This is a genomic window from Xanthomonas graminis pv. graminis, from assembly GCF_030168915.1.
Classification (GTDB): domain Bacteria; phylum Pseudomonadota; class Gammaproteobacteria; order Xanthomonadales; family Xanthomonadaceae; genus Xanthomonas_A; species Xanthomonas_A translucens.
Genome location: NZ_CP076255.1, coordinates 1,029,913 through 1,142,560, shown reverse-complemented (window position 1 = coordinate 1,142,560; position 112,648 = coordinate 1,029,913). Strand labels below are relative to the sequence as shown.

Here is a 112,648-nt window from a genome sequence, read left to right as displayed (position 1 = left end):
CACATGCAGGGTCTCTCCGGTGATGTAGCCGGCGCCGGGGCCGACCAGGAACGCCACCGCGTTGGCGATGTCGGCCGGTTGCCCGAGCTGGCCCAGCGCGATCTGCGCCAGCAGCGCGTTGCGCTGCGCCTCGGGCAGCGCCTTGGTCATGTCGGTATCGATGAAGCCGGGCGCGACCACGTTGACGGTGATGCCGCGCGAGCCGATTTCCTTGGCCATCGACTTGGAGAAGGCGATGATCCCGGCCTTGGCCGCGGCGTAGTTGGCCTGGCCCGGATTGCCGGTCACCCCGACCACCGAGGCAATGTTGACGATGCGGCCCTTGCGCGCCTTCATCATGCCGCGCAGCACCGCCTTGGAGGTGCGGAACACACTGGTCAGGTTGGTGTCGATGATCGCCTGCCAGTCCTCTTCCTTCATCCGCATCAGCAGATTGTCGCGGGTGATGCCGGCGTTGTTGACCAGGATCGAGACCGCGCCGAATTCCTTGCCGATCGCCTCGATCAGCGCCTCGACCGCGGCCGGGTCGGTGACGTCCAGCGCGCGGCCGTGGCCACCGTGGGCGGCCAGCCGTTCGCCGATCGCCTGCGCGCCGGAGGCGGAGGTCGCGGTGCCGATGACGGTGGCGCCCTGCGCGGCCAGCGTGTCGGCGATGGCCGCGCCGATGCCGCGACTGGCGCCGGTGACGAGGGCGACGTCGCCCTGCAATGGCTTGCTCATCTGCTGTTCCTTGGGGGAAGGACGGCGCGCGAGGCGCCGCGTTAAAGGAGGTGGCGGCGGGATCAGGCGGCCCAGGTCTCGAGCGCGCTGGCGAAGTCGGCCGGGGTCGCGAGCGCGCGACCGTCCAGCGACTTGTCGATGCGCTTGATCAGCCCGGTCAGCACCTTGCCCGGGCCGCATTCGGCCACGCGGGTGGCGCCGCGCGCGGCCAGCGCCTGCACGCAGCCGGTCCAACGCACCGGCAGGTACAACTGCTCGACCAGCGCCTGGCGGATCGCATCGACGCCGTCGTGCACCTGCGCATCCACGTTCTGCACCACCGGCAGCTGCGGCGCGTGCCAGGCCATGCCGCGCATCGCCTCGGCCAGGCGGTTGGCCGCCTCGCGCATCAGCGGCGTATGCGAGGGCACGCTGACCGCCAGCTTCACCGTCTTGCGCACGCCGCGCTCGGCCAGCAGCGCCAGCGCGCGCTCGACCGCCGCCGCGTCGCCGCCGATCACCACCTGGCCGGGCGCGTTGTAGTTGGCCGCGACCAACACCTGGCTGCCGGCGGCCTGCGCGCAGACCTCCTCGACCAGCGCGTCCTCGGCGCCGATCACCGCGGCCATCGCGCCGACCCCGGCCGGGGCCGCGTCCTGCATCAGCTGCCCGCGCAGGCGCACCAGATGCGCGCCGTCGCGCAGCGACAACGCGCCGGCCGCGACCAGCGCGCTGTATTCACCCAGGCTGTGCCCGGCCAGCAGCGCCGGACGCGCGCCGCCCTGGGCCAGCCACAACCGCCACAGCGCCACGCTCGCCGCCAGCAGCGCCGGCTGGGTGTATTCGGTGCGGTTGAGCATTTCCTCGGGGCCGCCCTGGGTCAGCGCCCACAGATCGACGCCAGCGCCGTCGGAGGCCTCGACGAAGCTGTCGCGCAGCTGCGGGTGCAGTTCGGACAGTTCAGCCAGCATGCCCAGCGATTGCGAGCCCTGGCCGGGGAACACGAAGGCGAGTGTGGAATCTGTCACGCGGATGCGCCTGCAAAAATCGAGCGGCGATGATACGGGCGAAACCGGCCCTGCGTCTGTACCCGGGCGTATTGTGCGGCGCCGGGCAAGCGCGGCCACGGCAAGCGCCACACCCGCTGCGGGCCGCCGCGGCAGCGCTGCGCGCTCGCGGGGCGAGCTGCGGCGCAGGCCCTCGCGCAGCCGGTTCGCGCACGGCGCAACGCTGCGGCCATCCGCCAGGTAGGTCGCAACGAGATTCTGTGATTCGGAGCGGCGCGCGATGCGCCCGCCCCTGCCGTGGGCCATGGCACGCCTGGCGCCATGCCGCGGGGATGCCCGGACTCAGTAGCGCAGCAGCGCCGAGCCCCAGGTGAAGCCGCCGCCGAAGGCTTCCAGCAACAGCAGCTGGCCGCGCTGCACACGGCCGGAACGCACCGCCACGTCCAGCGCCATCGGCACCGAGGCGGACGAGGTGTTGCCATGCATGTCCACGGTCACGACCACCTGGTCCATCGACAGTTCCAGGCGCTTGGCGGTGGCTTCGATGATGCGCAGGTTGGCCTGATGCGGGATCAGCCAGTCCAGGTCGCCCTTGTTCAGGCCGTTGGCGTCGAGGGTCTCGTCGACCACCGCGTCCAGCGCCTTGACCGCGTACTTGAACACCTCGCTGCCCTTCATCTGGATGCCGCCGGCAGATGCATCGCCGCTGCCGTCGCCGAGCCCGGTGGCGATGCCGACCGGATTCCACAGCAGTTCCTTCTTGCTGCCGTCGGCATGCAGATGGGTGCTGAGGATGCCGGTGTCTTCGTCCGCACGCAGGACCACCGCGCCGGCGCCGTCGCCGAACAGCACGCAGGTGGTGCGCTCGGTCCAGTCGACGATGCGGCTGAGGGTCTCGGTGCCGATCACCAGCACGGTCCTGGCGTCGCCGCAGCGGATGAACTTGTCGGCCACGCTGAGCGCGTAGACGAAGCCAGAGCAGGCGGCGTTGACGTCCAGCGCGGCGCAACCGACCGCGCCCAGCCGCGCCTGGATCAGGCAGGCGGTGGACGGGAAGATCAGGTCCGGCGTGGTGGTGCCGACGACGATCATGTCCAGCGCGGCGACCTCAATGCCGGCGGCCTCGATCGCCTTCAGCGCGGCTTCGTAGCCGAGGTCGCCCGCGGTCTGGCCCGGCGCGGCGATGTGCCGCTCACGGATGCCGGTACGGCTGCGGATCCATTCGTCGCTGGTATCGACCATGTGCGACAGATCGTCGTTGGTCAACACTTTTTCAGGCAAATAGCTGCCGGTGCCCGCGATCCTGGAATAGATCCGCTTGCTCATGCTGATTCCTGTTGCCTGTTGCGCAGGCCGCCCGCGGTGGCGCGGCCTGTGAAGATGGGTGACTCCGTCCGCCGCGGCGCGAGGGACGGGCACGGATCAATCTTCTTCGACCTGCGAGGTCTTGGTGGCGATCACCTTCTTGCCGCGGTAGTAACCGTCGGGGGTGATGTGGTGGCGCAGGTGCATCTCGCCGCTGGTCGGGTCGGTCGACAGCTGCTTGGCGCTGAGGGCGTCGTGCGAACGGCGCTGGCCGCGGCGGGACGGGGTGACACGGGATTTCTGCACAGCCATGGGATTGCTCCAAACTCGGTTCGTTTACATCTGTCGTCATTACGTCGCGCAGGACGCGCGCGTCCGGCAACAACCTTCAAGGCAGCGGGCCGGCGGGCCGGCCGCTACTGTTTCTTCAGCGCCGCCAACGCCGCGAACGGGTTGGCCTTGCTCATTTCTTCCTCGGTCGCCGGCCAGTCCTGTTCGACCGCCTCGCTTCCGGGCGCCACCGGCACCAGCGGAACCGCCAACACCAACTCGTCCTCGACCAGATCGGCGGGCCGCAGCATGCCGTCGTCCGGCACCAGCAAGGCCTCGTACTCCGGCGGCAGCGCGGCCTCTTCGGCCTCGCTGCGGATCAGTCCCAGCCGCTGCACGCTCGACACCGGCAGCAGGAAGCGCTGCAGGCTGCGCTGACAGATCAGCGGCAGCGCGGTTTCGAGCGTCAGTTCGACGTAGGACACTTGCAGTACAGCGTCGCGGCCGAATTCCAGCGTGTAGCGGCATTCGCCTTCGGTATCGGCCAGACTGCCTTGCAGACGGGTCATCGCCGAGAGCGGCAGGCGGTCTTCGAAGACCCTGCGCGCTGCGACCATCCGCCAGGCATCCAACAGTTCGGGCACGTTCGCGGACATAAGCCGCATAATGCTAAGGACTGCCGGGGGCGCTGTCAAACCGTTCCGTCATCCGGCTTGCCCGGTCGCACCCAGCGCCGCAGACTGCCGGCCCCGGCGCCTGCGCCGCCCTGCCCGAACGCCGATGCCGCGCCTGATCCTGGCCTCCACCTCCGTCTACCGCCGCGAACTGCTGCAGCGCCTGCGCCTGCCCTTCGACAGCATGCGCCCGCAGGTCGAGGAGACGCCGCTGCCTGGCGAAGCGCCGTTGGCGCTGGCGCAGCGCCTGGCGCGGGCCAAGGCCGCGGCGGTGGCCGCGGGCGCCACCGATGCCTGGGTGATCGGCTCGGACCAGGTCGCCGAGCTCGACGGCCAGCCACTGGGCAAGCCCGGCCATGTCGCCGCCGCACAGGCGCAGCTGGCGGCGATGTCCGGACGCAGCGTGCGTTTCCATACCGCGGTGTGCCTGCTGCGTGGGGAACAGGGGCTGCAGCTGTGCGACCTGACCGAAGTGCGTTTCCGCACGCTGCAGGCCGCGGAGATCGCCCGCTACGTCGCCGCCGAGCAGCCGCTGGATTGCGCCGGCAGTTTCAAGTGCGAAGGCCTGGGCATCAGCCTGTTCAGCGCGATCCACAGCCAGGACCCGACCGCATTGGTCGGGCTACCGCTGATCGGCCTGGCCGGGCTGCTGCGCGAAGCCGGCTACGTGCTGCCCTGACCGCGCGCCGCGATCAGCGCCGGCTCACCCGGCACCACTGGTACGGGAAGCGCGCCTGCCCGACCCAGGATGCGTAGACCGCGCACGTCTCCGGCTGCAAGGCCAGGCCGTAGCCGGCCAGTTGCTGGTCGGCCAAGGCCCGCGCCGCGCGGTCGCCGGCGGCGATGTCGATGGCCCGTTCCGGCAGCATCGTCCACTGGCAGCGGCCATCCTGCTCGACCAGCGCCGCGCGTACCGGCTGACGCGCCAGGCGCCGCATCAGCCGGCAGTCCGGCCCACGGTCCAGGCCCAGCCGCGCGGCCAGCGCATTGAGCCGCCGCAAGCGCTCGGCGTTGCGGTCCACCGTCGCCGGCAGCAGCGCATAGCCCTGGCCGCGCTCGGCCAGCAGCGCCCGCACGCGCTCGGCATAGGCCGGCGATTCGGGGAAATTGGACGCCACCGACGCATACGCCGCCTGCGCCGGCAGGAACGGGATGCGCCACGACTGCGGCGCGTCGCCGACCAGCAGCACCAGGCTGCGCGCCGGCTGCGGCAATGGCGGCGCCTGTACCCGGAACGCCGCGCGCGCCCAGTGCTCGTGGCCCCAGTCGCCCCGGCCTTGCACGGCGACCAGCGCGCAGGCGATCAGCGTCCAGCGCGCCGCCGGCGCGGCGATGCGCGCCGGCAGCAGCCACCGCAGTCCGACCCACAGCAGCAGCGGCGCCAACAGCTCCGGCACCACCAGATAGCGCTGGATGCTGAAGACCGCCTGCCAGGCCAGGTACGCGACCACGAAGAACACCAGCAACGCGCGCCACGCCGGCGCGACCACGTCGCTGGCCGCCGCGGGCCGGCGTGGCCGGCGCAGTGCGAACCGCAGCAGCGACGCAAGGCCGACCAGGTACAGCAACGGCCAGACGATCTGCCGCAAGCCGACCTCGCCAACCCGGTTCGGTGCGAGCGAAAAGTGCAGCGGCCAGCTCAGCCACTGCAGCCACCCCTGCGGCAGCCAGCGCGTATCGCTGAGCGCGACCGGCTGCGCCAGCGGCGCCAGGAAGTGGCTGTTGAACTGCGGGAACAGCGGGTTGCCGAACGCCTTCCACACGCCCAGCAGCCACGGCCCGGCCAGGACCGCGAAGCCGAGCACGGTGACCAAGCTCAGTACCGCGGCGCCGCCGATGCGTTGCCGCGCGCGCCCGCCCGCGGCCAGCGCGGCCACGCCCAGCGCGAGCGCGAACAGCGCATTGGTCAGCTTGCAGGCCAGCGCCAGGCCCAGCAAGGCACCGGCCAGCGCCCACCACGCCACCGCCACGCCCTGCCCGGCCGCCTGTTGCCGGCGCTGCGCGTGCAGCGCGGCCAGCAGCGCGCCGAGCACCGGCAGCGCGCTGCTGTTGTCGGCCATGGTGCCGGCGAATTCGGACAGGAACGCGGCGCTGCACATGCCGGCCAGGGCCAGCCACGGCGCCAGCCGCGCGCGGTCCAGGCGCGGATCCAGCACCTGCCAGGCGATGCCGGCCAGCAGCAGGAACGCCAGCGCGTGCAACGCGCCCATCGCGAAGCCCGCCAGCGGCGCCGGCAGGCCGCTCATCAGCGCGTAGTGCAGCACGTCCAGCAGCGGATTGAAGTAGCTCTGCAACTGCGCCGGCGCCAGGTCCACGCCGAGGCGGCCGTGCAATGCGGCATAACCGTTGTACAGGTGGTAATTGCGCAGGTCCCAGTTGGCGTCCTGGCCCAGCAGCAACGACAGCAGGCCGCCGAGCAGCGCGACCGCCAGGCCGGCGGCGATCACATTGCCGCGACGGTGGAAGGCGAAGCGGCGATCCAGCGCGCGCAGCAACCGCTGGCGGCGCTGCGGACGCGGCGCTGCGGCGCTTGCCGCACTCATGGGTTGTCGTCTTCGGCGCTGGGACACAGCGGTGGCGAACGCAACGGCAGCGCCGGGATCGCCAGATAGGCCAGGCGCTTGGCCTCGACCCGGCCGCGCGTGACCGTATCCAGGATCAGGCCGCAGGCCAGCAACAGGAAGCCGAGCAACACCAGCGCCGAGCACAGGATCGCGGTCGGGAAGCGCGGCACCAGGCCGGTATGCACATAGGTGACCACCAGCGGCACCGCCAGCACCAGCGCCAGCAGCACGCAGGCGCCGAAGCCCAGCGAGAAGAACCGCAACGGCCGCTCGGCCTTGAACAGGCGCAGGATGGTCAGCAGGATCCGCATGCCGTCGTGCCAGGTGCGCAGCTTGCTTTGCGAGCCTTGCGGCCGCGCACCGTAGGCCGTGGCCACTTCCGCCACCGGCATGCGCAACTGCAGGGCGTGCACCGCCAGTTCGGTCTCGGTCTCGAAGCCGGCAGCATGCGCGGGAAACGACTTCACGTAGCGCCGCGAGAACACCCGGTAACCGGACAGCATGTCGTCGAAGCTGCATCCGAACAGGAAGCTCACGCAGCGGGTCAGCAGCACGTTGCCGAGGCGGTGGCCGGCGCGATAGGCGGCGGCCGCGTCGCCGCGCCGCGCGCCGACCACCATGTCCAGCCCGTCGCGCAGCAGGCGCTCGACCAGCGCCGGCGCCATCGCCGCGTCGTAGGTCGCATCGCCATCGACCAGCACGTACACGTCGGCATCGACATCGGCGAATAGGCGCCGCACCACGTTGCCCTTGCCCTGCAATGCGACTTCGCGCACCTGCGCGCCGGCGGCGCGTGCGCGCTCGATGGTGGCGTCGCTGGAATTGTTGTCGAACACGTGGATGCTGGCCGTCGGCAGCTGCGCGGCGAACGCGGCGACCACCTGGCCAATCGTGGCCGCTTCGTTGTGGCAGGGCACCAGTACCGCGATCCGCGGCATCGTTGCGGCGTGGGCAGAGGAAAGGCGCGGCATGGGCGGCGGGCGGTCCTGTGCTGCAGGCGTGGAAAGGCGCGCCATGCTAGCGGCGGCGCAGTTCGATCGGCTGTTCCCACCAGTCCTCGACGCTGCCGTCACGGCCGTGCAGGCGCAGGCCGAGCCAATGCGTGCCCGGCGCCAATCCGCTGGCATCGAGTTCGGCGCGGAAGCCGACATTGGGATGGCCGGGATCGGTGGAGATCTTCCAGTACGCGGTGATGTCGTAACTCTCGCCGTAGCGCGCCTGCGCGGCGACCTTGCCGTCGAGCAGCACCTCGACCCGGGCGATGCCCACGCCGTCCTTGAACGCCCAGCCGGACACCTCGAAATGCCGCGCCACCTTGCCGCCCATGTCCGGCGTGTTGAACCAGGCCATCGCCGGCGTCGTGCACGGCCCGGGCAGGCGTTGCGCCGGCAGCGCGAACAGCAGGAAGCGCTGGCTGCCGTGGTCGCTGGACACCACTTTCGGCGGCGGCAACGGGCCGACCAGCGTGCAGAGCGCGTGGTAGCGCTGCAGCAGCAAGCGGTACTTCATGTCGCTGGGCGACAGCACCAGCAAGCGCGGCCCGTCGCGGCGGCCGTCGCTGAGCAGGCCCCACTGGCGCAGCTGCGCGCTGCGCCCGTGCTTGTCGTTCAACGGATGCGGCAGCACCTGGATATCGGCATCGCCCAGTTCGAAGCCGAGTTCGGCGCCGACCTTGAAATTGTCCGCCAGCACCTGCGTGCCCGGCGGCATCGCCGCCAGTTCGCGGCGCACCGCCGACGCCAGCGGCTTCCAGCCGGCGAAGTTGCGCGGGTAGTACTTGTCGCCGGCGGCGTGCTCGCGCACCGACGGCACCGACACCGCCAGGTAATAGCCGAACGCGCCGATCAGGCCGAGCCCGGTCAGCAGCCAGGTCGCGCGGCGCAGCGGTTTCGGCCAGCCGTGCAGGATCACCGGCGCGGCGATCAGCAAGGCCAGGTACCCCGGCAGCGGCCAATGGAAACTGATGCGCTCGGCATCGGTGAAGAAGCCGAGCAGGAAGATGCCCAGCGTGGACACGCCGCCGAGCAGGCCGAAATAGCGCCACTGCACGCGCGCCCCGCCGCTGCCGCCGCCGCGCGTGGCCACCAGCGCCACCTTCCACATCGCCACCGCCAGCAGCGGCGTGACTAGCAGGCCCTGGATCAGCACGAAGGCGATGCCGCCGGGCTGGAAGCTCCAGGGGTGCCGATCGATCAGCTGGAACTTGACCCCGGCCTCGCCGTTGTCGGCATTCCAGGCCAGCAACGGCAGCCAGGCGACGATGCCCATCGCCAGCGCCACCCAGACCTGCGGATCGCGCAGCATGCGCCGGCCCTGCGGGATCAGCAGCAGCGCGATCGCGCCGACCCCGATCACCCCGGCGAAGCGGTAATGGCTCAGCGCGCCCAGGGTCAGGCCCAGCGCCAGTTCCACCGCGCTCATCGCATCGATCTGGCGCAGCAGCCGCGCGCTGGCGTCCATGCACAGGATCGTCGCCAGCGCCATCGGCACGTCCGGCAGGGCGAGGATGCCGAGCGTGCCCGATAGCGGCATCAGCAAGGTCAGGCTGCCGGCGCGCCAGCCGGCCACCGCGCCGAACCAGCGTGTGCCGATGCGCGCGATCAGCCACGGCATCAGCGCCGACAGCAGCAGGAACGGCGCGCGCAGCGCTAGCAGGTGATCGCCGCCGAGCGCCACGCCCAGCCGCGCCAGCCAGGCGGTCAATCCGGGCAGATCCGAATAGGCGGCGGCCAGGTGCTGGCCTTCCTGCCAGTAGAACGCCTCGTCCACGAACAACGGCAGACGCGCGGCCACCAGCAGCTTGGCTGCGGTGACCAGCGTCCACAGCACCATGAAGGTGTTGCGTGCACGTTGTTCGCCTTGCATTGCCCTTAGACTCCCCTAAACCCGTTGCGAGAATGCGATGCCTACTCTGCCCCGCTTGCCGGAAATGCTAACCGATACGCTGCGCGAGGCGCTCGTGCAGGCCCAGCAGCAGGTCAATGCGCTGGTCCTGGGCAAGCCGCAACAGGTGCGCATGGCGTTTGTCGCGCTGCTGTCCGGCGGACATCTGCTGATCGAGGATCTGCCCGGACTGGGCAAGACCACGCTGGCGCATGCGCTGGCGGCGAGCCTGGGCCTGAGCTTCCAGCGCGTGCAGTTCACCTCCGATCTGCTGCCGGCCGACGTGCTTGGCGTATCGGTGTACGACGCGCAATCGCGTCAGTTCCAGTTCCATCCCGGCCCGGTGTTCGCCCACGTGCTGCTCGCCGACGAGATCAACCGCGCGCCGCCGCGCACGCAGAGCGCACTGCTGGAAGCGATGGCCGAACAGCAGGTCACCCTGGACGGCACCACGCATCCGCTGCCGGCGCCGTTCTTCGTCATCGCCACGCAGAATCCGGTGGACCTGTCGGGTACCTTCCCGCTGCCCGACTCGCAGCTGGACCGCTTCCTGCTGCGGCTGGCGCTGGGCTATCCCAGCGCCGAATCCGAACGCGCGCTGCTCAGCGGCCGCGACCGCCGCGACCTGATCGCACAGGCGCGGCCGCAACTCAGCGACACCGACATGGCCACGCTGCGGCGCAGCGTGGAGCAGATCCACGCCAGCGACGCGCTGATCGGCTACGTGCAGGCGCTGCTCGCGCGCAGCCGCCAGCATCCGGGCGTGCGCGTGGGCCTGTCGCCGCGCGCCGGCATCGCGCTGCTGCGCGCGGCCAAGGCGCACGCGCTGCTGCTCGGCCGCGCGCATGCGCTGCCCGAGGACGTGCAGGCGCTGTTCGTGGCGGTGGCCGAGCACCGCCTGGTGGCCGAACAGGAATCGGCCTCCGGGCCAGCGCTGGCCAAGGCGATCCTGCACAGCGTGGCGGTGGACTGAGGCCGATGCGGGTACGGCTGCGCGAGTGGCGGCAGGCGCTGGCACAGCTGGCGCGGCCGCGCGATCCCGAGCCGCTGCCGGTGCGGCTGGACCGGCGCCGGATCTACATCCTGCCCACCCCGTTCGGCGGCTTCCTGGCGCTGCTGCTCGGCGCGATGCTGCTCGGCGCGCTGAACTACAACAACAACCCGGCCTTGCTGCTGGCGCTGCTGCTCGGCGCGGCCGCCATCGCCAGCGCGATCGCGGCGCACCTGCAGCTGTCCGGACTGCGCCTGGACGCGCTGTCGGCCGACCCGGTCGCGACCGGCACGCCGCTGCGGCTGCGCCTGGCGCTGGCCGCCGACGACGCCCGGCACCGCCGCGGCCTGCGCGTGGCGCATGCCGACCGGCACACCTGCATCGACCTGCACGGAGACGGCGGCAACGAAGCCGATCTGGAACTGCCCACCGAACGCCGCGGCTGGCTCGACCTGCAGCGCATCCGCATTTCCACCACCCAGCCGCTGGGCCTGCTGTGCGCCTGGGCCTGGTTCTGGCCGGACGCGCCGCTGCTGGTCTATCCGCACCCCGAACACGACGGGCCGCCGCTGCCGCACGGCGACGGCACCCCGACCCAGACCCGCCTGCACGCGCTCGGCGAAGAACTGCAGCAGTTGCGCCCGTACCGCGCCGGCGACGCGCCGCGCGCGATCTCCTGGAAGCACTCGGCGCGCCGCGACACCCTGCTGGTGCGCGAATACGAACGCCCGATCGGCGTGGACGTGGTACTGGACTGGCTCAGCCTGCCGGCGCTGCCCTACGAACGCCGCATCGCGCGGCTGGCGCGCTGGGTCAACGAGGCCGAGCGCGACGGCCGCCGCTACCGCCTGCTGCTGCCCGGACAGCCGCCGCTGGGCCCGGGCCGCGGCCCGCAGCATCGACACCTGTGCCTGCGCGCGCTGGCGCTGCTGCCGCATGGCTGAGTCGCGCTCGCCCGCCCTGCGCGACAGCAGCCGCCACTGGGCGCTGGGTGCCGGCCTGCTGGCGCTGCTGCCGCTGCTGCTGCAGTTGCCCGCCGCACTGGCGCTGCTGTTCGCGGCGACCGCGCTGCTGATCGGCGCCAGCTCGGCCTGGCGGCCGCTGCCGGCCGCGCTGCGCCTGCTGCTGGTGGCGGCGATGCTGGCGGCGATCTACTGGCAGGTCGGCATGCGCTTCGGCCGCGACACCGGCTGCGCCATGCTCGCGGCGATGCTGGCGATCAAACCGTCGGAACTGAAGACGCTGCGCGACGCGCGCAGCCTGCTCGGCTTCGCCCTGTTCGCGCCGTTCGCCGCGTTCCTGCTCGACCAGGGGCCGATCACGATGCTGCTGGGGCTGGCCGCGGTGATCGCCGCGCTGCTGTGCATGCAGCGCCTGGCCGACCAGGAAGGACACAGCGCCGCGCCGCCGCTGCGCGGCCAATTGCGCGGCGTCGGCCGGCTGCTGGTGCTGGGCCTGCCGCTGGCGCTGGCCGCGTTCTGGCTGTTCCCGCGCCTGGGCTCGCCGCTGTGGGGCGTGCCCGAGCGCGCGCTGGCGCGGCCTGGTTTGTCGGACACGATGAGCCCGGGCCAGTGGCTGGACCTGATGGCCGACGACACCCCGGCGCTGCGCGTGCAGTTCTTCGGCCGCGTGCCGGCGCCGGCGCAGCGCTACTGGCGCGGGCCGGTGCTGTGGGATTTCGACGGCAGCACCTGGCGTGCGCAACGCGGCAACGCATACCTGCCGGCGCCGGCGGTGCAGACCGGTGCGGCCGCGTGGGATTACCAGATCGAAGTGGAGCCGACCGACCGCCGCCAGCTGGTCGCGCTGGACCTGCCGCTGCAGGTGCCGGAAGGCACCCGCCTCTCCGCCGATTACGTGCTGCACAGCGAGCGCCCGCTCGGCGCGCTGACCCGCTGGCGCCTGCGCTCGGCGCCGCCGCTGCGCTTCGAGACCGAACTGGCGCCGGCGCAACGCCAGCGCGCGCTGGCGCTGCCGCCCGGCTACAACCCGCGCACCCTGGCGCTGGCCCGGCAATGGCGGCAACAGGCCGGCGCCGACGACGCCGCGATCGTGGCGCGCGCGCTGCAATGGATCGGCCGCGACTTCGCCTACACCCTGGAGACGCCGCTGCCCGGCCGCAACGGCGTCGACGAATTCCTGTTCCAGCACAAGGCCGGCTTCTGCCAGCACTTCAGTTCCGCCTTCGTGGTGCTGATGCGCGGCGCCGGCATCCCCGCGCGCGTGGTCACCGGCTATGCCGGCGGCACCCGCAATCCGTTCGGCGGCTACTGGGTGGTGCGGCGCATGGACGCCCATGCCTGGGCCGAGGTCTGGCTGCCGCAACGCGGCTGGGTGCGCGTGGACCCGACCGCCGCGGTCGCCCCGGAACGCATCTACGACACTTTGGAAGACCGCCTCGGCACCAATGCCGGCGCCCAGGGCGGCGGCGCCGACTGGCAGCTGCGCGACGTCGGCGACTGGCTGCGCCGCGGCTGGAACGACCTGGTGCTGTCGTTCGACGCCAACCGCCAGCAGCGGCTGCTGAGCGCGTTGGGCATCGCCAGGCTGGAGCCGGCGCAGCTGGTCGCCTTGTTCGCCGGCTGCGCCGCACTGCTGCTGGGCTGGATGGCCTGGCTGCTGGCCCGCGGCGAACGCGAGCGCGACCCGCTGCTGCGCGCCTGGCGCCGGCTGGGCCGGCGCTACGCCCGGCTCGGCCTGGGCCGCGCGGCGCATGAACCGGCGCTGGCGTGGGCGTCGCGTGTCCACCAGGTGATGGAGGCAAACGCGTTGCTTTCGCTCAGCCAGCGTTTCGCCGATTCGCGCTACGCTGGCGCGGATTCGGACAGCGCTTCATTGTTGCGCGACCTGCGCAGGCACCGTCCGCATACCGGAGCATCTCGATGAAGATCCGATTGCTGTTCCCCGTCATGGCGGTGCTTGCCCTGGGCGCCTGCGCGACCGCGCCCAAGCCGCTGCAAGGTCAGTTCGCCACCGTCACCCCGCGCGACTCGGTTGCCGGCCAGCAGGTCGGCGCCTCGGTGCGCTGGGGCGGCAAGATCATCCAGACCAAGCCCAGCCAGGGCGAGACCTGCTTCCAGATCCTGTCGCGGCCGTTGAGCGCCAGCGGCCGTCCGGACAGCGATGCGGCCGACGCCAGCGACGGTCGCTTCGTCGCCTGCCGCGCCGGCTTCTACGATCCGGCGGTCTTCGAACCGGGCCGCGAGGTGACCTTCATCGGTCACGTGTCCGGCTACGAAAGCACCCGCATCGGCGAGTACGACTACCGGCTGCCGAAGATCGACGCCGACGTGGTCTACCTGTGGCCGGTGGTGCGCCAGGTCGACGTGGTGCCCGCCTACCCCTACGGTCCGTATGGCCCGTGGGATCCGTGGGGTCCGCGCTGGGGCTGGGGCCGCGGCTGGTGGTAAGCCGGCTGGCACGCGTTGTGCCATGATGGAGAAGAAAACGCCGCTGAAAAGCGGCGTTTTCCGTTTGCCCGGCAGCGCCGCGGCACTTCGCGCCGCTGCGGCAGCTCAGGGCGTGCCGAAACGGCCCAGCGGCGCCCCGGCCAGCAGGTGCAGGTGTAGATGGAACACGGTCTGCCCGGCATGCTCGCGGCAATTCATCACCACCCGGTAGCCGTCCTCGGCAAGGCCCTGCTCGCGCGCGTAGGCGGCCGCGGCCAGCACCAGCTTGCCGACCAGGGTGGCCTGGTCCGGTGCCAGGTCGTCGAGGGTGGGGATCTCCACCTGCTTGGGAATGAACAGCACGTGCACCGGCGCCTGCGGCGCGATGTCCTTGAAGCCGAGCACGTCGTCGTTCTCGTACACGATGCTCGCGGGAATTTCGCGGCGGATGATCTTGCCGAAGATGGTGTCCATGGGCCGGCTCGCACAGCGGAAAGGGGCAGTCGTTATAGCCCAATTCGACGGTACGCAGCCATTGCAAAGTGTGCCGCTACTCGCCTGCGCCGCCGCGCGGAACCTCGCTGCGGCTGCCGAAGGCGTGCGACAGCGTGCCGCGGTCCACGTACTCCAGCTCCCCGCCCAGCGGTAGGCCCTGCGCGAGCCGGCTCGGGCGCACCCCGTGCCGGCGTGCCAGCTGCGCCAGGTAGTGCGCGGTGGCCTCGCCCTCGACGGTGGAATTGGTGGCGATGATCAACTCGGCGATCTCGCCCTGCGCCAGCCGCGCCCCGAGCCGGTCCAGGCCAAGTTCGCGCGGCCCGACGCCGTCCAGCGGCGACAGCCGCCCCTGCAGGATGAAGTACAGCCCGCGGTAGCCGGTGGCATGCTCGATCGCCAGGCGGTCGGCCGGCGACTCCACCGCGCACAGCTGCTGGCGGTCGCGGCTGGCGCTGGCGCAGATCGCGCACAGCTCGGTCTCGCTGAAATCGCGGCACTGCGTGCAGTGGCCGACCTTCTCCACCGCCTCGGCCAGCACGTTCGCCAAGCGCAGCCCGCCTTCGCGCTCGCGCTCGAGCACGTGATAGGCCATGCGCTGCGCCGACTTCTGCCCGACGCCGGGCAACACGCGGAATGCCTCGATGAGTTGTTCTAGCAGCGAGGAGCTCATTGCTGGTCGGGACTCGGGACTCGGGACTCGGGACTCGAAAAAGCGACGCTGGGGTAGCGCCTGATCGCAGTGCCATGTCCTGAAAGGCGACGCGTGCAACGGCCCGCTTCTACGAGTCCCCAGTCCCGAGTCCCGAGTCCCGACTTCAAAACGGCAGCTTCATGCCCGGCGGAATCGGCATGCCGGCCGTGGCCGCGCCCATCCGCGACTTGGACTCGGCGTCGATCTTGTTGGACGCATCGTTGAAGGCGGCGGCGATCAGATCCTCGGCCATCTCCTGGTCGGAGAGGATGCTCGGATCGATGCGTACCTTGCGGCATTCCTTGGCGCCGGTCAGGGTCACGCTGACCATGCCGCCGCCGGCGCTGCCGGTGACTTCCAGCTGGGCCAGTTCTTCCTGCGCGCGCTGCAGGTTTTCCTGCATCTTCTGCGCCTGCTGCATCAATTGGGCGATGTTCCCACGCATGCTTGATTACTCTTGGTAAGGGCGGATGGAATCGGGTACGACCCGCGCGCCTTGCTGTTGGATCAGCACTTGCACTGCCGGGTCTTGCAGGAACGCGGTCTCGGCCGCGCTCTGGCGCTCGCCGCGTTGCCGGTGCGAGCGCTCGTGCAGGGTTTCGGCATCGACCGCGATGCCGCTTTCGATCACGATCTTCGGCCGGCTGCCCAGCGCGTCGGCCAGCGCCGCGGCCAGTTCGCCGAGCGAGCGCTCGGACTGCAGGTATTCGAAGCCCGGCGACAGCGACAGCCGCAGCACGCCGTCGGCGTGGCTGACGAAGGCCGAGTTGGCGGCGAGCTGCCGCGACGGCCCGGTGAGGCCGCAATCGGCGACCAGTTCCAGCCAGTCCTCGGCCGCGTGCAATACGCGCGGCGCGGCGTATTCGGGGGGCGTGCGCTCAGCGACGGCCCGCGGCGGCACCATCGCCATTTCCGGTTCGGGCGAAGGGGCGGATGCAGGCGCGGCAGGCTTCGCCAATGCCGGTGGTGTCTGAGCAGGTACCGGTGCCGCGGTTTCCCACGGCGGGTCCAGCACGGCGGGCGCCGCGATCGGTGCGGGCGCCGGTGCCGGCTTCGCTGCGACAGCAGACGCAGCCGCTGCCGGCGCTGGCGCTGGCGCCATCATCGGTGCGGCGGGCGCGGGCATCGCGGCGACGGACGGCGTGGCGACGCTGGACGGCGTGGCAGCAGGTGCCGCAGCCACGGGCGCTGCAGGCGCAAGGCCTTCCGTGGTCGTACCCGACCCGGACGCGGCCGGCAACGGCGCCGCACCCGCCGGGCGGAACGCCAGCATGCGCAGCACCGCCATCTCGAACCCGGCGCGCGGACTCGGCGCCAGATACAGATCGCGGCGGCCGTTCAAAGCCATCTGGTACCACAGCTGCACGATTTCCGGACGCAGGCGCTCGGCGAACGGCGCCGGGTCCAATCCGTCCAGGCCGGCCACCGCCGCGCCCGGCACCAGCTGCCGCACCTGGATCCGGTGCAGCGCCTCGGCCAGCGCTTCCAGCACCCCGCCCCAGTCCGGCGAGAACTCGGCCAGCCCGGCGACCACCTGCAGCAGGCGCTGCCCGTCGCCATCGGCCAGCGCCTCGAGCATCGCCCCGACCTGGGTGCGGTCGACCGTACCCAGCATCGCCCGCACCACGTCCTCGCGCAGCGCGCCGCCGGCGTAGGCGATAGCCTGGTCGAGCAGCGACAAGCCGTCGCGCAGGCTGCCGTCGGCGGCCTTGGCCAGTTGCACGATCGCCGAAGCATCGACCTCGATCTGCTCGGCGGCCAGGATCCTGGTCATCTGCCCCTGGATCTGCTCCTCGTCCAGACGCTTGAGGTTGAACTGCAGGCAGCGCGACAGCACCGTCACCGGCAGCTTCTGCGGGTCGGTGGTCGCCAGCAAGAACTTGACGTGCTCCGGCGGCTCTTCCAGCGTCTTCAGCAGCGCGTTGAACGCTGCCTTGGACAGCATGTGCACCTCGTCGATCAGGTACACCTTGTACTTGCCGCGCGAGGGCATGTACTGCGCGTTCTCGATCACCTCGCGCACGTCGTCCACACCGGTATTGGACGCGGCGTCGATCTCCAGCAGGTCGATATAGCGGCCGGCGTCGATGTCCAGGCACGCCGGGCACTGCCCGCACGGATCGGCGCTGGTGCCGTGCTCGCAGTTCAGCGACTTGGCGAAGATCCGCGCGATCGTGGTCTTGCCGACGCCGCGGGTGCCGGTGAACAGGAACGCGTGGTGCACGCGCCCGCTGTCCAGCGCATTGGTGAGCGCGCGGACCACGTGCTCCTGCCCCACCAGCTCGGCAAAACGCTTGGGGCGCCACTTGCGGGCGAGAACGAGATAGGACATCAGGCAACCGTCTTCATCTGAACCGCCATTGTGCCACGCCGCGCCGCGTCGATCGTTCAGCGGCGGCAGCGACCGGCCCGTCGCTGCGGGGGTGGATGCCGCCCAGCCGGCGCTTTTTCCGCGATCGGCGACGGACCCCGGCGGCAAGTCCCCGCCCGCGCAGAGCGCTGTCCTTGTTAACGGCGCCCGCGACGGCTAGAATCCCGCCCCTGCCGTCGGCTAGTCGCGCCGGCAGGCCCGGAGAGGTGTCCGAGTGGTTGAAGGAGCACGCCTGGAAAGTGTGTAAGCGTCTAAACCGCGCTTCGGGGGTTCGAATCCCCCTCTCTCCGCCAGATTCGAATTGTGCTTCCCTCGCAGAATTGCTTCGCCGCTGGCGAAAGCGTTCAAAGGGAAAGACCGCGCCACTGGCGCGGTTTCGTGTCTATGGTGGCCCCGTCGGCCCCTCGCGACGCTAGGTCGAAAACTCCGCCAGGGCCGGAAGGCAGCAACGGTATCGATCGACGCGGGCGCCGAGGTCAGCCGGCGGGGTCGCCACCCTTTTCCTGAAAACACACCCGCCAAGTCAATGCGGTCACTTCGACCGGATGGTGCTGCTGGCAAGCGGCGGTTGTGTGCCGCCCCGTGCCGCAAGCGTCGATCCTGGCCAGTCGTTGGCACCGGCCGTGGCGACGGCGCAACCATCCCCGCAACGGCGGTAGCCCCACGGCGCGTATCGATCGACGCGGGCGCCGAGGTCAGCCGGCAGGGTCGCCACCTTTTCCCTGAAAACACACCCGCCAAGTCCATGCGGTCACTTCGACCGGGTGGTGCTGCTGGCAAGCTGCGGTTGTGTGCCGCGCCGTGCCGCAAGCGTCGATCCTGGCCAGTCGTTGACACCGGCCGAGGTCAACCGGCGGGGTCGCCACCCTCCTCTCTTTGAAGAACGCCACAGCGGCCGATCCATGCACCTGTCGCGCGCATGCCTTCGGCTCAGGCGCCATCGCTGGCGCGACCACAGCCCTACGCCTCCGGATGCAACCAGCCGGCATCGCCCTCGCGGTAGCGCTCGTGCTTCCAGATCGGCACCCGCGCCTTGACCTGGTCGATGACGTAGCGGCAGGCGCCGAAGGCGGCGTCGCGGTGCGCCGCGACCACGCCCACCCACACCGCCAGGTCGCCGACCGCCAGCTCGCCGATACGGTGCACGCAGCGCAGGTCGAGGATGTCGAAGCGGGCCAGGGCTTCGTCGGCGATGCGCCGGCCTTCGGCCTCGGCCAGCGCCGCATACGCCTCGTAGCGCAGGCCATCGACCGCGCGGCCATCGTTGTGGTCGCGCACCCAGCCTTCGAAACTGGCGTAGGCGCCGGCCCGCGCATGCGCCAGCAGCGCGCGCAGCGCGGCGACGTCGAGGGCGCGGTCGGCGAGATGGAAGCGGTGCGTGTCGGACATCGCTCAGCCTCCCGAGACCGGCGGAATGAACACCACTTCGCTGCCCTCGCGCAGCGCCTCGTCCCAGCCCACGAAGGCGCCGTCCACGGCCACGCGCAGGCGCGGCGACGGCCAGCGCAGGCCGTGCCGCGCGTCGAGTTCAGCATACAGCGCGCGCAGGTCGGCTGCGGCGGTCTGCACCTGTTCGCGCTCGATCCGCGACGCCTCGCGCAGGCTGGCGAAATACAGCACGGTGACGCGCACGCTCATGCCACGCTGCCGACGTCGCGCTTGCCGCCGCGCTTGCCGAGCAGCCGTATCGGGCCGATCGTCATCGCATGGGTCAGCGCCTTGCACATGTCGTAGACGGTCAGCGCGGCGACGCTGGCGCCGGTCAGCGCCTCCATCTCCACGCCGGTGCGGTGCACGGTGCGCACCGTGCATTCGATGCGCAGCACCTGCGGCGAGGCCCAGTCGATCGCGAAACGGCAGCCGTCGATCGGCAGCGGATGGCAGAACGGGATCAGTTCGTGGGTGCGCTTGACCGCCATGGTGCCGGCGATCACCGCGGTGTCGACGATGCCGCCCTTGGCGCTGCGCAGCGCGTCGGCGCGCAATTGCGCGGCCACCGCGGCGGGAAAGCGCACCCGCGACTCGGCCACGGCGACGCGCGCGGTGACGGCCTTGGCCGAGACGTCCACCATCGTCGGCAACCCCTGCGGGTCCAGATGGGTCAGCCTCTTGCTCGCCGCGACGGCGTATTTGGCCTTTTCTTCGCTCATAGGCTGCGCTGCCGCTCCCACGGCACCCTGCTCAGGCGGCGCCGGGAATCGGCGTGCCCTGGTGGAACAGCATGCGCCATTCGCCGTCGCGGCAGCGCCACAGCGAGCTGCGCAGCGCACGCCGCACCGGCGCGCCGGCGTCGTCGCCATCGCGGCGCTCGCTGCGATAGCGCAATTGCGCCAGATCCGGCGCCAGCAACCACGCCTGCAAATCGAACGCGCGATAGCGGACCGCGCCTGCCTCTGCCGGCAATGCCTGCAGCAGCACCTGCCTGTCGATGCATCGCCCGGACGCACCGAATTCGACGAACGCCTCGTCGAGCAGCGCCGACAACCGCGCCACCGAGGCGCGCGTCGCCGGCTCCAGCAATTCCAGCTCCAGCGCGAACAATCGGTGCTTCAGCGGCTCGTCCACTGCGCTCATCCGCCGATCAGGAACATCTCGACGTGCTTGCCGCGCGCCCCGCGCGCATCGCCGCGCAGTTCGCTGTAGCGATCGCCGCGTTGGCCCCACAGCGCCTGCACACGCTCGGCCAGCGCGTCCTCGCCGCCGGCCAGGGCCGGCTTCAGGTCGCTGCCGGCGGCGGCGAACAGGCAGGTGTAGAGCTGGCCGTCGGCCGACACCCGCGCGCGATGGCAGTCGCCGCAGAACGGCGCGCTGACCGAACTGACGAAGCCGATCTCGCCGCCGCCATCGACGAAGGCATGGCGTGCGGCGACTTCGCCGGCGTAATGCGGGTCCAGCGCGCGCAACGGCCAGCGGGCGGCGATGCGCGCGTGCAATTCGGCCGACGGCACCACCCGTTCGCGGCGCCAGGCATTGCAGGTGCCCACGTCCATGTATTCGATGAAGCGCAGCACGTGGCCGCTGCCGCGGAAGTGCGCCAGCAGCGGCAGCACCTGGTCGTCGTTGATGCCGCGCTGGACTACGCAATTGATCTTCACCGGTCCCAGCCCGGCCGCGCTGGCGGCGTCGATGCCGGCCAGCACCTGCGCCACCTCGCCGCGGCCGCCGGACATGCGCCGGAAGCTCGCCGCGTCGATCGCGTCCAGGCTCACCGTGACCCGGCGCAATCCCGCATCGCGCAGGGCCTGCGCGTGCCGCGCCAGCAGCGAGCCATTGGTGGTCATGGCCAGGTCGTCGAGGCCGGGAATGCGCGCCAGGCGTCGCACCAGTTCGGGCAGGTCGCGGCGCAGCAGCGGCTCGCCGCCGGTCAGGCGCAGCTTGCTGACGCCGTTGCGCACGAAACTGCGCACCAGCGTTTCGATCTGCTCGAACGACAACCGCGAGGCCGCATCGAAGCCGTAGTCGTCGGGCACCTTGTCGGCCGGCATGCAGTAGCCGCAGCGGAAATTGCAGGCTTCGATCACCGACAGGCGCAGGTCGCGCAGCGGCCGCCCCAGCCGATCCAACGGCGCGATGGGCGCGCGCGGCAGCGGCGGGCGCAACACGGCGCTCATGGCGCCGGCACCTGCGGCGCGCGCGGCGTGTCCAGCGCCACGCACTCGCCCGGCCGCGCGACGCGGTGGCCGCGCGCGCGCAGGGCCTCGGCATCCTCGGCGCTGGCGTAGTGGTACAGCATCATGCGTTGCAGCAACTCGGCGGGATAGTCCCGTTCCAGGTCATCCACCCCAGTATGCGACGGGTTGCCGTGAAGGCCGCAGTCATGCGCGACCAGCTCGCCGTCGCCGGCATAACGGCTCAGCATTTCCGGGATCGGCCGGGTATCGCCGCTCCACACCAGCGCGCCCTGCAGGCGCAGCCCGTAGGCGGTCTCCGGCCAATGGTGGCGTACCGGGAATACCTCCAGCCGCACGCCGTCGTGCCAGAACGCATCGCCGACCGCGATCAGCTGGAAGGCATCCCAGAAATTGGCGCCGCCCTCGGCCAGCACGTTCGGGTAGTCGCCGATCCGGCGATGCAGCAGCGGCACCATCGGCGCCGGCACGTACACCCGCACCTTGCCGCGCCGCGCCGAGAAATAGGCGTCCACGAACAGCCGTTCGAAGCCGGCCACATGGTCCAGGTGCACATGGGTCACGAACAGCGCCTGCGGCATCGCCTGGTAATGCGCCTGGTACGCGCTCAGGCCCTCGCCGCCGCAATCGATGCTCAGCCACGGCGCACCGTCGCGCTCGATCGTGGCCATCGGCGACCCCAGCTCCACCGCCGACGCATTGCCCACGCCCTGGAAGCGCAGCGCCCAGGCCATCAGTAGCCCCGGTTCCAGGCCAGGTCGTAGGCGCGGCGCAGGCGCGCGTAGTCCTTGTTGACCTCGTCCACGCTGCGCTCGCCGCGCAGCTTCAGCAGCGAGCGGTGCAGGCGTTTGAGATTGCGCTCGCGCCAGCGCGTGGCCGGAATGCGCAGCACGCCGCGGTCGAAATCGATCATCCAGCCGCGGCCGTTGCCGTCGAACAGGATGTTGTGCGCGTTGAGATCGGCGTGATCCAGCCCGGCGCGGTGGAAGCGCGCGACCAGCCGCCCGGTTTCCTCCCACGGCGCGCCGCGGCCGGCGACATGGGCGCGATCGGCCAGCGAACGCACCCCTTCCAGCCGCTCCATCAGGATCGCGGCGCGGTAGCGCAGCCCCTGGCGCAGGTAGCAGGCGGCCAGCGGCCGCGGCACCGGCAGCTTGCGCGCGATCAGCGCGCGCATCAGCCGGAACTCGGCGAAGCTGCGGGTGCGGTCGGCGCCGGACCACAGGTAGCGATCGCGGCTGAGCTTGGCGACCAGGCCGCCGCGCCGGTACTGGCGCAGCACGCTGGCGCCGAACGGGGCATCGACGAACCAGGCGCCGCCGCGGCCGCCCTCGTCCACCGGGCGCGCGCGCTCGGCCCAGTACGCGGCCGAGAACAGCGCCGGCTCGGCTTGCCGCAGCCGTTGGCGGTCGAACAGAATGGCGCCATAGCCGCGGCCCTCGCGGTACGGCGTCAGCGCTTCGGTGGCGTCGAATGCAACCATTCAGCGAGTCTAACAACACCATGGCAGCAACGCTCCCTTCGCTGTGCCTGTTGCGCCTGTCGGCGCTGGGGGACGTGACCCATGTGCTGCCGCTGGTCCGCACCCTGCAGCGCGCCTGGCCCGCCGCGCCGCCGCTGCACTGGATCATCGACCAGCCCGGGCACAAGCTGCTCGACGGCCTGCCCGGAGTGATTTTCCACACCTACGACAAGCGCAGCGGCCTGGCCGGCATGCGCGCGCTGCGCCGCGAACTGCCGGCGCAGGGCTTCGATGCGCTGCTGCAGATGCAGGTGGCGCTGCGCGCCAACGTGCTGTCCGCGTTCGTCCACGCGCGCCGCCGCATCGGCTACGACCGCAGCCGCTCCAAGGACCTGCATGGCCTGTTCGTCAACGAACGCATCCCCGACCGCCCCGGCATCCACGTGCTCGACGCGATCGGCAGCTTCTGCGAACCGCTGGGCCTGCACCAGACCGAGGTGCGCTGGGACCTGCCGATTCCCGACGACGCGCACGCCTGGGCACAGGCGCAATGGCCCGAGGAAGGCCGCCCGGCGCTGCTGATCTCTCCCTGTTCCAGCCACGTGCGCCGCAACTGGTACGCCGACCGCTACGCCGCGGTCGCCGATCACGCCGCCGCGCAGGGCTGGCGGGTCGTGCTGTGCGGCGGGCGCAGCGCGCTGGAGCGCAGCACGGCCGACGCCATCGTCGCGGCGATGCGCGCGCCGGCGCTGGATCTGGTCGGCCGCGACACGCTCAAGCAACTGCCGGCGCTGCTGCAACGCGCCGCGCTGGTGATGACCCCCGACTCGGGTCCGATGCACATCGCCAATGCCGTGGGCAGCAAGGTGCTGGGTCTGCATGCGGCCAGCAACCCACACCGCAGCGGCCCTTATTCGGACATCCGCTACTGCGTGGACAAGTACGACGCGGCGGCGCGCAAGTTCCTAGGCAAACCGGCCACAGAACTGAAATGGGGCAGCAAGATCGAATGCGACGCGGCGATGGCGCTGATCGGCGTGGACGACGCGATCGCCGCGTTCGAGCGCTACCGCACCGACCAGGGCATGTAAGCCGGCTTGTGGGCAGGCCGAGCGTGGCCTTACTACGCGCGTACGCGTTCGCCACCACTTCGGTCTGCGGACGCCGCCGTAAGCGTTTAACGTCAAGCAACGCGCCAACGGCGCCGGATTCGTCCGGGGCCGTTTCCCGTCAGCGCCTCGGCGCCCACGGGTGGCGCCTTTGCTTCGGCCGGCTTACGGAGTTCGCAGCATGTTTAGTTCCCCTCGGTTTTTCCCGCGCAAGCTGCATTCCCGCCATGCCGGCTGGGTGATGCCGCTGTTGTTGTCGATCCTGATGACCTGCGTGGTCTCGATGATCAGTACGCTGCGCACGGTAGGACTGGCGCCGGGCGTGTACTCGCTATGGCTGGGCGCCTGGGCGTTGTCGTGGCTGATCGCCTTCCCCACCCTGCTGCTGGCGTTGCCGCTGGTGCGCCGGCTGACCGCAATCCTGGTCGCCCGCGGCTGATCCACCCGTCCCTGGCCCGCATGGGCCGCTGCGGGAGGCGGCGACGCCTCCCGGGTGCTAGGGCGCGTCATCAATCCCCAAGCGGATCGCGCCACTCTTGCGCGCTCACGGGTAAAAAGGGATGAGAAGGGAACACAGTGTCCACGCCAGAGCGATGACAGGGTAGCGTGCACGCGCAAGAGTGGCCCTGCGGGTCGGGCCTGTCAGGCCAACGCGACCCTACTCGGAAATCGATGACACGCCCTAGCTCAGGACGCCGCGCCGCGGTAGTCCTGGTAGGACTTCTCTTCGACGTAGCTGGAACCCAGCGCCAGATTGATCTCCTTCTTGATCCGCGCGCGCTCGTCGTTCTCGTAGTACACGCTACGCGCGAGCTTGATGAATTCCTCGTCGAAGGCCTGCGCCTTCTCCTTGATCCGGATCTCGTCCTCGATCACCCACAGGCGCTCGTTGACCGCCTTCAGCTCCAGCCGCAGGCGGGCGACGTCGGCGCTGGCGGCCGGATGCGCCATCCAGGTCCTTTCCAGCGCCGACAGCTCCGCGCGTACATTGGCCAGCTTGGCCGCATCGCCGATGCGCTCGGACTTGATCTGCAGGATGGCGATCTTGTCGAGCAGTTCGCCGAAGGACACGGGGACGAGGATTTCGGACATGGGCACACCCAGGCGAGAGTTGAGAGGAAGTGTAAAGAGCCGGCCTTAAAGCCATGTCGGCGCGGCATGGCCGCGGCCGTCAAAAACAAAAGGCCCCTGACGGGGCCTTCTGCAAAAACTGGCGGGAAGGGGGGGATTCGAACCCCCGAGGCGCTATAAACGCCTGCCTGATTTCGAGTCAGGTACATTCAACCGCTCTGCCACCTTCCCGGGTGGTCCCCGGCGGACCGGGGGCGTGCATCATACGGTTCCCGCCGCGCGCGGACAAGCGGCGCGTCGCCCGGCAGCGCCCGTACCGCCATGAACCCCGCCTGCTCCGCGGCACGGCCGACGATTGCCTGATGTCCGCTGGGCCGCGATGATGCCGTTTGAATGACAGGACGCCAGGCCGGCCGCGGGCATGCAATGATCGAATTCGGACACCTCACCCACGTCGGCCTGCGCCGCGACCTCAATGAGGACACCTATTACGGCGACAACGAGCTCGGCCTGTGGCTGGTCGCCGACGGCATGGGCGGCCATGCCTGCGGCGAGGTCGCCAGCGCGCTGGCGCGCGAGGCCATCGTCCGCGAGGTGCGCGGCGGCACGCCGCTGGCGCAGGCGATCCGCATCGCCGACGAAGAGATCATCCGCGCCTCGCGCCGGCGCAACGACAGCTTGCCGATGGGCACCACCGTGGTCGCCGCGCGGGTGCAGGGCAACCGCTTCGAAGTGGCCTGGGTCGGCGACAGCCGCGCCTACCTGTGGCGCGACGGCAAGCTGGCCCAGCTCAGCCAGGACCACAGCTATGTGCAGGAGCTGATCGCGCAAGGCGCGCTGACCGCCGAGCAGGCACGCGCGCACCCGCACCGCAACGTCGTCACCCAGGCGCTGGGGGTCACCGATCCGCTGCACCTCAACGTGGCCACGATGACCGGCGAACTGCGCCCGGGCATGCAACTGCTGCTGTGCAGCGACGGGCTGACCGAGGAAGTGGCCGACCCCGGCATCGCCGCCACGCTGGGCCACGACGACTGCAGCGCGCAGGAATGCGTGGATACGCTGGTGGCCGCGGCGCTGGACGGCGGCGGCTCGGACAACATCACCGCGATCCTGGTGCGCTGCCACTGAGCCGATGCGCCGACGCCTGTGCTTGCCGACGCCGGCCGGGCCGCGGCCGGCCGGCAGGCGCAGTGCGCGGCCGCGCTCAACGCACGCGGCGGCGCGCTGTCGCCGCGCTGGCGGAGCAGGGAGTGGGCGCGGTCAAGCCCGAAGCAGCGCCAGCGAACGATCGTCTGCTGGACCTGGCGCCACTCAACCCGCCACGGCGTCGGCCGGCACCGGGTCGTCGGCATCCCACAGCGCGCGCCCGGCCTTCTTGCGCAGCTTCTCCAGCCGCGCCTGGTGCGCGTCCAGCTCCGATGCCGTGGGCAGCACCCGCGGCCGCGGCAGCAGCGTCGCCATGTCGAACGCGACACGCTGTCCGTGGGCATGGCTGCCGCGCTCGTCGGCCAGGGCGAAACCGATTTCCTCCTGGCCCGAGGTCAGCGCGATATACACCTCGCTGAGAATCTGCGCATCGAGCAGCGCGCCGTGCAACTGCCGATGCGCGTTGTCCACGCCCAGCCGCTTGCACAGCGCATCCAGCGAGTTGCGCTGGCCCGGGAAGCGCTCGCGCGCCATCAGCAGCGTGTCGATGACCGTGGCGCGGTCGAGGATGCGCCCGTAGGACGCGCCCAGCCGCGACAGTTCGTAGTCGAGGAAGCCCAGATCGAACGAGGCGTTGTGGATGATCAGTTCGGCGCCGTCGATGAACGCCAGGAACTCGTCCACCACCTCGTGGAACTCCGGCTTGTCGGCGAGGAATTCCAGGGTCAGCCCGGTGACCTCCTGCGCGCCGGGCTCGAAGTCGCAGTCCGGGCGCAGGTAGCGGTGGAAGTTGCGCCCGCTGGGGCGGCGCTCGAGCAGTTCCACCGCGCCGATTTCGACGACGCGGTTGCCCTTCTTCCATTCCAGGCCGGTGGTTTCGGTATCGAGGATGATCTGACGCATGTGGCTCGCTGCAGGATGAGGCGTGGAAGGAATCAGGACGCGACCGCGGCGCCGCCGGCGCGCACCCGCAGCGCCTGGTTGCGCGCCAGCACGTCGACCCGCTCATTGTCCGGATCGCCGCTGTGGCCCTTGACCCAGCGCCAATCGATGGTGTGCCGCTGCGCGGCGGCATGCAGCCGCTCCCACAGATCGCGGTTCTTGACCGGGTCGCCGCCGGCGGTCTTCCACTGCCGCCGCACCCAGCCCGGCATCCATTCGGTGATGCCCTGGCGCACGTACTGCGAATCGGTGTGCAGCACGATCTGGCACGGCTCGCTGAGCGTCTCCAGCGCCATGATCGCGGCCATCAGCTCCATGCGGTTGTTGGTGGTGTGCGCCTCGGCGCCGGCCACTTCGCGCTCCAGGCCCTTGTAGCGCAGCAGCGCGGCCCAGCCGCCGGGGCCGGGATTGCCCAGACAGGCGCCGTCGGTATGGATATCAACAGTCTTCATATACGTCCAGAAATCAGATGGAAGCGGTCGAACCGCGCCAGCGTACCGGCGCGCGCAGCGGAATGGGGCCGATGCCGGCGACGGTGCGTTTCTCCGCCTGCAGCAGGCACACCGCCCGCAACGGCGCGCCGGAGGTTGCCGGGCCGACGCCGCCGCGGGTCGGCCAGACCGGCCCCAGGTAGCGCAACGGCTCGGTGCACGGCAGCCCGACCTGCTGCAGCAACCCGCGCCAGCTGCCGGGCGGCCGCGCCAGCAGTCCCTGCCGACGCCAGCGCAGCCGGTACGGGCTCACCGCATTGAGCGCGAACAGCCAGAGCCGGCCGCCCGGCAGCAGCACCCGCTCGCATTCCTCCAGCAGCGCCGCGGCGTCGGCACCGAGCACGTGCTGCAGCACGATCGCATTGACGCTTTCCGAGGGCAGCGGCAGCGGCAGCGTGCATACCAGGTCGCCGGCATAGCCGCGCGCGGTGCGGTGCAGGCGCACGCCGCGCCCCGGCAACTCGCGCGCCAGCGGCGCGAACGGCACCGGCGCCAGCCACAACCAGGGCTGCGCCGGGCGTCCGAGCAAGGCATCCAGGATCAATGGCTGCTCGGCCTGAAGCAGTTGTTGCGCCACCGCCGTATCAAACCAGGATGAGACGGCGGCTTGACGGGGGAGCGAGGCGGCAGGCATGGTGCCAATTCTATGCGACTGATCGCCCTGCCCGCATTCCAGGATAATTACATCTGGGCGATCGCCGCCACGGATGGCCGCGCCGTGCTTGTCGATCCCGGCCAGGCCGAGCCCGTGTTCGAGGCCGCGGCGCAAGGATTGCACCCGGCCGCGGTGCTGCTGACCCACCATCACGACGACCACATCGGTGGCGTGGCCGCGCTGCGCGAGCGCTGGCCGGATCTGCCGGTGTATGCCCCGGCGGACGAGCCGCGGATCCCGTTCCCCAGCCAGCGCGTCGGCGATGGCGATGGCGTCCAGGTGGTGCAATGGGAGTTCCGGACCCTTGCCGTGCCGGGGCATACCCGCTCGCATGTGGCCTATGTCGGCCATGGCCATCTGTTCAGCGGCGATACCCTGTTCAGCCTGGGCTGTGGACGCATGTTCGAAGGTACGCCCTCCCAGATGTTGGGTTCGCTGCAACGGCTGGCCGCCCTCCCGGGCGCCACGCTACTGTGTTGCGGACACGAATACACCCTGGCCAATGCGGCATTCGCCGTCACGGTCGATCCCACCAACGCTGCCTTGCGGCAGCGCCATGAGGAAGTCCAGGCCATGCGTCATGCTGCCCGTCCCACTGTTCCCGTCAGCCTCGCCAGCGAAGTGGCGACCAATCCGTTCCTGCGCACCGCCTCGGCGGCGATCCAGCAGGCGGTCGGCGCCCGGCTCGGCCGCAGCGCCCGCGACGAAGTGGACGTATTCGCCGAATTGAGGCGCTGGAAAGACGATTTCCGCGCATGAGGTCGCTGTTCATGACGGCGGCGCTGACGCTGGCGATCGGGTCGGTGTCCCCTTCCGCAGGCGCGGCGGCGCCGATCGGCGCGGCGCTGGAGCAGACCGTGGCCGGCCTGAACGTACTGCCGATGGATGCCGCGGCGCTGCCGCCTGCCACCACCCGTAACGGCCACGCTATCCTCGCCAGCTTCCGCGACGGCCTGGCCGATGCGCAATGCGACGGCGGCTCCACCGATGCGCGCTGGAAACAGCAGTTCGCGCGCGCGCCGGCGCGGCTGGCCAACGAGGACGAGGACGTGTTGCCGCTGTTCGGCTACGTGGTGGACGAACTGCGTGCCGCCGACCTGCCGACCGAATTCGCGCTGATCCCGTTCGTGGAGAGCGGCTACCGCCCCGCCGCGCGCAACACCGGTGGTCCGGCCGGGCTGTGGCAGTTCATCGCCGATACCGCCCGCAACCATGACGTTCCGGTCGAAGGCAGCTACGACGGGCGCCTGTCCGCGGTGGACTCCACCCGCGCCGCGGTGCGCTACCTGAAGACCTTGCACGGCATGTTCGGCGGCGACTGGCGCCTGGCGATCATGGCCTACAACGCTGGCGAATACCGGGTGCTGCAGTCGATGCGCCGGGTCGGCATGAACGCGCAGAACGCGCAGCCTGAGAAGTTGCCGGGGCTGTCGCCGATCACCTATGCCTATGTCGAAAAGCTGCACGCGCTGGCCTGCGTCCTGGAGCAGGCGCAGACCCACGACGAATGGATGGCCTCGCTGGACCGCGAAGTGCCGATCCTGCAGGCGCGCACCCTGCCCGCCGGCATGGCGCTGGACGAATGGGCGCGGCAGCAGGCGCTGCAGGGCAACCAGGTCGCACGGCTGAATCCGGCGCTGGGCAGCGCAGGCAACAAAAAGCGCGCACTGCCGGTGCTGGCGCCGGTCGGCAGCGGCGGCAGCGCCGCCACGGCCGCCGCCGATGCCATGGCCGCGGCGGCGCAACCGCAGCAGCCCGAGGCACCGGCGCCGCGCGCCGTCGCCAGCCTCGCCGAGGCCACACCGCCGCGCATGCGCCAGCGCACGCCTGCGGCGCGCCGCACCCACACCGTCCGCGACGGCGACACCGCCTGGACCATCGCCAAGCGCTACGGCATCACCGTGCAGACGCTGCTGGCGAAGAACGGCCTGTCCGCGCGCAGCGTGCTGCGCCCGGGCATGGTGCTGAGCTACGAGGAATAAGTTTCCCGCTGCGGCGGGAAGATCGAGCTACCGGCAAACCTCGCAGCCGGTGCCGTTTGCCGGCGCCGAATGACCGACCACTGCGGTTGCACTGCCGCGGCAGGTGCGCAGCGCGCGAAGTGCCATTGCCGCGCTGCGAGCGCAGACTCGCCGCTTCCCCCGCTACCCCGCTCCGCTACGGACGCGCCCGTGCCTGCGCATCTGCGCCTCACCTCGGGATCTTCTGATCGGCATCGCCCCGCGCGGCCGCACTGCCCCTGTAGTAGGCTTCAGCCGCGACAGGCCTTACTGATAGTGCGTGTCGCGGCTGAAGCCGCTCCTACAACGTCACGATCAGTCTGGGCACCGTCTGGCCCCCCGCGCCCTCGCACTGACCGCGCACTGACCGCGCATGGCCCGCGCCTCGGTCGCATCGCGTCGCCGATGCGGCAACTGGCAGCGCAGGCCGCGTGTCCGCAGCAGCTCTCGCGACCGCACCGCGCTACGCTCGCGCAGCACGCCGCACGCAGCACGCCGCGCACCCACACTGGCCACGGCTGCACCCAGCGCGCAGCCCCCAGAAACGAACAAGCCCGGCAGGACCGGGCTTGTTCGCATCACACCGCCAGGAAGCAGCGCTTATAGCTGCGCTTCCTGCACGCTGACCTTGTAGCGCTTGCGCATCGCGTCGATGTAGGCCTTCGCCGCGGCGGCGCCTTCGATCTGGCCCAGTTGCTGCTTCAGCGTCGCCTGCTGCTCGGCCGGCACCTTGCTCAGGTCGCCGGGGTTGACCTTGTTGAGCACGAACAGCGCGTAGCGCTTGGCGCTGCCCGGGACGCCGTTGGCCGACAGCTCGACCTTGCCCACCGACGGCTTGCCCGCCGCCGGCAGCGGCGCGCTGAAGATCGCGCGATTGGCTTCCGGGCTCGGCATCGGCACGGTGCGCGGCAGCCCCGGCATCGGGTTGATCTGCAGCTTCTCCGGGCCGGCCAGCGCCTGCAGGGTCTCGCCCTTGCGCAGCCGCTCGAGCAAGGCGTCGGCCTTCGCTGCGGCGGCCTTGGCGGTGCGATCGGCATGCACCGCGGCGGCGACCTGTTCGCGCACCTTGGCCAGCGGCTGAGTCTGCTCCGGCAGGTGCTGGGTGACCCGAATGAGCACGGTGTGGTTCGGCCCCAGGGTGATCGGGTCGCTGACCGTGCCGTCCTGCACCAGCGTGTCGGAGAACGCCGCACGCCGCACCGCCGGCTGCGCGGCGATGCCGCTGGCATCGGCGCGCGAGAACGGCCCCAGGGTCTGTACCGGCAGGCCGACTTGCTTGGCCGCCGGCGCCAGCGCGGTCGGGCTCTTCAGCACCAGATCCACCAGCCTGCCGCTCAGATCGCTGTAGACCTTCTCGTTGTCGGCCTGCTGCTGTTCGCCAGCGAGCTGGTCGCGCACCTGCTCGAAGCGCTTGCCCTGGCCGCCCTTGATCTCGCGCAGCTGGATCACGTGGTAGCCGAACTCGCTCTTCACCGGGCCGACGATGTCGCCGGCCTTCATCGCGAACAGGGCGTCCTCGAACGGCTTGACCATCACCCCCTTCTCGACCCAGCCCAGATCGCCACCGGCGTTCTTGGAACCCGGATCCTCGGAGTTGGCGCGCGCCAGCGCGGCGAAATCGGCGCCGGGCTGCCTGGCTTCGGCGGCGAGCTTGGCGGCCTTGGCCTCGGCGGCCTTCTGCGATGCGGGATCCTTGCCGGCGCTGATCAGGATGTGCGAGGCCAGGCGCTGGTCGGGCTCGACGAAGCGGGCCTTCTCGTCCTCGTAGCGCTTGCGCAGCGTCGCCTCGTCGGCCGGCTTGGCCGGTGGCAGCTTGCTCGCGTCCAGTTCGACGTATTCGATCGACACCCGCTCCGGCTGCTTGAAATCGGCCTGGTGCGCGTCGTACCACTGCTGCACCTGCGCGTCGCTGACCGGGGCGGTATCGGCCGGCTGTTCCGGCAACAGCGCCAGGTCCACGTCGCGGGTCTCGCCGAGCATCTTCAGCAGGCGCTCGGTCTCCTGCTTGGTCGCGAACGCCGACTCCATCAGCGCCGACGGGATCAACGACTGCTGCAGACCATCGCGCACCAATTGGTCGAACATCGCCGGCGTCCGCGGCGGGGTCCCCGAGGCCAACGCCAGGCGGTAGCGTTCCGGGTCGAACTTGCCGTCCTTCTGGAACGCCGGAATGGTGGCGATGTAGTCGCGGACCGCGGCATCGCCGACCACCACGTGCGCCTGCTCGGCGGCGAGCTTCACCACCTGCTCGTCGATCAACTGGTCGAGCACCTTGCGCTTGTTGTCGGCGCTCTCGAACTCGCGCGGATCGAAGTTCTCGCCCTGCTGTTCGCGCGCCTGTTGCCGCGCTTCCTCGAAGCGCATGCGGAACTGCTCGGTGCTCACCTCGTGGTGCCGCCACAGGAACGACACCGGCCACCACGACGGCGCCGACGACCACCACGACGGCGGCGCCTGCACCTTGGCGACGTTGTTGGCACCGACGCCACCGAGGTAACTGCTGTCGATGACGAACAGGAACGGAATCATCAACAGGCCGATGATCGCGGTGGCGATCCAGCCCGAGGTCTTTTCGCGGAGTTTCTGCAGCATTGGTTGGGAACCGAGGCCTGTTGGCGAGCCGCGCAGTTTAACCCGCTTCACGGCCTGCGGCGGAATGGCGTGCCACGGGGCCTGCGCGCGCATGAAATCCGCGGCCCGCACGGCGGTCGCCGGCCAGGCCTCCCGGAAAAAAAGAAACCCCCGATCGCTCGGGGGTTTCGCGTACAAAACTGGCGGAGTGGACGGGACTCGAACCCGCGACCTCCGGCGTGACAGGCCAGCATTCTAACCAACTGAACTACCACTCCGCTTTTTGAACGGAGGCAGGCACAAGGCCCGCAATCTCTGGGTATCTGCGCAGCGCAATGCGCGGCGGATGCTTCGAGAAACGAAGCCCCCGATTTCTCAGGGGCTTCGGTGCGACTGGCGGAGTGGACGGGACTCGAACCCGCGACCTCCGGCGTGACAGGCCAGCATTCTAACCGACTGAACTACCACTCCGCATTTGAAACTTGCCGCTCGGTGCTTGTCTGGTGGGTGCTGAGGGTTTCGAACCCCCGACCCTCTCCGTGTAAAGGAGACGCTCTACCGCTGAGCTAAGCACCCTAGCGAGTCGATTAGTTTACGGCATCCTTCAGCGCTTTGCCAGCCTTGAAGGTCGGATTCTTCGACGCGGCGATCTTGATCGCGTCGCCGGTCTTCGGGTTGCGGCCGGTGCGCTCGGCACGGTCGCGCACCTGGAAGGTGCCGAAGCCCACGAGGGTCACGCTGTCGCCCTTCTTGAGCGCCTTGGTGACTTCGGACACGAAGGCGTCGACGGCGCGACCGGCTTCGGCCTTGGAAATATCCGCAGCGGCGGCGATAACGTCGTTCAGTTCGGCTTTATTCATTTCTTGATGACTCCATGTGCGGCAGAAAACCGCGGAATTGAGGATCGGGTGTCGGCTTGGCCTGCCTCGTCGGTGACGAGGCCCCGATTGATTTTTGCACTACCAAGCACGCGCGTTCGCGGTGCCCGCAAGTCGTGCATTTATACCAGCGGCCTCCCACCCGCGCAAGCCGAAAAGCCAGCAACGGCGCGGGTTTCAGCCACTTGGGCGGGCGCAGTTCAGCGCCTTTCAGTGCTTGACGCGCGCGTTCGAGGATGCTTTCGGCTTGGGCTTGCGGCGTACCGGCGCCGCGTCGCCAGCGGTCGCCGCGTTCGCCTTCAATGGCGTCTCCAGCGCCAGATCCAGCACTTCGTCGATCCACTTGACCGGCACGATCTTCAGATCGCGGGTGACGTTGTCCGGAATGTCGGCCAGATCCTTGCGGTTCTCCTCCGGGATGATCACCGTGTGGATGCCGCCGCGCAGCGCCGCCAGCAGCTTCTCCTTGAGCCCGCCGATCGCCGAGACGCGACCGCGCAAGGTGATCTCGCCGGTCATCGCCACATCGGCCTTGACCGGCACCTTGGTCAGCATCGACACCAGCGAGGTCACCATCGCGATGCCGGCGCTGGGGCCGTCCTTCGGCGTGGCGCCATCGGGCACGTGCAGATGCACGTCATGCTTCTGCAGGAAGTCGACCTCGATACCGAGCCGCTCGGCGCGCGAACGCACCACCGACAGCGCCGCCGAGGCCGATTCCTTCATCACGTCGCCGAGCTGGCCGGTCAGGATCACCGCGCCCTTGCCCGGGACCAGGGTCGATTCGATCTGCAGCAGGTCGCCGCCGACCTCGGTCCAGGCCAGGCCGGTGACCAAGCCGACTTCGTTCTGCTCCTCGGCGCGGCCGAAATCGAAGCGGCGCACGCCCAGGTACTTGTCCAGATTCTTGGAACCGACGCTGACCCGCGCCTTGTCCTTGCGCGGCGCCGCGCCCTTCTTCGCCGGCGCCTTCTTGACCGCCGCCGGCTGCGGACCGGACAGCGCGATTTCCTTGACCACCTTGCGGCAGATCTTGGCGACTTCGCGCTCGAGGTTGCGCACGCCGGATTCGCGCGTGTAGTAGCGCACGATGTCGCGAATCGCGTCGGCGGCGATCTCCAGCTCGTCGCCCTTCAGGCCGTTGGCCTTCAGCTGCTTGGGCACCAGATAACGCATGGCGATGGCCAGCTTCTCGTCCTCGGTGTAGCCGGGGATGCGGATCACCTCCATGCGGTCGAGCAGCGGGCCGGGGATGTTCAGCGAATTGGAGGTCGCCACGAACATCACTTCGGACAGGTCCAGGTCCACTTCCAGGTAGTGGTCGTTGAACGCGTTGTTCTGCTCGGGGTCGAGCACTTCCAGCAGCGCCGAGGACGGATCGCCGCGGAAGTCCATCGACATCTTGTCGATCTCGTCGAGCACGAACAGCGGATTCTTGCTGCTGACCTTGTTGAGGTTCTGCACGATGCGGCCCGGCATCGAGCCGACGTAGGTACGCCGATGCCCGCGGATCTCCGCCTCGTCGCGCACGCCGCCGAGCGACATGCGCACGAACTTGCGGTTGGTCGCCTTGGCGATGGACTGGCCGAGCGAGGTCTTGCCGACGCCGGGCGGGCCGACCAGGCACAGGATCGGCCCCTTCATCTGCTTCACCCGCGACTGCACCGCCAGATATTCGAGGATGCGGTCCTTGACCTTCTCCAGGCCGTAGTGGTCGGCGTCCAGCGTTTCCTGCGCGACCTTCAGGTCCTTGCGCACCTTGCTGCGCTTTTTCCACGGCACGCCCAGCAGCCAGTCGAGATAGTTGCGCACGACCGCGGCCTCGGCCGACATCGGCGACATCTGCTTGAGCTTGTTGAGCTCGGCCTTGGCCTTGGTCTCCACCGGCTTGGGCATGCCCGCCTCGGCGATCTTGCGCGCCAGTTCTTCCAGTTCGCCGGGCGCGTCGTCCAGGTCACCCAGCTCCTTCTGGATCGCCTTCATCTGCTCGTTGAGGTAGTACTCGCGCTGGCTCTTCTCCATCTGCGACTTGACCCGGCCGCGGATGCGCTTCTCCAGCTGCTGCACGTCGATCTCGCCATCGACCAGGCCGACCAGCATCTCCAGCCGCTCGCCCACTTCCAGGGTTTCCAGCAGGCGCTGCTTGTCGGCCAGGCGCACGCCGATGTGCGCGGCGATGGTGTCGGCCAGGCGGCCCGGCTCGTCGATGCCCGTCAGCGTCTGCAGCAGCTCAGGCGGCAGCTTGCGGTTGGTCTTGACGTACTGCTCGAACAGCGACATCAGCGAACGCGCGATCGCCTCGACCTCGCGCTCCTCGCGCGATTCGGCCGCATCGATCTCGCTGCCCTCGCCCTGCAGCGCGCCGTCGCGCTCGGCCACTTTCTCGACGCTGACCCGCGACAGGCCCTCGACCAGCACCTTGATGGTGCCGTCGGGCAGCTTCAGCAATTGCAGCACCTGCGCCAGGGTGCCGACGTTGTACAGGTCGGCCGCCACCGGATCGTCGGTCTCGGCGGATTTCTGCGCGACCAGCAAGATGCGCTTGTCGGCTTCCATCGCGTGCTCGAGCGCGCGCATCGACTTGTCGCGGCCGACGAACAGCGGGATGACCATGTGCGGGAAGACCACGACGTCGCGCAACGGCAGGACCGGCAGGTCGAGGACTTCGGATGTGGACTGGGCCATGAGGGTTCCGATGTGGGGTGCGGGAATGCGGAAAAGGCGGGCATAAAAATGCCGATGGCCCCGTTATGGGGCCATCGGCTGGACGATGCAAGAGCAGCGGAAAAGCCCCTTTTCTTTCAAGCGTTTAGTCGGTCACAAAGGCGGCGGCGAAACAGCACCGCGGCTTCACCCGGCACTCACTCGGCCGAGGCCACCTTCGGCGCCGGCGGCGGGGTCTGGTAGATCAGGTACGGCTCGGACTTGTGTTCGATCACCGACTCGTCCACCACCACCTTGCTGACGTTTTCCTGCGACGGCAGCTCGTACATCGTGTCCAGCAGCACCGATTCGACGATGGTGCGCAGGCCGCGTGCGCCGGTCTTGCGCTTGAGCGCCTTCTTGGCGATGGCCAGCAACGCGTCGGGCCGGAATTCCAGCTCCACGCCTTCCATCTCGAACAGCTTCTTGAACTGCTTGGTGATCGCGTTCTTCGGCTCGGTCAGGATCCGGATCAGCGCTGGCTCATCGAGTTCCTCGAGCGTAGCGACCACCGGCAGGCGACCGACGAACTCGGGAATCAGACCGAACTTGATCAGGTCTTCCGGCTCCACTTCGGCCAGGATCTTGCCGACTTCGCGCTTGCGCTCGGAACTCTTCACCTTGGCGCCGAAGCCGATGCCGCCGACGTCGTTGGAACGCTGCTGGATCACCTTGTCCAGGCCGGCGAACGCGCCGCCGCAGATGAACAGGATGTTCTTGGTGTCCACCTGCAGGAATTCCTGCTGCGGATGCTTGCGCCCGCCCTGCGGCGGCACCGACGCCACGGTGCCTTCGATCAGCTTCAGCAACGCCTGCTGCACGCCTTCGCCGGACACGTCGCGGGTGATCGACGGGTTTTCGCTCTTGCGCGAGATCTTGTCGATCTCGTCGATGTAGACAATGCCCTGCTGCGCCTTGTCGACGTCGTAGTCGCACTTCTGCAGCAGCTTCTGGATGATGTTTTCCACATCCTCGCCGACATAGCCGGCTTCGGTGAGCGTGGTCGCATCGGCGATCGTGAACGGCACGTTGAGCAGGCGCGCCAGCGTTTCGGCCAGCAGCGTCTTGCCCGAACCGGTCGGACCGACCAGCAGGATGTTGGATTTGGCCAGCTCGACTTCGTCGTTCTTCTGCCGGCTCTCGATGCGCTTGTAGTGGTTGTACACGGCCACGGCGAGCGTGCGCTTGGCGCGCAGCTGCCCGATCACGTACTGGTCCAGCACCTCGAGGATTTCCTTGGGCTTGGGCAGGCTGCTGCGTGCGGACTGCGCCTTCTCCTCGAGTTCCTCGCGGATGATGTCGTTGCACAGCTCGACGCACTCGTCGCAGATGAACACGCTCGGCCCGGCGATCAGCTTACGGACCTCGTGTTGACTCTTGCCGCAGAACGAGCAGTACAGAATTTTGTTGCTGTCGCCGGAACGGCCTTGCCGGTCTTCGCTCATTGCTTCGCTTACCCAGTTACCCCACCCGATGAACGGGGGTTCGATTTCGAGAATAACACAGGGCCGGGAGGACGCTAGCCCGGCCCCGACCCTGCGGAATACGCTGCGTTTTACCGTACATGCAAGCCTTATGCCGGCTGGATCGACTCTTCCGGACGGCGCTCCAGCACCTGGTCGACCAGCCCGTAGGCCTGCGCGTCGACGGCGCTCTTGAAGTTATCGCGCTCGGTATCGCGGGCGATGGTTTCCAGCGACTGGCCGGTGTGCTTGGCCAGGATTTCGTTCAGCCGCGAGCGCAGGGTCAGGATCTCGCGCGCGTGGATGTCGATATCGGTGGCCTGGCCCTGGAAGCCGCCCAGCGGCTGGTGGATCATTACCCGCGAATTCGGCAGCGCATAGCGCTTGCCGGCCGCGCCCGAGGCCAGCAGCAGCGCGCCCATCGAGGCGGCCTGGCCGATGCAGATGGTGCTCACGTCCGGCTTGATGTACTGCATGGTGTCGTAGATCGCCATGCCGGCGGTGACCACGCCGCCCGGCGAATTGATGTAGATGTTGATGTCCTTTTCCGGGTTGTCCGCTTCCAGGAACAGCATCTGCGCCACGATCACGTTGGCCATGTGGTCGTCGATCGGACCGACCAGGAAGATCAGCCGCTCCTTCAGCAGGCGCGAATAGATGTCGTAGGCACGCTCGCCGCGACTGGTCTGCTCGACCACCATCGGAACCAGATTCAAGGCCTTGGTCACATTGTCCACGCGGGAACTCCTGCTCTGTGTCGTCCCTGCACGGGGATGTGCAGGGCTGTCGCATCTTGTCGCGGCCCCGCAAGTGCGGAACCCTGGGATTGCACCTCAACCCGCATGCAATATGCGGGCCGCCGCGAAGCGTCGCCTTATTGGCGGATCGCTTCCTGGAAGCTCATCGCCTGCTCGGTGTGCTTGGCGCGCTCGGCGATCCAGTCGATCACCTGTTCTTCCATCACACGGCTCTGCAGTCCCCCCATCAACTGGGGATCGTTGCGGTACATCTCAATGACCTGTTCCGGCTCTTCGTAGGTCGAGGCGATCAGGCGCAGGGTTTCCGAGACCCGCTTGGGGTCCAGGCGCAGCTCGTTGCGGCGGGCGACCTCGCCGACCAGCAGGCCGACCAGCACGCGCTTGCGCGCCGCGTCCACGAAGCCCTGGTGCGCGTCGTCCGGCACCTGGCCCGGATCGCGGCCGGAGCGGCGCAGCTGCTCCACCTGCTGCGCCAGCATCGAACGCGCCTCGTTCTCGACCAGGCGCGGCGGCATTTCCACCGACGCATAGGCAGCGATCAGCTGCTCGCCGACCTCGCGGCGCAGACGGTTCATCAGCGCGCCCTTGAGCTCGCGCTCCAGGTTGATGCGGATGTCCTTGCGGAACTGCTCGGCATCGCCGCTCTTCACGCCGAAGCTCTTGATGAACTCCTTGTCCACCTCCGGCAGCACCGGCGCAGCGACGTCGACCGCCTTCACGTGCACCTGGACCTGCTTGCCGGCGAACTGCGGCACGCGCCAGTCGGCCGGGAAATCGACGGTCAGGGTCTTTTCCTCGTCCTTGGACAGGCCGACCAGGCCCTGCTCGATCGCCGGGAACATGACGCCGGAGCCGATCACGCTGCTGCCCTTCTCCACGCCCTCGGCGGGCAGGCGCTCGTCGCCGGCCTGCGACCAGGTTTCCAGGGTCACCAGATCGCCGTCCTGCGCCGGACGCCCGGCGGGCTGCCAGGTGCGGCGCTGCAGGCGCAGGTTCTCGATCATCTGCTCGATGTCGGCGTCGGTGACCTCGGCGGTGTGGCGGATCACTTCCAGCTTGGCCACGTCGATGTCGCCGAACTCCGGCACCACTTCGAAGGTGGCCACGAACTGCAGCGCGTTGTCGCCGGCGCGGTCGATGCGCGGGTTGCCGGCCAGGCGCAGCTCGTGCTCGCGCACCGCCGAATCGAAGGTCTCGCGCAGCAGGCCGTCCAGCGCCTCGGCGCGGATCTGCGGCCCGAAGCGCTGCTCGATCACCTTCGGCGGAATCTTGCCGGGACGGAAGCCCTTGATCCGCGCGGTGCGCGCGACTTCGCGCAGGCGGCCGCCGATATGGGTCTCCAGGCGCTCCTCCGGCAGGGTGAAGGTCAGACGCCGTTCCAAGGTACCGGTGGTTTCGATCGAAGCTTGCATGTGGACTCCTGCCACCGGGAGCCCACGGCTCTCGGCACGATGTAGTAAAGAACGGATTGACGCGGGCACGGGACGGCCGCCGCAGCCAGATAGTTTCGCTCATTCCCGCGGCGCCTGCCAGCGGACCCAGACCGCAGGGATGGCCGCGGCACCTGACACGACGCCGATGCGGACGCGACCGCAGGCCGCACACGCGGTGCCGGGATGGTGCGAAAGAGGGGACTCGAACCCCTACGCCTTGCGGCACTGGTACCTAAAACCAGGGCGTCTACCAATTCCGCCACTTTCGCGCTTTGGCGCCTGCGCGCCTGCGCGCCTGCCCGCGCATTGTTGCAGGCCTGCCGACAAAGAAAAAGGCACCTGCCGGAGCAGATGCCTTTCCGTACCGCGCCGCGCCCGCCCACTCAACACTGCTGCCGCACCCGCGCGACCATGCCGCGGCGATCGCGCGTGGTCACCACCTGGTGGTCGACCAGCAGCTCGCGCCGGCGCCGGCCGGCGTGGCCATGGCGATCGCGGCTGCATTGCTGCCGACCGAATGTCCCTCCTGGCCAGCGACCGCCGCCAGCGGCATCGGAGCGATCGAGGTGCGCCAGCACGGGCGCCATCGACCGGCGCCGCGACGAGAGTGCCGGCGATAGCAGCGGCTGTGGCAAGCCCCGTCAGGCCGGCCATATGTCAATTTTTCAGGCGACCATGGGAAAGAGGTAATTTAGGCAACCCGCATAAAAATACTTGAAATTACTCAATATATTCAAAGACATAAATTTATTTTTCAAAAGTAATCCCGGGTTGGCACTAAGGTAACGGCATTACCTTTTGTAGATGTAATCTAATCCTCTAAAAAGCCCCTTTAAATCAACTACATTACTTTTTCCGATTCGGCGGATTACCTCAGATTACCTCGCAAGGCAACCTGCAATTCCCCTTTAAAATCAATTTCTTAAATGGAACTTCGTCCATCGAATTACCTAGTTACCTCTTCCCGATGGTCATCTGGAAATTTCGGCCACCACGCGGGTAGCCGCTATGGCCATAGGAAAGCGCTACAGAGGGGCCATCCGCGCAGGGATCCGTAGGGGCCAGCACCCTACCGGAACCGCACTGAGCGCCAGCAGCGGCGCGCCCGCCCGGGGGCCGCAGGGGCGCAGAAAAACAAACCGCAGGCGTGGCGGGGCGACGACTGCGCGCGCCAGGAGCTGACGCCTGTCGATCGAGATGCGGGTCGCGGCCTGGGCGGCGGCGCCTGTTCCAGCGCCGCCTGAACGCGCCTGCGAGGCGCGCAGGGGCCAGCGGCCCGCCCCGCGCCCACGAAAAAGCCGCCCCGTAGGGCGGCTTCGGCGCGGCCTGGTCATGGGTTGGCCGGCTACTTGATAGGTTCCACTTCGCGCGCTCGCTGAAAGCGCTACTTCGGCGCGGCCTGGGCGGGGCGTTCCTTGGGCGCTGCGCCAAGGGGGGCCAAGCGCCGCAGCAAGATGCTAGGGTCTCGTCTGGAGCGTCTTCGAGACTTATGCGCCAGAACTACCACACGACTTCGTGCGGAACGAGTGGTAATCAGTGACCACCCAGGTCCCACCGGTACTGTTCGGCACCCACATGTAGGTCCACGACTGGCTCACGCCGCCACCGCAGGATCCCACGGAGAAGGTACCTCCTGGTTGGCCAGAGCTAGGAAGCGGCACAGGCGGCGGCGGAGCATTCATGTCTGCCGCTGTCGCATTGGTAGAGACCACTTCGGTGTACTTGACCGTAACCGTTCCGAGGTTCTGGGGATCGCCCGCCATTCTGCTGGTGGGATCGGAGTGCAGCAGCAACCACTGCTGGATTTGCTTAACTTCCTTCGACCCGGGCAGATAGGTCGCTTCGACAACCCTAGTCGTCGTCGTTTTCGTCGTGCTTTGCTCGGCCTGCACAGTGACAGCCATGCTCCCGGCAGCCACGGCCAGTGCGAGAACGGTACCCCTCAAGTAGCGCGGGAATTCCATCTTTATTGTCCTTTGGCATAGTGTCGGCATGTCTATCCAGACATGAGCATCCTACGACTTGCAGGCACCCACGGAACGGAGCACTTCGTAGACAACTGGAACCATCCATGTAAGGCCCGGGAGGCTTGCTGCAAATTCTCTACTGGTCCTGTCGGCCGAGCCGCGCAACGGCTCGGCCATGGATCCACTCAGTTCTCGCCAAGCATCCGCACCCTCGACACCGTGGCGTAATGCTCTGTCATCTCGACGCCAGTACAGGGGCATCCCTCCAACGCCGCCGCCACCAGCGAGGTGTTCGCCGCCGTCCTCGCGTTCGCCGAAAGGCGCGGACGCCTCAAGGCGCACACCAGTGGCAGCGTGCCGCCCTACCTGGCCGCGGTGATGAAGCTCGCGTACAACCTGCGCCTGCGCGGGATCGAGGTGACCGATCTGACGGACGCGCATGCCCAGGAGAACGGCGTGCGCAGCGAGCGCCGCAAGGGATCGCGGGACAACGTCACGCTCTGGAACGACGAGCTGCGCGCGACCTGGGCCTGGTTGGCCAACTATCGCAAGGCGGTCACCGAGGCGCACAAGGTGCCCATAGCGCTCAAACCCGAGCGGCGGCGACTGCTGGTGAGCCAATCCGGCACCCCGCTGCGCAAGTCCGCGCTCGACAGCGCATGATGCACATGGCGATCAAGGACGGGGTGATCGAGGCCGCGCAGCGGTTTGGCCTGCATGGGCTCAAGCACCGCGGCATCACCGATACGGCCGGCAACCGGGCCGACAAGCAGGACGCGGCGGGACATGCCACGCCCGAGATGACCAACCGGTACGCCAACGACCTGCCGCTGGTCCCGCCGCCGACGCGCAAGTAGTGCGCCCGCCGGCGCTATTTTTCCCGGCAATTTTCCCGGCACATAAAAAAACAGCCACTTGGCTTGCGCTAAGTGGCTGCTTGATTTGGTGGGCCGTCAAGGATTCGAACCTTGGACCTATTGATTAAGAGTCAACTGCTCTACCAACTGAGCTAACGGCCCTGAAACTGAGTCGCACATCTTATGTGCTTTTTTGCTTCGTTGCAACACCCCGCGAAGCAGCGGGTCACGCGATCAATGGGGTGGCTGAGGGGACTCGAACCCCCGACATCTGGAATCACAATCCAGTACTCTAACCAGCTGAGCTACAGCCACCATTGAACTCTTGCAACACCCTATCCGGCACCGGTGTGGCGCGCCCGACAGGAATCGAACCTGTAACCGCCGGCTTAGAAGGCCGGTGCTCTATCCGGTTGAGCTACGGGCGCCCAGGCCGGATTGTCGCATTCCTCTCCGCCGTTTGGACATCGGATTGGTCGGGGTAGAGGGATTCGAACCCCCGACATCCTGCTCCCAAAGCAGGCGCGCTACCAGACTGCGCTATACCCCGGCGGAACATCCCTCGCGGCCGAGGCCGGAAAGGTCGGCTATTGTGGGAAGCTCGCGGCCCGGTGTCAACGGCACATCGCGTCAACGCCGCCTGCGCTATCCTCGCCACTTGTGGCCGATACCGGCCAATCGTCTTCATTTACAGGGAGAAACAGCATGATCCGCAGTGGCAACCCCGCCTTGAAGGCATCCACCTTCCTCGACCTCGGCAGCGGCGCGGTCGTTTCGCGCGACGGCGAGGCGATGACTCTGAACGGCACCATCCACAAGACCGGCGCGCTGTTGCTGCTGACCGTGCTGACCGCGGCGTTCGCCTGGAGCCAGTCGATCTCGGTCGATGGCGCCGGCAACGAAGTGATCGCCCCGGGCATCATCGGCTACGTGCTGGGCGGCGCCATCGGCGGCTTCATCCTGGCCATGATCACCACCTTCAAGAAGACCTGGGCGCCGATCACCGCGCCGCTGTACGCGCTGGTGGAAGGCTTCTTCCTGGGCTCGATCTCGGCGATGTACGAAGTGCGCTTCAACGGCATCGTGCTGCAGGCCGTGCTGCTGACCTTCGGCACCCTGTTCGCGCTGCTGTTCGCCTACCGCAGCGGGCTGATCAAGGCCACCAAGAACTTCAAGCTGGGCGTGGTCGCGGCCACCGGCGGCATCGCGTTGGTGTACCTGGCCTCCATCGTCCTCGGCTTCTTCAACATCACCGTCCCGGTCATCCACGAATCCAGCGGCCTGGGCATCGCCTTCAGCCTGTTCGTGGTGGTGGTGGCGGCGCTGAACCTGGTGCTGGACTTCGACTTCATCGAAACCGGCGTGGAACAGGGCGCGCCCAAGTACATGGAGTGGTACGGCGCCTTCGGGCTGATGGTCACCCTGGTGTGGCTGTACATCGAGTTCCTGCGGCTGTTGTCGAAGTTGCAGTCGCGGAACTGAGCGGGACTCGGGACTCGGGACTCGGGACATGAAGAGCTTCGCAGTCCCGGTTCTGGCCGATAACAAAAAAGGGCGCCTGGTGGCGCCCTTTTTTGTTTTCTGCGCGCCGGCTTACAGGCGGCTGGCGATGGCCTTGGCGAAGCCCATGGTGTTGCCGCTGCCGCCCAGGTCCGGGGTCAGCCCGTCCTTGGCTTCCAGCGTGGCGACGATGGCGCTGCGCAGGCGCTCGGCGTTCTGCGGCTGGCCGACGTGGTCCAGTAGCTGCGCCGCACCCAGCAGCAGCGCGCACGGGTTGGCCTTGCCCTGCCCGGCGATGTCCGGGGCCGAGCCGTGCACGGCCTCGAAGATCGCCGCATCGACGCCGATGTTGGCGCCCGGGGCCAGACCCAGGCCGCCGACCAGGCCGGCGCACAGGTCCGACAGGATGTCGCCGAACAGGTTGGTGGTGACAATGATGTCGAACTGCTCCGGACGCATCACCAGCTGCATGCAGGCGTTGTCCACGATCATTTCCTGGAACTCGATCTCCGGGTAGTTCGCGGCCACGTCGCGCGCCACCTTCAGGAACAGGCCAGAGGTGGACTTGATGATGTTGGCCTTGTGCACCGCGGTGACCTTCTTGCGGCCGGTCGCCCGCGCCAGGTCGAAGGCGTAGCGGACGATGCGCTCGGAGCCCTTGCGGGTCACCTTGGCCATCGACACCGCGGTCTCGCCGTCGGCCGACACTTCCTGGCCTTCGCTCAGGTAGGCGCCTTCGGTGTTCTCGCGCACGGTGATCAGGTCCACGCCGTCGCCGAAGCGCGACTTGGTATTCGGGAACGACTTGGCCGGGCGCACGTTGGCGTACAGGTCGAACTGGCGGCGCATGGCCACGTTGATCGAGCTGAAACCCTCGCCGACCGGCGTGGTCAGCGGGCTCTTCAGCGCGATCTTGTTCTTGCGGATCGAGTCCAGGGTGGCGGCCGGCAACAGATCGCCGTGCTTCTCCAGGGCGACCAGGCCGGCATCGGCGTATTCGTAGGTGAGGCCGGCGTTCAGCGCGTCGAGCACGAACAGCGTGGCGTCCATGATCTCGGGGCCGATGCCATCGCCACGAATGACCGTGATTGTCTGCGTCATAGGATTGGGGTTTCCGTACAGAGGGGGAACGCGCCGACCGGAAGCCCGGGCTGCAGGCGCAAGGAGAGTTCACCGGTAATTATGCCCGAAGCCGGTGAAGGCCCCCAAAACCAGGCAGGCGCAAAACGCAGCGCGCCGCCTACGGGCGGCGCGTGCCAGGCCGATCCGGCGCTACTCAGCCGTGCGCGTGCTCTGCCGGCGCCGCGGCGGCGCCTTCCTCGAGCTGGTCGAGGAAATCCACCGCCCGGCGCAGGTGCGGAATCACGATCGAGCCGCCGACCACCAGGCCCACCGAGAAGGTCTCGAAGAATTCGTCGCGCTGCACGCCGGCCTCCTTGCACTGGGCCACGTGGTAGCTGATGCAGTCGTCGCAGCGCAGTACCAGCGAGGCGACCAAGCCGAGCAGTTCCTTGGTCTTCACGTCCAGCGCGCCGGCCTGGTAGGTCTGGGTATCGAGCGCGAAGAAGCGCCGTACCACCTGGTTCGGCTCGGCCAGGATGCGCTGGTTCATGCGTTGGCGGAACTCGGTGAATGCGCGCAGCCGGTCCTGACCGTCGCCGCCCTCGCCGCCCGCCTGGGCTGCGCTCATGCCTGCGCCTCGGGCGCCTGGCCGTCGAGCAGCGGCTGCAGCTTGCCGGCCCGATGCAGCGCCATCATGTCGTCGTAGCCGCCGATATGGGTGTCGCCGACGAAGATCTGCGGCACGCTGGTGCGACGCGCCAGGGCCACCATCTTCTCTCGCTCGGCCGGGTCCAGGTCGATGCGCACCTCGGTCCAGCTGCAGCCCTTGCTCTTCAGGAAGTTCTTGGCCGCCACGCAGTACGGGCAGATCGCGCTGGAATACAGGGTGATCGGCGGGCCGCCGGCCTGGCCGTCATCGGTAGCTTGGGTGTCCACGGGAAACTCCGGGCGGGAAAAGGGGTCCAAGCCACTATGGTAGCGGTCCGCTGGATTTTCGAGTCCGCTGCCGCAACACTGCGGATCACCCTGGATTCACCCGCCGTCGCCGCGGCCCCCCCGCCCTGCCCTGGAGCCTCACTTGCGCCCGCTGCCGCTTGCCTTCGCGATCACCCTGGCTACCGCCGCCGCCATCGCGCCGGCGCAGGAGAACAAGCTGCCGGACATCGGCTCCTCGGCCGGCGAGCTGCTGACCCCGGCGCGCCAGGCCGAGTACGGCAAGATGATGCTGGCCGAACTGCGCAACTACGGCTACGTGCTCGAAGACCCGCTGATCGACGATTGGCTGCAGACCATGGGCACCCGGCTCGGCGCCAACAGCGACCAGCCGCAGCAGAAGTACACGTTCTTCATGCTGCGCGACCGCCAGATCAACGCCTTCGCCACGCTGGGCGGCTATGTCGCGGTCAACGCCGGGCTGGTGCTGACCGCCGAGCGCGAAGACGAAGTGGCCGCGGTGCTGTCGCACGAGATCGCGCACATCACCCAACAGCACGTGCTGCGCGGGGTGGAGCGGGCGCAGCGCGACCAGGTGCCGATCCTGCTCGGCATGCTCGCCGCGGTGGTCGCCGCGCAGCAGGCCGGCGGCCGCTCCAGCGGCGACGCCACCCAGGCGGCGATCGCCAGCGGCCTGGGACTGATGCAGCAGCGCCAGATCGACTACACCCGCTCCAACGAATCGGAGGCCGACCGCCTGGGCATCCGTACCCTGGCCCGCAGCGGCTACGACGTGGACGCGATGGCCGGCTTCTTCGAGCGCATGTCGCTGGCGATGCGCGGCAACCAGGGCGGCTACAGCACCCCCGACTACCTGATGACCCACCCGGTCACCAGCACCCGCATCAGCGAGGCGCGGCAGCGCGCCGAACAGATGAAGAAGAACACGGTGACCCTGACCACCAGCGTGCCCGGCGGCACCTTGCAGGAGCGGGTCGATCCCAACGACGTGTCGCTGAGCCAGCCGCTGGGCGCACCCGGCAATCCGTTGCTGCCCGGGCGCCTGCAAGTGCCGTTCGAAACCTATTCGCGCGGCACTAGCGGCCAGTTCGAATGGGCCCGCGAGCGCCTGCGCGTGCTCAGCGCCAATACCCCGGCCGATGCGGTGCGCGAGTACGAGGGCCTGCGCCAGGGCAGCAAGCAGGGCCTCAGCGACGCCCAGCGCTACGGCCTGGCGCTGGCCCGGCTGCGCGGCGGCGGCAGCCCGCAGGAGGGCATGCAGACCCTGGAAGAGCTGCTGAAGGCGCACCCGGACAGCTGGTGGCTGAGCCTGGCGGTGGCCGAGGCCGAATCGCGCAACGGCCGCAGCCAGCAGGCCAACCCGCGCTTCGACGCCCTGCTCAAGCGCCTGCCGAGCAACCGCGCGGTGGCGCTGACCTATGCCACGGCGCTGAACGAGCAAGGCGGCCGTGCCGCGGGGCAGCGCGCGCAGTCGGTGTTGCGCCCGCTGCTGAGCGCGGCCGCCGACGATCCGGTGTTCCAGCGCACCTTCGCCCGCGCCTGCGAGCTGGCCGGCGATGGCAACCGCGCCGGCGAGGCCTATGCCGAGGCTGCCTACCTGAACGGCCGCCCCGAGCAGGCGCTGATCCAGCTGAACAATCTGAAGAAGCGCGACGACCTGGACTACGTGGCGCGCGCGCGCATCGATGCGCGTATCGCCGCGATCACGCCGACGGTATTGGAACTGCGCCGCCAGGGCGTACAGGATCCGGATGTGAAACAGCGATGAAACACAGTGTGTCGGCGGTCATCGAATAGTAATAAAACCGTAGTCTACTGACGGCCTCTCCTCCCAGTCCCACGGTGCCGTCGTGCAGAAACGCATCCTGATCGTCGACGACGAACCTGCCATCCGCGACATGGTGGCGTTCGCCTTGCGCAAGGGCGACTTCGAACCGGTGCACGCCGGCGACGCGCGGGAAGCGCAGACCTCCATCGCCGACCGCGTCCCCGACCTGATCCTGCTGGACTGGATGCTGCCCGGCACCAGCGGCCTGGAACTGGCCCGGCGCTGGCGCAAGGACGCCATGACCCGCGAGGTGCCGATCATCATGCTCACCGCGCGCGGCGAAGAGAACGACCGGGTCGGCGGCCTGGAGGCCGGGGTGGACGACTACGTGGTCAAGCCGTTCTCGGCACGCGAGCTGCTGGCGCGGATCCGCGCGGTGATGCGGCGTACCCGCGACGATGACGAAGACGGCAGCGTCTCGGTCGGCAACCTGCGCATCGACGGCGCCGCGCACCGCGTGTTCGCCGGCGATGCGCCGGTGCCGATCGGCCCCACCGAATACCGCCTGCTGCATTTCTTCATGACCCATCCCGAGCGCGTCTACAGCCGCGCACAGCTGCTCGACCACGTGTGGGGCGGCAGCGTCTATGTCGAGGAGCGCACCATCGACGTGCACATCCGCCGGCTGCGCAAGACCCTGGAACCGTTCGCGGTGGAGAACATGGTGCAGACGGTGCGCGGCTCCGGCTACCGCTTCTCCTCGTCCATCTGACGGACGCCTGCGCCTGCCATAACCGGCGCACGACGGACACGATCCATTGCGACAGAGCGCGCTTCCGATGCCCCGCCACATGCGTTACGCCTGGTTCAAGACCCTCGGCACCCTCGCCGCGCTGCTGCTGCTGGCGGTGCTGGCCGGCTGGATCGGCGGTCACGTGTGGATGGGGCTGACCCTGACCTCGCTGGCGGTGATGGGCTGGCACTACTGGCGCCTGCGCAGCGTGTTGCGCCGGCTGACCGCGCGCCAGCGCTGGGAACCGCCGGCCGGCACCGGCGTGTGGAACGAGCTGGACCGGCTGCTGTACCGCAGCCAGGCGGAAATGCGCACGCGCAAGCGGCGCCTGCTGGACATGCTGCGCGCCTACCGCGGCGCTGCCGCCGCGCTGCCCGACGCGGTGGTGGTGGTAGACCGCAACAGCCAGCGCATCCAGTGGTTCAACGAAGCCGCCGGCACCCTGCTCGGCCTGCGCCACCCCGCCGACCTGAACGTGCCGGTGGTGGAACGCCTGCAGCCGATGCCGCTATCGCGCTGGCTGGCCGGCGGCCGCAACGCCGAACCGATGCTGGACATGCCCTCGCCGATCGACGACCGGCTGCGCCTGAACCTGCGCCTGATTCCCTACTCCGACGATTACTGGCTGCTGGTCGCGCGCGACGTCAGCAAGCTGCTGCAGCTGGAGCAGGTGCGCCGCGACTTCGTCGCCAACGTCTCGCACGAACTGCGCACCCCGCTGACCGTGGTGCACGGCTATCTGGACATGCTCGACCCGGAGGATTTCCCCGATTCCGGGCCGATGATCGCCGAGATGCGCAAGCAGTCGCAGCGCATGACCCAGCTGGTCGAAGACCTGCTGACCCTGTCGCGGCTGGAATCGCAGGAACACGCCAACGAAGAGACCATCGCGATGGCGCCGATGCTGGCCACGCTGCGCCGCGAGGCCGAGGCGCATAGCCAGGGCCGGCACCGCATCGAGGTGCACGACGAGGCCAATCTGGATCTGGTCGGCTCCAACAAGGAATTGCACAGCGCGTTCTCCAACCTGGTCACCAACGCAGTGCGCTACACCGCTGCCGGCGGCTCGGTCAGCATCACCTTCGCCCGCGAAGGCGACGGCGCGGTGCTGTCGGTGCGCGACAGCGGCTACGGCATCCCCTCGCACCACCTGCCGCGCATCACCGAGCGCTTCTACCGCGTGTCCAGCAGCCGTTCGCGCGAAAGCGGCGGCACCGGGCTGGGGCTGTCGATCGTCAAGCATGTGCTGGGACTGCACCAGGCGCGGCTGGACATCGAAAGCGAAGTCGGCAAGGGCAGCACGTTCTCCTGCCACTTCGGCGCCGGACGCGTGCATCCGCGGCGCGACCGTGCCACCCTGACTTCCGCCTAACGAGTACCGCCATGCCCCGCGCCGCCGCTTTGCCGCCCACGCCGCCACCGGACGTTCCCAGCGACCCGCTGCGCGACCCGTCGCTCTATCTCAACCGCGAACTGTCGCAGCTGGACTTCAATTTCCGCGTGCTGGCGCAGGCGCAGGATCCGAGCGTGCCACTGCTGGAGCGGCTGCGTTTCCTGTGCATCTCCTGCACCAACCTCGACGAGTTCTTCGAGATCCGCGCCGCCACCGTGCGCCATGCGCTGGAGTTCGGCTTGCCGCCAGCGCCGGACGGGCTGAGCTCGAGCGCGGTCCTCAACACCATCCACGACCGTGCCGCGCAACTGGTCGACCATCAGTACCGCTGCTGGAACGAAGTGCTGCGGCCGGCCTTGAAGGACGCCGGCATCGGCGTGCTCGGCCGCAACAGCTGGAACGCGCGGCAGAAGCGCTGGCTGCGCGCCTACTTCCGCAACGAGATCATGCCGGTGCTGTCGCCGCTGGGCCTGGACCCGGCGCATCCGTTCCCGAAGATCCTCAACAAGTCGCTGAACATCGTGGTGGTGCTGAAGGGCGTGGATGCGTTCGGCCGCGTCGGCCACCTGGCGATCGTGCGCGCGCCGCGCTCGCTGCCGCGCATCATCCAGTTGCCGGAAAGCCTTTCCGAGGGCGGCCAGAGTTTCGTGTTCCTGTCCTCGGTGCTGTCCACCTTCGTCGACGAACTGTTCCCGGGCATGGAGGTGATGGGCTCCTACCAGTTCCGCGTGACCCGCAATTCCGAACTGGTGGTGGACGAGGAGGAAGTGGAGAACCTGGCGCTGGCGCTGCGCGACGAGCTGGTCAACCGCGGCTACCGGCCGGCGGTGCGCCTGGAGATCGCCGAGGACTGCCCGAAGTCGATCGTGCGCACCCTGCTGCAGAACTTCGAATTGCCGGAGAACGCGGTCTACCGCATCAACGGCCCGGTCAATCTGAGCCGGGTCAACCAGGTCTACGATCTGGTGCAGCGCCCGGAGCTGAAGTACCCGCCGATGAATCCGCGCACGCTGCGCGACAGCGAAGGCATCTTCGAGATCGCCGCCGCCGGCGACATCCTGCTGCACCACCCGTTCGACGCGTTCACCGCGGTGCTGGACCTGATCAAGCAGGCCGCGGTGGACCCGCAAGTGCTGGCGATCAAGCAGACCCTGTACCGCACCGGCAAGGACTCAGGCATCGTCGATGCGCTGGTGCTGGCCGCGCGCAACGGCAAGGACGTGACCGTGGTGGTCGAACTGCGCGCGCGCTTCGACGAGGAAGCCAACCTGGGCCTGGCCGATCGCCTGCAGGAAGCCGGCGTGCAGGTGGTGTACGGCGTGGTCGGCTACAAGACCCATGCCAAGATGCTGCTGATCGTGCGCCGCGAGGGCCGCAAGCTGCGTCGCTACGTGCACCTGGGCACCGGCAACTACCACAGCGGCACCGCGCGCGCCTACACCGACCTGAGCCTGATCACCGCCGACGCGGACATCTGCAACGACGTGCACCTGCTGTTCCAGCAGTTGTCCGGGCTGGCGCCGAAGATCCGCCTCAAGCGCCTGCTGCAATCGCCGTTCACCCTGCACCCGGGTCTGCTGCACCGGATCGAGCGCGAGACCAAGCTGGCCCTGGCCGGGCGCCCGGGCCGCATCATCGCCAAGATGAACGCGCTCAACGAGCCGCAGGTGATCCGCGCGCTGTACGCGGCCTCGCAGGCCGGGGTCAAGATCGACCTGATCGTGCGCGGCGCGTGCACGCTGCGCCCCGGCGTGCCGGGCGTGTCGGAGAACATCCGGGTGCGCTCGATCGTCGGCCGCTTCCTCGAGCACAGCCGCGTCTACTGGTTCGGCAACGACGGCGCGCCGGAGCTGTTCTGCGCCAGCGCCGACTGGCTGGAGCGCAACCTGCTGCGGCGGGTGGAGACCTGCTTCCCGATCCTGGATCCCAAACTGATCCAGCGCATCCAGCGCGAAGTGCTGAAGAACTACTTGGACGACAATCTCAACGCGTGGGAGCTGGACGCCAGCGGCAACTACCGCAAGCTGGCGCCGGGGCAGGACCAGCCGCTGCATTCGGCGCAGCTGACCCTGCTCGACGGACTCTGAGCCACGCCGCCCGCGCGCCGATGGACGGCATCCGCCGTGCATCGGCTACCATTCCGCCCATGCCTTCCATCTCCCCGTACACGCCGTTGCGCGATGGCGACCTGCTGGCCGCCATCGACCTGGGTTCCAACAGTTTCCACATGGTCGTGGCGCGCTATCAGCTCGGACAGTTGCGGGTGGTGGACCGCCTGCGCGAGACCGTGCGCATGGCCGACGGCCTGGACAACAAGGGCGGGCTGTCGGCCGAAGCGCGGCAGCGCGCGCTGGAATGCCTGGCGCGCTTCGGCCAGCGCATCCGCGACGTGCCGTCGCTGCACGTGCGCGCGCTGGCCACCAACACCGTGCGCCAGCTGCGCTCGCCGCAGGCGTTCCTGATCCCCGGCGAAACCGCGCTCGGCCATCCCATCGAAGTGGTCAGCGGCCGCGAGGAAGCGCGCCTGATCTACCTGGGCGTGGCGCATGCGCAACCGCCCAAGCCGGACCAGCACCGGCTGGTGATCGACATCGGCGGCGGCTCCACCGAATTCATCATCGGCCGCGGGTTCCAGACCCTGGAACGCGAAAGCCTGCAGGCCGGCTGCATCGCCAGCACGCGGCGCTTCTTCCCCGGCGGCAAGCTGTCGAAGAAGAAATGGAAGGACGCGCTGACCGAGATCGGCGCCGAGTTCCAGCAGTTCGCCGGGCTGTACCGCACGCTGGGCTGGGACGAGGCACTGGGCTCGTCGGGCACGCACAAGGCGATCGGCGAGATCTGCGCGGCGATGAAGCTGACCAAGGGCGCGATCACCGCCGAGGCGCTGCCGCTGCTGCGCGAACGCCTGCTGCTGGCCAAGCGCATCGAGGACATCGACCTGCCCGGCCTGTCCGCCGACCGCCGGCCGATCATCGCCGGCGGCGTGCTGGTGCTGGAGGCCGCGTTCCAGGCACTGGGCCTGCAGCGCCTGATGGTGAGCAAGGCGGCCATGCGCGAAGGCATTCTCTACGACATGCTCGGCCGCGGCGGCGAGAACGATCCGCGCGAGACCGCGATCGCCGCGCTCACCCAGCGCTACGGCATCGACGAGGCGCAGGCCGCGCGCGTGGAAGCCACCGCGATGGCGCTGTTCGAACAGGTCGCCACCGATTGGGCGCTGGATGCCGACGACGGGCGCATGCTCGGCTGGGCCGCGCGCCTGCACGAGCTCGGCCAGGCCATCGCGCACAGCCAGTACCACGTGCACGGCGCCTACGTGCTCGAGCACTCCGATATCGCCGGTTTCTCGCGGCAGGAGCAGCAGGTACTGGCGACGCTGGTACGCACCCATCGCCGCAACGTGTCCAAGACCGCGTTCGACGCCCTGCCCGACCGCCTGCTGCTCAGCGCCAGGCGCAAGGCCGCGCTGCTGCGGCTGGCGGTGCTGCTGCACCGCGCCCACGAATCCGAGCCGATCCCGTCGCTGGACCTGAAGGCCAGCGGCGACGACCTGCACCTGATCCTGTCGCAGCCGTGGATCGAAGCGCGGCCGCTGCAGCGCGCCGACCTGATCGGCGAGGTCGAGGGCATGGCGGGATTGGGGATCAATTTCCGACCGTTTGTGGCTTGACTGACGGGACTCGGGACTCGGGACTCGGGACTCGGGACTCGGGACTCGGGACTCGGGACTCGGGACTCGGGACTCGGGACTCGGGACTCGGGACTCGGGACTCGGGACTCGGGACTCGGGACTCGGGACTCGGGACTCGGGACTCGGGACTGCAGGATGATGTCCCGGGGCAAATCGATGTCAAGCGATTTGAAGCAAAAAGGGCCGATTTTTTTTAAAAAAAACGGCTTTTTTTTGCAGCTCCGGCGCAGCTGCTTTTTTTGTAGGAGGGGCTTCAGCCCCGACGCGTTACCGGTAAGGCGTCGGGGCTGAAGCCCCTCCTACAGAAAAGCAGAAATGCGCCGAACTTGCGAAAATCCCGAGTCCCGAGTCCCGAGTCCCGAGTCCCGAGTCCCGAATAAATCCCGAACTGCCAGGCATTCGCTCCGGGCCAGCGTCATCATTCCTACATGCCCCGGACATGTTCGCTTCACCGCCTCGCGCCAAGCTTTGGCAAACCGGAGCCTGAAGCATGCGCTACGCGATCGTCACCGAAACGTACCCCCCTGAGGTCAACGGTGTCGCGCTGACCGTGCAGGGGCTGGAATCTGGACTGCGCGCGCTCGGCCATCAGGTCGATGTGGTGCGGCCGCGCCAGGTCGGCGACCACGACGACGATGCGCACCTGGTGCGCGGCGCGTCGCTGCCGCGCTACCCCGGCCTGAAGTTCGGCCTGCCCGCGCCGCGGCGCCTGGCCCGGCTGTGGCAGGCCACGCCGCCGGACGCGGTCTACATCGCCACCGAAGGCCCACTCGGCTGGTCGGCGCTGCGCACCGCGCGGCGCCTGGGCATCCCGATCGCCACCGGCTTCCACACCCGCTTCGACGAATACCTGCCGCAGTACGGCGCCGCCTGGCTGCAATCGACCGCACTGCGCTGGATGCGGCGCTTCCACAACCAGGCCGCCGCGACCCTGGTGCCGACCCGCGAACTGCTCGGCTTTCTCGCCGGACAGGGCTTCGAGCGCGTGCGCCTGCTGGCGCGCGCGGTGGACAACCGCCAGTTCGAACCGCAGCGGCGCGATGCGCAGCTGCGCCGCGAGTGGGGCCTGGAGGCGGAGGGGTGCGCGGCCCTGTACGTCGGCCGCATCGCGTCGGAGAAGAACCTGCCGCTGGCGGTGCGCGCGTTCCGCGAACTGCAGCGGGTGCGGCCGGAGGCACGCTTCGTCTGGGTCGGCGACGGCCCGATGCGCGAACGCCTGGCACAGGAAAACCCCGACTTCATCTTCTGCGGCGTGCAACGCGGCGACGCGCTGGCGCGGCACTTCGCCAGCGGCGACCTGTTCCTGTTTCCCAGCCGCAGCGAGACCTTCGGCAACGTGACCCTGGAAGCGATGGCCAGCGGCGTGGCCACGGTCGCCTTCGACTACGGCGCGGCGCGCGAATACCTGCGCGACGGCGTCAACGGTGCGGCGGTGGCCGACGACGACGGCTTCGTTGCCGCGGCGGTGCGCCTGGCCGGCGACGACGCAATGCGCCGGCGGCTGGGCGATGCCGCCTGCGCATCGATGCAGCAGCTGCGCCCGGAACAGGTCGTGGCCGATTTCGAGGCGCTTCTCGGCGAACTGGCGTACAGCAGGAGGTCCCATGTCGACGCGGCTTGAGATTTTGCGCGGCCACGAAACCCGCTGGTGCCGGCAGGCCAACCACTGGTGCCGGCGGCGTTCGGTGCGGCGCTTCTTCGCGCTGATCAGCCGGCTCGGCGACGGCGTGTTCTGGTACGCGCTGATGACCTTGCTGGTGGTCTGCGACGGCATGGACGGCGTATTCGCATCGGCGCACATGGCCGCCACCGGCGTGGTCGCGCTGAGCCTGTACAAGGGCCTCAAGCGCTGGACCCGGCGCCCGCGCCCGTACGCGGCCGACCTGCGCATCCGCGCCTGGGTGGCGCCGCTGGACGAGTTCAGTTTCCCGTCCGGGCACACCCTGCACGCGGTGTCGTTCGGCATCGTCGCGCTGGCCTACTACCCATGGCTGGCGCCGCTGCTGATCCCGTTCATCGCCTGCGTGGCGCTGTCGCGGGTGGTGCTGGGCCTGCACTATCCCAGCGACGTGCTCGCCGCCACCGCGATCGGCGCCGTGCTGGCCGGGGTGTCGCTGTGGCTGTTGCCGATGCCGGCGTTGCTCGGCTAGGCGCGGGACTCGGGACTCGGGACTCGGGACTCGGGACTCGGGACTCGGGACTCGGGACTCGGGACTCGGGACTCGGGACTCGGGACTCGGGACTCGGGACTCGGGACTCGGGACTCGGGACTCGGGACTCGGGACTCGGGACGGCAGGATGATGTCCCGGGGCATATCGATGTCAAGCGATTTGATGCAAAAAGGGCCGATTTTTTTAAAAAAACGGCTTTTTTTTGCGGCTCCGACGCAGCTGCTTTTTTTGTAGGAGGGGCTTCAGCCCCGACGCCTTACCGATAACGCGTCGGGGCTGAAGCCCCTCCTACAGAAAACACGCATTGCTACAGACATGGGAAAATCCCGAGTCCCGAGTCCCGAGTACCGAGTCCCGCCTCTACAATACCCGCATGACCACCCTGTTCATCTCCGATCTGCACCTGGATCCGGCCCGGCCAGCGATCACCGAGCTGTTTATGCACTTCCTGCGCGGCGAAGCGCGCAGTGCCGAGGCGCTGTACATCCTCGGCGACCTGTTCGAGGCCTGGATCGGCGACGACACGCCGTCGCAAACGGCCGACACGGTGGCACTCGAACTGCGCGCGCTGCGCGACGCCGGCGTGCCGGTGTTCTTCATGCACGGCAATCGCGATTTCCTGCTCGGCGCCGACTACGCGCGCCGCGCCAGCATGCGCCTGCTGCCGGATCCTTGCGTGATCGAGCTGTACGCCGAGCCGACGCTGCTGCTGCATGGCGACCTGCTGTGCACCGACGACACCGCCTACCAGGCGTTCCGCGCGCAGACCCGCGACCCGGCATTCCAGCAGCAGTTCCTGGCGCAGCCGCTGGCCGCGCGCATCGCCTTTGCGCAACAGGCGCGCGCCGCCAGCCAGGCACGCCAGGCGGAAATGAAGCAGGACGACACGGCGCAGTTCGAAACCGTCACCGACGTGGCGCCGGCCGAGGTCGTGGCCAGTTTCGCGCGCTACGGCGTGGCACGGATGATCCACGGCCATACCCATCGCCCCGCCGTGCACACGCTGGACGTGAACGGTCGCGACTGCACCCGCATCGTGCTCGGCGACTGGTACGAACAGGGGTCGGTGCTGCGCGTGGATGCGCAGGGCTGCCGGCTGCAGCAACTGTAATCCGCCGCAGCGACGCAAGCCGGCAGACGCGCGGGGCGGGTTACGGCATGCCGCCGGCGCTGCCGCGCGCACGTTGCGCATAGCCGACGAAATCGCCCTCGGCCACGTCGTACCACAGGATCGCGCCGGAGCGTTCGACCCGGTAGCGGTCCCTGACCGGCGCGGTCTGCGGGTCGCCCGGACAGCCGTCGCCGTGCTTCTCGCGCACCGCGATGTCGATCGCGGCGGATGCGGTGGAAGCGGGTTCGGTGCTCGGCGACGGCGATGCAGCGGCGTCAGCGGCCACGGGGTCGGCGTCGGTCTCGGCCGCGTATTGCAGGCACGGCGCATCGGCATAGACATGATCGGCCGCCAGCCGCGTCTGCAGCATGTCCAATGCGCGGGTTGCGTCGAACGCGGCCGCCGGCGCATCGCCCGCGGCGGGTGCGATCGCGGGTGCCGCCGGCGCCTGCGGCGGTGAAGCCGCTGGATCCGCCGCCGGGCCGCAGCCCATGCTCAACATCGCCAGCGCCAAGGCCGCTGGCAGGCCCATGCTCTTCAACACCATCGCCGATTCCAGGAGTAATGAGCGGTGCACGCCCGGCGCTGCCGGATACGTCCTGGCGCAGCATAGCCCAAGCCGGACGCCACAGCGTCCGGCCGGTCTGCAGGAGCGAAGCGGAGCACCCCGGCACAGGCCTGGCGCGGCCTGCACCGGAGCGCCCCTGGAACTGCCACCTCGGCGGAACGCGGCGACCGCCGCCTCGGTCGTTATGACCAGCACGCGCTGGTTGTCCGCGCTGAGGGCATTGCCAATCGGCACGCCGCCGTAGGAAATGTTCGGGTTGCACCAGGAGTTCAGACGCGGGCAGTTGACGGAGCCGTCGTAGGCCATGCGCGTGCGCCAGCGATTGCCGTAGCGATCACCATGACCGCACGCGTATGGCTAGGTGCTGGAGTCGGTGGCGATGTCGTGGCGCGGACTCTGCGGATGGCCGATTTCGTTGGCAACGCTGTAGTAGCCGGTGACGCACTCCAAGTACATCGCAGCGAACGCGGTAGCGCACGCCAAGCGGCGATCGTTCGGGACCGTCCGCGCCGGCCTGCGGGTGCAGCCGTCCGCTTCGCCGCGCGGCAGCGCGCCGCTCAGCCTCAACCGGCCTGGCGCTGCAAGGCGAGCAGTTCGTCCTCGTCGAAGCCGGCCAGCAGCCGCGCCAGCAGGTTGAACGGGCCGTGCAGGTAGCCGCCGGCGTAGTCGCGCAGCAGCTCGGCGAACCGCGCGCGCGGCTCGATCCCGGCGCGTGCGCAATACCAGCGGTACCAGCGCGAGCCGGCGGCGACATGCGCCACTTCCTCGCGCAGGATCAGTTCCAGGATCTCGACCGTGGCGGCGTCGCCGAGCGCGCGCAGTTTGACGATCATGCCCGGGGTCACATCCAGCCCGCGCGCCTCCAGCACGCGCGGCACCAGCGCCATGCGCGCCAGGCCGTCGTGCGCGGTCTTCTCGCACATCTCCCACAGCCCGTTGTGCGCGGCGAAATCGCCATAATCGTGGCCCAGCGCGCGCAACCGGTCGCGCAGCAGCGCGAAGTGGCGCGCTTCGTCGGCGGCCACCGCCACCCAGTCGGCGTAGAACGCGTCGGGCAATCCGCGGAAGCGGTACACCGCGTCCCAGGCCAGGTCGATCGCGTTGAGCTCGATGTGCGCGATCGCATGGATGAAGGCGGCGCGGCCTTCGGCACTGCCCAGGCCGCGCCGCGGCAGTTCGCGCGGATGCACCAGCAGCGGCCGCGGCGGACGCCTGGGCATGCGGATCGGCTCGGGGTCTGCGGCATCCGCCGGCACGCGCAGCGCGCCGGCGGCGAACGCGGCGGCGTAGCGTTGGGTCAGTGCGACCTTGTCCTCGGGCGCGCTGGCGGCCAGGCACAGCCGCGCCGCGTGCAGCAGGTCCCCGCCGGCGGGCGCGTCGTGCATGCGTGCGCTGCGCAGGGCCGCGTCAGGCGCGGCGCTTCTTCTTCGCTTCTTCCGAGCGCAGCTGCAGGATGCGCTCGAAATAGCCCGGCTCGATGCCGGTGGTGTACTCGCCATTGAAACACGAGGAGTCGAAGGTCTTCAGCTCCGGGTTGCCCTCGCGCACCGCGGTCTCCAGGTCTTCCAGGTCCTGGTAGATCAGCCAGTCGCAGCCGAGGAATTCCTGGATCTCCTGCTCGCTGCGGCCATGCGCGATCAATTCCTCGGCGGCCGGCATGTCGATGCCGTAGATGTTCGGGTAGCGCACCGGCGGCGCGGCGCTGGCCAGGTACACCTTGCGCGCGCCGGCCTCGCGCGCCATCTGCACGATCTGCCGGCTGGTGGTGCCGCGCACGATCGAATCGTCGACCAGCAGCACCACCCGGTTGCGGAATTCCAGGTGGATCGGGTTGAGCTTGCGGCGCACCGACTTCACCCGCTCGACCTGCCCCGGCATGATGAAGGTGCGGCCGACGTAGCGGTTCTTGACGAAGCCCTCGCGGTACTTCACCCCGAGCACGTTGGACATCTCCAGCGCGGCGTCGCGCGAGGTGTCCGGGATCGGGATGATGGTGTCGATGTCGTGGTCCGGGCGCAGGCGCAGGATCTTCTCGCCCAGCTTCATGCCCATGCGCATGCGCGCCTTGTGCACCGAGACGTTGTCGATCATCGAGTCCGGGCGCGCGAAGTACACGTACTCGAAGATGCACGGGGTGTGGTCGGTGGGCGAGGCGCAGACCTCGGAGAACAGCTCGCCGCGGCCGGTGATCACCAGCGCTTCGCCGGGGCGCACGTCGCGCAGGCGGGTGAAGCCGAGGATGTCCAGCGCCGAGGACTCGGAGGCGACGATGTATTCGTCGCCCTCCACGCTCTCGCGCTTGCCCAGCACCAGCGGACGGATGCCGTGCGGGTCGCGGAACGCCACCAGGCCCAGGCCCAGCACCACGCTGACCACCGCGTAGCCGCCCTTGCAGCGGCGGTGCACGCCGGCCACCGCGCGGATCGCCGCTTCCGGGGTCAGCATGCGCTGCGCGTCCAGCTCGTAGGCGAACACGTTCAGCAGCACTTCGCTGTCCGAATCGGTGTTGATGTTGCGGCGGTCGGCCTCGAACACCTGCTGGCGCAGCGCCTCGGTGTTGATCAGGTTGCCGTTGTGCGCCAGCGCGATGCCGTAGGGCGAATTGACGTAGAACGGCTGCGCCTCGTCCATGCCTTCCGAGCCGGCGGTGGGATAGCGGCAATGGGCGATGCCGACCCGGCCTTCCAGCACCGCCATGCGCTTCTCGTCGAAGACGTCGCGGACCAGGCCGTTGGCCTTCTGCACGCGCAGGCGGGTGCCGTCGGCGGTGGCGATGCCTGCGGCATCCTGCCCGCGGTGCTGCAGCACGGCCAGGCCGTCATACAGTTGCGCCGCGACATTCTGATTGCCGACGATTCCGACGATGCCACACATTTGAACGCTCTCCGCGGCGACTGCGCCGCTATTGGGAAGGTGGCCGTGCCTGGCCGTTGGATTCGACCCGGGCCGGATCGTTTGCTGCCGGACGCGCCTGCGCCGGATCGATGTTCGCAGGCAGGACCTGGGCCGGATCGCCGCCGGGCTGCGCCGATCGGGTCGCCGGACGCCCCAGGACCTTGGACATCACATCCTGCAGTCCGCTGCCGGACAGGGCATTGCCCAGGGCGGCATTATCGCCTGCCAGGGGCAACTTGCCCAAATCCATCTGCTGCATGTTCATCTGTTGCAGGTTCATCTGCGACATATTCAGTTGCGGCATCTGCGGCATGTGCCAGTCCGGCAGCTGCGCGCGCATCCAGTGCACGCCGGGGCTGAGCACCGGCAGCACCACCGACTGGTGCCAGGCCGGCTCGCGGGTCAGCGGGGTGAAGCTCATCAGCAGCACCAGCACCGCGGCGAAGAATCCGCCGCGCAGCGTCCCCAGGCCGAAGCCGAGCGCACGGTCGGTGCCGGACAGCGCGGTGGCGCGGACCGCGCTGCGGATCACCATGCCGGTGATGCCGACCACCACCATCGTCACCACGAAGGTCAGCGCGTAGCCGCCAAAGTAATAGGTCATGCTCGGCTGCGCGCCGTCGGCCAGCCAGCGCCCGGCAGCGCCGCCGAACTGGAAGGTGGCCCAGCCGGACAGCAGCCACGACAGCGTGCCGACCACGATGCCGACGAAGCCGCGCAGCGCGCCGAGCAGCGCCGAGACCAGGATCACCGCCAGCAGCACCATATCGATCATGCGCACCTCCCGCGGCCGCACCGCGCCATAGCGGCGGCAGCGCACCGCAATTCCCTTCCCTGGCACATGCTTGCGACTCCGAGGGCCGAAGCCCGATTCAAGGGTGTGGACGTACCATACCGCTGATGCCGACCTTCGAGGCAACCTGCGTGCGCAGTTGTTCGGCTTCGGCACGATTGGCGACCGGGCCGACCCGCACCCGGTGCAAGGCGCCCTTGTCGGTGCGCACCTGTTCGACGAAGGCGCTGAACCCGGCGGCGCGGACCTTGTCGCGCAAGGCGTTGGCATCCTCAGCCTTGCCGAACGCGCCCAGCTGCACGGCGAAGCCGGTGCCGGACGCGGCCGGTACGCTCGGCACGCTCGGCGCCGGCTTGGCCGCGGCCACCGGAGCCTGCGTCGCTGCCGGCTTGGCCGGCTCGGGCTCGGCCGGCTGGGGCTTGGGCTGTTCCGGCTTGGGCGCGGCGGGCACCGCCGGCTTGGCCGCGGCCACCGGCTTGGCCGGCTCCGGCGGCAAGGCTTCGGTCCTGGCCGGCGCCGCGCTCGCGGCCGGCGTGGCGGCAGCGGCCACCGAGGACGCGCTCGGCGCGTCCAGGGTCACCACCTGGGCGTTGACGTCGTTGCGCACTTTCACCGCCTGCAGCCGCACCGACTCGGCCTGGGCGCGATCGGCGTAGGGGCCGATGCGCACGCGCCAGGCCTGGCGCCCGCCGATCGTGGCCGCCTCGCGGAAGCCCGGCAGCTGCGACTGCTTGAGCCGCGCGATCACCGCATCGGCGTCGGCCTGGGTGGAATAGGCGCCGAAATTGACCGCGTAGTTGCCGGCGGCCACGGTCGGCGGCAGCGCCTGCGCGGCGCCGGCGGCCGCGGCCGGTGTGGCCAGGTCGGCGGCATCGGGGTTGTCCTGCACCGGCGCCGGCGTCGCGGCCGGCGCGCTGGCCATGCCCACGGCACCGCCGCTGGGCGCGTCGCCCGGCGTCACCAGCGGCAATTCGCGGGTCTGGAACTGGCCGTCGGCCGGAGCGTCCGGGGCCTTCAGCGGAACATTGGCGACGCGGCTGTCGGGCGCAGGGCCCTTGACCAGCATCGGCAGGAAGATCACGGCGAGCGCCACCAGGACAAGGGCGCCAATCAGTCGCTGTTTCAGGACGGTATCCACGGAAAGCTTGAGGGGGCGGCATGGCGGAGTGCCGCAGCGATTATAAGGTCGGGCCGGCTGCCGGCGGGGTCAGCCGGCTGAATGCAGCCAGTGCAAGGCGTCGGCGGCGGTGTGGAACGAGCCGAATACCAGCACCCGGTCGCCCGGCCGCGCCTGCACCAGGGCCTGCTGCAGCGCCTGCGTCACGCTGTCGGCGACTGCGGCCGCGGCCGCGTCGGTGCCGGCCAGGCGCGCCTGCAACTGCGCACCGCTCTGGCCGCGCGCGCCGCCCAGCCCGGCCAGATGCCAACGGCCGACCTGCCCGGCCAGCGCCTGCACCACGCCGGCCGCGTCCTTGTCGGCCAACGCGGCGAACACCGCGTGCGTCGCGCCGGCGCAGGGCTGCGCCTGCAGCGTCGCGGCCAGTTCGCGCGCGGCCTGCGGGTTGTGGCCGACATCGACCAGCACCTCGACACCGTCGCGCACGAATGGCTGCAGCCGCCCGCGCACCTGCGCCGCGGCGATGCCCTCGGCGTAGGCGGTGCGTGGCAAGGCCTTGCGCAGCGCGCGCAAGGCGGCGATGGCGGTGGCGGCGTTGGCGCGCTGCACCGGCGCGCGCAACTGCGGCGACGGCAGCTGCAGTTCGGTGCCGACATCGCGCCAGCGCCATTGCTCGGCATCGATCGGCTCATGGAAGAAATCGCTGCCGGCACGGATCGCGTTGGCGCCGATCGCATAGGCGCGGCGCAGCACGCTCGACGGCGGGTCGATCTCGCCCAGTACCAGCGGCTTCCACGGCCGCGCGATGCCGGCCTTCTCCGCGCCGATCGTTTCGCGGTCGCTGCCCAGCCAGTCGGTATGGTCGATATCGACGGTGGTGATCACCGCCACGTCGGCATCGACCAGATTGACCGCATCCAGGCGCCCGCCCATGCCCACTTCCAGCACCGCCAGGTCCAGCTCGGCCTGCTGGAACAGCCACAGCGCGGCCAGCGTGCCGTATTCGAAATAGGTCAGCGGGGTGTCGCCGCGCGCGGCCTCCACCGCGGCGAAGCCAGCCACCAGTTGCGCGTCGCTGGCCTCTTCGCCGCCGATGCGGACGCGCTCGTTGTAGCGCAGCAGGTGCGGCGAGGTGTAGCTGCCTACGGTCCAGCCGCCGGCGCGCGCGATCGCCTCGACGAAGGCCACGGTCGACCCCTTGCCGTTGGTGCCGCCGACAGTGATGACCTTCTTCGCCGGCCGCGCCAGGCGCATGCGCGCGGCCACCGCGCGCACGCGCTCCAGGCCCATCGCGATGTCCTGCGGGTGCTGCTGCTCGATGTAGGCGAGCCAATCGGGGAGGGTTTTCATCTGTTGTGTATTTTCAACCTTTCGATGAGGCGCGTTCGATCACCCAGGCGCCTCTTGGAAGCAACAGCTTTCGCCTTACGGCGAGTCACTTTTCTTGGCTTGTGCAAAGAAAAGTAACCAAAAGAAAGCACACCCGGGCGCCGCGCCCTCCGCGCTTCGCGCTCCGGGTGCGCACGTGGCCTGGGCATTTTTCGAAGGCACGTCCATGTGCCTGCGAAAAACGGCGCGCATCGTGCGCGCCGCCCCTTCAGGGTTTTCGCCCAGACCACGTGCCGCGGCTCACGGGACCCGAAAAGCGAAGCAAAAGCAAAAACGTGCACTAGCCAGGACTCGGAGCCTCTACTCCAAACTCGCGGATTTCGCCGACTACAACGCCCGGTGCTTGGCCTCGCCGAAGAACGGCGTGTGGTGCGCGCAATCGTTCAGCCGTACCACTTCCAGATGCTCCACGTCCGGGCCTTCCAGCAGGTTCAGCGTGGTCGGCGCCTGGCGGAAGCTCCACAGCTTGGCGATCGGCAGGCCCAGCACCCGGCACAGGATCACCCGGTTGACCGCATCGTGCGCCACCACCAGCAAGCTGTCGTCCTCGCCCAGGCCCTCGGCGGCGCGGGTCAGACCGCGCCAGGAACGGTCCAGCACCTGGCGCAGCGATTCGCCACCCGGCATCAGCACCGTGTCCGGCTCCTCGCGCCAGGCGCGCAACCGCGCCGGATCCTTGTCGTTGATCTCGCTGGCGAGCAGCCCTTCCCATTCGCCATGGGCGATCTCCTGCAAGTCGGGATCGGTCAGCAGCATCGCCTCGCGCTCCGCACCCAGCGCGTAGCGGGCGGTGCTCTGCGCGCGCGACAGCGGCGAGGCCACCGCGCGGGTCAGCGGCACTTCGCGCAGGCGTGCACCGAGTGCCTGCGCCTGCGCTTCGCCGACCGGCGACAAGGCGATGTCGATCTGGCCCTGGTAGCGGCCTTCGGCGTTCCACGGGGTTTCGCCGTGACGAGCGAGCAGGATGCGCATGCGGTGGAATTCCGTTGGGGGTGAGAGAGGTTGCCGTCTCGCGAACGAAAACGGAGCGGCATGATACCTGCTCCGTCGCCGGAAACCCCCGAACCGCATCCCGCTCCGCCGCCGCCGCGCTGCGCATTTAGCGGCGGGTAGGCCGTGTGCTCGGCGGGCAGATCCCGCCGCCGCGCCCGGCGCCGTTACCGCGCCAGGTTCAGTTCCTTCAGCAGCCGCGGCGCCGGCGCCACTTCCTGCATGATCCAGTGCAGGTAGCGCGTATCGACCGCGATCATCCGGGTCATCGCCGGATCGAACACCCAATTGGAGCTTACCGATTCTCAGTTGCCGTCGAACGCCAGCCAGACCAGCTTGCCCTGCGCGTCGAGCACCGGCGAGCCGGAGTTGCCGCCGGTGATGTCCAGGTCGGACAGGAAATCGACCGGCACCGAACCCAGCCGCTTGTCCTCCAGCCCGCCGTAGCGCTTGGCCCTGGCCGCGTAGAGCAGCGCCTTGGGCGAATCGAACGGGTCGGCGCCGGTGTCCTTGGCCAGCATCCCGTCCAGCGTGGTGAACGGGGTGTAGGCCACGCCGTCCTTGGGGGCGTAGCCCTTGACGTTGCCGAAGGTGATGCGCAACGAGGAGTTGGCGTGCGGATAGACCGACTCGCCCTGGCTCTTCTTGTAGTCGGCCAAGGCCTGCAGGTAGCGCGGACGGGCCAGCAGTTCCTCGCCTTGGCGGCGCTTTTCCTCGCGCTCGATCTGCAGCAACGCCGGCATCAGCGCCACCGCATAGCGCAGCGCCGGGCCGTCGCTGGATTCGAACGCGGCGCGATCGGCATGCAACCACTTCAGGCGCTCATCGGTGCTGCCCAGCTTGGTGCCGGCCAGCCGCGCCGCAGCGGCCTGCGCATCGGCGCCGGCCAGCCATTGGTCGAAGGCCGGCAAACGCTGCGCCTTCGGCAGCTTCAGGTACTGATCGAACCAGTAGCGCGGCAGCTGGCTGTCCATGGCGGCGACGTAACGGCGCTCCATCTGCTTCTGCGCGCCCTCGATCTCCGGCAGGTCGCGCTCCTGGTAGCCGGGCTCGCGCTCGGCGTCGGGCTTGGCCCGCTCGATCGACACGCGGTACAGCGACAGCGCACTGCCGAGCACGCCGGTGCGGCGCATCTGGCGCAGGATCAGGCGCGGTCGCGGGTGGCCTTGGCCTGCTCGTCCAGCGCCAGCAGCTGCGCATGCGCCTGCAGCGCGGCGCGGCCATCGCGGCCCTGGCGCTTGAGCCAGGCCAGCACCGCGCGTTCTTCGGCCTGCTTCTGCGCGGCCGCGCTGTACAGCTCGCAGCGGTAGCCGGCCTCGGCTTCGCAGGCCGCGACCTGGGCCTTGTCGAAGGCCTCCAGCGCCTGGGTGCGCTTGAGCGCATCGGCGCCGGCGGCGGCCATCGCCGTCTTGGCCTGTTCGGTAACATCGCTGATGCGGTCGAGCACGTAGATGCGCGCGTTCGGCCCGGCGCTGAGCTCGGCGCCGTTGCTGGCCGCGCTGAAGCCGTCGCGGATCAGGTTCTTCTGCGGCGTGGAATTGAGCTGGATCGCACCGTAGGCGCAATGATGGTTGGTCACCACCAGGCCTTGCGGGGACACGAAGCTGGCGGTGCAGCCGCCCAGCGACACCACCGCGCCCATCGGATCGCCGGTCAGGTCGGCCAGTTGCTGCGGCGACAGCTTCAACCCGGCCTGCTGCAGCGGGCCGGCGATATCCGGCAATTGCTGCGGCACCCACATGCCTTCGCCGGCATGGGCGGCCGTGGCACAGGCCAGGGTGGCGACGACGGCGACAGTCAGCAGATTCGAGCGCATCGAATGGATTGCTTCGCGACAGGCATGAAATAGACGTTATATTGTAACGAATGCAACCGATGCCGCGACCATGACCAACGGCACCCCGCACGCGCCGCAACATGGCCGCATCAACGAGCGGCTTATACTTCGCGCCCTCTCAACCCGAGTCTTGCACCGCCATGGCGCAAACAATGAAGGCGCTGGTCAAGCGCGACGCAGCCAAGGGTATCTGGCTGGAGCAGGTGCCGGTGCCGGCGCCCGGCCCCAACGAGGTGCTGATCAAGCTGGAGAAAACCGCGATCTGCGGCACCGACCTGCACATCTATCTGTGGGACGAGTGGAGCCAGCGCACGATCAAGCCCGGCCTGACCATCGGCCACGAATTCGTCGGCCGCATCGCCGAACTCGGCTCGGCGGTCAGCGGCTACCAGGTCGGCCAGCGCGTCTCGGCCGAAGGCCACATCGTCTGCGGGCATTGCCGCAACTGTCGCGGCGGGCGCCCGCACCTGTGCCCGAACACGGTCGGCATCGGCGTCAACGTCAACGGCGCCTTCGCCGAATACATGGTGATGCCGGCCTCCAACCTGTGGCCGATCCCGGACCAGATCCCGTCCGAGCTGGCCGCGTTCTTCGATCCGTACGGCAACGCCGCGCACTGCGCGCTGGAATTCGACGTGATCGGCGAGGACGTGCTGATCACCGGCGCCGGCCCGATCGGCATCATCGCCGCCGGCATCTGCAAGCACATCGGCGCGCGCAACGTGGTGGTCACCGACGTCAACGATTTCCGCCTGAAGCTGGCCGCCGACATGGGCGCCACGCGCGTGGTCAACGTGTCGAACACGTCGCTGAAAGAGGTGATGGCCGACCTGCACATGGAAGGCTTCGACGTGGGCCTGGAGATGAGCGGCAACCCGCGCGCGTTCAACGACATGCTCGACTGCATGTACCACGGCGGCAAGATCGCCATGCTCGGCATCATGCCGCGCGGCGCCGGCTGCGACTGGGACAAGATCATCTTCAAGGGCCTGACCGTGCAGGGCATCTACGGCCGCAAGATGTACGAGACCTGGTACAAGATGACCCAGCTGGTGCTGTCCGGCTTCCCGCTCGGCAAGGTGCTGACCCACCAGCTGACCATCGACGAGTTCCAGAAGGGCTTCGACCTGATGGAAGAAGGCAAGGCCGGCAAAGTGGTGTTGAGCTGGTGAGGCAAGGCGCGGCTGCCGCACGCTGCAGCGCCAGGGCCTGCGTCATCGGCCTGGCGATCGCACAAAAAAGAAGGGCGCCGCGAGGCGCCCTTCTTCGTTCACGACGGTGTTGCGCGGATCAGAACGCGATCGTGCCCGAGACCGCGAAGCGGTGGTCGGCCAGCTTCTTGGTGAAGTTCTGGTTGCCCTTGTCGTCGGTGTCGTAGTAGCCCACGCTCAGCGCCAGCGGACCGACCATCTTGCCGACGCTGACGCTGTAGTCGGTGTAGTCCTGGTACTGCGCCAGCGCGCTGGCATAGGTGGTGTGGCCGACGTGCGCGCCGATGCTGAACTCGTTCGGCAGCGCCCAGTTCCCGTCCAGCGCGTAGTAGAAGCTGTCCTCGTCCAGGCCGTAGACATCGTCGGTGTAGGCGACGGTCAGCGCGTAGGTCTTGAGGAACTTGGTCTTGGTGATCAGCTCGTTGTAGTTGGAACCGCCGGCGCCGGGATAGCCGTAGCGGTTGACCATCACGTCGAAGTTCCAGTTCTCGGAGAAATCGACGTTGTAGCCGACGAAGCCGTCCACTTCCCAATCCGGGTCGCCGGCGCCGAAATCGACGTTGGAGCCCCAGGTGCCGACGTACAGGCCGAACGGCGAGGTGTAGGTGACGCCGGCCTGGAACGCGGGGCCTTCGTTGGTCTGCGACACGCCACGGAACACGTAGTCGCTGACCACGCCATAGGAGCCGGTAATCGGCGAGGCAGCGGCCTCGTCCTGGGCCAACGCACTCAGTGGGGCGGCGGCCAGCGCCACGGCCAGGGCGACACCAAGCTTGATCTTGTTCACCGGTCATTCTCCTACGGGTTGAAGAGGGGGTGGTTCCAGCGCGCGCTGCACTGCTGGCTTCACACTTTTTTAACCGGTTTTTTCTTGCAGTGCAACACTTTCAAGACAAACCAAGTCAGCGCAGGCCTTGCGGCGGTGCGCTTCGGGTCAATGTTTGTCTACGCGATGCGCCAGCGGACAGTCCAACGGTCAGGGCCTGGCGGGCTTTTATGTGCTTGCGCACAGGAACCCTTGTAGGAGCGACTTCAGTCGCGACGGGCTTTACCGATAAGGCCTGTCGCGACTGAAGTCGCTCCTACACCAAGCAGGCGCGTCCGATCCGACTCCGCTAACTGCGCTGCTGCGCGAACACGCCGAAGCGTCTGGCGCTCAGCTGCAGCACCTGGCCGGGGGCATAGCGCGTGGCGCCCTCGCCCGCCGGCAGCTCCACGTCCACTTCGTCCTGGCCATGCGCCAGCTGCGCGCGCAGGCGCAGGCGCGAGCCGCTGCGCTGCGAGGACAGCACCGTCGCCGCCCAGCCGCTGTCGCTGGGCGCCAGGTCTTCCGGGCGCACGTACAGATCGACCGGGCCGCTGCACAGCGGCGTGTCCGGCGCCGGCAGCGCCAGGCCGGCGACCTGCAGCTGGCCGTCGTGCAGGTGCGCCGGCAACCGATTCACCGCGCCGACGAAGCCGTATACGAACGGCGACACCGGGCGGTCGTAGACATCGGCCGGACTGCCGAGTTGCTCGATGCGCCCGCGGTTGAGGATCGCCACGCGGTCGGCCAGTTCCAGCGCCTCTTCCTGGTCGTGGGTGACGAACACCGTGGTCAGCCCGGTGCGGTCGTGCAGCTCGCGCAGCCAGCGCCGCAGGTCGCGCCGCACCTGCGCGTCGAGCGCGCCGAACGGTTCGTCCAGCAGCAGCACGCGCGGCTCGATCGCCAGCGCGCGCGCCAGGGCCACGCGCTGGCGCTGGCCGCCGGACAGCTGGGTCGGATAGCGCGCCTCCAGTCCGTCCAGTTGCACCAGCGCGAGCAGTTCGCTCACCCGCGCACGGATCGCCGCCTCGGCCAGGCGCCCGGCGCCGCGGCGCACGCGCAGGCCGAAGGCGATGTTGTCGCGCACGGTCATGTGCCGGAACAACGCGTAGTGCTGGAACACGAAGCCGACCCGGCGCGACTGCACCGGCAGCCCGGTCGCGTCCTCGCCATCGATCAGCACGCGCCCGGCGTCGGCATGCTCCAGCCCGGCGATCACCCGCAACAACGTGGTCTTGCCCGAGCCGGACGGCCCCAGCAGCGCCAGCAGTTCGCCCTGGCGGATGTCCAGGCTGACGTCGTCGAGCGCGACGAATGCGTCGAAACGCTTGCCCAGGTGCTGCACGCGGATGGTCATCGCAACCTCAGTGTCGGTGATTGGCGGCCAGCGATTCGCCGTGGCGCCATTCCAGATAGGACTTCAGCGCCAGGGTCAGCAGCGCGGTCAGCGCCAGCAGGCTGGCGCAGGCGAACGCGGCGCTGTAGGCGTACTCGTTGTAGAGGATCTCCACATGCAGCGGCAACGTGTTGGTGCGCCCGCGGATATGCCCGGACACCACCGACACCGCGCCGAACTCGCCCATCGCCCGCGCACTGCACAGCAGCACGCCGTACAACAGTCCCCAGCGGATGTTGGGCATGGTCACCCGCCAGAACATCTGCCAGCCGTTGGCGCCCAGGCTCAGCGCCGCCAACTCCTCGTCGCTGCCCTGCTGCTCCATCAGCGGCATCAGCTCGCGGGCGATGAACGGGAAGGTGACGAAGGTCGTCGCCAGCACGATGCCGGGCAGCGCGAACACGATCCGCGGCAATTGCAGCAGCACCTCGCCGAACACAGGCAGGTGCAGCCGCCAGCCTTCGTCGATCAGCGGCCAGGCCCAGCCGCTGCGGCCGAAGATCAGGATGAAGACCAGGCCGGCAACCACCGGCGACACCGAGAACGGCAGGTCGATCAGGCTCACCAGCAGGCGCTTGCCGGGAAAACGATGCTTGCTCACCGCCCACGCCGCGGCCACGCCGAACACCAGGTTCAACGGCACCACGATCGCGGTCACCAGCAGGGTCAGGCGGATCGCGGCGAGCGCGTCGGGATCGGAGATCGCCCGCCAGAACACGCCGACGCCGCCGCGCAGCGCCTCGACGAATACCAGCAGCAGCGGCAGGAACAGGAACGACAGCAGGAAGCCCAGCGCGCCCAGGATCAGCAGCGCCTGCACCCACCACGGCTCGGTGGTGACCGAGGCGGCGCGGCGGCGGACGGCAGGCGGCGATGCGCTCAACGCAGTCTCCGAAAACGGGAGGGTCAAGCTGGACACGGTATCGTTCATCTCAATGCGCCGCCAGACCGCGCCGCGCGAAGCGCGCCTGCACGCCATTGACCACCAGCAGCATCAGCAACGACAGCAGCAGCATCGCCGCGGCGATCGCGGTCGCGCCGGCGTAGTCGAATTCCTCCAGGCGGATGGTGATCAGCAGCGGTGCGATCTCGGTCGCGTTGGGCAGGTTGCCGGCGATGAAGATCACCGAGCCGTATTCGCCAATGCCGCGCGCGAAGGCCAGCGCGAACCCGGTCAGCACCGCCGGCCACAACGCCGGCAACACCACGCGGCGGATGGTCTGCCAGCGGCCGGCGCCGAGCGTGGCCGCGGCCTCCTCCACGTCGCGCTCGGCCTCGGCCAGCACCGGCTGCACGATCCGCACCACGAACGGCAACCCGACGAACACCAGCGCCACCACAATGCCGAGCTGGGTGTAAGCGATCTTCAGCCCCAGCGGTTCCAGCCAGCGGCCGACCCAACCGTTGCCGCCGTACAGCGCGGTCAGCGCGATGCCGGCCACCGCGGTCGGCAGCGCGAACGGCAGGTCGATCATCGCGTCGAACAGGCGCTTGCCGGGGAAGCGGTAGCGCACGAACACCCAGGCCACCCAGGTCCCCATCAGCGCATTGAACGCGGCGGCGACGAAGGCGGTGCCGAAGCTGACCCGCAGCGCCGACAGCACCCGCGGTTCGCTCCACACCTGCCACACGCCATGCCAGCCCAGTCCGCTGGTCTTGAGCACCACGCCCAGCAGCGGGATCAGCACCACCAGCCCCAGCCAGGTCAGGGTGATGCCCAGGCTCAGGCCGAGTCCGGGGATCACCCTGCGCCGCGCCGGAGCGCGCGTGGCGGCGACGGCGTTCACTCCCATCGCGTCACTTGCTCGCCTGGATCTGGTCGAACAGGCCGCCGTCGTTGAAGTGCTCGGCCTGGGCCTTGGCCCAGGAACCGAACGCCTGATCGATGGTCACCAGTTGCACCTTCGGCAGCCGCGCGATGTCGGCGCGATCGGCGTACTCGGGATGGCGCGGACGGTAGTAGTGCCTGGCCGCGATCTTCTGCCCTTCCGGCGAATACAGGTACTTCAGATAGTCCTCGGCGACGTCGCGTGTGCCGTGCTTGTCGACGTTCTTGTCGACCACCGCCACCGACGGCTCGGCCAGGATCGACAGCTTCGGCACCACGATCTCGAACTTGTCCTTGCCCAGTTCCTCCTGCGCCAGGAACGCCTCGTTCTCCCAGGCCAGCAGCACGTCGCCGATGCCGCGCTGGACGAAGGTGGTGGTGGCGCCGCGCGCGCCGGTGTCCAGCACCGGCACGTTGCGGAACAGCGCGCGCATGTAGCCGAGGATGCGCTCGCGGTCGCCCTTGAAGATATGGTCGGCGTAAGCCCAGGCGGCCAGGTAGTTCCAGCGCGCGCCGCCGGAGGTCTTCGGGTTCGGGGTGATCACCGACACGCCGCTGCGCAGCAGGTCCGGCCAGTCCTTGATCTGTTTCGGGTTGCCCTTGCGCACCAGGAACACGATGGTGGAGGTGTACGGCGCACTGTTGTCGGGCAGGCGCTTGGCCCAGCCCGGATCGATCAGCTTGCCCTTGTCGGCGATCGCGTCCACGTCGTAGGCCAGCGCCAGCGTCACCACATCGGCCTCGACCCCGTCGATGACCGAGCGCGCCTGCTTGCCGGAACCGCCGTGCGAAGTCTCCACGCTGACCGTGTCGCCGCTGTGGGTCTGCTCCCAGTGCTTGGCGAAGGCGGCGTTGTAGTCGCGGTACAGCTCGCGCGTGGGATCGTAGGACACATTGAGCAGCTGCACGTCGCGCGCGGCAGCGCCGCCGGCGAACGCGCACAGTACAAGCGCGAGCAGCGGGCTGAATCGGCGCGGCAGGAGGCTGGGCATGGGCGGATCTCCGGAACAAGGTGGGTGGGCACGGGCGGACCGGCCATGCGACCACGGCCAGTGCGCCATGCTGCGCAGCCGCATTCGTGCGGTGAAATGACTTCGCCGCCGATACTGATGCCATTTCTGCATGACGCCCGCCGACCTTCGCACATGCCGCGTTAAAATCTTTGCTTCTTCCACCTGCGCGTGCCCGTCATGACCGATTCCCGCCTCACCCAGCACTACGCCGACGAACTGGACGCGATCCGCGCGCAGGGCCTGTTCAAGTCCGAACGCATCATCGTCGGCCCGCAGGCGGCGGAGATCGTGCTGGCCGACGGGCGCCGCGTGCTGAACTTCTGCGCCAACAACTACCTGGGCCTGGCCGACCACCCGGCGCTGATCGCCGCGGCCAAGGACGCGCTGGACAGCCATGGCTTCGGCATGGCCTCGGTACGCTTCATCTGCGGCACCCAGGACCTGCACAAGCAGCTGGAAGCACGCATCGCCGAGTTCTTCGGCACCGAGGACACCATTCTCTACGCCGCCTGCTTCGACGCCAACGGCGGCCTGTTCGAGCCGTTGCTCGGCGAAGCCGACGCGATCATCTCCGACGCGCTCAACCACGCCTCGATCATCGACGGCGTGCGCCTGTGCAAGGCCAAGCGCTTCCGCTACGCCAACTGCGACATGGCCGACCTGGAAGCGCAGCTACAGGCCGCCGACGCGGCCGGCTGCAAGACCAAGCTGATCACCAGCGACGGCGTGTTCTCGATGGACGGCTTCATCGCCCCGCTCGACCAGATCACCGCGCTGGCGCGCAAGTACAACGCGCTGGTGCATATCGACGAGTGCCACGCCACCGGCTTCCTCGGCGCCAGCGGGCGCGGCTCGGCCGAGGTCAAGGGCGTGATGGACCGGATCGACATCTTCACCGGCACCCTGGGCAAGGCCATGGGCGGCGCGCTGGGCGGCTTCACCACCGGCCGGCGCGAGGTGATCGAACTGTTGCGCCAGCGCTCGCGTCCCTACCTGTTCTCCAACTCGCTGCCGCCGCACGTGGTCGCCGCCGGGATCAAGGCCTTCGCGATGCTGGACGCGGCCGACGAGCTGCGCGCGCAACTGGTCGAGAACACCGGCCACTTCCGCGAGCGCATGGCCGCGGCCGGCTTCGACATCAAGCCCGGCACCCACCCGATCTGCCCGGTGATGCTGTACGACGCGCCGCTGGCGCAGCGCTTCGCCGAACGGCTGCTGGAGGAAGGCATCTACGCGATCGGCTTCTTCTTCCCGGTGGTACCCAAGGGCCAGGCGCGGATCCGTACCCAGATCAGCGCCGCGCATACCCGCGAACAGCTGGACCGGGCGATCGACGCGTTCGTGCGGATCGGGCGCGAGTTGGGAGTGATTGGGTAAGGACTCGGGACTCGGGACTCGGGACTCGGGACTCGGGACTCGGGACTCCAGGGCAGAATCTTTAGCGCCGCTTCCGTGTCAAGTTTTTTTGAATTCTCGCGCGGGATCGGCATGAACAGTGCGCCACGCGTACAGGGCCGAGCCAGCGCCTTTACGAGTCCCGAGTCCCCGGTCCCGAGTCCCGACCAACTAATCCCTCCACCTCCGCCAAACTCAACTCACGCCACGCGCCCTTGCCCAGTTCGCCCAGCGCCAGCCCGCCGATCGCCACCCGCACCAGGCGCAGCACGCCCAGGTCGAGTTCGGCCAGCAGGCGCCGGATCTGCCGGTTGCGGCCCTCGTCCAGCACCACTTCCAGCCAGGCATGCTTGTCGCCTTGCCGCAACAGCCGCACCTGCTTGGCGCGCAGCGTCTCACCGTCGGCGACCACGCCGGCGCACATGCGCGCCAGCAGCGCCGCATCCGGCAGCGCATCGACCTGCACGTGATAGGTCTTGTCCGGGCCGCTGGCCGGGTCGGCGATCCGCGCCGCCCATTGCGGGTCGTTGCAGAACAGCAGCAAGCCCTCGCTGGCCTTGTCCAGGCGCCCGACCGGGGCCAGCCACGGCAAGCCGGCGCCGTCGAAACAACGGTAGACGGTGTCGCGGCCACGCTCGTCCTGCGCAGTGGTGACCAGGCCGCGCGGCTTGTTGAGCATCAGGTACAGGCGCTGCGTGGCGGCCAGCGCCACGCCATCCAGGGCCAGGCGGTGGTGGCCGCGCAGGATCGGGAATTCGGGATCGGTGACGGTGCGGCCATCGACCGCGACGCGGCCGGCGGCGATCCAGCGTGCGGCCTCGGTGCGCGAGCACAGGCCGAGCTTGGACAGGGTGCGCGCCAGGCCGTGGCGGGCTTCGCCGGACGCCGTGGCGCGCGGCGATCGCCCAGCATTGGCCGCTGGCACCGAGGTGCGCGATACGGGGCGGCGGGAACGCGAAGGAGGTTTCACCGATCGCGCTTCGCTACGCAGGCGCGGTCGCGCTTGCGACCGCGCGCAGCGCCTACTGCTTGTCGACCGGCGCGGCCGCGTCGGGCGCCGTTGCGGCGGCGGGCACTGCGGCGGGCACTGGACGCGCCTTGACCACACGCACGCCGCGCGCCTTCATCCAGGCGTCGAACTCTTCGGCGGTCATGCGCTTGCCGTTCTGGCTCATGTCGAAGCGCCACGGGGTGTTGTCGAATGCGGTGGTCGGCTTGTAGGCGGCCGGATCGTTCGGCTTCACCGCAGCACCGCCCGGCATCGCGTTGGCCAGGCTCTGGCAGCCCTCGGCGCGCAGCCGCAGCAGCACCCGGTCCAGCGACTGGTCGCTGCTGTAGGACTGCGCCAGCACGCCGCTGGGCATGCCCAGTTGCAGGTTGCGCGTGGACAGCTCCGAGGCGATCGGCGCACCGACCGTGGCCGGCAGCGGCAGCGGCTTGGGCAGCACATCGCCGGAGCAATCCGGTGCGGCATGGGCGGCAGGAATCAAGGCAAGACCAAGCAAGCCGGCCATAACGATACGCAGCATCGGTTTTTTTCCATTCAGGCGAGACGACGCCGCGAGTGTAGGCAGGGCCAGGCGCAGTTTCAATCAATACCGGCACTGCATGCGCTAAATAATTGGGAAGGCTGAAAAAGTTCAGCTTGGCAAAGAGCTTTTGCCGCCCCCTGTAGGAGCGGCTTCAGCCGCGACATTGGCCTTGCCGGAGAGGACCTGTCGCGGCTGAAGCCGCTCCTACAGAAGCGCGCAATGCTTTCCAGGCGCACAAAAACAAAGCCCGGCGCGAGGCCGGGCTTTGCTTGAAGCATGAAGCGTCCGATCAGTTCTGGACGTTCAGCTCGGTACGACGGTTCTTCGCACGGCCTTCCGGGTTGTCCGAACCATCCGGGTTGGTGTTCGGCGCAATCGGGCGGCTCTCGCCGTAACCGATCGGACCGACCAGACGCGAAGCGTCCACGCCGTTCTTGGTCAGGTAGTCATACACGGTGGTCGCACGACGCTCGGACAGCTTCTGGTTGTAAGCGTCGGTACCCTTCGAGTCGGTGTGACCGGCAACCTCGACCTTCAGGTCGGGGTAACGCTTCAGGATCTCGGTGGCTTCGCTCAGAATCGCGATCGCGTCCGGACGCAGGGTCGACTTGTTGAAGTCGAAGTTGACGCCCTTCAGGTCGATCGACACCGGCACCGGGCAACCGTCCGGACCGATGGTCTGGCCAGGCTGCGAGGTCGGGCACTTGTCGTCGCAGTTGTTGACGCCGTCACCGTCGTCGTCCAGGTCCGCGCAGCTCGGGGCAGCGGTCGGAGCCGGGGCGGCAACCGGGGCAGCCGGCGGCGGGCCGAGCGGGATCACGACGCCGACCGAAGCCAGCACGTCGCCGAACCAGTTCTGCGACGGAGCAGCAACGCTCTGGTCGTCGAAGTCAGCGCGGTAGGCCACTTCGGCACGCACGGCAACGCGCTTGTCGAAGGTGGTCTGCAGACCGACGCCGGCCTTGGCGGCAAAGTTGCCGTCCTTGCGCTGGCCCGGGGACACGGCGCCGCCGGTGTCGAACTCTTCTTCCGAACGCTGATAGCCCAGACCGAACAGCAGGTACGGGTTCCAGCCACGGCCTTCCTGGATGAAGTGGCGACGCAGGTCGAACGAGATGCCGTACTGGCTCCAGTTCAGGTCCTGGTTGGCGTCGAAGTTCGGGTTCTGATAGTTCAGTTCACCGTCGATCGACCAGTTCGGGCTGACGAACTTGCCCAGACCCAGGGTGACGAACGGGGCGTCGTTGGTCAGACGGTCGTTGTCCTGGAAGTTGAAACCGGCCGAACCGGTCAGGTACCAGCGGTCGTCGAATTCCTGTGCGGACGCTGCCTGGGCGACGGCCAGACCGCCCAGCAACGCGGCGGTGAGAATTTTCTTGTTCATTAATACAGCTCCTTGTTTCGGGGATATAAAAACCGATAGGGCATGGTTCAGTACAGATGTCTCGTCACATCCAGACGGCCGTTCCGCACGCCATCGCCGCGCACATTATGCTCGGCATGGTGAAGACGGCGTTAACGGGCGCGTAACATGTGAAACCCACGACCAGCCCCTCGATGGTCGTGGACACACCCTATACAGCTTCATGAAATGATGCAATGCGAGGTGCACAAGCCGTGCGCGCTTGTAGACAGATGCCCAGATGGCGCGGGATTCTCACTGCAGACGCTCCCAGGGCGGCGGATCGGCGAACTGAACCTGCATGAACTCGACGAAGGCGCGCACCCGCGGCGGCACCAGCCGGCGCTGCGGCATCACCGCGTAGATGCCGGTCTCGGCGAGCGTGTACTGCGGCAGCACCTGCCGCAGGCGTCCGCTGCGCAGATCCTCCGCTACATGCCATACCGAATGCAGGGCGATCCCCTGGCCATTCAACACCGCATCGCGCAGCACTTCGCCGAAGTTGGATTCCAGCGGCCCGCCGACCTTGACCGCCACCTCGCCCTCGGCGCCGTGCAGGTGCCAGGTGTCCTGGCGGCCTTCGGCGCCGGTCAGCAGCAGGCAGGCGTGCGCGGCCAGGTCCGCCGGGGTGGCCGGTTCGCCGTGGCGGCGCAGGTAGTCGGGAGCGGCGCACAGCACCCGGCGGTTGCTGGCCAGGCGCCGCGCCACCAGGCTGGAATCGCGCAGCGCGCCGATGCGGATCGCCAGGTCGAAGCCCTCGCTGACCAGATCCACCACGTTGTCGCTCAGGTGCACGCTCAGCCGCATCTGCGGATACAGGGCCATGAACTGCGGCAGCAGCGGCGACACGTACTGGCGCCCGAACGAGGCCGACAGGGTCACCCGCAAGGTGCCGGCGGCACTGCGGCCGGCTTCGCGCAGGCCGCCGGCCAGCGACTCCAGGTCCTCGACCAGCGCACGGCCCTGTTCGGCCAGGTGCAGGCCTTCGGGCGTGGGATGCAGGCGCCGGGTGGTCCGGTGCAGCAGGCGCACGCCGAGATCGCGCTCGAGCCGCTGCAGCCGCTGGCTGGCGACCGCCACCGACAGGTCCAGGCTGCGCGCCGCGGCGCTGATCGAGCCTAGGTCGAGCACGCGCAGGAACAGCGCAATGTCGCCGATCCGGTCCATTTTATCGACTCCATTGAAAGTCTCTCAACATCTTGCCAGTTTCTGCTGATAAAGCGGGTTCATAGGCTGTGCTCGTCCCGCCTTCCGGAATCCGCCATGCCCCGTCCCCAGCGCCTTCGCCCGCCGTCGCGCCAGCGCCGCGGCTGCCGCTCGCCCTGTTCGCGCTGACCGCCGGCGCGTTCGGCATCGGCACCACCGAGTTCGTGATCATGGGCCTGCTGCTGCAGGTCGCGGCCGACCTGCAGGTCAGCGTCCCGGCCGCCGGGCTGCTGATCTCCGGCTATGCGCTGGGCGTGTTCGTCGGCGCGCCGCTGCTGACCGTGGCCAGCCGGCGCTGGCCGCGCAAGCGGGTGCTGGTGGCGCTGATGCTGGTGTTCACCGCCGGCAACCTGGCCTGCGCGCTGGCGCCGGACTACGCCACGCTGATGGCGGCACGGGTGGTCACCTCGCTGGCGCACGGGACCTTCTTCGGCGTCGGCGCGGTGGTCGCCACCGGCCTGGTGGCGCCGCAGCGCAAGGCCTCGGCGATCGCGACCATGTTCACCGGGCTCACCGTCGCCACCCTGCTGGGGGTGCCGGCCGGCGCCTGGCTGGGCCTGCAGTTCGGCTGGCGCGCGACGTTCTGGGCGGTGGCCGCGATCGGCCTGCTGGCCACCGTGGTGATCGCCGCGCTGGTCCCGGCCAGCGACGACGCCACGCCCGCGCCGCCGCTGCGCGCCGAACTGCACGCGGTCGGCCGCGCGCCGGTGCTGCTGGGACTGGCGACGACCGTGCTCGGCTATGCCGGCGTGTTCACCGTCTACACCTACATCCAGCCGATCCTGACCCGGGTCACCGGCCTGGCCGACAGCGCGGTGTCGCCGCTGCTGCTGGTGTTCGGGGTGGGCATGATCGTCGGCAACGTGCTCGGCGGACGCCTGGCCGACCGCCATCCGCGACAGGCCTTGCCGCTGACCCTGGGCCTGTTGGCGCTGGTGCTGGCGGCGCTGGCCTTCGCGCTGCACTCGGCGCCGGCGATGACGCTGGGGGTCGGCCTGCTCGGGGTGGCCGCGTTCGCCACGGTGGCGCCGCTGCAGCTGTGGGTGCTGGGCAAGGCCGGCGACGCCGGGCGGCATCTGGCGTCGAGCCTGAACATCGGCGCGTTCAACCTGGGCAATGCGCTGGGCGCCTCGCTTGGCGGGCTGGTGATCGGCCATGGCGGCAGCCTGGCGCAGTTGCCCTGGGCTGCGGCGCTGGTCACAGCGGCCGGCCTGGCGGTGGCGCTGCTGGCGCTGCGGCTGTCGCCCGCATCCGCACCGGCGCCGGCGGCGGCCTGCGCTGCGTGCGGCGCGGCATGAGCCGGGGCCTGCAGCAGGCAGCCCTGACCGGCGCCTTGCTCGGCGCGCTCGCGTTGCCGGCCGGCGCCGCCGAACGCGACTGGGTCGCGACCTGGCAGGCGAGTCCGCAGCCGCTGTGGGCCGCCGACTTCCCGTTCCCGACCCAGACGCCGTTCAACCTGTGGCAGCAGACCGTGCGCCAGGTGGCGCGGATCAGCCTGGGCGGCGAGACGGTGCGGGTGGAACTGTCCAACGCCTACGGCCGCGCGCCGCTGCAGATCGGCGCCGCGCACCTGGCGCTGGCCGGCGACGGCGCGGCGCTCGTGCCCGGCTCGGATCGCGAACTGCGCTTCGGCGGGCAGCGCGCGGTGACCATCCCGCCCGGCGCGCCGGTGCTCAGCGATCCGGTCGCACTGAGCGTGCCGGACCTGGCCCGGCTCAGCGTCAGCCTGTATCTGCCGCAGCCGACCGCGCCGTCCACCTTCCATTGGGAAGGCCTGCACAGCGCCTGGCTGGCCGCAGGCGATCGCACCGCGGATGCGGCGCTGGACGATGCCACGGCGCTGCCGGTGCGGCTGTTCGTCAGCGGCATCCAGGTGCGCCGCGCCGACGCCGCCGGCGCGGTGGTGGCGCTGGGCGATTCGATCACCGACGGCGCCGCGTCCACCCCGGGCAGCGACCGGCGCTGGCCGGACCAGTTGGCCACACGGCTGGCGCCGCGGCGGGTGGCGGTGCTCAACGCCGGCATCTCCGGCGGCCGCGTGCTGCGCGACCGCATGGGCCGCAATGCGCTGGCGCGGCTGGATCGCGACGTGCTGGCGCAACCGGGCGTGCACACCCTGGTGCTGCTGATCGGCATCAACGACATCAGCTGGTACGCCACGCCGTTCGCGCCGGACGATGCGCCAGTCTCCGCGCAGGAGCTGATCGCCGGCTACCGGCAACTGCTGCAGCGTGCGCAGGCGCGCGGTCTGCGCGTGATCGGCGCCACGCTGACCCCGTTCGAGGGCGCATTGCCGGACACGCCGATCCGCGGCTACTACAGCGCGGACAAGGAGCGCGTGCGCCAGCAGGTCAATGCATGGATACGCGACGGCAACGGTTTCGATGCGATCATCGATTTCGACGCCCTGCTCCGCGACCCCGCGCACCCCACCCGCATGCTGCCCGCGTTCGATTCCGGCGATCACCTGCACCCCGGCGATGCCGGTTATGCCGCCATGGCCGAGGCCGCCGCGCGCGTGCTCGGCGACGCGACCGACCCGCATCGCGCCGCTGCTTCGCCACGCTGATCGCCCCTCCCTTCCGTTCCCCCGCAAAGGAATCTCCACCATGGAATACCGTCATCTCGGCGCCTCCGGCTTCAAGGTCCCCGTGCTCAGCTTCGGCACCGGCACTTTCGCCGGCTCGAACGCCTTCTTCGCCGCCTGGGGCAATTCGGACGTGGACCATGCACGGCGCCTGATCGATATCTGCCTGGAGGCCGGGGTCAACCTGTTCGACAGTGCGGACATCTACTCCGGCGGCGCCGCCGAATCGGTACTGGGCGCGGCGATCAAGGGCCGCCGCGACCAAGTGCTGATCTCGACCAAGGCCACCTTCCGCTTCGACCCGGACGATCCGAACAGCGTCGGCTCCTCGCGCTTCCACTTGCTGCGCGCGGTCGATGCCGCGCTCAAGCGCCTGGACACCGACTACATCGACCTGTTCCAGTTGCACGGCTTCGACGCGAAGACGCCGGTGGAAGAAACCCTGTCCACGCTCCACGACCTGGTCCGCGCCGGCAAGATCCGCTATCTGGGCGTGTCCAATTTCTCCGGCTGGCACCTGATGAAGTCGCTGGCGGTGGCCGACCGCCATGGCTGGTCGCGCTACGTCGCCAACCAGACCTACTACTCGCTGATCGGCCGCGACTACGAGGAAGAACTGATGCCGCTGGGGCTGGACCAGGGCGTCGGCGCGGTGGTGTGGAGTCCGCTGGGCTGGGGCCGGCTGACCGGCAAGCTCCGCCGCGGCCAGCCGTTGCCGCCGAGCAGCCGCCTGCACGACAAGAAGGTCACAGAAGCCGGCCCGCCGGTGGAGGACGAACGCCTGTACCGGGTGATCGACGCGCTCGAGGCGATCGCTGCCGAAACCGGCAAGAGCGTGCCGCAGATCGCGCTGAACTGGCTGCTGCAGCGGCCCACGGTGAGCAGCGTGATCATCGGCGCACGCAACGAGGAGCAGTTGCGGCAAAACCTGGGCGCGGTCGGCTGGAATCTCGACGCCGCGCAGGTGCAGCGGCTGGACGCGGCCAGCGCCGTGGTGCCGCCGTATCCGTACTGGCATCAGCGCGGTTTCGCCGAGCGCAATCCGCGGCCGGTCTGAGCCGAATCCGCCGCGCGCCGCAGCACCCGCTTCCCCATTCCTGGAGACCCCCATGAAAGCCGTCGCCCTGACCCGCTACCTGCCGATCGACGATCCGCAGTCGCTGTTCGATACAGAGCTGCCCACCCCGCCCGCGGCCACCGGCTTCGACCTGCTCGTGCGGGTGGAGGCGGTCTCGGTCAATCCGGTCGATACCAAGGTGCGCGCGCCCAAGCCGCAGGTGGAAGCGCAGCCGAAGGTGCTGGGCTACGACGCGGCCGGCGTGGTCGAGGCGGTCGGCGCCGATGTCGCCGGGTTCGAACCCGGCGACGAGGTCTATTACGCTGGCGACATCACCCGTTCCGGCAGCAATGCGCAGTACCAGCTGGTCGACGCGCGCATCGTCGCGCGCAAGCCGGCAACGCTGGATTTCGCGCAGGCCGCAGCGCTGCCGCTGACCACGCTGACCGCCTGGGAACTGCTGTTCCAGCGCATGCCGTTCGACTTCGACGACGCGCGCAACCGCGGCCGCCGGCTGTTGGTGATCGGCGGTGCCGGCGGCGTCGGCTCGATCGCGATCCAGCTGGCGCGGCACGCCGGCTTCGAGGTCATCGCCACCGCCTCGCGCCCGCAGACCCGCGACTGGTGCCTGCAGCTGGGCGCGCAGCACGTGATCGACCATCGCCAACCGCTGGCGCCGCAATTGCAGGCGCTGGGCATCGAACAGGTGGATGCGGCGCTGAACCTGGCCGACACCGACCGCTACTGGGATGCGCTGGGCGAGCTGATCGCGCCGCAGGGCCATGTCGGCCTGATCGTGGAACCGTCCGGCGCGCTGCGCATCGGCGATCCGTACAAGGCCAAGTGCATCGGCATCCACTGGGAAATGATGTTCGCGCGGGCGCGCTTCAAGACCGCCGACATGATCGAGCAGCACCGCATCCTGGCGCGCACCGCCAGCCTGATCGACGCCGGCGCGTTGCGCACCACCCTGACCGAGACGCTGGCGCCGATCGACGCGGCCAACCTGCGCCAAGCGCACCGGCGCCTGGAATCGGGCAGCACCATCGGCAAGCTGGCGCTGGTTGGCTGGGGCTGAGCGGCAAGCGCAGTTCGATCGGGACACGCGCGCGAGATCGCCCCGCTTTACGCGCGCGGCGGTCATTGGCCATCCCACAAACCGCGCGCCAGTTCCACTGTTGCTGTTGCTGTTGCTGTTGCTTTTGCTGCTGCTGTCGCCTTTGCTTTTGATCTACCGGGTCCCCTCAGCGCGGCAGACCCGGCGGGCGAATACCCGAAGGGCGGCGCGCAGGATGCGCGCCGTTTTTCGCTGGCACAGGGATGTGCCATCGAAAAATGCCTGCCGGGGCTGCGGACCCGGAGCGCGTAGCGCGGAGGGCGCACTGCGGGGTGTGCTTTCTTTTGGTTACTTTTCTTTGCACAAGCAAAGAAAAGTGACCCGCGCCAGCGGAAGCTCTTGCTCTTGCTCTTGCTTCAAAGCTTCAAGGCTTCAAAAGCCAAAAGCCCAGCGCCAGAACCAAAGCAACGGCAACGGTAAGGCAACGCCCCTCTTGCCGTAGCCCGGATTTCGCGTCACCCTGCGCGCTTCCGTACGCCAGCGTATCCAAGCCATGTCGCCCGCCTCCGGCCAGCCCGACCCGTCCCCCGCCGCTTACCCGCACCTGTTAGCCCCGCTCGACCTGGGCTTCACCCAGCTGCGCAACCGGGTGCTGATGGGTTCGATGCACACCGGCCTGGAGGATCGCGCGCGCGACTTCCCCAAGCTGGCCGCGTATTTCGCCGAGCGCGCCGCCGGCGGCGCCGGATTGATCGTCACCGGCGGCTTCGCGCCGAACGTGGTGGGCTGGCTGAAGCCGTTCGGCGGCAAGCTGTCGTGGCCGTGGGAAGTGCGCCCGCACCGGCAGGTAACCGCCGCGGTGCATGCGCACGGCGCCAAGATCTGCCTGCAGCTGCTGCATGCCGGGCGCTACGCCTACCACCCGCTGTCGGTGGCGCCATCGAAACTGAAGGCGCCGATCAACCCGTTCACGCCGCGCGCGCTGTCCGCACGCGGGGTCGAACGCCAGATCGGCGCCTATGCGCGCGCCGCGCGGCTGGCGCGCGAGGCCGGCTACGACGGCGTGGAAGTGATGGGTTCGGAAGGCTATCTGATCAACGCGTTCGTGGCCCCGCGCAGCAATCGCCGCGACGATGCCTGGGGCGGCGACGCGACCAGGCGCATGCGCTTCGCGGTGGAGATCGTGCGCCAGATCCGCGCGGCCTGCGGGCCGGACTTCATCATCATCTACCGGCTATCGCTGGTGGACCTGGTCGAGGACGGCAGCGACTGGCAGGAGATCGTGGCGCAGGCGCAGGCGATCGAAGCCGCTGGCGCGACGTTGATCAACTCCGGCATCGGCTGGCACGAGGCGCGCGTGCCGACCATCGCCACCTCGGTGCCGCGCGCCGCGTTCGCCGGCGTCACCGCCAAGCTCAAGCCGCACGTGCGGGTGCCGCTGATCGCCACAAACCGCATCAACATGCCCGACGTGGCCGAGCGCATCCTCGCCGGCGGCGGCGCCGACATGGTGTCGCTGGCGCGGCCGCTGCTGGCCGATCCGCAATGGCCGAACAAGGCGCGGCGCGGCCAGGCGCAGGCGATCAACACCTGCATCGCCTGCAACCAGGCGTGCCTGGACCATGTGTTCGAGAACAAGACCGCCAGTTGCCTGGTCAATCCGCGCGCCGCGGCCGAGACCGAACTGAACTACCTGCCCACGACCGCGCCCAAGCGCATCGCCGTGGTCGGCGCCGGCCCGGCCGGACTGGCCTGCACCACGGTCGCCGCCGAACGCGGCCACCGCGTCACCCTGTTCGACAGCGCCGCGGAGATCGGCGGCCAGTTCAACGTGGCCAAGCGCATTCCCGGCAAGGAAGAATTCCACGAGACGTTGCGCTATTTCCGCCACCAGCTCGAGGCCACCGGCGTGGACCTGCGCCTGCACACCACCGCCGATGCGGCGCTGCTGGCCGGTTTCGACGAGGTGGTGCTGGCCACCGGCATCGTGCCGCGCGCGGTGGATTTCCCCGGCGCCGATCACCCCAACGTGGTCAGCTATCTCGATGTGTTGCAGGGCCGGGTGCAGGCGGCGGACAAGGTCGCGATCATCGGCGCCGGCGGCATCGGCTTCGACGTCGGCGAGTTCCTGGTGCACGCCGGCGTCTCGACCGCGCTGGACCCGGCGCGGTGGATGGCCGAATGGGGCGTGGATCCGCAGTTCGAGGCGCGCGGCGCATTGCGCAAGCCGCAGCCGGAAGCGCCGGCGCGCAAGGTGTGGCTGTTGCAGCGCAGTGCCGGTCGTCCCGGCGCGCGCCTGGGCAAGACCACCGGCTGGATCCACCGCGCCACGCTGAAGGCCAAGGGCGTGACCATGCTCGGCGGGGTCGAGTACCTGGGCATGGACGACGCCGGCCTGCGCATCCGGGTGGACGGCGCCGAGCAGTTGCTGCCGGTCGGCACCGTGGTGGTCTGCGCCGGCCAGGAACCGCGCCGCGACCTGCACGCTGCGCTGCAGGCGGCCGGTCGCAAGCCGCACCTGATCGGCGGCGCCGATGTCGCCGCGGAACTGGATGCCAAGCGCGCCATCGCGCAGGGCAGCCGCCTGGCGGCGCAGTTGTAGGCGCGCCTACCTGGAGCAGGGAAAGGACGCGCGCAACGCCTGGATCACCGCGATCGAGGCACGCTGCTGCAATGGGGCCGGCGGCAACGCGCTGAGCGCGGTGTACACGCGATCGGCCAGTTCGTGCCGCAGCACGCCGCCGCCGGCGCACCACTGCACGCCTTCGGCGCCATCGGCGACGCCGGCGATGTAGAACGTCGCCGCTTCGCTGGCCTGCTGGCGACGGCGTTCGGCCCGTTGTGGTTGCAGCCCGGCAACGGCATCCGGATCGCCCTTGAGCAGTTGCAGCAAGTGCGCCGCGGATAGCTGATGGACATCGGCGTTCGATGGCTGCGCAGGCGCCGCCAGCACAGGCGTCGCGCCGCAAGCCGCCAGGCACAGCGCGAACAGCAACGGGATGCGCAGAGACATGGACACCTCCTCGGATGGCTCGGGCCGCTGCCGCCGATCCTAGCAGGCACCGGTCTGCACACCTGGACTTGGTGCTGTCGCATCGCGCCGCTATAAGGCGTCAGATGCACCGGACCCTGCCAGCCTCGCCCGCATTGCCCGCATTGCCCGCGCTGCCCGCGCTGCCCGCGCTGCCCGCATTGCAGCACGCGGCGCTGGCGGCGTATGCCTGCGCGCATTTCGGCAAGAGCCTGCTGTGGTACGCCAGCGAACTGCTGCTGATCTATTCGTTGACCGAACACGCCGGACTGGCTGCGGCCGCCGCCGGGCTGGTGCTGGCGCTGGGCCTGCTGGTCAGCGCAGCGATCGGTCTGGGCGCCGGTTTCAGCCTGCGCCGGCGATTGTGCGAGGTGACCCGTATCGGACGCCTGCAATGGCTCGGCCTGAGCGCGGCGGCGCTGGCGCTGCTGCTGGTGTTCGCCGCGCCGCTGCTGCCGGCGCCGCTGCGGTTGGGCTACGTGCTGGTGCTCAGCCTGCTGTTCCGCATCGCCTATGCCGTCTGCGACGTGGCGCAGAACACCTTGCTGAGCATGGTGCACTGGCCATGGCGCGGCTACGACGGCGCCAGCGCATTGCGTCTGGCCGGCAGCGGCATCGCAGCGCTGCTGATCAGCGCGATGGTTGGCGCGATGCTGGCGCGCGGCGCCGACGGCGCGGCCTTCGCATTGCAGGCCAGCGCCCTGTTGGCCGCACTGGCTGTGGTGTGCGCATGGCAGCTGCGCCGCGCGCTGCTGCGCGATGCGGCACCGCGTCCGCGTACCACTCCCGACGCGCCGCGGCGCACCGAGCCGGCACCGTGCTGGCGCGCGATTCCCTGGCAGCCGCTGCTGCTGATCGCCGCGATATCGCTGACCCTGCCCGCCTTCACCAAACTGGCGCCGTACGTGGCCGCCTACGGCCTGCTGTCGCCAGGCTGGGGCAGCGCGGTGCTGATCGCCTATGCGCTGGGCTCGGTGCTGGTGCAACCGCTGGCGGCGCGGTTGGGCCGGCAGCATCCGCCGCAGCGACGGCTGGCCTGGCTCGGCGCTGCGCTGCTGCTGAGCGCGCCACTGTTCGCGCTGGCGCTGCCGGCGATGCCGCGGCTGAGCCTGCTCGCCGCCGCCTGCATCGGCGCGATCGGCGGCAGCGGCGGCCAGTTGGTCTGGGCCTGGCACGCGCAGTTGACCGCCCGGCGCGCGGTCGCCCAGCACGCGCTGTGCTTCGCCGCCTTGGTCGCCAGCGCGCAGGTGGCGCTGGCCGCCGGCATCGCCGTGATCGGGCTGTTGCTGGGCGCGGTGGACTACCGCGACGGCCATTGCCAGCTGCTGCGCTGGGCGATGGCCGCCGGTCCGCTGGCCTGCGGCGCGCTGTGCCTGCTGCTGGCGCTGCTGTCCGCGCGCCGCCCGCTCAGGCGAAGAAGGCTCGCTGCAATGGAATGAGCGCCGCGCCCAGAGTCACCGCGTCGCCGACGGTACCGGCGATGCGCAGTTCCGGCAGCGGCGGCGCCAGCCCATGCCGGTTGGGTGCGCGCGGAATACGGATGCGTTCGATCAGGCGCTCGGCGATCAGTGCCGGCATGCGCCCGCCGATGACGATCGCCTGCGGATCCAGGGTGTAGGCCAGGTAGGCGCACAGCTGCGAGAACGGCGCTTCGGCCAGCGCCAGCCAGGCGTCCACCCCCGGGCTGTGCGGGCCGATGTCGCCCAGCATCTGCTCGACGCCGGCGTAGTCCTGCCCGGCCGCGCGCGCCAGGGACAACAAGGCGTCCAGGTTCGGATAGGCCATGCCGGCGACGGTCCAGATGCCGCCGAATTCGCCGGCGTTGCCGCGATGGCCGCGGAACAGCCGGCCGTCGGCGATGATGCCGCCGCCGAAGCCGTTGGTCAGGTGCAGATAGGCGAAGTCGCGGCAGTCGCGGCCGACCCCGTACAGGCTCTCGGCCACCGCCGCCGCCGCGCCGTCGTTCTCCACCGTGACCGGGCAGCCCAGCGCGTCTTCCAGGATCGGCCCCAGCTCGACCTGGGTCCAGTCCTCCAGCGCCGGCGGCCCGGCCATCTGCTGGCCCTGCCCGGTGAAGAAGGCCGAGATCGCCATGCCCGCACCGACCACCCGCGCCGGATCCACGCCGGTTTCGGCGAGCAGTTCCCCGCGGAACCGCAGCAGCTGCGCCAGCACCGGCGCGCGGCGCATGTCGGTCAGGCCGAGGCGGCGCTGGCCGCGCACCGCGCCGGCGAAATCGACCAGGGCCAGCGCCACCACGTCGCCCATCAGGCCGATGCCGAACGCGTAGGCGTAGTCCGGCGCCAGGCGCACATCGACGCTGGGGTTGCCGCGCCCCCCGGCGGCACGCGCGCTGAGCTGCACCATCCTGTCCTGCACGAAGCCCTGCAGCAGGCGCGCGACCGTGGGCTGCGACAGGCCCAGCTCGCGACTCAGCACCGCCTGGGTCTGCACTCCTGCCTTGAACACACGGTCGAGCAACTGGCGGCCGCCGGCGCTGACGCGCGGCGGGAAATCGGCATGGAGCATGGGACGGCGCGGACCAGGAGTGGATGTGGCGCAACGCTAGCATGTGGACACATAAGCTTCATACATGATAAATAGTATTACCCCCACATACTTTAAATGGGGGAGTTCCATGCGTACCAGCCATCCACACCAGAGCCTGCTCGCGCTGGCGCTGTCTTCCGTTCTTGCCGCCAGCGCAGCCAACGCCCAGGAGCCGCCACAGGCCCCCGCCGCTGCCGACGCCACCACCACCCTGGATCAGATCGTCGTCACCGGCACCCCGCAGGGCCAGTCGCAGAAGGACGCGCCGTTCGCGATCAGCGTGGTGTCGAAGCAACGCCTGGATCGCGCGGCGCCGAGCAGCAGCGTGGACATGCTGCGCGCCGTACCCGGCTTCTCGGCAGAACCCTCCGGCGGCCAGGGCGGCGGCCAGAACCTGTACGTGCGCGGCCTGCCTGCCGGCGGCTGGTACTACGTGCAGTACCAGGAAGACGGCATGACCCTGTTCGACGAGCCGCAGGAAAGCTTCTTCAACGTCGATACGCTGTTCTCGCTGGACATGATGACCGAGCGCCTGGAAGTGGTGCGCGGCGGCACTTCGCCGCTGTTCGCGACCAACGCGCCGGGCGGCACGGTCAACGCCATCACCCGCCACGGCACCGCCACGCCCGAGGGCGCGGTGCGCATGACCGTCGGCAGCGACGGCCTGCGCCGCGAGGACGCCTACAGTTCCGGCCCGCTGAGCGAGAACGTGCTGTACAGCATCGGCGGCTACCACCGCAGCGACGACGGCCTGCGCGAGACCGGCTACACCGCCGACAAGGGCGGCCAGTTGCGCGGCAACCTGACCTTCCTGATGGGCGATGCGATCCTCGACGTGGACGCCAAGTACCTCGACGACCGCACCGCGTTCTACAACCCGATCCCACTGGACGATCCGCGCAACCCGTCGCAGTCGCTGTCGGCGCTGCTCGACCCGCTGGACGGCACCCTGCTGTCCAACGACCTGCGCCGGACCACGGTGCCGACCTTCGACGGCAACCGCCTGCTGTCCCGCAACCTGGATCTGGCCGACGGCATCCACAACAAGGTCAAACAACTCGGCACCCACGTGGAGTGGAACCTGGACGACGGCCTGACCCTGAACAACCGCATGCGCTTCGTCGATGCGGAGGTGGACTACTCCGCGCTGTTCTCCGGCGCCGCGCCGTCCGACGCCGCCGCCTACCTGTCCACCCAGCGCGGCCGCGCGCGCACCGGCTTCGGCAACCGCGTGGCCCGCGTCGGCTACGTCACCAGCAACGACGGCGCCGTCTACGATCCGGCCGGCGCCGACGGCCTGGTGCTGGAAAGCGGCCTGTGGAACGCACGTACCCACCTGCGCACGCTGTCCGACGACCTACGCCTGAGCAAGGCATTCGGCGCATCGGCGCTCGGCCAGCACACGCTCACCGCCGGCGTGAACGTGCAGCACTTCGAATACGCACAGGACCGCCTGCAGAACACCGTACTGACCACGCTGCAGAACAATGCGCAGCGCCTGGACGTGCTGGCCTACGACACGGCCGGCAACGTGGTTGGTTCGGTCACCCAGAACGGCTTCGTGCGCTACGGCAACGACGTCACCCGCGGCTTCGCCAACGGCAACTACCTGTCGCCGTACCTGTGGGATTCGGTGCGCTTCGGCCGCTTCGGCGTGGATGCCGGCGTGCGCTACACCCGCTATAGCGCCGACGGCGGCGTGTACGCCAACACCACGCGCAACCTGGGCGATGCCGGCACCCTGGCCGACGACAGTGCGGGCGGCCTCAGCGGCGCGTTCAGCGCGCGCGAGGATCGCCGCCATGCCACGCAATGGACGCTCGGCGCCGAGTTCGCGCTGACCCCGCAGTTGCAGACCTTCGCCCGCTACACCACGTCGCAGCGCCTGCCGCGGCTGCAGAACGTCTACCAGACGCAGAACGCGGCGGTCACCGACATCGACCAGGCCGAAGCCGGGCTGCGCGGCGCCTTCGGCGATGCCTTCTCGTTCTCCACCGTCGGTTTCTGGAGCCGCTTCAACGATCTGTCGATCAGCGCGATCGTGCTCGACGACGCCGGGGCGGTGCAGACCCTGGCCCTGGTCGGCCAGACCCAGACGTTCGGCCTGGAGTCGGAGTTCACCTGGCGTCCATCGGCGCACTTCGGCATGACCGGCTCGGTCACGCTGCAGGATCCGCAAACCCGCAGCCTGAGCAACGCCACCACCGGCGCCAGCTACGGCGACCTGGACGGCAAGCAGATCTCGCGCATCCCCAAGTTCATGGCCTCGCTCAGCCCGACCCTGTACTTCGACATCGCCGGGCGTCCGCTCGAACTGTCCGCCACTGCCTACCGCATGGGCCAGCGCTACGTCGACTACACCAACGCCACCGCGCTGCCGGCCTACACCACCTACGACCTGGGCCTGTTCGCCCGCCTCAACGACAACCTGGAACTGCAGCTGCATGCGGCCAACGTCGACAACAGCGCCGGCCTGACCGAAGGCAACGCGCGGGTGGACACGCTGTCCGGGCAAGGCACCGCCGAGGCGATCTATGCGCGGCCGATCTTCGGCCGCAACTACAACGCATCGCTGACCTGGCGGTGGTGAGCATGTGCTACCGCAAACTGCTGATGGGCATGGCGATCTGGCTGCCGCTGATGACGGCGACGGCGACGGACTTGCCGGAACGCCTGCGCGATCCGCACGGCGATGCGCTGGTGGTGTCGCACCGCGCATGCTGGAAGTTCGCCTCGGAGAACACCCTCGACGGTATCGCCGCGTGCATCGCACGCGGCGTGGACACGGTCGAGGTCGACGTGCGCACCACCCGCGACGGCACGCTGGTGCTGATGCACGACGAACGCGTGGATCGCACCACCAACGGACATGGCGCGGTGGCCGAGCTGGACGCGGCGCAGATCGCCGCGTTGCGCGTGCGCAGCGGCGGCGGTGGCCGCAGAAGCACCCTGACCGAGCGCCACCCTCCGACGCTGGCGCAGGCGCTGGCTGCGGCGCGCGGCCGGGTGCTGGTGAACCTGGACGTCAAGGCCGCCGCGCTGGACCAGGTCATGGATGTGGTCGAGGCGGCCGGTGCGCAGCGCGACGTGCTGTTGAACGTCCCGCTGGACGTGCCACAGGCCGCGCTGCAGCGCGCGCACGCGGCCGGCATCGCGCTGCAGGTGCTGTACCTGCAACGCGACAGCGCGCTTTCGCCGCAACAGGCGCTTCGCTGCGCCGCCGCGCTGCGTCCGGCGGTGGTGCAGTTGATGTTCGACGATCCGGCGGTGCTGGGCATCGCCCAACGCGAACTGGCGCCGCATGCGCGCCTGTTCGTCAACACGATGACCAACGACATCGCCAGCGGCCGGCCGATGCGGCTATCGGCGAACTACACCGACCAGCGCGCGCTGCACGATCCGGCCAGCGTCTGGGGCGCGCTGCGCACGCAGGGGGTGAGCATGATCCAAACCGACGAACCATTGATGTTGCAACGCTACTTACGCACATCGGACATACATCGGTAGCCGCCGGCGCCGTTAATCCTCGCCACGCTTCGCGAGCACACCAGTCACAGACGGTCGGCATCAGCCGGATCGCGCCAATGGATGGCGCAGCCGTCGTTCCGAGCGATTCGCCGCGACGGTCGAGCCAACACGGTCGGCCGCCATTGGCGTCGTTGCGCCTGCTTCACTGACATCCATCCAATCCCAAGGGGGAAAACATATGAAATCGTCCAAGAAACGCTTCAAGACCTTATCGCTCGTACTGGCCTGCGCCTCGCTGACCGTGCTGTCCGGCCTCGCCTCGGCGGCCGAGAACTGGAATCCAGCGCACATCCTCAACACCATGAAAAGCCCCTACCAGGGCAGCCGCGCCAGCGTCGCGGTGATCGCGCATCGCGGCCTGGTCGGCAACGGCTGCCCGGAAAATTCCACCTGCTCCATCCTCAACACCTATAACAACAACATCGAAGCGATCGAACTGGACGTCAAGCAGTCCTCCGACGGGCAGCCGTGGTTGTTCCACGACCAGAACGCCGGCCGCGTGATCGCGCATTCGCCTGCCTTCAACATCTTCCAGCCGGGCAACGGCTGGAATCCGGACATCCGCACCATGACCAGCCACGAGCTGGTCAATTCGTTCCTGCGCGACAAGGACTTCGCCAAGACCAACTACCGCCCGCTGCCGCTGGCCAACGCGTTGGATGCCGTGCACCACTACGCCAATCACATGGTCGTGGTGCTGGACCTGAAGACCCTGGACGCGGTGTCGCGTGCAGCCGACCTGGCCCTCTACTTGGGCATGCAGAACCAGGTGGTACTGAAGTTCAGTGCCTCGCTGCTACCGCGCACGCCTAACGACATCACCCGTTACACCAAGGGCGTCGCGTTCGCACCGACCGTCTACGCTGGCGACATGGACAGGCTCGCCGACGGCGGCTATACCGGCCGATGCGGAAAGACCAGCACCAACACGCCGTTCTGCCGCGTCAATGCGTGGATCGAACAGGCCCGCGGCGAGAAAGGCTTCGCCTGGCTGGAAATCGGCAACAAACAACCACGCCGCAGCGATCCGACCGGCGAACTGCTGGCCGGCGAGCAGGCCAATCACCGCGCGCTCGGTGCGTTCTCGCCGGTGCCGGAATACCGCCTCGGTAGCCACGACGGCCATCACTTCGTGCGCAGCGACGGGACCTGCTGCGCGGCGCTGAGCGACTACCTGACGCGCACCAAGCACTTCGGCAACGAAGTCGCCGACGACCGCTCCGACTTCGGCGTGCAGGCGTTGGCCGGCTTCACCAGCATCATCAGCGACGACCCGCTCAGCATTACCCGTTCGCACATTTTCCGGAATACCTCGCGCTACGAGTGATCGCGGCATGATCCGGCCGGGGAGTTCGCTCCCCGGCTTCCCGCTGCACTCTCCACCCAGGAAGCATCCGCTATGCGTCCCGTTCACCGTCCACGTCCCCGTCACCTGCTTGTCCTGCTCCTCGTCGCCGGCGTGAGCTGGCTCCTGTTGCAACGCGCAGCGACCGCGGAAGGCGCCCGCGCCGCCACGGCGCCAACCACCGCGCCGGCATCCGCGCATCGCGCTGTCTCCGCGACCGACATGCCGTCCGCATCACCGTCTTCCACCGACACCGTGCCCGGCCCATCGGCGCGCGAGGTCATCGCCGCGGCGCAGGCGCTACCGGCCGATTTCCAAGCCGACGCGCTGCTGCGCATCGCCGACGCCAACGATCTGCCGTCGACCGCCGGCGGCGATCGCCGCGACGCCGCGCTGCGCCTGGCGCAACAGGCCTCGGTCCTGGCAGAACACGCGATGCGGCGCATGCCCGGCCTGGCCAGCGCCGGCTATGCCAGCGAAGAGCACGGCGACGAATTGCGCGACACCCGCACCGCCGGCCTGGACCGGCTATCGCTGCAAACGCGCGCTGCGCGCATCCTGGCGACGTCTCCCGCACAGGCGACCGCGCTGTTCGCGGCGCTGCCGACGCCGCAGGCCGCCGGCTGCGATGCCGCGCTGATCGACGACCCCAGCCCCACCTACGCGCTGGCGACCGCACTGCAGCCCGCCCAGGCCGCGCCGCAGGCGGCAGCGCTCGCCGAGCGCGTGGACAAGGCGCAACAGGAAACCGACGTGGCGCCGGCACTGAAGATGGTTCTCGCCAGCACGGCGCTGGAGCGCAACGGCCAGGCCCAGGTCGCCGACAGCCTGGTGCGCATGTTCGCGCGCATCCGCGGCAACGATCCGGGCTTCACCGCCACCGAGCTGAGCGTCGCCGCGGACATGCCGCTGCTGCTGCAATGGCTGCAGGACGCGGCACTGCGCGAGCGGCTGCATGCGGCGTACCGCGCTTATGTCGCGGCGCATCTGGCGCAGGCGCGTTGCCCGGCGAGCCTGCTCGGCAACCACTGGCTGCTCGAACAGCGCTTCGTCGCCGAACTGCCGAACGAACGCATCCCGCCGGCACCGCCGGTGGTGCAGGAATCGATCGACGACGAGGCGGTTTCGTTGATCCGCCAGGCCGGCTACAACGTGCGCACGCAACTGCTGCTGCCCGACGCCTCCGCCGCCGACCCGGCGCTGGAAAAAGCCTCCGCCGAATTCCTCGATCAGCTCGACCATGGCGTGCTGCAGCAAACCGCGGCAGGCGATGGCAGCGGCCGCGTACAGCGTGCGCGGCTGCGCGAACTGCTGCGCTATCTGGAATATGCGCCGAGCGGCACGTCGCGCGATCGCGGCGTCGCGCTGATGGCGTCGTTGCTGTCCGGCCCCTACTACGCGCAGGACCACGACACCTGGTTCGGCGATCTGCATGTGGTCGCCGGGCAGATGCAGCGCTGGCCCGACCGCGCGCAACGGCTCGCGCAATTGGCCGAGCATCGCGATCCGGTGGTGAAGGTCTACGCGATGCTGATGCAGCGCGGTCAGTTTCCCTGAGCGTCGTCGCAGCCGATACACCACGCTGCGATCCCTCCGCACGCGCGACGCCACGCGCCGCGCGCGCTACACGGAGAGTGAACCCTGTCAACAATCGGGGTTCAGTTGCGATTGTGGAAGCGGCGCCTATTGTGCGCGCCACTTCCGGTCCGCCCCTCCTGGCGGATCCGCCGGCCTCCACATTACGCCGGCACCCGGGCGGCCCGTGACAGGCCGCCTCCCCATGACGCCAAGCCGCATCGCCTTGCCGCGCCACCCGCTGCAGCGCCGATGACGGCCCATACGGAGCAAGGAGTTATATGAAACTGGCCTGGATACTCTGGCTGTCGCAGCTGTTGCCGCAACCCGCCGCCGATTCGCTGTGTTTGAGCACCACCGTCTACCTGGAAGCGCGCGACCAGACGCTGCGCGGCCAGCAAGCGGTCGCCGAAGTGGCGCTGCGGCGCCTGGACAGCGGCCTGTGGGGCAACTCGATGTGCCAGGTGGTCACCGCGCGCAAGCAGTTCGCGCCGGGGCTGGTGAAACCCGGTACCGAACTGAAGAACGACGACGCCTGGGCCGATGCGGTCAACGTCGCCTTCGCTGCCGAACGCAACTGGGCGCTGCCGCAGGGCCAACGCAAGGAGATCGTGCCCGGCGCCAGCCACTTCGCCGCGCACGCGATCGCCAATCCGAGCTGGCGCAACGCCTACCAGGTGGCGACGATCGGCGACCACACGTTCTACCGCGTGCAGAAGCTGCGGCCGCGCAACGCGTCCTGAGCGAAGACGCCGCGCTATCGCCATCTGCACCCAGGGCCGGGTACGCTTGCCGGACCTTTGTCCGTGCGGAGTCCTGCAATGAAACTGTATGCCAAGCCTGGCGCCTGTTCGCTGGCCGACCACATCGCGCTGCGCTGGGCGCAACTGCCGTTCGAACTGGAACTGCTCGACGCCGCCGCGATGAAGGCAGCGGCCTATCTGGCGATCAATCCTGCCGGCGCGGTGCCCGCGCTGCAGGTGGACGATTGGGTGCTGACCCAGAACTCGGCGATCCTCAACTACATCGCCGATCTCGCACCCGCGGCGCAGCTGGCCGGCGATGGCGGCGCGCGCAGTCGCGCCGAAGTGCAGCGTTGGCTGGCCTTCCTCAACGCCGACCTGCATCCCGCCTTCCATCCCTTGTTCGGCAGCACGCGCTACCTTGAGGACGCGGCCACGATCGCGCGCACCCAGGAACATGCGCGCGAACGCCTGCGCACGCTGTACGCGCGCGTGGACGCGCAACTGGCGACGCAGCCATGGCTCGCCGGCGCGCAGCGTTCAATCGCCGATGCGTATCTGTTCGTCACCCTGCGCTGGGCGCGGGCACTGAAGCTCGAAACAGGCGCCAACCTGCAGCGTTTCTTCGAGCGTATGGCCGCCGATCCGCAGGTGCAGGCGGCGCTGCAGGCCGAAGGCCTGGATTGAATCGGCGCAATCAGAGCGGCGTTACTGATCGGTTTGCACGCAAACGAACATGTAGGAGCGGCTTCAGCCGCGACAGGATTCACCCGATAGCGCCTGTCGCGGCTGAAGCCGCTCCTACAACGGCGAACACCGCTTCTGCGCCATCGCACGCCGACATCTGTGCGTGCGACATTGGCGCTTGATCTTCGACCGCTGCGGATCATGGCCAAGCGTATCCTGCCGCCAGCGCGCGGCCAGCGCTGGCGACTTGGCCTTGCCGAGCGCGGCAGCGCTCGATCCGCAACTGCATGAAATAGCCCCTCAGCCCCAGATGTTTGCGCACCGCTTCGCTCATCGCGTCGTAGAGCAGCCAATAGCGCTGCGCCGCTTCGCGCGAGACCGGCGCAGCGCGCGGCTGCGCCAAGCGTGGACGGCATCTACCAGCTTGCGGCGCGATTGCGGCGCGCGGCAGGCGCGCAATGGCGCTTCAACGTCCCAGCACCCGACGGATCTCGTCGAGCGCGCCCGGATCGTCCAGCGTCGACAGGTCGCCGGGATCGCGCTGCTCGGCCAGCGCCTGCAGCGAACGCCGCAGCAGTTTGCCCGAGCGCGTCTTCGGCAATGCCTGCACCAGATACACCTGCGCCGGCCGCGCCACCGCACCGAGCCGCTCCACCACGCATTGCCGCAACTGTTCGGCGATGGCGTTCGCGGCATCGGGCGATGCCAGCTGTTTCAGCGTCGCGAACACCACCGGCACCTGTCCCTTCAGTTCGTCGTGCATGCCGATCACCGCCACCTCGGCCACGTCCGCATGGCCGGCGATGGCTTCCTCGATCTCGCGCGTGCCCAGGCGATGGCCGGCGACGTTGATCACGTCGTCGGTGCGGCCGAGGATGAAGGTATAGCCATCGTCGTCGCGAATCGCCCAATCCAGCGAGCTGTACAGCAGCTCATCGAAATGGCTGAAATAGCTGCGCAGGAAACGCGCGTCGTCGTTCCACACCGTGGTCATGCAACCCGGCGGCAGCGGCGGCTCGATCACCAGCACGCCCTTGCGCCCGGCCGGCACCTCGCTGCCTTGCGCATCGACGATCTTCATTTTGTAGCCGAGATTCGGAAAGCCAGGCGAACCCGGCTTGATCGGCAGCATGTCCAGTCCCGGCAGCAAGGTCAGCGCCGGCCAGCCGGTCTCGGTCTGCCAGTAGTTGTCGATGACCGGCTTACCCAGCGCCTCGCCGATCCAGCGCGCGGTCGGCGCGTCCAGCGGCTCGCCGGCCAGGAACAGGTACTGCAACGCGCGCAGGTCGTGGTCGCGGATGTGGCGCAGCGGGTGTTTCTTCAGCACGCGGATCGCGGTCGGCGAAGAGAACATGGTGCGCACCCGGTACTTCTCGCACAGCGCCCACCACACGCCCGGATCCGGATCGACCGGCAAGCCCTCGTACAGCAGCGAGGTGCAACCGGCGATCAGCGGACCGTACACGTTGTACGAATGGCCGACCGCCCAGCCGACATCGGACGTGGAGAACATCGCCTGCCCGGGCGCGCAATCGAACACCGTGCGCATCGACAGCGCCAGCGCCACCGCGTAGCCGCCGATGTCGCGCTGCACACCCTTGGGCTTGCCGGTGGTGCCGGAGGTGTACAGCAGATAGCTGGGTTCGTTGGATTCCAGCCACACCACCGGCACCTGCGCGTCGCCGACCTGCGCGCGCAACTCGGCGTAGTCCACGTCGCGCCCGTCGCTGCGCGGCTGCGCCGGATCCAGCCCGCGCAAGACGATCAGCACCTTCGGCGGCGGCGCGCCGGCTTCCGCGCAGGCGGCATCGAGCAGCGGCTTGTACGGGATGATCTTGCCGCCGCGGCTGCCGGCATCGGCGGCGATCAGCAGCTTCGGCGCCGCATCGTCGATGCGCAGCGCCAGGTTGTGCGCGGCGAAGCCGCCGAACACCACCGAGTGCACCGCGCCGATGCGCGCGCAGGCCAGCATCGCGAACACCGCCTCGGCCATGTTCGGCATGTAGATGACCACGCGGTCGCCGCGCTGCACGTCCAGGCGCAGCAGCACCGCGGCGAAGGCGACGACCTCGGCGTGCAGCTGCGCATAGGTGAACTCGCGGGTCTGCCCGGTCTCGCTGGACACCGCCACCAGCGCCAGCTGCGTGGCGCGCTCGGGCAGGTGCCGATCGACCGCGTTGTAGCACAGGTTGGTCAGCCCGCCACCGAACCAGCGCCGGAACGGCGGGTCGTCGTAGTCCAGGATCGTCTGCGGCGGCCGCTGCCAGTGGATGGCCTTGGCCTGCTCCGCCCAGAACTGCTCAGGCTGCTCGATCGAGCGCCGGTACAGCGTCGCGTAGTCCATGCGGCCCCTCCCAAGGCGATGCACCCGCCCGAGCATAGTCGCTGCGCGGCGCGGGCGTCGTTCCGACCTTGGTCGAAGGGCGCAGGCGACGCCGCGGCGGCATCTGCCTGTGCCGCCGCCGGTGGACTGCTTACTGTTTTTGCGCTGCCGCCTTCGCCGCACGCGGCGGCGCATGCTTCACGTAGCGGTCGAACCACTCCAGCATCTCGGCCACCACGTCCTCGTTGGACTCGCGCGCCGTGTACCAGTGTGGCTCGAACGGCAGCAGCACCAGCCGCGCGGTACCGCCATTGCCGCGGATCGCCTGGAACAGCCGCGGCGCCTGGGTGGTTTCGGTGCCGGGATTGGCATCGTCCATGCCGTGCACGATCAACAGCGGTTCGTCGATCTTGTCGGCATGGAAGAACGCCGAGGCCTGCGCATAGACCTGCGGCGCGGCCCAGAACGAGCGCCGCTCGCTCTGGAAGCCGAACGGGGTCAGGGTCTTGTTGTAGCTGCCGCTGGTCGCCACGCCGGCGCGGAACAGGTCGGTATGCGCCAACAGGTTGGCCGCCATCAGCGCGCCGTGGCTGTGGCCGGTGACGCCGATCCGCTGCCGATCGACCACGCCCAGTTCCACCGCCTTGTCCACCGCGGCGGTGGCGTTGTCCACCAGTTGCTGCAGATAGGTGTCGTAGGCGGTCTTGGGATCGCCGACGATCGGGAACGCGGTGTCGTCGATGATCGCGTAGCCGGCCAGCAACAGCAGCTGGTAGGAACGCAGGCTGGTGAAGTCGCGCTCGTTGGCGCCGCTGACCTGGCCGGCCTTGGACGGGTCGGCGTAGTCCAGCGGATAGGCGTACAGGATCGCCGGTACCCGCGTGCCTTCCTTGTAGCCCGGCGGCGTGTACAGGGTGAACGACAGCTCCACGCCGTCCTTGCGCTTGTAGGTCACCAGCCGCTTCTTGATCTGCCGTACCAGCGGCGTCGGATCGGGAAAGCGGGTGACCGGCGCGATGCTCGATGCGTAGACCGCGTCGCCCGCCGCCGCACCGGGCTGCGCCTGGCCCAGCGCGCGCAGGTACACGTTCGGCGGATCGGTCGGCGACTGGCGCCAGGTCAGCAGCCGGGTGGTGTCGTCGCCGGCGAACCCGGCGAACACCTCGTCGACGCTGGCGTCGCTGCGGAACAGGCGCTCGGTCTTGCCGCTGGCCAATTCGTAGCGGTCCAGGAACGCGCGATCGCCGGCCGGCGTGGCGCCCTGCCCGCTCAGGAACAGCGCGCCGCGGTCCTCGTGCAGCACCGCTTCGCCGTTGGCCAGCACGCGCAGTTCCGGGGTGCCGGGATCGGCGTACAGGTCGTCGGTGGACAGATCGAACAGCACGCGGCCGGGCGTGCCGGGGCGGTCGGCGTCGAGCAGCGTGGTGCGCCGCCAGTGGCGGTTCTCGTCGTATTCGTCCAGCAGCGCCTGCCCGCCCTGGGCGAACCAGGACAGGCCGGCGTAGCGCTGGGTCACCCGCGCCAGCTCGCGCGGCTTGGCGGTGAACGGCGCCGCCAGGGTCAGCAGCTTGTCGCGCGCGGGCACGGTGGCCTTCCAGTCGCCTCCGTCCAGCGCCTCGGCCCAGACCAGCGTGGCCGGCTGGTTGGCCCGCCAGGCGTACGCACGCGGGCCGGTCGGCACGCCCTGCACCGGCACCCGTTCGGCGACCGGCAGCTTGGCAAGCACGCGCTCGCTGCCATCTGCCAGGTCCAGCACCGCCACGTCGTGGGCGAAACGCGCGTAGGTGGTGACGTAGGAATACGGCCGCTGCAGCCGCTCCACGCGCACGTGGTGGCCGTCGGGCGCGCCATCCACCGCGCTATAGACCGCCGGTGCGCCGACCTTGGTCTGCTTGCCGCTGGCCGCATCGACGGTGAGCAACTGGGACGTCGCGTAATACGCGAACAGTGCCTCATCCTCGGGACTGGACAACGTGTCGCGCGCCTCGTAGGTGCTGCTCTCGCCCTTGCCCTGGATGGTTTCCTTGACCTCCGGACCCGGCGGCACCGCCGCCTTGCGCGGCGCCGCGCCCAGGTCCTGCGGCACCGTCTTCAGCAGCAACGTGTCGCTGCCGCCCAGCCACTGGATCTCGCCGCCCAGCACCGGGTTGAGCTGCACGCCGTCGATGCGGCGCACGTTGCCGGTGGCGGCATCGCCCAGCCACAACTCGACGCGGTCGGCGGCGGTGTTGTTGAAGGCGAAACGGCGCCCGTCCGGCGACCACACCGGCAGCGCCGGACAGGCGCCGGCCGGCAGGGTCACCGCGGTCTGCTTGCCGCTGGCCACATCGACCAGGCTGAAGCCCTCCAGGCAGGCGCGGATGCCGTAGCCGTTGGACATGTCGTGACGGCTGTGGCTGCGCGGCTCCACGCGCACGCCGGCCAGCTTCAGGTACGGCTCGGCGACGCGCGTGATCGGCGGATACTGGGTGCGCTGCACCAGCAGCAGGGTCTTGCCGGTGGGATCCAGGCGCGGCGACGGATTCGACGGCGCGCGCATCACCCCCAGCAGCGGCTCGGGCGGCTGGCGGTAACCGCCGTCGGCGGCCGCGGCAGCGAACGGCAACAGGCTGGCGATGGCCAGGACTCCGATCCAGCGATACGGCACGAGCATGCGGTTGTCCCCTTGGCGAATGGCTGCAGGAACTTAGCACAGCGCACTGGCTTCTCCCCCGTCACTCCACGAAGCCGACCAATCACTGCAAGAAGCAGGCTCGGCACCCAACTCCGCGAGACGCTTCGCGCCGGACCCTCCTTCCCTCTCCCGTCGGGACCTGATTAGCGCTGTGTCTCAGCTGTCGTACGCAGTTGCTGCTCTGTGAGCCTTCCCGCGCCGGCCAGGGCACTGGCCAGGCGCGGCACCATGGCGGCCAGGTTGAAGCGGCGATTGAAGCGGTAGGCATGCGCATGCAGGTAGCGCGCGCCGTATTTGGGGAAGTCCACCGCATGGTGGGTGCCGCTAAGCGCCGTTTTGAGATTGCCCAGGATCGTATTGACCCAACGCAGACGAGGCTGCTGGACGCCTTTGCGGCCGCTTCCGGTCACGATGGCATCGTGGGTCAGGCCTGCCCAGCCCACACCGGTGAACGCTGTCAGCCCATCACTGACGACATGGGTGCCCGGTGCCAGTGCCTGCTGAGCCCACGTGTGCACGACGCTTCTTCGGAAGCTGGAGACCACATCCAGGCGGAGATAGCGCGGGCGCCCTTGATGCAGGGAAACCGCTGCAATAAACGGCACTTTATTGCGCCACTGCGGTTGGCCTGGACCACCGGCGCGTTCGCCGCCCAGATAGGCATCATCGATCTGGACCTCTCCGTCGAGCCGGCGTGACTGCTCACGATCGGCCATCGCCGACATCACTTTGTGCTTGATCCGCCATGCAGTGCGATAGCACACGCCCAGTTGCCGAGCCAGTTCCAGCGCAGCAATTCCGTTCTTGGCTTGGCTCACCAGATAGATGGCCAGCCACCACACCCGCAAGGGAAGCTTGGTGTCTGCCATGGGCGTGCCGGCGGTCAAGCTGGTCTGTACCCGACAGCGCGCGCACTGCCACAGGTGCTGGCGTCCCCGCTCAAAGCCACTGGCATGCGTGTGTCCGCACTGCGGACACACGAAGCCATTGGGCCACCTGGCCTGAACCAAGGCCTCGACACATTGCGCCTCGGAGCCGTAGCGGCTCAGAAAAGCCGGAATCGAAAGCCCCTTTTGGAACTGGATCCGATTGAGCGTCATCGCCGTATCTCACTGAAGAACCTGCATTTCTAAACCAAGGCAGCATCACCAGCTGAGACACAGCGCTAATCAGGCCGGCGGGAGAGGCGTTGGGGTGAGGGTCCGGCGCGAAGCGGCTCGCTGATTTGGCTGCGCGAGGCTGCGCCCGGACCCTCATCCGCCGCTGCTCCCTTCTCCCGAGAGGAGAAGGGAGCAGCCAGCCCCAGAGGGGCTTGGAAGGTGCCCGCTCAGAAGTCGTAGCTCAGCGTCACGCGTGCCGAGCGTGGCGCCTGGTACGCCACCGCCTGATTCCATAGCGGATTGACTTGACCCGGGTTCAATTCGGAGAACGGATAGACGTTGGTCACCGTCTGCCGGTTGGTGACGTTGAACACGTCCAGGCTCAGCGCCAGTTTGCCTTCGGCGAACGTCGGCTTGTAGGTCAGGCCCAGGTCGAGCTGCGCCACCCAGCTCAGATTGCCGTGCGATCCCGGCGGCGACGCTTCGCCGCTGCCGGTGGCCGGGTTGTAGCAGAAGTGGTACGGGCCGCCGGTGATACTGGCATTGGCATAGCCGGCCGGGTCGCGGTCGCCGGCGTCGTAGTTGCTGCCGTAGTAGTTGCCCAGGCAAGGCCGTGGCGCGCCGGAGATCAGGCTCAGGTTCGCGGACGCGCCCCATTCCTCGGTCAACTGGTAGAAGCCGTACGCCTTGAGCTGATGACGGCGGTCCTTGGACTGATTGCCGTTGAAGTTCTCCATCAGCGCCGCGTGGTCCCAGCTCTGCGTGGTCGAGGTCGCCGCCTGGCCCTGGTAGCTGCCCAGCGCGCCGCCGGTGCGCCACAGGTCCGAACGCAGCTGGCCTTCGGTGGTGCCGTAGCTGTGCGACCACACATAGCTCATCTTGCTGTACCAGCGGCCGTCGAACGGGCGCTCCAGATTGAATTCCAACGCCGAATAGCGGCGCTTGAATGCGGGGTAGCCGCCCTGCTCGCGGGTCACGGTCAATGCGTGCACCTGGCCGTCGGTCCCGATCACCCGGTATTGGTCTTGCCCGGATTGACCAGCGCCGCGCTGGCGTTCTTGGTCCAGTCGATGTCCACGCCCGCCGCCGCCGCGGCCACCAGACCGGCATTGGAGTTGTCGAGGTTGGTGTCGTCGATGCCGTCGTTGAGCCGGCGGTGGGTGCCGCGCACCCCGAACACCCAGTCGTTCGGCAACACCGTGGTGAAGCCGAGGATGACCTCGTCCTGGTTCTCGCCCTTGATGTCCTCGACCACCGCGGTGCGCACGTCGGCGAGCCGGTCGAAGCGCGAGTTGGCCGACACCGGCGGCGCCAGCTGGGTGGCCAGGATCGGCGTGCCGTCGGCGTTGATGCCGCTGTAGGTGTAGTAGGTGCTGGTGGACACCGCCGGGGTGAACAGGCCCGCCGGCGACAGCGGCAGGCCGAGGTAGTAGCGGCCGATGTTGCCGTACACCTTCAGGCTGGAATCGCCGTTGACGTCCCAGCTGAAGCCCAACCGCGGCGCCCACTGGTTCTTCAGTTCGATGTAGGCCTGGCCGAACGGGGTGTAGTTGGTGAAGCTGTCGTTGCGCACGCCGAGCGAGAGCATCACTCTGTCGGTGGCCTGCCAATGGTCTTCGACGTAATACGCGGTCTGCTTGGCGTCGTAGGAATACAGGTTGGTGTCGATGTCCTGGGTGACGTAGTAGCCGCCGCTGCCGTAGGTGGGATCGGCCAGGCCCGGGCTGGGCACGCCGACGCTGCCGTCCTCGGCCACCGAGCCGCTGACCTGGCCGCCGCTGTTGAGGCCGTACGGGTCCGGGGTGTAGCCGTAGGTCCAGGCATAGCCGGGGCCGGACTTGTACGAGCCGATGTTGATCGCCTCGCTCTTCTGGTTGTCGATGCCGACGTCGATGCTGTGCGCGCCGAGCCGCCAGTTGAGATTCAGGCGCAGGTTGTCCTTCTTGTACTCGCGGTCCGGATCGGTGATCGAGACCACTCTCTGCATATTGGTGATCGGCGTGCCGCCGGTGTAGGCCGGATTCTGATTGGCGACGCCATCGAGGTACGGGCCGTTGCCGGCGTCATAGCCGATCGGGGTGAGCTTGTTGGGCAGGCGCTCCTTGCCGTACAGCGCGGTCAAGGTGAGGTTGTCGCCGAAATAGCCGGTGTACTTGCCCAGCAACAGGGTCGGGCCGAACGCGTTCTTGGCTTCGCGGCCCACAGAGCGGCCGACCTCGCGATTGACGTAGTCGTAGCCATAGATGTTGCCGTTGGTGCGCGCCTTGTCCTGTGCGCCGGTGAATTCGAGCAGGTGGTTGTCGCTGATCTGCCAGTCGATCTTGGCGTAGGCGCGGGTCTGCTTGTAGTCGTAGCGGGTCCACGGCGCGCCGGAGATGCCGCCGGAGGTGACCCGCGCGTCGGCGACGCGGGTGCCGCTGGAATCGACCTGCTCCAGCGCCAGGAAGAAGAACAACCGGTCCTGCACCAGCGGACCGCCGAGATAGGCGCTGTAGGTGGTCTGGTCGGCACGGGTCTCACTCAACGGCTGATAGTTGCCGGCGGTGTAATTCTTGTTGCTCGGACTCGGATCCCAGTACACGCTGTCCTTGCGGAAATACAGATCGCTCTGCCGGGCGCTGAGGCTGTCCGGCTGCCAGATCACCGCCGCGCCGAAGTGCCAGTCGTTGCTGCCGCGCTTGCCGACCTGGCTGATCACGCCGCCGTTGGAACGGCCGTATTGCGCGCCATAGCCGCCGGTGAAGATTTCCTGCTGGTCGATCGCGCCGTACGGCAGGGTCAGCCCGCCCAGGCTGCTGGCCGGATCGGTGGTGTTGAAGCCGTTGAGGTAATAGGCGTTCTCGCTCGCCGCCGAGCCGCCGAAGCTGGCCAGCGAACCGCCGAGCGGGCCGTTGTCGTAGCCGCCGCTGTTGGCGACCACGCCCGGCGCCAGCAAGGCGATGGCCTCGGCGCTACGGCCCAGCGGCAGCACCGCCAGTTGCTCGGCGGTGATCACGGTGCGGCTGTCGACGCTGGCCACGTCGATCCGGGCCACGTTGCCGGCCACCACGTTGACCGCATCCAGCGTCTGCGCCGGGCCGCCGAAGCCCACTTCGGTGCCGGCGCCGACCACCAGGCTGATGTTCTCGCGCGTCTCCACCACCTGGCCGTCGCGCTTGAGCGTGACCGTGTAGGTGCCCAGCGGCAGATTGCCCTGCGCGTAGCGGCCGCGTTCGTCCACCTTGACCTCGCGGCTGAAGCCGCTGGTGTTGGTGATCAGCACGCTGCTCTCGCCGGCGCCGGGCGGCACGCTGCCGACGATGCTGCCGGTAGTGGACTGCGCATGGCCATTGCCGGCGGCAAGCGCCAAGGCGCTCTTGCGGATCGTACGGTGCATGCTCTCTCCCCGAAGATGAAGATCGTTGGCAACCCAACGAAAAGAATTCAGGCGCGGCGCCAATGGCTGATGGCGCCCCCCGCGCCCCCCTGTGCAAACTGCGTCCACTGCACGGCCGCTCGCCGTCGGCGATCGGGCCGTACGCCCCTGGACGTTCCGATACTAGGCAGCGGATCACACGACGCAGCCGGTCGCGGCGGGTAGGTGCGCGGCGAGCGGATAGGTGCGCGGCCGAACGGCGGGCGACATGGCACGTGCAGGCCGCAGCCGCGACAATAGGCGGCATCGCTCCGCGCCCGGCCCATCGGCCCGGCCAGCCCACCAAGGATTCCCGCCCATGCACCATTCCCGCTCGCACGCCCTGTTCGCCCAGGCGCAGTCGCTGATCCCCGGCGGCGTCAACTCGCCGGTCCGCGCCTTCACTTCGGTGGGCGGCGAACCGTTCTTCGTGCAGCGCGCCGACGGCCCCTATCTGTACGACGTGGACGGCAACCGCTACATCGACTACGTGGGCTCATGGGGCCCGATGATCGCCGGGCACAACCACCCGGCAGTGCGCGAGGCGGTGCAGCGCGCGATCGGCGACGGCCTGTCGTTCGGCGCGCCGTGCGCGGCCGAGGTGACGATGGCGCAGACCATCACCCGGCTGGTGCCCTCGTGCGAGATGGTGCGCATGGTCAACTCCGGCACCGAGGCCACGCTGTCGGCGGTGCGCCTGGCGCGCGGCGCCACCGGGCGCAACCGCATCGTCAAGTTCGAAGGCTGCTACCACGGCCACGGCGACTCGTTCCTGGTCAAGGCCGGCAGCGGCATGCTGACCCTGGGCGTGCCGACCTCGCCGGGCGTGCCGGCGGCCCTGAGCGAACTCACCGCCACGCTGAGCTACAACGACTTCGACGGCGCTACCGCGCTGTTCGACGCGATCGGCAGCGAGATCGCCGCGGTCATCATCGAGCCGGTGGTCGGCAACGCCAATTGCATCGCGCCGCGCGAGGGTTATCTGCAACACCTGCGCGCGCTGTGCACGCGGCACGGCGCGCTGCTGATCTTCGACGAGGTGATGACCGGCTTCCGCGTCGCCCTGGGCGGCGCGCAGGCGCGCTACGGCGTGGTCCCGGACCTGACCACCTTCGGCAAGATCATCGGCGGCGGCATGCCGGTCGGCGCCTACGGCGGCCGCGCCGAGCTGATGCGGCAGATCGCTCCGTCCGGGCCGATCTACCAGGCGGGCACCCTCAGCGGCAATCCGGTGGCGATGGCCGCCGGCCTGGCGATGCTGGAACTGGTGCAGGCGCCGGGCTTCCACCAGCGCCTGGACGCGGCCGCCGCCGCGCTGTGCGCCGGGCTGGAGCAGGCCGCCGCCGCCGCCGGGGTGGCGGTCACCACCAACCAGGTCGGGGCGATGTTCGGGTTGTTCTTCACTGCGGAGAAGGTCGAAACCTACGCCCAGGCCACCGCCTGCGACACCGCCGCGTTCAACCGCTTCTTCCACGCCATGCTGGAGCGCGGCGTGTTCCTGGCGCCGTCGGCGTACGAGGCCGGCTTCCTCTCCAGCGCCCACGACCAGGGCGTGCTGGACGCCACGCTGGCCGCGGCGCGCGAGGCGTTCGCGGTCGCCGCCGCCGGCTGAACGGAAACCGGGAACCGGCCGCGGCTTTGCTTTTGTCGCGGCCGTGTCATAAGTTCGACGTGCACGGCCAACGGACGGCAGCAGGGCGGGGGCTCTTGGAATCGGCACGGTGCACGCGCTTTCCGCGATCCACGCGGCAAGCCGGCACGCGTCCGGCTCCGTACCGTCACCCAAGCCGCCAGAGGGCGCGAGGGCGACCGCTGCAGACATCCATGGCGACATGCTCAAGCCTGTCACGCTGTTGAATCCGCGTTCCCTGCGTCCGTGCACGACAGCCCGGCCGTGCCCGGCTGGGTGCTGGCCGACAAACTGGCGCCGCCGCGCTCGCGCGTGGCCACGGTGCCGCGGGACGCCTTGCTGCAGCAGCTGGACCGCGCTGCCGAGCTGCCGCTGACCCTGCTGCTGGCGCCGCCCGGTTTCGGCAAGACCACCTTGCTCGGGCAATGGCACCAGCGCCTGCACGAGCGCGGCGAGGCCGCGCTCGCGTGGCTGTCGCTGGACGAGGACGACGCCGATCCCGGGCGCTTCCTCGCCTACCTGGCGTTGGCCGCACGCGGCGCCGGGATCGAACTCGGCGCATCGCTGCAGAGCGCACTGCAACAGCAGGGCCAGGATCTGGAGGTGGCATCCACCCTGCCCGCGCTGATTCGCGCGATCCGTCGCGCGCCGCGGCGCCTGCTGCTCATCCTCGACGACTACGACCGCGCCCACGCCCACGCCCACGCCAGTAAGCTGGACGAGGTGGTGACGCGGTTGGTCGAACATGCCGGCGGCCAGCTGCACCTGCTGCTGGCGACACGGCGCGCACCGGCGCTGCCGCTGGCGCGCTGGGCGCTGCAGGGCCTGCTGCAGCGCATCGGCGCGCGCGAGCTGGCCCTGAACGAGGCCGAGACGCTGGCGCTGCTCGGACCGCAGGTGCCGGCGGCGATGGCCAGCCAGCTGCGCCGGCAGACCGAGGGCTGGGTGGTCGCACTGCAACTGGCCGGGCTCTGGCTGGGCGGTGACGAACGCCGCCGCGACGACCTTGAGCGGTTCTCCGGACGCACCGCCGAGCTGGCGGCGTATCAGGCCGAACAGGTGCTCGACGACCTGGACCCGGCCCTGCGCACCTTCCTGCTGCAGCTCTCGCCGCTGGAACGGTTCAACGCCGCGCTCGCCGACGCGGTGCGCGAGCGCGACGACAGCGGCCGCCTGCTGCAGCGCCTGGCGCACTTCCAGGGCCTGCTGGTGTCGCTGGACGGCGAGCACGCATGGTTCCGCTTCCATCCGCTGTTCGCCGATTATCTGTACCAGCAACTGGAGCGCGACACGCCCGCCCTGGCGCCGCAGCTGCACCGGCGCGCGGCGCACTGGTTCGATGCGCACGGGCAGTTGCCCGAAGCGGTGCGGCATGCGGTACGCGGCGGCGCGATGGACAGCGCTGCCGACTGCATCGCCCGCGCCGGCACCTGGCAGTTGCTGCTACGCCATGGCACCGCCCCGATCCGCGCGCTGCTGCGCCGCTTCCCGCGCAGCAGCATCGGCGAGCGTCCGGCACTGAATCTGACCCAGGCCTACCTGCACATGAAGCTGGGCGAGTTCGCGCACGCGCAGACCCTGCTGGAACGCTTCCGCGATTTTCCCGAGCCGCTGCGCGCGCCGTTCGAACGCGACTACACGGTGGTGGTGGCGTTGCTGCGCGACCTGCTCGACCAGGTCTGCGCCAACCCGCGCGGACTGGCGCAGATCGCCGCGCAGGCGGCGGCGCTGGACGAGGACGACAACCTGGGCCGCGGCACGCTGTGGTGCATCTGCGCCACCACCGCGCTGGGCCGCGCCGATTTCGCCGGCGCCGAACGCTATGCGCACCTGGCCGGCAGCGCGATGCAGGCCAGCGGCAGCGAGGTCGGCGCCAGCTATGCGCTGATCCACCTGGCGCAGAGCCACTACTACCGCGGCCAGTTGGAACGGGCCGAGGCCACCTGCCGGCAGGCGCTGGTCATCGCCCAACGCCAGCAGCAGCTCAATCCCACCCTGCAGGCGGTGAGCCAGTGCCTGCTGGCGCAGCTGCAATGCGAACACGGCCGCTACGACGAAGCCGCCGACGGCCTGCAGCCGGCGCTGGATTTCCTGGAACAGCACGACGGCTGGCTGGACATCTACGCCGCCGGCTACGAGACCGCGCTGGTGCTGGCGCGGCAGCACGACCGCAGCGGCCGCGCCGCGCTGGACCTGCTCGACCATATCGACCGCATCGCGCACGCGCGGCACCTGGGCCGGCTTGCCGACCTGGCGCTGGCCTGGCGGCTGCACGTGCTGCTCGACCAACCGCCGTCGCCGGCGATCGATGCGCTGGTCGCGCGCACCGGCGGCGAGGCGCGCTTCGCGCACGCGCTGAGCCAGCCGCAGGATTGGCGTTTCCTCGCCGCGCTCGGCTTCGCCCTGGCCCGCTGGCACCGCCTGGGCGGACGCACCCGCGCTGCGCTGGCGGTGCTGCAAGGCGTCGAGGCGGCCTGCATGCTGGCCGACAACCAGGTGCATCTGGCTCGGGTGCGTGCGCGCATCGCGCTGGTGCTGCACGACCGCGGCGAATCCGCCGTCGCCCTGCCCTATCTGCGCCACGCGCTGCAGCACGTGGCCAGCAACCAGGCCTGGCAATGCGTGCTGGAACTGGGCGTACCGGGCAAGGCGCTGCTGCGCATGGCGCGCCAGCGCGATCCGCAGGCGGCGCCGAACACCACACTGGCGATGACCATCCAGGCGCTGCTCGACAAGCTGCGTCACGACCAGGACGACGGCGCCGACCTGTTCAGCGAACGCGAACGCGAAGTGCTGGCGCTGCTCGCGCAGGGCGACGCCAACAAGCAGATCGCGCGGCGCCTGGCGCTGTCGGAAAACACGGTCAAGTTCCACCTGAAGAACCTGTACCGCAAGCTGGAAGCCGGCACCCGCGAGGCGGCGCTGGCCAGCGCGCTGCAACGCGGATTGCTGCAGCGCGCGGCGCCGCCGGATTGCGCACCGGAGTGAGCGCGGCGACATCGCCGTCGCAGTCCTGTAGGAGCGACTTCAGTCGCGACATGACCTTGACGGAAAGTGCCTGTCGCGGCTGAAGCCGCTCCTACAGGTGGGTTCGGCGCTGCAACAGGCGCAAGCCTGTAGCGCCCTCATGTTCGGAAGCATCCGCAGCACGACTCAGCCGAACACGAACTTGCCCTTCATCATCGCCCAGTGTCCGGGGAACGAGCAGAAGAAGGTGTAGTCGCCGCCCTTGCTCAGCCTGGCGGTGGAGAACGTGACCGTGTCCGATTGCCCGGCACCGATCACCTTGGTGTGCGCGATGATCCGCGCATCGCGCTTGGGCAGGTAGTTGTCGGCCAGGCTGGAACTGGTGCCGGCATTGGCCAGCGCCTGGAAATCCGCGGTCTTGGCCAGCACCCAGTTGTGGCCCATCACCGCAGCGGTCAGCTTGCCGCTGTGCTTGAGCGTCAGCGCCACTTCGGTGCAGTCGGCGGCGACCTTGATCTGCGGCTGATCGAAGGACATCTGATCGGTGCCGGTGATGCTCACCGCGCAGGTCTTGGCCCAGGCCGCCGGCGCGAACGCGAGCGCGGCGAGGATCAGCAAGGGAAACAGCGACGTCGTTTTCAAGATGGACTCCTTGGCAATGGGGACGGCACAGGCGCGCGAACCTCGCCAACATGCGCTGCGCGCACAGCGGCGTCGCCACGACTGTCTGCCCTTGCGCAAATGGTTGTCAACGACAAGCCGTCGTGCGCTGCAGCATCCGGCGCAGGCACTATCCAGTGCGTTGCGAAAGAATCCATGCAACGGAGCGTGCAGCGCCCTCCTCGGTGCCGGCACCGGCTGCGGCGACCAGCGCCGACTCCTTGCGGAACGTGCGGCGCGAACGCGACGGCTGCTGCATCGCGGACGGCTTCGAAGACATGGCGAAAATCACGGACGCACGGCAACCACTTCGATCTCGATGCGGTACAGCGGATTGCCCAGCGCGGCGATCTGAAACGCCGAGCGCGACGGCAGATTCGGCTGCGCGGGCGTGCCGAAGAACTGCCGGTAACCCTCCATGAACCCGGCGAAATCCATCTTCCCGCCCAGCGCCGGATCGCCGACCAGAAACGCCTGCATCTTGACCACGTCGCGCATGCCCAGGCCCATGCCTTGCAGCTGCGCCTCGATCTGCGACAGCACGCTCACCGTCTGTGCCTTGGTGTCGCCGTAGGCGGCAGGCGAATCCTTCGGCGCGCTCGCATCGATCGGCCGCGGCACCGCGCCGCTGAGATAGACCGTGGTCTTGCCGGCCGGGATCTCCACCGCCGCGGAAATCGGGAAATCGCTGTTGGGAATCTTGTGGCGCACGACGTCGGCGGCGCCGGCCAGCGCGGGCAGCCACAGCGCCGCGCACAAGCCGGCACGGAGCGAGCGGGAAACGAACGAACGGCGCATGCAGAACTCCTCGCGATCGAAAAAGGGAATGAAACCCGTCATTGCTCAGTGCCGCAGCGTGCGCACCTCGTCGGCGCTGAGCGCGCCGGGATAGTCGTTGCCGAACTGGCTGCGCACGTAGTGCACGACCTCGGCGACCTGCTGGTCGTTGAGCATGCCGGCGAAGCCGGGCATGCCGCCACGGCCGTCGAGCACCAGCATCGCCACGTACGGCGCCGCGGCCAGCTTGGGGTTGCCGGCCAGCGCCGGATACTCGCCGCCGCCGCGCGCGCCCTGCCCGCCGGGCATGTGGCAGCTCTGGCAGATCGCCGCGTACACCGTGGCGCCGGAGGCGGCGGCGAACGCGGCCTGCGGATACAGCGGCGTGGCATCGGAACTCTGCGCCGCGGCCGGGCCGATCGCCAGCGGCAGCATCAGCGCCAGCAGCGCGGTGACGAGCGCCGCGGCGAGCAGCCAGTGACGGTCGAGCTTCATGCGCGGGCTCCCGCGACGACGCGGCGATGCAGGCGCTCGATCGCCTCCAGCGCCGAGGTGATGGCCCCTTCCTGCCAGGCCGGAATATACGAGGCGTGTTCGCCGGCCAGTGCGATGCGGCCATCGATCCGGCACAGGTTTTCGTAGTGCTCGGCGCGCGCCGCGTCGCT

94 protein-coding genes, 10 tRNA genes, 1 other RNA gene and 5 pseudogenes (2 of these 110 running past the window's edge) are annotated in these 112,648 nt (G+C 69.1%); 38 read left to right on the top strand and 72 right to left on the bottom strand.

Annotated features, from left to right (window positions below):
• From fabG to KHF85_RS05015, 5 genes are all read right to left on the bottom strand, one after another.
• Positions 1–720: the 5' portion of a 3-oxoacyl-ACP reductase FabG gene (fabG, locus tag KHF85_RS05035; protein WP_237649434.1), read on the bottom strand. The gene continues 24 nt to the left of window position 1, outside the view; 720 of the gene's 744 nt are visible here — the first part of the coding sequence; its start codon is at positions 718–720; its stop codon lies off the left edge, out of view.
• 62 nt (positions 721–782) lie between these two features.
• Entirely contained in the window at positions 783–1,727 is a 945-nt protein-coding gene (fabD, locus tag KHF85_RS05030) for an ACP S-malonyltransferase (RefSeq protein WP_284568733.1), read from the bottom strand.
• A gap of 321 nt (positions 1,728–2,048) precedes the next feature.
• The gene (locus KHF85_RS05025; RefSeq protein WP_284568732.1) at positions 2,049–3,032 is read right to left on the bottom strand and encodes a beta-ketoacyl-ACP synthase III; all 984 of its coding nucleotides are present in this window, start codon (positions 3,030–3,032) and stop codon (positions 2,049–2,051) included.
• Positions 3,033–3,128: 96 nt separating this feature from the next.
• The gene (gene rpmF / locus KHF85_RS05020) at positions 3,129–3,323 is read right to left on the bottom strand and encodes a 50S ribosomal protein L32 (RefSeq protein WP_064537994.1); all 195 of its coding nucleotides are present in this window, start codon (positions 3,321–3,323) and stop codon (positions 3,129–3,131) included.
• A gap of 104 nt (positions 3,324–3,427) precedes the next feature.
• Positions 3,428–3,937, bottom strand: coding sequence for a YceD family protein (locus tag KHF85_RS05015; protein ID WP_009608204.1), 510 nt, complete (start codon positions 3,935–3,937; stop codon positions 3,428–3,430).
• Between the two features lie 124 nt (positions 3,938–4,061).
• Here KHF85_RS05015 and KHF85_RS05010 point away from each other — a divergent pair, with 124 nt between their 5' ends.
• Entirely contained in the window at positions 4,062–4,634 is a 573-nt protein-coding gene (locus KHF85_RS05010; protein ID WP_284568731.1) for a Maf family nucleotide pyrophosphatase, read from the top strand.
• A 13-nt stretch (positions 4,635–4,647) separates the two neighbouring features.
• Here the strand turns inward: KHF85_RS05010 and KHF85_RS05005 are convergent, their stop codons facing one another.
• The 3 genes from KHF85_RS05005 to KHF85_RS04995 form a co-directional block, all read right to left on the bottom strand.
• Entirely contained in the window at positions 4,648–6,498 is a 1,851-nt protein-coding gene (locus KHF85_RS05005) for a glycosyltransferase 87 family protein (RefSeq protein WP_284568730.1), read from the bottom strand.
• Entirely contained in the window at positions 6,495–7,457 is a 963-nt protein-coding gene (locus KHF85_RS05000; protein ID WP_284568729.1) for a glycosyltransferase family 2 protein, read from the bottom strand. The genes KHF85_RS05005 and KHF85_RS05000 overlap by 4 nt, the downstream gene beginning before the upstream one ends.
• Before the next feature lie 79 nt (positions 7,458–7,536).
• Entirely contained in the window at positions 7,537–9,384 is a 1,848-nt protein-coding gene (locus tag KHF85_RS04995; RefSeq protein ID WP_284568728.1) for an ArnT family glycosyltransferase, read from the bottom strand.
• Between the two features lie 37 nt (positions 9,385–9,421).
• Here KHF85_RS04995 and KHF85_RS04990 point away from each other — a divergent pair, with 37 nt between their 5' ends.
• The 4 genes from KHF85_RS04990 to KHF85_RS04975 are packed head-to-tail and all read left to right on the top strand — an operon-like array spanning position 9,422 to position 13,803.
• The gene (locus KHF85_RS04990; protein WP_284568727.1) at positions 9,422–10,375 is read left to right on the top strand and encodes an AAA family ATPase; all 954 of its coding nucleotides are present in this window, start codon (positions 9,422–9,424) and stop codon (positions 10,373–10,375) included.
• Between the two features lie 5 nt (positions 10,376–10,380).
• Positions 10,381–11,337 carry a DUF58 domain-containing protein gene (locus KHF85_RS04985; protein WP_284568726.1) on the top strand — a complete coding sequence of 319 codons (957 nt, stop codon included), beginning with the start codon at positions 10,381–10,383 and terminating at the stop codon, positions 11,335–11,337.
• Complete coding sequence (locus tag KHF85_RS04980) at positions 11,330–13,279, top strand: transglutaminase family protein (protein ID WP_284568725.1); 1,950 nt, start codon at positions 11,330–11,332, stop codon at positions 13,277–13,279. The genes KHF85_RS04985 and KHF85_RS04980 overlap by 8 nt, the downstream gene beginning before the upstream one ends.
• Complete coding sequence (locus KHF85_RS04975) at positions 13,276–13,803, top strand: Slp family lipoprotein (RefSeq protein WP_053836357.1); 528 nt, start codon at positions 13,276–13,278, stop codon at positions 13,801–13,803. The genes KHF85_RS04980 and KHF85_RS04975 overlap by 4 nt, the downstream gene beginning before the upstream one ends.
• Positions 13,804–13,908: 105 nt before the next feature.
• Here KHF85_RS04975 and KHF85_RS04970 read toward each other — a convergent pair whose 3' ends face one another.
• The 4 genes from KHF85_RS04970 to dnaX all read right to left on the bottom strand — a co-directional run bounded on the left by KHF85_RS04970 (position 13,909) and on the right by dnaX (position 17,300).
• A complete protein-coding gene (locus KHF85_RS04970) occupies positions 13,909–14,256 on the bottom strand; it encodes a histidine triad nucleotide-binding protein (protein ID WP_053836358.1) in 348 nt (115 codons plus the stop codon).
• Between the two features lie 76 nt (positions 14,257–14,332).
• Positions 14,333–14,947, bottom strand: a complete 615-nt coding sequence (gene recR / locus KHF85_RS04965; RefSeq protein WP_284568724.1) for a recombination mediator RecR — start codon at positions 14,945–14,947, stop codon at positions 14,333–14,335.
• A 145-nt stretch (positions 14,948–15,092) separates the two neighbouring features.
• Complete coding sequence (locus tag KHF85_RS04960; RefSeq protein ID WP_003479775.1) at positions 15,093–15,413, bottom strand: YbaB/EbfC family nucleoid-associated protein; 321 nt, start codon at positions 15,411–15,413, stop codon at positions 15,093–15,095.
• A 6-nt stretch (positions 15,414–15,419) separates the two neighbouring features.
• Positions 15,420–17,300 (bottom strand): DNA polymerase III subunit gamma/tau, encoded by a 1,881-nt coding sequence (gene dnaX / locus KHF85_RS04955; RefSeq protein WP_284568723.1) that lies wholly within the window; start codon positions 17,298–17,300, stop codon positions 15,420–15,422.
• Between the two features lie 239 nt (positions 17,301–17,539).
• Between dnaX and KHF85_RS04950 the strand changes: the two genes are divergently transcribed.
• Together KHF85_RS04950 and ffs are read left to right on the top strand one after the other, a co-directional pair.
• Positions 17,540–17,632, top strand: a tRNA-Ser gene (locus tag KHF85_RS04950).
• Positions 17,633–17,732: 100 nt separating this feature from the next.
• An RNA gene (gene ffs / locus KHF85_RS04945) (signal recognition particle sRNA small type) lies at positions 17,733–17,829 on the top strand.
• 470 nt (positions 17,830–18,299) lie between these two features.
• Here the strand turns inward: ffs and KHF85_RS04940 are convergent.
• The 7 genes from KHF85_RS04940 to KHF85_RS04910 are packed head-to-tail and all read right to left on the bottom strand — an operon-like array spanning position 18,300 to position 22,451.
• Entirely contained in the window at positions 18,300–18,728 is a 429-nt protein-coding gene (locus KHF85_RS04940; RefSeq protein WP_284568722.1) for a molybdenum cofactor biosynthesis protein MoaE, read from the bottom strand.
• A gap of 3 nt (positions 18,729–18,731) precedes the next feature.
• Positions 18,732–18,977 (bottom strand): MoaD/ThiS family protein, encoded by a 246-nt coding sequence (locus KHF85_RS04935; RefSeq protein ID WP_284568721.1) that lies wholly within the window; start codon positions 18,975–18,977, stop codon positions 18,732–18,734.
• Positions 18,974–19,489 (bottom strand): cyclic pyranopterin monophosphate synthase MoaC, encoded by a 516-nt coding sequence (moaC, locus tag KHF85_RS04930; protein ID WP_284568720.1) that lies wholly within the window; start codon positions 19,487–19,489, stop codon positions 18,974–18,976. Before moaC ends, KHF85_RS04935 begins: the two co-directional genes overlap by 4 nt.
• A 31-nt stretch (positions 19,490–19,520) precedes the next feature.
• Complete coding sequence (locus KHF85_RS04925) at positions 19,521–19,904, bottom strand: nuclear transport factor 2 family protein (RefSeq protein ID WP_284569477.1); 384 nt, start codon at positions 19,902–19,904, stop codon at positions 19,521–19,523.
• Between the two features lie 5 nt (positions 19,905–19,909).
• Positions 19,910–20,950, bottom strand: coding sequence for a GTP 3',8-cyclase MoaA (moaA, locus tag KHF85_RS04920; RefSeq protein WP_284568719.1), 1,041 nt, complete (start codon positions 20,948–20,950; stop codon positions 19,910–19,912).
• The gene (locus tag KHF85_RS04915; protein WP_284568718.1) at positions 20,947–21,702 is read right to left on the bottom strand and encodes an MBL fold metallo-hydrolase; all 756 of its coding nucleotides are present in this window, start codon (positions 21,700–21,702) and stop codon (positions 20,947–20,949) included. The genes moaA and KHF85_RS04915 overlap by 4 nt, the downstream gene beginning before the upstream one ends.
• Entirely contained in the window at positions 21,702–22,451 is a 750-nt protein-coding gene (locus tag KHF85_RS04910) for a 3-deoxy-D-manno-octulosonic acid kinase (RefSeq protein ID WP_003468576.1), read from the bottom strand. The genes KHF85_RS04915 and KHF85_RS04910 overlap by 1 nt, the downstream gene beginning before the upstream one ends.
• A 20-nt stretch (positions 22,452–22,471) precedes the next feature.
• Between KHF85_RS04910 and KHF85_RS04905 the strand changes: the two genes are divergently transcribed.
• On the top strand, positions 22,472–23,521 hold the full coding sequence (locus KHF85_RS04905) for a glycosyltransferase family 9 protein (RefSeq protein ID WP_284568717.1): 1,050 nt from the start codon (positions 22,472–22,474) through the stop codon (positions 23,519–23,521).
• A gap of 199 nt (positions 23,522–23,720) precedes the next feature.
• Positions 23,721–23,978, top strand: coding sequence for a DUF2798 domain-containing protein (locus KHF85_RS04900; RefSeq protein ID WP_284568716.1), 258 nt, complete (start codon positions 23,721–23,723; stop codon positions 23,976–23,978).
• Between the two features lie 248 nt (positions 23,979–24,226).
• On the opposite strand, the gene KHF85_RS04895 is transcribed toward KHF85_RS04900, so the two are convergent.
• Positions 24,227–24,631, bottom strand: coding sequence for a DUF6165 family protein (locus tag KHF85_RS04895; RefSeq protein WP_284568715.1), 405 nt, complete (start codon positions 24,629–24,631; stop codon positions 24,227–24,229).
• A 119-nt stretch (positions 24,632–24,750) separates the two neighbouring features.
• Positions 24,751–24,841: transfer RNA gene (locus KHF85_RS04890), tRNA-Ser, on the bottom strand.
• Positions 24,842–25,036: 195 nt separating this feature from the next.
• Between KHF85_RS04890 and KHF85_RS04885 the strand changes: the two genes are divergently transcribed.
• The gene (locus KHF85_RS04885; protein ID WP_284568714.1) at positions 25,037–25,741 is read left to right on the top strand and encodes a PP2C family protein-serine/threonine phosphatase; all 705 of its coding nucleotides are present in this window, start codon (positions 25,037–25,039) and stop codon (positions 25,739–25,741) included.
• A 183-nt stretch (positions 25,742–25,924) separates the two neighbouring features.
• Here KHF85_RS04885 and dnaQ read toward each other — a convergent pair whose 3' ends face one another.
• From dnaQ to KHF85_RS04870, 3 genes are read right to left on the bottom strand one after another with little or no spacing between them, the layout of a single operon-like run.
• Positions 25,925–26,662 carry a DNA polymerase III subunit epsilon gene (gene dnaQ, locus KHF85_RS04880; RefSeq protein ID WP_284568713.1) on the bottom strand — a complete coding sequence of 246 codons (738 nt, stop codon included), beginning with the start codon at positions 26,660–26,662 and terminating at the stop codon, positions 25,925–25,927.
• Positions 26,663–26,694: 32 nt separating this feature from the next.
• Positions 26,695–27,153, bottom strand: a complete 459-nt coding sequence (gene rnhA, locus KHF85_RS04875) for a ribonuclease HI (protein ID WP_053841401.1) — start codon at positions 27,151–27,153, stop codon at positions 26,695–26,697.
• Positions 27,154–27,166: 13 nt separating this feature from the next.
• Positions 27,167–27,826 (bottom strand): methyltransferase domain-containing protein, encoded by a 660-nt coding sequence (locus KHF85_RS04870; RefSeq protein WP_284568712.1) that lies wholly within the window; start codon positions 27,824–27,826, stop codon positions 27,167–27,169.
• A 12-nt stretch (positions 27,827–27,838) separates the two neighbouring features.
• On the opposite strand from KHF85_RS04870, the gene gloB reads away from it, so the two are divergent.
• Together gloB and KHF85_RS04860 are read left to right on the top strand one after the other, a co-directional pair.
• Complete coding sequence (gene gloB, locus KHF85_RS04865) at positions 27,839–28,606, top strand: hydroxyacylglutathione hydrolase (protein WP_284568711.1); 768 nt, start codon at positions 27,839–27,841, stop codon at positions 28,604–28,606.
• Entirely contained in the window at positions 28,603–29,829 is a 1,227-nt protein-coding gene (locus KHF85_RS04860; protein WP_064538013.1) for a lytic transglycosylase domain-containing protein, read from the top strand. The genes gloB and KHF85_RS04860 overlap by 4 nt, the downstream gene beginning before the upstream one ends.
• A gap of 618 nt (positions 29,830–30,447) precedes the next feature.
• On the opposite strand, the gene KHF85_RS04855 is transcribed toward KHF85_RS04860, so the two are convergent.
• The 12 genes from KHF85_RS04855 to KHF85_RS04800 form a co-directional block, all read right to left on the bottom strand.
• The gene (locus KHF85_RS04855) at positions 30,448–32,439 is read right to left on the bottom strand and encodes a peptidylprolyl isomerase (RefSeq protein ID WP_284568710.1); all 1,992 of its coding nucleotides are present in this window, start codon (positions 32,437–32,439) and stop codon (positions 30,448–30,450) included.
• A gap of 180 nt (positions 32,440–32,619) precedes the next feature.
• Positions 32,620–32,696: transfer RNA gene (locus tag KHF85_RS04850), tRNA-Asp, on the bottom strand.
• Between the two features lie 116 nt (positions 32,697–32,812).
• Positions 32,813–32,889 (bottom strand) — tRNA-Asp (locus KHF85_RS04845).
• 30 nt (positions 32,890–32,919) lie between these two features.
• Positions 32,920–32,994: transfer RNA gene (locus KHF85_RS04840), tRNA-Val, on the bottom strand.
• An 11-nt stretch (positions 32,995–33,005) separates the two neighbouring features.
• Positions 33,006–33,278, bottom strand: coding sequence for an HU family DNA-binding protein (locus KHF85_RS04835; protein WP_064538015.1), 273 nt, complete (start codon positions 33,276–33,278; stop codon positions 33,006–33,008).
• A gap of 228 nt (positions 33,279–33,506) precedes the next feature.
• The gene (lon, locus tag KHF85_RS04830; RefSeq protein ID WP_284568709.1) at positions 33,507–35,981 is read right to left on the bottom strand and encodes an endopeptidase La; all 2,475 of its coding nucleotides are present in this window, start codon (positions 35,979–35,981) and stop codon (positions 33,507–33,509) included.
• A gap of 176 nt (positions 35,982–36,157) precedes the next feature.
• Positions 36,158–37,444, bottom strand: a complete 1,287-nt coding sequence (gene clpX / locus KHF85_RS04825) for an ATP-dependent Clp protease ATP-binding subunit ClpX (protein WP_003468538.1) — start codon at positions 37,442–37,444, stop codon at positions 36,158–36,160.
• A gap of 128 nt (positions 37,445–37,572) precedes the next feature.
• On the bottom strand, positions 37,573–38,199 hold the full coding sequence (gene clpP, locus KHF85_RS04820; protein ID WP_003468536.1) for an ATP-dependent Clp endopeptidase proteolytic subunit ClpP: 627 nt from the start codon (positions 38,197–38,199) through the stop codon (positions 37,573–37,575).
• A gap of 137 nt (positions 38,200–38,336) precedes the next feature.
• Positions 38,337–39,632: a trigger factor gene (gene tig, locus KHF85_RS04815; protein ID WP_284568708.1), complete on the bottom strand. Its 1,296-nt coding sequence runs from the start codon at positions 39,630–39,632 to the stop codon at positions 38,337–38,339.
• A gap of 205 nt (positions 39,633–39,837) precedes the next feature.
• Positions 39,838–39,922, bottom strand: a tRNA-Leu gene (locus KHF85_RS04810).
• A 114-nt stretch (positions 39,923–40,036) separates the two neighbouring features.
• Positions 40,037–40,240: a hypothetical protein gene (locus KHF85_RS04805; protein WP_284568707.1), complete on the bottom strand. Its 204-nt coding sequence runs from the start codon at positions 40,238–40,240 to the stop codon at positions 40,037–40,039.
• A gap of 900 nt (positions 40,241–41,140) precedes the next feature.
• The gene (locus tag KHF85_RS04800; protein ID WP_284568706.1) at positions 41,141–41,617 is read right to left on the bottom strand and encodes a hypothetical protein; all 477 of its coding nucleotides are present in this window, start codon (positions 41,615–41,617) and stop codon (positions 41,141–41,143) included.
• A gap of 288 nt (positions 41,618–41,905) precedes the next feature.
• Between KHF85_RS04800 and KHF85_RS04795 the strand changes: the two are divergent.
• Positions 41,906–42,477, top strand: a pseudogene (locus KHF85_RS04795) (integrase); the annotation flags it as partial.
• Positions 42,478–42,563: 86 nt separating this feature from the next.
• Here KHF85_RS04795 and KHF85_RS04790 read toward each other — a convergent pair.
• The 4 genes from KHF85_RS04790 to KHF85_RS04775 all read right to left on the bottom strand — a co-directional run bounded on the left by KHF85_RS04790 (position 42,564) and on the right by KHF85_RS04775 (position 43,027).
• Positions 42,564–42,639: transfer RNA gene (locus KHF85_RS04790), tRNA-Lys, on the bottom strand.
• A gap of 76 nt (positions 42,640–42,715) precedes the next feature.
• Positions 42,716–42,792 (bottom strand) — tRNA-His (locus KHF85_RS04785).
• 36 nt (positions 42,793–42,828) lie between these two features.
• Positions 42,829–42,905 (bottom strand) — tRNA-Arg (locus tag KHF85_RS04780).
• Positions 42,906–42,950: 45 nt separating this feature from the next.
• Positions 42,951–43,027 (bottom strand) — tRNA-Pro (locus tag KHF85_RS04775).
• Positions 43,028–43,206: 179 nt separating this feature from the next.
• Between KHF85_RS04775 and KHF85_RS04770 the strand changes: the two genes are divergently transcribed.
• Positions 43,207–43,959: a Bax inhibitor-1/YccA family protein gene (locus tag KHF85_RS04770; protein ID WP_284568705.1), complete on the top strand. Its 753-nt coding sequence runs from the start codon at positions 43,207–43,209 to the stop codon at positions 43,957–43,959.
• Between the two features lie 111 nt (positions 43,960–44,070).
• On the opposite strand, the gene KHF85_RS04765 is transcribed toward KHF85_RS04770, so the two are convergent.
• The 3 genes from KHF85_RS04765 to grxC form a co-directional block, all read right to left on the bottom strand.
• On the bottom strand, positions 44,071–45,078 hold the full coding sequence (locus KHF85_RS04765) for an isocitrate dehydrogenase (protein WP_284568704.1): 1,008 nt from the start codon (positions 45,076–45,078) through the stop codon (positions 44,071–44,073).
• A 175-nt stretch (positions 45,079–45,253) separates the two neighbouring features.
• Entirely contained in the window at positions 45,254–45,667 is a 414-nt protein-coding gene (locus KHF85_RS04760; protein ID WP_284568703.1) for a carboxymuconolactone decarboxylase family protein, read from the bottom strand.
• Positions 45,664–45,975 carry a glutaredoxin 3 gene (grxC, locus tag KHF85_RS04755; RefSeq protein WP_284568702.1) on the bottom strand — a complete coding sequence of 104 codons (312 nt, stop codon included), beginning with the start codon at positions 45,973–45,975 and terminating at the stop codon, positions 45,664–45,666. The genes KHF85_RS04760 and grxC overlap by 4 nt, the downstream gene beginning before the upstream one ends.
• A 142-nt stretch (positions 45,976–46,117) precedes the next feature.
• Between grxC and KHF85_RS04750 the strand changes: the two genes are divergently transcribed.
• From KHF85_RS04750 to lpxH, 8 genes are all read left to right on the top strand, one after another.
• Positions 46,118–47,761: a M48 family metalloprotease gene (locus tag KHF85_RS04750; protein WP_284568701.1), complete on the top strand. Its 1,644-nt coding sequence runs from the start codon at positions 46,118–46,120 to the stop codon at positions 47,759–47,761.
• Positions 47,762–47,843: 82 nt separating this feature from the next.
• The gene (gene phoB / locus KHF85_RS04745; protein ID WP_009607727.1) at positions 47,844–48,533 is read left to right on the top strand and encodes a phosphate regulon transcriptional regulator PhoB; all 690 of its coding nucleotides are present in this window, start codon (positions 47,844–47,846) and stop codon (positions 48,531–48,533) included.
• A 67-nt stretch (positions 48,534–48,600) separates the two neighbouring features.
• Positions 48,601–49,926, top strand: a complete 1,326-nt coding sequence (phoR, locus tag KHF85_RS04740) for a phosphate regulon sensor histidine kinase PhoR (RefSeq protein WP_284568700.1) — start codon at positions 48,601–48,603, stop codon at positions 49,924–49,926.
• An 11-nt stretch (positions 49,927–49,937) separates the two neighbouring features.
• The gene (ppk1, locus tag KHF85_RS04735; protein ID WP_284568699.1) at positions 49,938–52,034 is read left to right on the top strand and encodes a polyphosphate kinase 1; all 2,097 of its coding nucleotides are present in this window, start codon (positions 49,938–49,940) and stop codon (positions 52,032–52,034) included.
• Between the two features lie 59 nt (positions 52,035–52,093).
• Positions 52,094–53,617, top strand: a complete 1,524-nt coding sequence (gene ppx, locus KHF85_RS04730; protein ID WP_284568698.1) for an exopolyphosphatase — start codon at positions 52,094–52,096, stop codon at positions 53,615–53,617.
• A gap of 511 nt (positions 53,618–54,128) precedes the next feature.
• On the top strand, positions 54,129–55,259 hold the full coding sequence (locus KHF85_RS04725; RefSeq protein WP_284568697.1) for a glycosyltransferase family 4 protein: 1,131 nt from the start codon (positions 54,129–54,131) through the stop codon (positions 55,257–55,259).
• Complete coding sequence (locus KHF85_RS04720) at positions 55,243–55,788, top strand: phosphatase PAP2 family protein (RefSeq protein ID WP_237652155.1); 546 nt, start codon at positions 55,243–55,245, stop codon at positions 55,786–55,788. The genes KHF85_RS04725 and KHF85_RS04720 overlap by 17 nt, the downstream gene beginning before the upstream one ends.
• A gap of 395 nt (positions 55,789–56,183) precedes the next feature.
• Positions 56,184–56,921, top strand: coding sequence for a UDP-2,3-diacylglucosamine diphosphatase (gene lpxH, locus KHF85_RS04715; RefSeq protein WP_284568696.1), 738 nt, complete (start codon positions 56,184–56,186; stop codon positions 56,919–56,921).
• 40 nt (positions 56,922–56,961) lie between these two features.
• Here lpxH and KHF85_RS04710 read toward each other — a convergent pair whose 3' ends face one another.
• The 9 genes and pseudogenes from KHF85_RS04710 to KHF85_RS04670 form a co-directional block, all read right to left on the bottom strand.
• On the bottom strand, positions 56,962–57,468 hold the full coding sequence (locus tag KHF85_RS04710) for a hypothetical protein (protein WP_409976691.1): 507 nt from the start codon (positions 57,466–57,468) through the stop codon (positions 56,962–56,964).
• 174 nt (positions 57,469–57,642) lie between these two features.
• Positions 57,643–57,963: pseudogene (locus KHF85_RS04705) on the bottom strand (peptidyl-Asp metalloendopeptidase); the annotation flags it as partial.
• 89 nt (positions 57,964–58,052) lie between these two features.
• A complete protein-coding gene (locus tag KHF85_RS04700; RefSeq protein WP_284568695.1) occupies positions 58,053–58,874 on the bottom strand; it encodes a ferritin-like domain-containing protein in 822 nt (273 codons plus the stop codon).
• Positions 58,875–58,896: 22 nt separating this feature from the next.
• Entirely contained in the window at positions 58,897–60,363 is a 1,467-nt protein-coding gene (purF, locus tag KHF85_RS04695) for an amidophosphoribosyltransferase (protein ID WP_009607689.1), read from the bottom strand.
• Between the two features lie 28 nt (positions 60,364–60,391).
• Complete coding sequence (locus tag KHF85_RS04690) at positions 60,392–61,159, bottom strand: CvpA family protein (RefSeq protein ID WP_284568694.1); 768 nt, start codon at positions 61,157–61,159, stop codon at positions 60,392–60,394.
• A gap of 97 nt (positions 61,160–61,256) precedes the next feature.
• Complete coding sequence (locus KHF85_RS04685; protein ID WP_284568693.1) at positions 61,257–62,315, bottom strand: SPOR domain-containing protein; 1,059 nt, start codon at positions 62,313–62,315, stop codon at positions 61,257–61,259.
• A 69-nt stretch (positions 62,316–62,384) separates the two neighbouring features.
• Positions 62,385–63,644: a bifunctional tetrahydrofolate synthase/dihydrofolate synthase gene (folC, locus tag KHF85_RS04680; protein ID WP_284568692.1), complete on the bottom strand. Its 1,260-nt coding sequence runs from the start codon at positions 63,642–63,644 to the stop codon at positions 62,385–62,387.
• Between the two features lie 366 nt (positions 63,645–64,010).
• Positions 64,011–64,655 carry a histidine phosphatase family protein gene (locus KHF85_RS04675; protein ID WP_284568691.1) on the bottom strand — a complete coding sequence of 215 codons (645 nt, stop codon included), beginning with the start codon at positions 64,653–64,655 and terminating at the stop codon, positions 64,011–64,013.
• A 185-nt stretch (positions 64,656–64,840) separates the two neighbouring features.
• A pseudogene (locus KHF85_RS04670) lies at positions 64,841–66,489 on the bottom strand (S46 family peptidase).
• Between the two features lie 161 nt (positions 66,490–66,650).
• On the opposite strand from KHF85_RS04670, the gene tdh reads away from it, so the two are divergent.
• Entirely contained in the window at positions 66,651–67,682 is a 1,032-nt protein-coding gene (tdh, locus tag KHF85_RS04665) for an L-threonine 3-dehydrogenase (RefSeq protein ID WP_064538310.1), read from the top strand.
• Positions 67,683–67,800: 118 nt separating this feature from the next.
• Here the strand turns inward: tdh and KHF85_RS04660 are convergent, their stop codons facing one another.
• The 5 genes from KHF85_RS04660 to KHF85_RS04640 form a co-directional block, all read right to left on the bottom strand.
• Complete coding sequence (locus KHF85_RS04660) at positions 67,801–68,508, bottom strand: TorF family putative porin (protein ID WP_284568690.1); 708 nt, start codon at positions 68,506–68,508, stop codon at positions 67,801–67,803.
• 328 nt (positions 68,509–68,836) lie between these two features.
• Positions 68,837–69,883, bottom strand: a complete 1,047-nt coding sequence (locus KHF85_RS04655) for a sulfate/molybdate ABC transporter ATP-binding protein (protein WP_053835218.1) — start codon at positions 69,881–69,883, stop codon at positions 68,837–68,839.
• 7 nt (positions 69,884–69,890) lie between these two features.
• Complete coding sequence (gene cysW, locus KHF85_RS04650; protein WP_284568689.1) at positions 69,891–70,853, bottom strand: sulfate ABC transporter permease subunit CysW; 963 nt, start codon at positions 70,851–70,853, stop codon at positions 69,891–69,893.
• Position 70,854: 1 nt separating this feature from the next.
• A complete protein-coding gene (gene cysT, locus KHF85_RS04645; RefSeq protein WP_053838168.1) occupies positions 70,855–71,715 on the bottom strand; it encodes a sulfate ABC transporter permease subunit CysT in 861 nt (286 codons plus the stop codon).
• 4 nt (positions 71,716–71,719) lie between these two features.
• The gene (locus KHF85_RS04640; RefSeq protein WP_284568688.1) at positions 71,720–72,742 is read right to left on the bottom strand and encodes a sulfate ABC transporter substrate-binding protein; all 1,023 of its coding nucleotides are present in this window, start codon (positions 72,740–72,742) and stop codon (positions 71,720–71,722) included.
• Positions 72,743–72,940: 198 nt separating this feature from the next.
• On the opposite strand from KHF85_RS04640, the gene kbl reads away from it, so the two are divergent.
• Positions 72,941–74,140 (top strand): glycine C-acetyltransferase, encoded by a 1,200-nt coding sequence (gene kbl / locus KHF85_RS04635; protein WP_284568687.1) that lies wholly within the window; start codon positions 72,941–72,943, stop codon positions 74,138–74,140.
• A 151-nt stretch (positions 74,141–74,291) separates the two neighbouring features.
• On the opposite strand, the gene KHF85_RS04630 is transcribed toward kbl, so the two are convergent.
• The 4 genes from KHF85_RS04630 to KHF85_RS04615 all read right to left on the bottom strand — a co-directional run bounded on the left by KHF85_RS04630 (position 74,292) and on the right by KHF85_RS04615 (position 78,259).
• A complete protein-coding gene (locus KHF85_RS04630; protein ID WP_284568686.1) occupies positions 74,292–75,083 on the bottom strand; it encodes a pseudouridine synthase in 792 nt (263 codons plus the stop codon).
• A gap of 97 nt (positions 75,084–75,180) precedes the next feature.
• Positions 75,181–75,687 carry a hypothetical protein gene (locus tag KHF85_RS04625; protein WP_284568685.1) on the bottom strand — a complete coding sequence of 169 codons (507 nt, stop codon included), beginning with the start codon at positions 75,685–75,687 and terminating at the stop codon, positions 75,181–75,183.
• Between the two features lie 292 nt (positions 75,688–75,979).
• Positions 75,980–77,074, bottom strand: a complete 1,095-nt coding sequence (locus tag KHF85_RS04620) for an OmpA family protein (RefSeq protein WP_053835224.1) — start codon at positions 77,072–77,074, stop codon at positions 75,980–75,982.
• Positions 77,075–77,347: 273 nt separating this feature from the next.
• Positions 77,348–78,259 carry a LysR family transcriptional regulator gene (locus KHF85_RS04615; protein ID WP_284568684.1) on the bottom strand — a complete coding sequence of 304 codons (912 nt, stop codon included), beginning with the start codon at positions 78,257–78,259 and terminating at the stop codon, positions 77,348–77,350.
• A gap of 68 nt (positions 78,260–78,327) precedes the next feature.
• Between KHF85_RS04615 and KHF85_RS04610 the strand changes: the two genes are divergently transcribed.
• The 5 genes from KHF85_RS04610 (at position 78,328) to KHF85_RS04590 (ending at position 85,601) form a co-directional block, all read left to right on the top strand.
• Entirely contained in the window at positions 78,328–79,596 is a 1,269-nt protein-coding gene (locus tag KHF85_RS04610; RefSeq protein ID WP_409976657.1) for an MFS transporter, read from the top strand.
• Positions 79,593–80,867, top strand: coding sequence for an SGNH/GDSL hydrolase family protein (locus KHF85_RS04605; RefSeq protein ID WP_284568683.1), 1,275 nt, complete (start codon positions 79,593–79,595; stop codon positions 80,865–80,867). Before KHF85_RS04610 ends, KHF85_RS04605 begins: the two co-directional genes overlap by 4 nt.
• Positions 80,868–80,907: 40 nt before the next feature.
• On the top strand, positions 80,908–81,942 hold the full coding sequence (locus tag KHF85_RS04600) for an aldo/keto reductase (RefSeq protein WP_284568682.1): 1,035 nt from the start codon (positions 80,908–80,910) through the stop codon (positions 81,940–81,942).
• A gap of 52 nt (positions 81,943–81,994) precedes the next feature.
• Positions 81,995–83,020: a zinc-binding alcohol dehydrogenase family protein gene (locus KHF85_RS04595; RefSeq protein WP_284568681.1), complete on the top strand. Its 1,026-nt coding sequence runs from the start codon at positions 81,995–81,997 to the stop codon at positions 83,018–83,020.
• A 532-nt stretch (positions 83,021–83,552) separates the two neighbouring features.
• Positions 83,553–85,601: an NADPH-dependent 2,4-dienoyl-CoA reductase gene (locus tag KHF85_RS04590; protein WP_284568680.1), complete on the top strand. Its 2,049-nt coding sequence runs from the start codon at positions 83,553–83,555 to the stop codon at positions 85,599–85,601.
• A 6-nt stretch (positions 85,602–85,607) separates the two neighbouring features.
• Here KHF85_RS04590 and KHF85_RS04585 read toward each other — a convergent pair whose 3' ends face one another.
• Positions 85,608–86,012: a Rap1a/Tai family immunity protein gene (locus KHF85_RS04585; RefSeq protein ID WP_284568679.1), complete on the bottom strand. Its 405-nt coding sequence runs from the start codon at positions 86,010–86,012 to the stop codon at positions 85,608–85,610.
• A gap of 104 nt (positions 86,013–86,116) precedes the next feature.
• Between KHF85_RS04585 and KHF85_RS04580 the strand changes: the two genes are divergently transcribed.
• Positions 86,117–87,469: an MFS transporter gene (locus KHF85_RS04580; protein WP_284568678.1), complete on the top strand. Its 1,353-nt coding sequence runs from the start codon at positions 86,117–86,119 to the stop codon at positions 87,467–87,469.
• On the opposite strand, the gene KHF85_RS04575 is transcribed toward KHF85_RS04580, so the two are convergent.
• Positions 87,438–88,559 carry an ROK family transcriptional regulator gene (locus KHF85_RS04575; protein WP_284568677.1) on the bottom strand — a complete coding sequence of 374 codons (1,122 nt, stop codon included), beginning with the start codon at positions 88,557–88,559 and terminating at the stop codon, positions 87,438–87,440. The two genes, KHF85_RS04580 and KHF85_RS04575, sit on opposite strands and share 32 nt — an antisense overlap.
• Before the next feature lie 109 nt (positions 88,560–88,668).
• On the opposite strand from KHF85_RS04575, the gene KHF85_RS04570 reads away from it, so the two are divergent.
• From KHF85_RS04570 to KHF85_RS04545, 6 genes are all read left to right on the top strand, one after another.
• Positions 88,669–91,170, top strand: a complete 2,502-nt coding sequence (locus KHF85_RS04570; protein WP_284568676.1) for a TonB-dependent receptor — start codon at positions 88,669–88,671, stop codon at positions 91,168–91,170.
• 2 nt (positions 91,171–91,172) lie between these two features.
• Complete coding sequence (locus KHF85_RS04565; protein ID WP_284568675.1) at positions 91,173–92,087, top strand: glycerophosphodiester phosphodiesterase family protein; 915 nt, start codon at positions 91,173–91,175, stop codon at positions 92,085–92,087.
• A 199-nt stretch (positions 92,088–92,286) separates the two neighbouring features.
• Entirely contained in the window at positions 92,287–93,435 is a 1,149-nt protein-coding gene (locus KHF85_RS04560; RefSeq protein WP_284568674.1) for a glycerophosphodiester phosphodiesterase family protein, read from the top strand.
• A 72-nt stretch (positions 93,436–93,507) separates the two neighbouring features.
• The gene (locus KHF85_RS04555; protein WP_409976656.1) at positions 93,508–95,010 is read left to right on the top strand and encodes a hypothetical protein; all 1,503 of its coding nucleotides are present in this window, start codon (positions 93,508–93,510) and stop codon (positions 95,008–95,010) included.
• Between the two features lie 299 nt (positions 95,011–95,309).
• Positions 95,310–95,771: a cell wall hydrolase gene (locus KHF85_RS04550; protein ID WP_003470606.1), complete on the top strand. Its 462-nt coding sequence runs from the start codon at positions 95,310–95,312 to the stop codon at positions 95,769–95,771.
• A gap of 78 nt (positions 95,772–95,849) precedes the next feature.
• A complete protein-coding gene (locus KHF85_RS04545) occupies positions 95,850–96,458 on the top strand; it encodes a glutathione binding-like protein (RefSeq protein WP_284568672.1) in 609 nt (202 codons plus the stop codon).
• A gap of 199 nt (positions 96,459–96,657) precedes the next feature.
• Here the strand turns inward: KHF85_RS04545 and KHF85_RS20585 are convergent, their stop codons facing one another.
• From KHF85_RS20585 to KHF85_RS04520, 5 genes and pseudogenes are all read right to left on the bottom strand, one after another.
• Positions 96,658–96,861, bottom strand: coding sequence for a hypothetical protein (locus KHF85_RS20585; RefSeq protein WP_284568671.1), 204 nt, complete (start codon positions 96,859–96,861; stop codon positions 96,658–96,660).
• Between the two features lie 63 nt (positions 96,862–96,924).
• Positions 96,925–98,802 (bottom strand): propionate--CoA ligase, encoded by a 1,878-nt coding sequence (prpE, locus tag KHF85_RS04535; RefSeq protein WP_284568670.1) that lies wholly within the window; start codon positions 98,800–98,802, stop codon positions 96,925–96,927.
• Between the two features lie 130 nt (positions 98,803–98,932).
• Complete coding sequence (locus KHF85_RS04530; RefSeq protein ID WP_284568669.1) at positions 98,933–101,434, bottom strand: S9 family peptidase; 2,502 nt, start codon at positions 101,432–101,434, stop codon at positions 98,933–98,935.
• Between the two features lie 164 nt (positions 101,435–101,598).
• Positions 101,599–102,555 carry an IS1595 family transposase gene (locus KHF85_RS04525; RefSeq protein WP_284566649.1) on the bottom strand — a complete coding sequence of 319 codons (957 nt, stop codon included), beginning with the start codon at positions 102,553–102,555 and terminating at the stop codon, positions 101,599–101,601.
• A gap of 227 nt (positions 102,556–102,782) precedes the next feature.
• Positions 102,783–105,931, bottom strand: a pseudogene (locus KHF85_RS04520) (TonB-dependent receptor domain-containing protein).
• Positions 105,932–106,268: 337 nt separating this feature from the next.
• Here KHF85_RS04520 and hemL point away from each other — a divergent pair.
• Together hemL and KHF85_RS04510 are read left to right on the top strand one after the other, a co-directional pair.
• A complete protein-coding gene (gene hemL / locus KHF85_RS04515; RefSeq protein ID WP_284568668.1) occupies positions 106,269–107,561 on the top strand; it encodes a glutamate-1-semialdehyde 2,1-aminomutase in 1,293 nt (430 codons plus the stop codon).
• 220 nt (positions 107,562–107,781) lie between these two features.
• Positions 107,782–110,567, top strand: a pseudogene (locus KHF85_RS04510) (LuxR C-terminal-related transcriptional regulator).
• A gap of 165 nt (positions 110,568–110,732) precedes the next feature.
• On the opposite strand, the gene azu reads toward KHF85_RS04510, so the two are convergent.
• The 4 genes from azu to KHF85_RS04490 all read right to left on the bottom strand — a co-directional run.
• Complete coding sequence (gene azu, locus KHF85_RS04505) at positions 110,733–111,083, bottom strand: azurin (RefSeq protein ID WP_284569474.1); 351 nt, start codon at positions 111,081–111,083, stop codon at positions 110,733–110,735.
• Positions 111,084–111,494: 411 nt separating this feature from the next.
• A complete protein-coding gene (locus KHF85_RS04500; RefSeq protein WP_284568667.1) occupies positions 111,495–112,004 on the bottom strand; it encodes a RidA family protein in 510 nt (169 codons plus the stop codon).
• 45 nt (positions 112,005–112,049) lie between these two features.
• On the bottom strand, positions 112,050–112,478 hold the full coding sequence (locus KHF85_RS04495; protein ID WP_284568666.1) for a c-type cytochrome: 429 nt from the start codon (positions 112,476–112,478) through the stop codon (positions 112,050–112,052).
• Positions 112,475–112,648 carry the end of an NAD(P)/FAD-dependent oxidoreductase gene (locus tag KHF85_RS04490; RefSeq protein WP_409976655.1) on the bottom strand. Its footprint extends 1,425 nt past the window's final position, so only the last 174 of its 1,599 coding nucleotides appear in the window; the start codon falls outside the window, past its right edge — the gene reads right to left on this strand; the stop codon is at positions 112,475–112,477. The genes KHF85_RS04495 and KHF85_RS04490 overlap by 4 nt, the downstream gene beginning before the upstream one ends.

What these genes read in the sequence shown, in the direction of transcription:
- KHF85_RS04765 (WP_284568704.1), bottom strand. Translation starts at nt 45,078, where the DNA reads ATGACGCAGACAATCACGGTCATTCGTGGCGATGGCATCGGCCCCGAG.
- KHF85_RS04590 (WP_284568680.1), top strand. Translation starts at nt 83,553, where the DNA reads ATGTCGCCCGCCTCCGGCCAGCCCGACCCGTCCCCCGCCGCTTACCCG.
- prpE (WP_284568670.1), bottom strand. Translation starts at nt 98,802, where the DNA reads ATGGACTACGCGACGCTGTACCGGCGCTCGATCGAGCAGCCTGAGCAG.
- KHF85_RS04935 (WP_284568721.1), bottom strand. Translation starts at nt 18,977, where the DNA reads ATGAGCGTGCGCGTCACCGTGCTGTATTTCGCCAGCCTGCGCGAGGCG.
- KHF85_RS04700 (WP_284568695.1), bottom strand. Translation starts at nt 58,874, where the DNA reads ATGCACGACGCGCCCGCCGGCGGGGACCTGCTGCACGCGGCGCGGCTG.
- KHF85_RS04860 (WP_064538013.1), top strand. Translation starts at nt 28,603, where the DNA reads ATGAGGTCGCTGTTCATGACGGCGGCGCTGACGCTGGCGATCGGGTCG.
- KHF85_RS04910 (WP_003468576.1), bottom strand. Translation starts at nt 22,451, where the DNA reads ATGGTTGCATTCGACGCCACCGAAGCGCTGACGCCGTACCGCGAGGGC.
- KHF85_RS04905 (WP_284568717.1), top strand. Translation starts at nt 22,472, where the DNA reads ATGGCAGCAACGCTCCCTTCGCTGTGCCTGTTGCGCCTGTCGGCGCTG.
- KHF85_RS04690 (WP_284568694.1), bottom strand. Translation starts at nt 61,159, where the DNA reads ATGATCGATATGGTGCTGCTGGCGGTGATCCTGGTCTCGGCGCTGCTC.
- KHF85_RS04555 (WP_409976656.1), top strand. Translation starts at nt 93,508, where the DNA reads ATGCGTCCCGTTCACCGTCCACGTCCCCGTCACCTGCTTGTCCTGCTC.
- KHF85_RS05005 (WP_284568730.1), bottom strand. Translation starts at nt 6,498, where the DNA reads ATGAGTGCGGCAAGCGCCGCAGCGCCGCGTCCGCAGCGCCGCCAGCGG.
- KHF85_RS04895 (WP_284568715.1), bottom strand. Translation starts at nt 24,631, where the DNA reads ATGTCCGAAATCCTCGTCCCCGTGTCCTTCGGCGAACTGCTCGACAAG.
- KHF85_RS04805 (WP_284568707.1), bottom strand. Translation starts at nt 40,240, where the DNA reads ATGGCGCCCGTGCTGGCGCACCTCGATCGCTCCGATGCCGCTGGCGGC.
- KHF85_RS04625 (WP_284568685.1), bottom strand. Translation starts at nt 75,687, where the DNA reads ATGCTGCGTATCGTTATGGCCGGCTTGCTTGGTCTTGCCTTGATTCCT.
- tig (WP_284568708.1), bottom strand. Translation starts at nt 39,632, where the DNA reads ATGCAAGCTTCGATCGAAACCACCGGTACCTTGGAACGGCGTCTGACC.
- dnaX (WP_284568723.1), bottom strand. Translation starts at nt 17,300, where the DNA reads ATGTCCTATCTCGTTCTCGCCCGCAAGTGGCGCCCCAAGCGTTTTGCC.
- KHF85_RS04530 (WP_284568669.1), bottom strand. Translation starts at nt 101,434, where the DNA reads ATGCTCGTGCCGTATCGCTGGATCGGAGTCCTGGCCATCGCCAGCCTG.
- tdh (WP_064538310.1), top strand. Translation starts at nt 66,651, where the DNA reads ATGGCGCAAACAATGAAGGCGCTGGTCAAGCGCGACGCAGCCAAGGGT.
- KHF85_RS04640 (WP_284568688.1), bottom strand. Translation starts at nt 72,742, where the DNA reads ATGCCCAGCCTCCTGCCGCGCCGATTCAGCCCGCTGCTCGCGCTTGTA.
- lon (WP_284568709.1), bottom strand. Translation starts at nt 35,981, where the DNA reads ATGGCCCAGTCCACATCCGAAGTCCTCGACCTGCCGGTCCTGCCGTTG.
- KHF85_RS04565 (WP_284568675.1), top strand. Translation starts at nt 91,173, where the DNA reads ATGTGCTACCGCAAACTGCTGATGGGCATGGCGATCTGGCTGCCGCTG.
- KHF85_RS04870 (WP_284568712.1), bottom strand. Translation starts at nt 27,826, where the DNA reads ATGCCTGCCGCCTCGCTCCCCCGTCAAGCCGCCGTCTCATCCTGGTTT.
- KHF85_RS04710 (WP_409976691.1), bottom strand. Translation starts at nt 57,468, where the DNA reads ATGGTGTTGAAGAGCATGGGCCTGCCAGCGGCCTTGGCGCTGGCGATG.
- moaA (WP_284568719.1), bottom strand. Translation starts at nt 20,950, where the DNA reads ATGAGCGCCGTGTTGCGCCCGCCGCTGCCGCGCGCGCCCATCGCGCCG.
- dnaQ (WP_284568713.1), bottom strand. Translation starts at nt 26,662, where the DNA reads ATGCGTCAGATCATCCTCGATACCGAAACCACCGGCCTGGAATGGAAG.
- KHF85_RS04620 (WP_053835224.1), bottom strand. Translation starts at nt 77,074, where the DNA reads ATGAACAAGAAAATTCTCACCGCCGCGTTGCTGGGCGGTCTGGCCGTC.
- KHF85_RS04720 (WP_237652155.1), top strand. Translation starts at nt 55,243, where the DNA reads ATGTCGACGCGGCTTGAGATTTTGCGCGGCCACGAAACCCGCTGGTGC.
- KHF85_RS04545 (WP_284568672.1), top strand. Translation starts at nt 95,850, where the DNA reads ATGAAACTGTATGCCAAGCCTGGCGCCTGTTCGCTGGCCGACCACATC.
- KHF85_RS04975 (WP_053836357.1), top strand. Translation starts at nt 13,276, where the DNA reads ATGAAGATCCGATTGCTGTTCCCCGTCATGGCGGTGCTTGCCCTGGGC.
- KHF85_RS04605 (WP_284568683.1), top strand. Translation starts at nt 79,593, where the DNA reads ATGAGCCGGGGCCTGCAGCAGGCAGCCCTGACCGGCGCCTTGCTCGGC.
- KHF85_RS04990 (WP_284568727.1), top strand. Translation starts at nt 9,422, where the DNA reads ATGCCTACTCTGCCCCGCTTGCCGGAAATGCTAACCGATACGCTGCGC.
- KHF85_RS04585 (WP_284568679.1), bottom strand. Translation starts at nt 86,012, where the DNA reads ATGTCTCTGCGCATCCCGTTGCTGTTCGCGCTGTGCCTGGCGGCTTGC.
- recR (WP_284568724.1), bottom strand. Translation starts at nt 14,947, where the DNA reads ATGAGCTCCTCGCTGCTAGAACAACTCATCGAGGCATTCCGCGTGTTG.
- kbl (WP_284568687.1), top strand. Translation starts at nt 72,941, where the DNA reads ATGACCGATTCCCGCCTCACCCAGCACTACGCCGACGAACTGGACGCG.
- KHF85_RS04595 (WP_284568681.1), top strand. Translation starts at nt 81,995, where the DNA reads ATGAAAGCCGTCGCCCTGACCCGCTACCTGCCGATCGACGATCCGCAG.
- KHF85_RS04970 (WP_053836358.1), bottom strand. Translation starts at nt 14,256, where the DNA reads ATGGACACCATCTTCGGCAAGATCATCCGCCGCGAAATTCCCGCGAGC.
- KHF85_RS05000 (WP_284568729.1), bottom strand. Translation starts at nt 7,457, where the DNA reads ATGCCGCGGATCGCGGTACTGGTGCCCTGCCACAACGAAGCGGCCACG.
- KHF85_RS04570 (WP_284568676.1), top strand. Translation starts at nt 88,669, where the DNA reads ATGCGTACCAGCCATCCACACCAGAGCCTGCTCGCGCTGGCGCTGTCT.
- KHF85_RS04500 (WP_284568667.1), bottom strand. Translation starts at nt 112,004, where the DNA reads ATGCGCCGTTCGTTCGTTTCCCGCTCGCTCCGTGCCGGCTTGTGCGCG.
- ppk1 (WP_284568699.1), top strand. Translation starts at nt 49,938, where the DNA reads ATGCCCCGCGCCGCCGCTTTGCCGCCCACGCCGCCACCGGACGTTCCC.
- KHF85_RS04915 (WP_284568718.1), bottom strand. Translation starts at nt 21,702, where the DNA reads ATGGCCTGGGCGCTGCGCTTCCAGGGCGTGGGCAATGCGTCGGCGGTG.
- phoR (WP_284568700.1), top strand. Translation starts at nt 48,601, where the DNA reads ATGCCCCGCCACATGCGTTACGCCTGGTTCAAGACCCTCGGCACCCTC.
- KHF85_RS05015 (WP_009608204.1), bottom strand. Translation starts at nt 3,937, where the DNA reads ATGTCCGCGAACGTGCCCGAACTGTTGGATGCCTGGCGGATGGTCGCA.
- KHF85_RS04960 (WP_003479775.1), bottom strand. Translation starts at nt 15,413, where the DNA reads ATGCGTGGGAACATCGCCCAATTGATGCAGCAGGCGCAGAAGATGCAG.
- cysT (WP_053838168.1), bottom strand. Translation starts at nt 71,715, where the DNA reads ATGGGAGTGAACGCCGTCGCCGCCACGCGCGCTCCGGCGCGGCGCAGG.
- folC (WP_284568692.1), bottom strand. Translation starts at nt 63,644, where the DNA reads ATGAAAACCCTCCCCGATTGGCTCGCCTACATCGAGCAGCAGCACCCG.
- KHF85_RS04855 (WP_284568710.1), bottom strand. Translation starts at nt 32,439, where the DNA reads ATGCTGCAGAAACTCCGCGAAAAGACCTCGGGCTGGATCGCCACCGCG.
- KHF85_RS04655 (WP_053835218.1), bottom strand. Translation starts at nt 69,883, where the DNA reads ATGACCATCCGCGTGCAGCACCTGGGCAAGCGTTTCGACGCATTCGTC.
- KHF85_RS04980 (WP_284568725.1), top strand. Translation starts at nt 11,330, where the DNA reads ATGGCTGAGTCGCGCTCGCCCGCCCTGCGCGACAGCAGCCGCCACTGG.
- KHF85_RS04940 (WP_284568722.1), bottom strand. Translation starts at nt 18,728, where the DNA reads ATGTCCGACACGCACCGCTTCCATCTCGCCGACCGCGCCCTCGACGTC.
- KHF85_RS04725 (WP_284568697.1), top strand. Translation starts at nt 54,129, where the DNA reads ATGCGCTACGCGATCGTCACCGAAACGTACCCCCCTGAGGTCAACGGT.
- KHF85_RS04615 (WP_284568684.1), bottom strand. Translation starts at nt 78,259, where the DNA reads ATGGACCGGATCGGCGACATTGCGCTGTTCCTGCGCGTGCTCGACCTA.
- KHF85_RS04550 (WP_003470606.1), top strand. Translation starts at nt 95,310, where the DNA reads ATGAAACTGGCCTGGATACTCTGGCTGTCGCAGCTGTTGCCGCAACCC.
- clpX (WP_003468538.1), bottom strand. Translation starts at nt 37,444, where the DNA reads ATGAGCGAAGACCGGCAAGGCCGTTCCGGCGACAGCAACAAAATTCTG.
- KHF85_RS04600 (WP_284568682.1), top strand. Translation starts at nt 80,908, where the DNA reads ATGGAATACCGTCATCTCGGCGCCTCCGGCTTCAAGGTCCCCGTGCTC.
- KHF85_RS04900 (WP_284568716.1), top strand. Translation starts at nt 23,721, where the DNA reads ATGTTTAGTTCCCCTCGGTTTTTCCCGCGCAAGCTGCATTCCCGCCAT.
- azu (WP_284569474.1), bottom strand. Translation starts at nt 111,083, where the DNA reads ATGTCCTTCGATCAGCCGCAGATCAAGGTCGCCGCCGACTGCACCGAA.
- rpmF (WP_064537994.1), bottom strand. Translation starts at nt 3,323, where the DNA reads ATGGCTGTGCAGAAATCCCGTGTCACCCCGTCCCGCCGCGGCCAGCGC.
- KHF85_RS04760 (WP_284568703.1), bottom strand. Translation starts at nt 45,667, where the DNA reads ATGAGCGCAGCCCAGGCGGGCGGCGAGGGCGGCGACGGTCAGGACCGG.
- moaC (WP_284568720.1), bottom strand. Translation starts at nt 19,489, where the DNA reads ATGAGCGAAGAAAAGGCCAAATACGCCGTCGCGGCGAGCAAGAGGCTG.
- cysW (WP_284568689.1), bottom strand. Translation starts at nt 70,853, where the DNA reads ATGAACGATACCGTGTCCAGCTTGACCCTCCCGTTTTCGGAGACTGCG.
- KHF85_RS04575 (WP_284568677.1), bottom strand. Translation starts at nt 88,559, where the DNA reads ATGCTCCATGCCGATTTCCCGCCGCGCGTCAGCGCCGGCGGCCGCCAG.
- purF (WP_009607689.1), bottom strand. Translation starts at nt 60,363, where the DNA reads ATGTGTGGCATCGTCGGAATCGTCGGCAATCAGAATGTCGCGGCGCAA.
- KHF85_RS04580 (WP_284568678.1), top strand. Translation starts at nt 86,117, where the DNA reads ATGCACCGGACCCTGCCAGCCTCGCCCGCATTGCCCGCATTGCCCGCG.
- hemL (WP_284568668.1), top strand. Translation starts at nt 106,269, where the DNA reads ATGCACCATTCCCGCTCGCACGCCCTGTTCGCCCAGGCGCAGTCGCTG.
- KHF85_RS04995 (WP_284568728.1), bottom strand. Translation starts at nt 9,384, where the DNA reads ATGCAAGGCGAACAACGTGCACGCAACACCTTCATGGTGCTGTGGACG.
- ppx (WP_284568698.1), top strand. Translation starts at nt 52,094, where the DNA reads ATGCCTTCCATCTCCCCGTACACGCCGTTGCGCGATGGCGACCTGCTG.
- KHF85_RS05025 (WP_284568732.1), bottom strand. Translation starts at nt 3,032, where the DNA reads ATGAGCAAGCGGATCTATTCCAGGATCGCGGGCACCGGCAGCTATTTG.
- rnhA (WP_053841401.1), bottom strand. Translation starts at nt 27,153, where the DNA reads ATGAAGACTGTTGATATCCATACCGACGGCGCCTGTCTGGGCAATCCC.
- KHF85_RS04835 (WP_064538015.1), bottom strand. Translation starts at nt 33,278, where the DNA reads ATGAATAAAGCCGAACTGAACGACGTTATCGCCGCCGCTGCGGATATT.
- KHF85_RS04495 (WP_284568666.1), bottom strand. Translation starts at nt 112,478, where the DNA reads ATGAAGCTCGACCGTCACTGGCTGCTCGCCGCGGCGCTCGTCACCGCG.
- KHF85_RS04985 (WP_284568726.1), top strand. Translation starts at nt 10,381, where the DNA reads ATGCGGGTACGGCTGCGCGAGTGGCGGCAGGCGCTGGCACAGCTGGCG.
- lpxH (WP_284568696.1), top strand. Translation starts at nt 56,184, where the DNA reads ATGACCACCCTGTTCATCTCCGATCTGCACCTGGATCCGGCCCGGCCA.
- KHF85_RS04885 (WP_284568714.1), top strand. Translation starts at nt 25,037, where the DNA reads ATGATCGAATTCGGACACCTCACCCACGTCGGCCTGCGCCGCGACCTC.
- KHF85_RS05010 (WP_284568731.1), top strand. Translation starts at nt 4,062, where the DNA reads ATGCCGCGCCTGATCCTGGCCTCCACCTCCGTCTACCGCCGCGAACTG.
- KHF85_RS04525 (WP_284566649.1), bottom strand. Translation starts at nt 102,555, where the DNA reads ATGACGCTCAATCGGATCCAGTTCCAAAAGGGGCTTTCGATTCCGGCT.
- KHF85_RS04800 (WP_284568706.1), bottom strand. Translation starts at nt 41,617, where the DNA reads ATGGAATTCCCGCGCTACTTGAGGGGTACCGTTCTCGCACTGGCCGTG.
- KHF85_RS04560 (WP_284568674.1), top strand. Translation starts at nt 92,287, where the DNA reads ATGAAATCGTCCAAGAAACGCTTCAAGACCTTATCGCTCGTACTGGCC.
- KHF85_RS04675 (WP_284568691.1), bottom strand. Translation starts at nt 64,655, where the DNA reads ATGCGCATCCTGCTCGCTCGTCACGGCGAAACCCCGTGGAACGCCGAA.
- gloB (WP_284568711.1), top strand. Translation starts at nt 27,839, where the DNA reads ATGCGACTGATCGCCCTGCCCGCATTCCAGGATAATTACATCTGGGCG.